This window comes from Bizionia myxarmorum (genome assembly GCF_008086205.1).
In the GTDB taxonomy this organism is placed as follows: domain Bacteria; phylum Bacteroidota; class Bacteroidia; order Flavobacteriales; family Flavobacteriaceae; genus Algorimicrobium; species Algorimicrobium myxarmorum.
The window spans coordinates 576,715-692,057 of sequence record NZ_VSKK01000001.1 but is presented as its reverse complement, the minus strand read 5'-3'; the positions used below and the strand labels follow the sequence as shown (position 1 = coordinate 692,057).

Sequence of the window (115,343 nt, the reverse complement as noted above, 5' to 3'; positions counted from 1 at the left end):
CAATGCCAGCTTTCTTCTGATTTCCTTTACTTAAATCGCGCAAATATTTTTTCTGATTTAATATTTCGCCATGGAAAAAATCTTCAAACTGCGCTATTAATTGATCCACTTCGGTTTTACTCTGACCGCGTAATTCGCCAATAAAATAGAAATATTCTTCAGCGGTTAAATAGCCTATTAAAAAACTTTCATCAATAAATGAAGATGTAAAGGGTTTCCAGTCTTCACTTTCATTTACTAAAACATTGTTATTATTTATGTAACCTGTTGTTGGTTCAATTAAATCCAGCAATAAACTAAAATAGGTTGTTTTTCCGGCGCCGTTGTTTCCAACTAAACCAAAACTTTGACCTTTAGGAATTTCTAATGATTCTATATGAAGAACCTGAACGCCGTTATATTTTTTTGAAAGATTAGAGGTAATTATCATGGATGATTTTTATTAAATGATTGATTATTTTTTTTCACTGTATGCAGCAATAGTTTTGTATTTACCTTTCTGGTAAACCTTTTCTATTTGACTTAAAAAGAAATTTTTGAAAACAATTCCAGCAACACCACTTAAAGCCAACACTATAATGCCGGTTTCAAAATTGACTAGTTTATAAGGAATATAAAACAACCCCATGGGCAGTATGAATTTAGGCAAACTTATCAGCAATTGTGTTGGGTTAAATCCTTGGGTATTACTAAATGCTTTGGCTTTGGTATTTAACTCAACAGGCATTCTATTCAAAGCACCGCCAAATAACGTAATAAAAGAGTTTAAACCAATATTAAATAAAGCGCCGGCGGCTATCATTCCGAAAATTTTCCAACCAAAATAGATATAAGGTGTACTTAAAACAAAAGAGATAGCAACGGCCGTTACCATTAAATACCATTTAGACTCCAAATATTTCCGGTATGGTATATTTTGACTCATCAACATTTTATAATACTCACTGTCCCAAGAAGGAACCAATTGACCAAAGGTCATTAAAAAACCACCTGTAATAAACATGGATGCAAAAGCTAGCAAAGCAGGCATATCTTTATAAGTATCTTGGGTGTAAAATAGTAAACCATAAAATAAAAACAAGAAAGACATCATCATGGTTTGCTTCGGTCTAGCATTTCGCCAAATTAATTTTATGTCGTTCTTTAAAAAGGGCGCAATACTTCCAAATCTATTAAACCACGATAAATCTGTTGCTTCCACCGCTTTAATTTTTTTAGAAACAGCATCATCTAAATAAAACCCATTTTTTACATACTTAAAGTTTAGGTTGTATAACAGAACTAATAAAACCAAGGGAATCACTACTAAATAAGGCTGGTTATAAAGTGCATTAAAAGCCAGTCCGATAGGCTCTAAAGCAGAATAAATATCAAAATATTTCAGACCAATTAAGGCTAATAATAAGGTTAAAGTAATATAAAATACGGTGTTACTTTTATTAACTAAAAAGTTGAAAAAATTGATACATAAAGTTATTAATACAATAGATAAGAACCAACCTAATACATTAACTGCTGGATACCCTTTGTACAGTAACACAACGCTGAAAGGCAAAAATAGAAATAGTGATAAGAAGTTGAAAAAAGAGATGGCCGTTTTCCCTAATAAATAATGAATAACGGTGTTTCTCTTAATAGGAATAACCATTAAAGGTTTCACATTCATAACAGGTAATTGCTGCATGAAATAACGAATGAGTATTTCAAATAAAAACCAATAAATTATAAAGTTATTGATGGTAACAATTGGATCTACATCGGGAATGGCCTTTTTAGCGATAAAAAATAAAAAGGCTCCCAAAAAAATAGCAATGCCTCCAAAATAAATAGCTCCTAAAATCAGGAATATTTTTATAACAAGTCCCTTTTGAAAATATGAAGCCCTTTTGAATTGTTTCCACTCGTGGCTTATAAATTGTTTAATCATTTTTCAGTGTTTGGTTGCGTATAGGTATCTTAAAAACATAAAATGTTACATATTATATTCTGGATACGTTTTTTGAAGGTGAAAATTAGCATTATTTGGCAAAACAACTGTCCTGATATACCTATAAATTATTATAAATATAAAAATGTTTGAATTCATTAGTATTTCAAAAGCAATGAAATATTTGTATATGTGATGAAATTCAGAGAAAATTTAACGCCTATAAATTTTTGAATAATTTTGATCAATTATATGTTTAAAAACAAAGGCTTCACTATTTTTGTAAAAAATCATTTATATGTCACACTTTCATACACTTTCTGTTAAAGAACTTCATAGAGAAACGGATAAATCGGTTACCATTAGCTTTAATGTTCCTGCCGACTTAAAATCTGTTTTTGCTTTTCAAGCTGGTCAGTATATAACTTTAAAAACAAACTTGAATGGTGAGGAAATTCGTCGAGATTATTCCTTGTGTTCATCTCCAAAAAGTGGTGAATTGAAAGTAGCCGTAAAAGAAGTATCCGATGGCACTTTTTCGGCTTATGCTAATAATGATTTAAAAGTTGGAGATCAGTTAGAAGTTGCGCCACCAAAAGGCCGCTTCGTTTTTGAGCCTAATGATAAGAAAACAAAAAACATAGCCTTATTTGCCGCAGGTAGCGGAATTACACCTGTTTTAAGTATTATAAAATGTGCTTTGGAAGAAGAAGTACACAGTAAAGTAATCTTGGTTTATGGTAATAAAACAACTCAAGACACCATGTTTTTAGATGAGTTGTTGAAATTACAAGGTGCTTATCAAGATCGTTTTACCATACAATTTGTTTTCAGCCAAGCGGATGAAACAGACGCTATTTTTGGTCGTATTGAAAAAAGTACCGTCAATTTCGTTATGAAAAATAAGCATAAAAATATTGAAGTAGATGCTTATTATTTATGCGGACCAGAAGCCATGATTCATATGGTGAAAGATGTTTTGGAAGAACATAATGCACCAAAAGATCGGGTTCATTTTGAACTATTTAAAGCGGCTAAAGCCGGTGAAGATAATACTACAGGCGTTATAGCGGACGGTAAAACTCAAATTACCATTGTTCTTGACGATGAAGAAACAACTTTTGAAATGGCTCAAAAGCAAACCGTTTTAGAAGCTGCTTTAGATGAAGATTTAGATGCGCCTTACTCTTGCCAAGGTGGAATTTGTAGTAGTTGTTTAGCACGTATTACCGAAGGTGAAGCAACCATGCGCCAGAATAATATACTAACGGATAGTGAAGTGGCTTCGGGACTAATTTTAACCTGTCAAGCACATCCAACAACGCCTACTTTGAAGGTGGATTATGATGATATTTAAAACGAGAGGTTAGAGACTAGAGGTTGGACCGCTTTGCTTTTAGATTTTAGACACAAGATTTAAGCGAGTGATTTTTTTGACACGAATTACACGGATTTTCACGAATTTGATTGTGTTATTATTGCACGGAGTTTCGCGGAGAATTTTTGCTAATATTAAAATCGGAACCCACGACTTAACCTTCCTAACGGCAGACAGGAATCAAACAACTTAACGTCTTTGCGTCTTTGCGAGAATAAAACAAATTTAGCTTAGAACAACTTTAATTTTTTCAACAACCGCCTCAACAGAAACACCTCCAGCCGCATGCTTATAATCGTCTGGATATTTATTACCATAAATAGACGTTGGAATTTTAGGATATTGTTTTCTATCAGCTACCAAAGCATAATCGTCTGGTTGATTAAAAGGCGCAAATCCAGCAAACGGATGCGTAACGCCCCAAATAGTCACCACTTTTACGCCAAGCATAGCTGCTAAATGCGCATTTCCAGAATCCATGGAAAGCATCACATCTAAATTTGAAATAACATCCAACTCTTCGCTAAACTGTAATTTTCCAGCCAAATTGATAATACCATCTGTTTCAGATTCAAAATCATTTAAAATAGCAATTTCATTTTCGCCACCACCAAATAATAAAACTTGATAGTTTTTAGAAAGTTCTTTAATTACTTGTGCCATGAGGTCTAATGGATACTTTTTGCCATCATGAGCTGCAAAAGGTGCAATTCCAATACGTTTCTTGTTTGAACCCCTAATTATCTCTAAAATTTCAGCATGTAAAGTTACTGGTTTTGGGAAACTAGGCTTGCTTAAATCTAATGGAAAACCGAGAGTTTCAAAAACATCAGCATAGCGTTGACTCGTTGTTTTTAGTTGCTCGAACTTCTTGCCTTTTACTAAATCCTTTTTAGACTTTCGACCTTTATCAATGCTGGCAATTTCTCGAGCATAAATTAAAAATTTTAAAATCTTCGTTCGCAAAACATTGTGCAAATCGGCAATAGCATCACAGTTTTCCCTTCTTAATTCTCGAGATAATTTGTACAAACCTAAAAGCCCTTTATGTTCGCCTTTTAAATCCGCATGAAAAACGGTTACGTTATTCAAATCCCGAAATAATGGTCGAAAAAAAGCCCGAGTTAAAACCGTTAGTTTTACATCGGGATATTGTTGTGTAAACGCGCGAAGCACAGGAACCGTCATAGCAACATCGCCCATTGCGGAGAGTCTAATAACGAGTATGTGCTTGGGTTTGGACATTTGTTACACTATTGACCTTTCGCCTGCGCTCAAGGTGACAATCAAAGCTTTGAATATTATTTAGAATGAAGTTTATTTTTGAGAACGCAATACGGGATTCAGCTCGTCATCATTGTACATTTTCATTTGCTTATACACTTTCATGTACTTATCGCCTTTTTCAATGTCCGCCAACAAGGTATCAATTGCCGTAGAAAGATCCACGCGCTGTTCTAATAATACATTCAATTTGGTTTGGCAAGCCGCTAAATGCGCATCTGTAGCATCCGTACGGGTTGCTTCCTCATTCATATGATACACTTTAAGCGCCAGAATAGACAATCTATCAATTCCCCAAGCAGGACTTTCCGTATTGATGGTTGCGTTGGCTTTTGGCTTTACATGATTGTATTTCTCAAGAAAATAGCTATCAATATATTCTACCATATCCGTTCTGTCTTGGTTAGAAGCATCAATTTGACGTTTCAATTTTAGCGCAGCAACTGGATCAATTTGTGGATCGCGAATAATATCTTCATAATGCCATTGCACCGTATCTATCCAGCTTTTTCTATATAACAAATGTTCTAATAAATGCGAATCTTTATTATAAGGATTGCTAAAAGACTGGTCTACAGTATTTTCAACGTGATACTTTTCTATAACGTCTTGAAATATTTTATTGGCTTTTTCTGAAAACATGATATCAAAATTTTGAAACACAAATATAAACCTATTTATTAACTTTACAGTTCAAAACAAAACCAAAACAGGATGCATATTCACAATATCTCGCTTCAAAATTCTATATTAAATTCCTTTATTTCTGAAATGCGGGACGTCCATATTCAAAAAGATCCGATGCGATTTAGACGAAATATTGAGCGTACTGGTGAAATTTTAGGCTATGAATTAAGCAAGTCTTTCAACTATAAACCTTTAGATATTCAAACACCTTTAGGCACAGCTTCAGAAAACGTAACGACTGATGATATTGTTCTATGTTCCATTTTACGCGCTGGTGTGCCACTTCATAATGGATTATTGAATTATTTTGATAAGGCCGAAAATGCCTTTATTTCTGCCTACAGACATCACAAAAATAAACCTGAAAGTTTTGAAATTATTGTGGAATATTTAGCTTGTCCAAGTCTAGAAGGTAAAACTCTTATTTTGGCAGATCCGATGTTGGCAACTGGTCAATCTATGGTGGCAACTTTTGAAGCTTTAAAACCCTTTGGAACGCCTAAAGCAGTGCATTTAGTTAGTGTTATTGGAGCGCAAGAAGGTTTAGATTATGTATCTAAACATTTTGATGCCGACACGCATTTATGGATTGCAACTGTAGATGAAAAGCTGACCGAGCAAGGCTATATTATGCCGGGTTTAGGGGATGCTGGCGATTTAGCTTTTGGCGAAAAATTACAAAACTAAATTTACAAAAGGCGCTAAAATTAAAATCCAGATTAAGATTTCTCGGAACCATCTTTCTGAAACTAATTCAATATAATTAGTGACAATTAATGCCAATGGTGCGATTAGAAATATAAATTCGGCACCTGTTTTTTCTGGTGCTATAATGATAATAATGACGGCTATAATTGCCGAAAACAAGATTAAAACATAGGATGGTCTGTAGCTTTTAGACTTATTTTTTAAATTCTGTAGATAATAAAATAGCGACCAAATAAAATACGAAAAGAAAATAGTGGCGGCAATAATTATTTGCCGAATGTTGAGCGGTGTAAAATCGAAACTTTGACTAATATCGAATCTTTCTAGATAATCTGAAATATCCATTTTCATTATAATTAAAACAGAAACAGAAATCATAGATACTAAAGCCACGCCAAGAATGGGGATAATCCAATCTTTTACATCATTAATAGCAAATAATAAAAGTGCTGCAAAAAGCACGATGAAAAATAAGGCACTCCAAAAATAAAGTAGGGTGGCTAGACTAATCCAAATGGTAGCGTCTAGTATTTTTTTCTTCTGATCTTTTTGGGAACGCAGACTAACCAAGCGTCTTAAAGCTAATAAAATGAATAAATTGGCAATGACTAGTTTCGTGTTCAAGAAAGTTTGAAACATTAAAATCATGAATAAGCCATAAAACAGTAGGTTATAGCTGTTTTTTTTAGTCAATTTATTCTTGATAGTGAAGAAATCAAAAATAAAAATGGATAGCACACAAACGCCAAATAAAGCCAACTGTTTTAGAACGTAAACAAAGCTTATTTCAGGGTTTACCTGCCATTTAGCAAACATAAATCCCACAAATAGCACCATTGTAATTATTACAAAATGAATAGGTGATGCTCTTCTAAAAAACTTTGAAATCATAGAGTTTAAACTAAATCGCGACTGTTGGATTTATAGATTATGGTAAATTACTAACATTCTCCTCAAATTATTCACGTTTAAATTGAAAAAGATGTAATTTTGTAGCATTGGATAATTAATAAAAAAATTTCGTGCTCTTAATTTGAGCCTTAAAAAATTTACTATCATGACTGATTTCTTTGCCGCAATTGAGGATTTATTTGTAAATGTTTTATTTGCACCCTTTGATGCTTTAAGAGCTTTAGAGCTTGAAAGCTGGGTAGCAGCAAATGCCGTTAATTGGTTGTTATTGCTAGTTGGTTTTGTTGCATTTGTATACTGGATGTTACAACTTAAAAAATTCAACGATAACAATGAAGAAGATAAAAGTATCTCTTCGCATAGTTATTTATAAATCGAAACCAATATCTTTTCTATAATACATCTTATCAAAATGTAGCTTGTCTATATTTTGATAAGATTTTTTTAGTGCCTCATCGTAGGTACTTCCATAGCTTGTTATAGCCATTACGCGGCCACCAGAAGTAATCACTTTATCATCTTTTATGATAGAACCCGCGTGAAAAGCTAAAACATTTTCCAGCTTATTTAAACCTGTAATTTCTTTCCCCTTTTCATAGGCTTCTGGATAACCACCAGACACCAACATAATGGTTGTAGCTGCTCTTTCATCTATCTCAATCGTTATCGTATCCAGAGTTTGATTGGCAATGGCTTGAAAAATTTCTACTAAATCATTTTTTAAGCGGGGAAGCACCACTTCTGTTTCAGGATCGCCCATTCTAACGTTGTATTCAATAACTTTAGGTTCGTCACCTACTTTTATTAAACCAATAAAAACGAATCCTTTATAAGGTAATTTATCTTTTTGAAGTCCGTTAATAGTTGGTTTTACAACTTGCTCTTCAATTTTATTTAAAAATTCAGGGGTTGCAAAAGGAACCGGCGAAACCGCGCCCATGCCACCTGTATTTAATCCTGTATCACCTTCACCAATACGCTTGTAATCTTTAGCGGTTGGCAAAATTTTATAATTTTTCCCATCAGTTAAAACAAAACAACTTAATTCTATACCATCTAGAAACTCTTCAATTACCACTTTGGTGCTAGCTTCACCAAATTTAGCATCTACTAGCATGCTTTTCAGTTCGGCTTTCGCTTCTGCCAAATCATTTAAAATTAAAACACCTTTACCAGCTGCTAAACCATCCGCTTTTAAAACATAGGGAGGATTCAAAGTTTCTAAAAATGCATATCCTGCTTCAACCGTTTCTGCACTGAAACTTTCATAAGCGGCCGTTGGAATATTATGACGAATCATAAATTCCTTTGCAAACTCCTTACTACCTTCTAATTCTGCTGCTGCTTTTTCTGGACCGATAACAGAAATATGCTTTAAAGCCTCATCATTTAAAAAGAAATCATGAATACCTTGAACTAGCGGATCTTCAGGACCAACAACTACCATGTCAATTTTCTTATCTAAAACCAGCGTTTTTATAGCTTCAAAATCGGTAACGCTAATTGCCACATTTTCAGCAATAGCATCCGTTCCCGAGTTTCCTGGTGCTACAAAAAGTGACCTACACAAAGGACTTTGTTTCAATTTCCAAGCAAAAGTATGTTCTCTTCCGCCAGACCCTAATATTAAAATATTCATGTTGTTGTTGTTTGCTGCAAAAATAATTGCTTTTAAGCTTAAAAAACAATTATTTTACAAAAACATCTAAAGCCAACTTCTTTTGAATTTATTTGATCTTTCACTACAATTTAATGGGTTCCCGATAAAAAAAGCCGAACAGGTTTTAAAAGGTATTCACGAATTGTCTGAAATTGAATTTGATAATTTTATTCATCAGAAAAAAAAAGACATTGTAGCCTATCATTTTAAAAACAACCCGTTTTATAAAGATTTTGTAAAAAATGCAGACATAACGGATTGGAATTCAATTCCAGTTATGACTAAATATGATTTACAAAAGCCTTTGGAAGAGCGACTTTCTGATGGTTTTAGTCTTAAAAATGTTTATATAAATAAAACATCTGGTTCCTCTGGACATCCATTTACGTTTGCAAAAGATTACGACTGTCACGCATTAACTTGGGCTGTAATTAAAAATCGATTTGGTTGGTATGGCTTGGATTTTAATAGTTCCAAACAAGCCCGATTTTATGGCATTCCTTTGGATAAAAAGGGTTATTATAAAGAGCGCTTTAAAGATTTTTTAAGTAGTAGGTATCGGTTTTCTGTTTTTGATTTAAGTGATAATGCTTTTAAAAGCGCGATTAAAAAATTCGAAACCACCAAATTTGACTATTTAAATGGTTACACCAGTTCTTTGGTGCAATTAGCGAAGTTTTTGAAAAGCCAAGGTCTTGTCTTGAAGCAGATTTGTCCCAGTTTAAAAGCCTGCGTGGTGACGTCAGAAATGCTTTTTGAGGATGATAAAATACTTATGGAAGCGCAATTTAGTATTCCTGTTATTAATGAATATGGGGCTTCTGAACTCGATTTAATAGCTTTTCAGAATCCTGAAAATGAATGGCAAATTAATAGCGAAACATTATATGTTGAAATTTTAGATGCTGAAAATCGCGTATTACCTTTTGGAGAAGAAGGTCGCATAGTAATCACGTCACTTTTTAACAAAGCGCATCCCTTTATTCGTTATGATATTGGTGATATTGGTATAATTTCAGAAAGTAGCACGCTTAAAAAACCCATTTTAAAAAAATTAATTGGTAGAACTAATGATATAGCTATTTTACCTAGCGGAAAAAAAGCAGCTGGATTAACGTTTTATTACATTACAAAAAGTATTATTGAAGACACGAGTTTGGTTAAAGAGTTTATAATTGAACAACTAAAACCGGATACTTTTAAAGTTATTTATGCTAGTTCTGAACTCTTATCCAAAGCGAAAACAGAAGAAGTAACTCAAGCCATGACGCGCTATTTAGAACCTAATTTAACCATAGTATTTGAGCGACAAGATGTTTTAACACGTTCAAAAAGTGGTAAATTGAAGCAATTTTCTTCATATATAAAACCTAATCAATGATTTTAGAAAAATACCGCATAGTGCAAAACAACAGCTGTTTATCTTGAAAGAAATTCTCATTATAACAAGTTATTTCCCACCTGAAACTGGCGCCGCTTCCAATCGGATTTTTCATTTGGCTACAGGTTTAGAAAAACAGCATTTTAAGGTTTCTGTAATTACACCTTTACCTAATTACCCTAAAGGTGAAATTTTTAAGGCCTATCGTGGGAAATTCAAACAAACAACAACAGAAAACACTATAACTATTCATCGTTTATGGCTATTTGCGAGTAATTCTAAAAACAAAGTTCTACGATTAATCGCTATGATTTCTTATAGTTTGAGTCTGATTTGGTTTTTTATGTGGCATAAAATTCCGAATACTGTTATTGTACAATCACCACCCTTATTGGTAGCTTTTACTTGCATGTTATTTTTAAAACGTAAAACGAGGAAGTTGATTTTAAATGTTAGTGATTTATGGCCTATTGCCGGATTGGAATTGGGAGCATTTAAAATGAATTTCACTTATAAACTTCTAGAAAAAATAGAATATTTCAATTATAAAAAAGCAGATTTAATTTTGGGTCAGAGTAACGAAATATTAACCCATATTAAAACATTATTTCCTGAAAAAGATTTATTTCTATATAGAAACTACCCAGATTTCGAGAAGCCAGAAATCACAACAAAATCATTGAACTCTAAAAAGATAACAGTTGTTTATGCGGGATTACTAGGCATGGCGCAGGGGATTTTCAAACTGTGCAAATCTTTGGATTACGCTAAAATAGATTTTCATATTTATGGGGCTGGTGCGGAACAACAAAATATAATAGATTTTATTTCTGAAAATCCGTTGTTACCTATAACCTACCATGGCGAAGTATCTCGAGAAGAATTGCATCTAGCTCTAATTAACTACGATTTAACCATTATCCCGCTCTTAAACAGGATTTATGGCTCTGTGCCTTCAAAAATATTTGAATACGCTAAATTAGGGCTTCCAGTGCTTTATTTCGGTGGTGGTGAAGGTGAAACTTTAATAGAAAAACACCATTTGGGTTGGTTGGCAGATGCTGGCAATTATAAACATTTAAATAGTGTGCTACAATCTATTGATAAACAGGAGCTAGGTTTAGAGAAACGTGCAGAAATTCAACAGATTGCAAAAGCGCATTTCGATTTTAACACACAACTATTAGCTCTAAAAGAAAAACTTTAATAGGCTTTGTCTTCGCCTTTAACGGCATTTATGAATGTTTTGATAACAACCTTCATGTCCAGAAGTAGGGACCAGTTTTCAATATAGAAAATATCAAATTTCACACGACCAATAATATCTTTATCTGATTCTACCTCACCACGAAAACCACTAATCTGTGCTAAACCTGTGATTCCTGGCTTTACAAAATGACGTACCATAAATTTATCAATACGTTTAGCGTACATGTTGGTGTGACTTACCATATGCGGTCTTGGCCCTACAACAGACATGTCACCGAAAAGCACATTAAAAAACTGCGGTAATTCATCAATACTCGTTTTACGAATAAATCGGCCAGTTCTAGTAATTCGTTGGTCGCCACGAGTTACTTGATACAAATGCGCATCTTTATTAGGCATCATGGATCGGAATTTATAGCAATCAAACTCTTTATAGTTAAAACCATTTCTAGATTGTTTAAAGAAAACAGGTCCTTTCGATTCCATTTTAATCAAAATAGCAATAATTGGTGTTAACCATGATAAAACGAAAATGATAACGAAAGATGAGAATATAATATCAAAAAGTCGTTTTATAAATTGATTTGCAGAATCTTCGAGTGGAATATTTCTTAAGGATAAAATAGGAATATAGTCATAATACTCATACTTCAATTTCTTGGAATAGATGTCTTTATTATCTGGTAAAAATTTAAGAATGATTAAATTATTATCAGCAAAATCAATAACTCTATTCATTTGTGCATTCGAAAGTTCGGATATAGAACAATAAACTTCATCAATCGCTTCACTTTTTAAAAAGTGAAAACAAGATTCCAAATCAAAAGCTTCCGTGTTTTTTAAGCTAAACGTTTTTTGATGCTTATACCCATATTCTGGATTGGAATTAAAGAATTTCTCTAACGCTATTGTTTGCTTATTTCGACCTATAATGGCTGTAGTTCTATAGTTTCCACCAAAAGATGATCGGTATTTTTGAAGTAAATAATAAAAGGCGAATTTAAAAACAGCTATAAGCAAAAATGAATAGGCAACATACTTAAGTATATTGCTAGGCTTCATATTAAGCTCATGATAAAAGCCTGAAAATGCTAAAACAAACAGCGCAAAAAACACCATCTGTCTGAAAATTAATGTGAGAATAGTTATTTCACGCGTATAGCGATAAACCTCATAAAATTTAGAATTTACGGATATAAAAACCCATCCTAAGGTGATTATAAATGAAAACACCACGGGATCTACAAACGTAAAAAAGTAAAAAACTGCCAACCCATTTATGATGCCTAAATCAACTAAATAAGAAATAGGCCTAATATAAATAGAGTATCTACCGTGTTTTATTTGGCTCATTAATTTTTAATATGCTTTGAAAAATCTTTATGCTCGCTTTTGGTTAATTCCTCTGCAGACAATTGTTTAAAATAACTAAAGGTTTTTTCCATGCCTTCAGCCCGATCTACTTTTGGTGTCCAGTTTAATAACTTTTTAGCTAAAGTAATATCCGGTTGTCTTTGCAACGGATCATCAGTTGGAAGTTCTTTATATATTATTTTCTGATTGGTTCCTGTTAGTTTTATTATTTCTTCAGCAAAATCCTTGATCGTGATTTCGTGAGGATTTCCAATATTTACCGGGTAGGAATAATCACTGAAAAGCAAATTATAAATACCTTCTACTTGATCATCTACGTAACAAAAAGAGCGTGTTTGCGCTCCATTTCCAAAAACAGTCAAATCTTCACCGCGTAAAGCTTGACCCATAAAAGCTGGAATAACACGACCGTCATTTAGTCGCATTCGTGGTCCGTAGGTATTAAATATACGCACGATTCTAGTTTCTAAACCATGAAATCTGTGATAAGCCATAGTTATTGATTCTTGAAAGCGCTTGGCTTCATCATAAACGCCGCGTGGTCCAATGGTATTTACATTTCCATAATAATCTTCAGTTTGTGGGTGTACTAGCGGATCACCATAAACTTCTGAAGTGGAGGCAATAAGTATTCTAGCGTTTTTAGCTTTTGCTAAACCTAATAAATTATGAGTTCCTAAAGAACCTACTTTTAAGGTTTGAATCGGTATTTTTAAATAATCTATTGGGCTTGCTGGTGATGCGAAATGAAGGATATAATCCAATTCACCTTCAATTTTGATAAACTCGGTAACATCATGTTCTATAAACATGAAATTAGGGTGATTTAATAAATGTTTGATATTTTTTGAATCGCCAGTAATGTAGTTGTCCATGCCAATTACAAAAAAGCCTTCTTTTATAAAACGATCACTTAAATGCGATCCTAAAAAGCCTGCAGCTCCTGTTATTAATACTTTTTTCATTCTCCTAATGTCTTTCTTCCTATTGAGCTGTAATAAAAACCTTCGCTTTTTATGTCTTGAACATCATATAAATTTCTACCGTCAAAAATAACCGGCGCATTCATCTGTGCTTTCAATTTATTAAAATCTGGTGTCCTAAAGATACTCCATTCTGTACAAATTATCAAAGCATCGGCGTTTTCTATGGCCTCATACATATCATTTGCAAAATTAATTTGCTCACCAAATTTCCGTTTTACATTTTCCATAGCTTCTGGATCAAAAGCGGTAATGGAAACGCCTTGTTTTAGAAGGTCTTCAATAATATATAACGCAGGTGCCTCACGAATGTCATCAGTTTCAGGTTTAAAAGCTAAACCCCAAATTGCTATTTTTTTATCTTTTAAATCACCTTTGAAGAATGCATCAATACGCGGTAAAAGAACGCGTTTTTGACGGTCGTTAACTTTTATAACGGCGTTTAAAATATCAAAATCATAATTATTATCTTTTCCTGATTTATGCAAAGCTTTCACATCTTTAGGAAAACAAGAACCACCATAACCGATACCTGGAAATAAAAAGCGCTTTCCAATACGGGAGTCTGTTCCCATACCAATACGCACTTTATCAACATCTGCGCCTACTTTTTCACAAAAGTTAGCAATTTCATTCATGAAAGTAATTTTCGTAGCCAAAAAAGCATTGGCCGCGTATTTGGTAAGTTCTGCAGATTTCTCATCCATAATGATTATTGGATTTCCTGAACGTACAAAGGGTTTATAAAGCTTCTGCATCAAATGGGTAGCTTTATCGGAACTAGAACCAATGACAATGCGTTCTGGTTTTAGGAAATCTTCTACAGCGAAACCTTCTCGTAAAAATTCTGGATTAGAAACCACATCAAATTCTACTGTTGTTTCTTTGGCAATGGTTTGAGCAACGCGATCAGCTGTTCCTACTGGAACGGTACTTTTATCAACTATTACTTTATAACTTTTTAAGAGTTTTCCAATATTTTTGGCGGCTCCAAGAACATACGATAAATCGGCAGAACCATCTTCATCCTCTGGTGTTGGTAGAGCAAGGAAAATAATTTCGCCATGCTCTAAGCCTTCTTCTAAAGAGGTTGAAAATTTTAAACGATCAGCTTTTATATTTCTTTCAAACAGTGTGTCCAGTAGCGGCTCATAAATGGGAACAATACCATCCTGCATTTTTTTAACTTTATCTTCATCAATGTCTATGCATAAAACATTGTTACCCGTTTCCGCTAAGCATGTGCCAGTTACTAAACCTACGTAGCCTGTTCCTATTACTGATATGTTCATGTTTTATTATTTAATAGTGACAAAAATAGGGAAGTAGGATGAAAAAAAACGCGTTTAATAAACTAAAATGCAGGATGTTTGCTGTCTTTGCTCTTATGAAGTGCCAATAGTATTAAAAACAATAGAATTGCAGACAACGGAATGTAGAAAAGATTACCACTTAATACAGAAAGAACCAGCGTGGTTATAAAAAATGCTTTTGAAATAGCGTTATTAACCAAATGCGTGTATAACCAATACAGAAATACGGAAAATGCTATAAAACCTATGATTCCAAAAAATAATATAATATCGAAAATTTGCAATTCCAATCTGACTTTTTCCAATTCTATGGCACCAATTAGATAGTTGTAATTACTTGGTGTTATTTGATTGTAAAGCTCCATAGTATTATCCGTTCTATAAGAAAAAATAGCTGCGATTAAACCATCAGATTCAATGACTTCTCTAAATAAAGGCATCATAAATATCCCTATCAGTACACCAATAAAAATGATAGATGCTATGATAAGTGATTTAATTTTAAAAGCTTTATTAAAATGAGAATCAAATAATGTTAAAAGACTTAAAAGTAAAAATTCAGCAAAAAACACACCTTTAATTCCAGACAAAACAGATATTATAAGTGTCACTAATATCATTTTTTTATCATTAAAAACCCAAAATAGAGTTGTTGCACTTAAGTATAAATAAGGTGTAAAACCTTGACTTAAAATAATTCCATTATAGCCGAATCGTTGAAATTCATAGGTTTGAAAAACGCGAACATCAAAGAATAAACCTATTAAAGCTAAAACTGAATTGATAAGAATAAAGCCTTTAAAACATTTATAAAGGATGGCTAAAAAATTCTGTTCATTATTAAACCAGGCATAGTATATTAATGGGAATACTAATAATGGAAAGATGTATCTGACATATTCATTGACATATAAATCAGAAAAATTATTTTTTAAAAGAAAAATTAGTGAAAGCACTAAAATAAAACCCAGTACTAACTTTAAATTTGAAAGCAAATATTTTAAATGTGAAAATATAAAAAGTAAAGAATAGCCGAGAAATATGGCTTTTAAAATTCTGTTGAGTTTTATTAAATCCATATGATAAAACATGCCTATTTTATCTACAAAGTCAAAACAAAGACTAAATAAAAGAAAGCCTAAAATTATAGCTTGGTAATTAGTAAAAAGAGCTTTTAATCGCGGCATTTCTAACATAGAATTATTTGAGTTTCTTTAAAATATAGGTTTCATAGGCTGAATTAATAATGTCCCAGTTGTAAAGTTGTTCAATTTTTTTTATGTTTTCACTTGCATAAATTTCCTTTTGATCAAACAAACTATCTGCATTCATAACGTTCAAAACGTCATTAGAATTATCAAAATAGTAGGCGTTTTCTCCTAATATACTTCTATTAAATATATTATTATTTGCTATAATAAGCGTGTTTGAAGCCATTGCTTCTAATAAAGACGGATTTGTACCACCAACGGAATGTCCATGAAAATAATACCTAGAATAAAACCTTAAATTATTGAGTTCTTCTTGATTATAATTGGCACCTACAAACTGAATTCTTTTATCAGCACTATATTTTTTTTGAAGCTTATTTCCAAAGTCATTTAAGGAGCCGAAAATAATTAAACTATGAGATGTGTCAGATTGGTGATATCCTTCCACAATGGTTGCTATATTGTTTTCTGGCTCTAGTCTTGCTATAATTACACAGTATTTATTTGTTTCAACATTGTATTTCGACAAAACTTCAGTGTCCGGGTTTGTAAAAACAGTTGCACCATAGGCAATAAACTCTGACGTTCTATTATACTTTTCCAAAATATAATCTTGAATCCCAATAGAGTCTGAAATCAGAAAATCGCTTGACTTAATAGCGAGCTTTTCTGCATATTTTAAAAATTTTCGAACTTTAGCAGAATATTTGGAACGCTTCCATTCCATACCATCCATATTTGTAATAATTACGGGCTTTTTAGGAAGTAACTGATGCCAAATAGAATTAGACGTATATCCTAATTGTAAAATAACATCAAAATTTCTTTTTCGTGCATCCAAAATACAGTTCAAATCATATATAAACTGTCCAGCCGTCCCTACTTTAGATTCTGGATCATGGCAATGAATTATATGTACGCCTTTAAAGTCTTTTTCTTGAAAAGGATGGTCATGGGAATTATAAACATAAACATCGTGATTTTTTTCTGCTAAATAAACTGAAAAATATTCTGCAAACTGCTCAAAACCACCATGATTATTGGGGATACCTCTAGTTCCTAATATGGCTATTTTCATTTACTTTATTTGTATTCATAAGTATTAAAATAACTGTGGCAAAAAAATAGACTCCGGTTACTCTACCAAAAATGGATTCCGACCACATGACTACAAACATAAATAATGAAAATTGAATTATTAATTTATCTCTTCGTTTTATTCCAATAACTAGGCTATAAACGGGAATTAAAATTAATAATAGTAAGCCTATGGCACCCGTTCGCCAAAATGTATCTACATATTGGTTATGTGGATTAAAGTTTTTGTGACCTAACATACCCAAGTTAACTAATCTGTTTTCTAGCGTTTTGTTGGTTTCTTTTGTAACGCCTTTTCCTATGATATAGTCAAATCCGTTCATGGTAGCTAATGCTTCTTGCCATAGCAATAAACGCAACGTTAATCCATTAATTCTTGAATCATCGGCATTCTCAATATGTTTATCATTTAAAATAGTGAAATCTTCTTTGTTTAGAATATCGCCAAACCTATTTTTTAGGGGAGAAAACAAAACTACAATTAGAGCTAAAGGAATAATTAAAAGTACTGTTTTTTTATTCTTTATCAAATTAAGGATCACTACGATTAAGGACAATAAAAATACCATTTTAGATCCGCTAAAAATTAGAAAGACAAACAATAAAAATTCTAAAAAATATTTGCTTTTACCTTTATAATTATAATCAATAAAACATATGGAAAAGAATAAGAGATAGGAAAAATATACGGGATGCAAGTACTTCGAAAAATAATCAAACGATATAAATTCGAAATTCTGATGTATATAAACATCGAAAAGCGACGTTAATAAAAAGCTAAATCCTAGTACAAAGGCCGAAACAGGAAATAGTGATAAATATTTTCTGTCCGCTATTGAAGGTATTACAATGGCCAAAACCAAGAATGGCAAAAAACGCTCTAGTGTTGATATTTCTTTAAAACCTTCTTCAGAAAAAATGTTATGTAAAATATAGAGGCTGAAAAAGCCTAAAATAATTAGATTGGTTTTTTCTGTTTTTATAGCTGTCCAAGATATTTTTTTTATGTGTAATGCAGCTATTAATATTAAAGCTCCATTATAAATAGGATCTGGTAAAAACATGGTTAAAATAAGTAAAGATATCGTTATGCTTGTAAGAGAAAAAGGCTGAATATCTATTGGTTTTATGCTCTTAATTACTAAAACAATTAAAATTAACAGCAATAATATTGGCAGTACTAATTGGTATATGCTTTCAAAATCTGAAGTATAAATATACGTTTTAGGTAATTCAAGAAAACTATGTTTTCCATTTGCGTTTATAGAATATTGACTTTCTCTATTTTGAAAACTTAAATTTCCCAGCACATTAATGTCCTGCAGATTTACAGCTTTTATTTCATCATCTGTTGTTATTGTAATATCATATAAATTAAGATTTTCTACCGGAAAATTAAAGTAAAGTCTTATTTGTCTTACTTTATTAGACGTGTCAAAAACCGCTTGATACGATGAATCTTTTTTTTTATGAAATAAATATGGTTTTTGAAAATCTATATTTGCGTCGCTACCTTTTGTAATATATACAAGCGGCATTAATTTTTTATCTAACTGATTATTGATTGTAATTTGGATAGAATTTATATTACTATTTAAAAAAGAATTATTTTTTTGAACGTAAATTCCAAGTATTATAGAAACTATAAAAGTTGTTATTACTAATAGCAATAATGGATGTCTTCTAGTTACCAAGTTTAAGTTACTGGTTTTTGTGATGAGAAATTATAATTTTTTTATAATCTTCAGCTATCGATTTCCAATTATATTTTGAAAGAATAGGACTATATATCTCTGCTAAATTAAAATTACTATTTAGCTGATTTTTTATTTTTAATTTTAATTCGTCCAAATTGTAGGGATCAAATACAAAAGCTTCAGGCAATTCAAAGTCTTTCATTGCCGTCTGATTAGAGCATAAAACTTTTTTTTGAAGCACCATTGCTTCCAAAGGCGGAATACCAAATCCTTCTGCAAAAGAGGGAAAAACGAAAAGATCACAATTTTTATAGTATTCAATTAAATCTATAGTAGCCACATTTTCTATACAGATTAAAGAGTCCTTAACTATTTCCTTATTCTCATTTATGTAAGATTCAAATTCAGGATACGCTATATCTCTTTTACCAATAAATACAAGTTTGAATCCTTCTTTATAAAGCTCTAGCTCCATAAAAGCCTTCAATAAAGCCCAATGATTTTTTCTAGGCTCTATTCTTGAAACATACATAATATATTTGGAAGGTGTTTCTACAAAACTTTCATTGTCAATATAAAAATCGTCATTAACCGCATTAGGAATTACATAAATATCCTTCTCACTTATATTATAAAATTTAGAAATTTTTTGTTTTGAAAATTCAGAAACCGTTAATAAGATATCTGCTTTTCTAGAGGAAAGTTTATGTAAGAGATGATTAACTACCCTCGTTTTCAAGGGGAAAAAGGACCTAAACTCTTCCTGTTCAAATAAAATATCATGAACAGTAACAATGTACTTACCTCTTATAATGGGGGGAACTGTATATTGAAAATGAGAATAATCAATATCATATTTTTTAATAATGGAAGGAAAATCAACTAATAGACGGTAAAATTTATTGCCTTTTTTTAAAGGAACAAATTGAAGGTTTTCAAAATCTCCAAATTCTTTTTTTAAATTGTCAGTATTTGTTGCAGCAATAAAAAAATTCCAGTCTTTACAAATTGGTATTAGCGCAAGATATAAACCTTTTAGATAACTTCTGGTTCCTTGATATTTATCATCAAAAACATGACCATCAACTAAAATATTCATAAGTTGAATTTATTAATTTTTAGCTGTTCCGCTACCAAATAGCTTGTTCTTTACTTTTACCGCAAAATCATAATTTTTAGCAGCTAATTTTTTTAATTCAGAAGAGTCTTCTCCGGGAAACCAATCCGTTGTTCTCGGTTTTTCCATATGTCTTTTGTGCAAAGCATATGCATAAGTGGCTACTGAAGTTCTAAAATTTCCTTCTGGAAAAGATGTCATATCATAGCCGTGAAGGGAGTAAGGGCCGCACTCCTGAATAATTAATCTATTAAAAGGTACTGCCAATTCGTCTTTTACTCCAGATCTTAAATCTTCTATTTTTAAATGTCCACCATATTCTTCTTTCCAATCGGTATTTAGATATAATAGAAGGTTCATTTGTCTGAACCAATTCTTATTTATAGGATGGTAGTTAAAATCCAAATGCATGTCCAGAAAACTATTTTTCTTTCCTTGATGCAATCCACCACCATGATTTTTGGGATCAACAAAAACTTCTTTTGCTGATATATAAGATAGAAATTTGTTGAAACGGTCTGATTTCAAATCATTGTATAATTCTTCAAAAAGAGGTCCTATTTCTTTATAATTAGATTTTTCGAACTTATTGTTGGCAAACATATAGTCCCTACTTTTTGTACTCAATTCTGGTATTTGATTGCGCATTTCTTGCAATTTACTCTCATCACAGAAATCATCAATAATTAAATATGAAAAAGGCTGATTCGCTAAATACTTTATTCGAAAATCTTCTATATTTTCTTCTAACTTGTCAAAATGTATCATAATTATTGTTTTTTCAAAACTACATAAAATATTAATGAAATAATAGATTATACAGTGGCATTTAATTACTTCAAAAACTATTTTTTAACAGAAACTTGTGTACTATATAACTGACTTAAGCCATAATAAATCAATATAATAGCAAAATAGTAAAAACCTTGTTTAGGAATATCTGTACCAATAAGATTAAGTATTAAACCAATTAGGAAAAATAAAGAAACTCTATTTCTGTTAGAATAAAATATCTCCACAAAAGATAAAGCAAATAATATAAACCCAAAAATACCTTTTTCGGCTAAAGACATGCCTATATAGGCATCCGTTACTCTATAATAATATATTTTGTCTGGTATTTCTTTATGTAAGTTTGTAATTCCTGCATAAATAACATTATCTGCATTAGGCGAAGATAATGCACCTATACCATTTCCTAATGGGTTTTCATAAAACTTGTTTAAGGAATAATCTATTAAAGCACCTCGTTGAGAAAACGCATTTTTATCTTGAAACGGATTAAAAGTACTTACAAATTTTTGAAGATTATCATTATTCATTACATAAACAACCCCGATAATTATGAAAACAAAAGATGAAAATCCTATTACTAAAACCCTTTTAGTAATTCTGATTTTTTTAGGTAAATAAACAGCTATTAGCAAAAAAACTAAAATAATTAAGGGGCCTCTTGAAAAGGTGGTAATAGCAACAGTTACAAGCAATGCCACATCCCAATAATTTTTAGTTTTATTAAAATAATACAATAAAAGTAAATACAAGCAGGCCAATTGCGCCATGATTCTAAAATCGAAAACAAAACCCGTGTTTCTTGGAATACTACGACCAACCCTTACTACAACATAGGAAGATTCTTTAAAAATAACACCGTTTGAGAACAAATAATGTATTTGATTATAAAAATATGGTGATAGATAAATAATTAAACACCCAACAAATGTGTATCTAAAAAACCTTAAAAGATATAAATAGTTAATTTTATTTTCGCCATTGGTTAATACAACCAACAAAAACAATAGTAAGGGAAGTGTTTCCTTTACAAATTCCGTTATGGCATACGAAATGTGCAATAAACCAAATAGCATCATAAATATTACGTAGAGAATGGTCCACTTCAATCCCTTTATTTTATTGATATTAATACTTTTTAAAGTACTAAAATTATAAACTAATATTATGAGTATAGGTATATAATTACATATCAGATTAAGGATATTAAAAGACATATTACTGTTAATAATAAAAGGCCCCATAATGAGTCTTGAAGACAGCATTAAAATCAATACCGTGGTGATATCTCTTTTTACAATTACTCTATAATATGAAATAGCTAAAACAGGTAAAATAAGGATAAAGGCATATTCGGACGCCTTGAATACTACTATGATTAGTACACAGATTATAAAAAGATAGTAATCAACTTTTAAATGCTTCAAAATATTTATGAAATTACTGTTAAAAATCCAACACTTAACGCTTTAATATTATCTTCATGCATACATCTTGGGTCTCCAAAAGCGTCAGACATAATACCTTCAAAGGAATTTTTTAATAACCAATTAGAAAACTCATTAACATTCATTCCTTCTTCGTTGGTATCTAATAATGTATTTAAAGACTTGTTCTTAAAATCTTTCCAAGATACTTCCTTGCACGTAAGCATTTTATTGAAAAACGCTGGAGCAAAAGTAAAGGCATTTTTTCCTTTTATTGCAGCTTCATAAGCTATAGTTCCTGAAACTGTGAAAACACCTTCAACATTATCCAGTAATTGATGTGAGTCTGCTTTATTATCAATTAAATAAATGTTACGCAATTTTTTTACCTTTTTATAAAATTTCAAGCTTCTATCACCAATTGCATTGGAATGTTCTTTCACTAATAATATATAGCCTTCAGGAAGGATGCGCCAGATGTTTGTAATGAGATCTAATTGATTTTCATAATACCTCCCAATAACATCTATAGAGGCTTCAGGTTGCTTATGCAATGTAAAAAGAAGCTTTTTCTTGTTTTGTGGTAGGTTCTGCACTAAAGTTTCAGAAATGAACCTTTTAAAAAGGAATCGATTATATATTTCGGAGGTGCGAATTCTAAACTGGGTTAATGGATTACTAAACAAGGTTGGATCATTAACATCTTGATTGGTTCTTAAAATAAAATTTTTAATTAAAATCAGATTGTGTTTAAGAGTGCCTTTTTTAGCAATTAATTTGTCGTTGATTGCTAGATATGATGGTTTTTCAAGTTTAATGTTAGAACTATTAGTTGCTATAACATTTAACACCTCTTTAATTTGAGACTGAAATTCATCTTGAAAAAAAGCAAACCTACCATTTGGAATTCTAACAGTATGCGGATTCAAATATTCACAGTTGAGTTCTCTAGCATTTTTAGTTAATCTATGAACCAATAGCTCATGAGCCCAAGTAACCTCGCCAAAAACAAACTGAATGGCATTTGTTTCTATAAAATGATAAACTAACTCTTGTAATTTTAACAAATAATCATAAGACCAATTTTTATTCTCTTCTCTTAAAACCCGATCGCCATATACTAATTCATTTATTTTTAAATCAATATTATCGGCTTTATTACTATATTCTAGAACTTCCTTTTTTCCAATATATAATAATTGGTTTTTAGGAAATATGGTTTTTAAAAATTCATACTGTTTTCTATTAGGTATAATCCAAAATGCTTTTACATCATCTGTCTTTAAGACCTTTGCAATTTCAACAAAAACATCTGTTTTGTAATAATTCGCAATAAAACATATGTTTTTCATATTTCTATTTTACTCTTCTTAATTCATGGGTACTATAAATACCCTTTTCTATTATGCTTTTATAAATAACACTAGCTGGTGCAATTGTAGTTTCGCTTACAACCGTAATTCCTTTGGTGAAAATACAATTTGAACCTATAAAAATGTCATTTTCGAATATAACTTTACCCGATAACATTTCTCTATTCACAGTAAAACCATGAGTCCAAATCTCACTCCCATTTCCGCCAAATACTACATTTTCTCCAATAATAATTTCGTCTACAACATCAAAATAATTACTTCTTAAAATAGAACTATTTCTATTAACATAAATATTTTGATTTTCAAAGTTAATGGCCTCATCAACTGTTCCTCTTACTGGAGCTCCAATAAAATTTCCACTACGGATTTCCGCATTATCCTTTAGGCTCAAAATATTTATGCTCTTAATTCTATTCATTTTAGAAATAGAAGCATTATTCTCTAAACTGAGTTTGTCAACTAAAATTTGATTTAAAAAACCAATTTTAGCACCTCTCATTTTCAGAGACGTGCAATTTATAATATTTAAAAATCCTATTTTAGATTCGTAATCAATATCATACTTTAATATAACGCGATATAAAAAAATGCGCACTTTATTAAAGGGGAAAATCGAAATTAAAAGGGATCCTAGAGACTTCATATACTAATTATTGTAAATAGTAATTTCTTTTCTTTAAAATTAATAAGCTACATAACAGTGATACTAAAACACTAATAGGCATAGCAATAACGGTCTTTTCAAGAAAACCGCCATCTATAATATTAAAAATTAAAATAAAGGACATTCCATTAATTATAGCTAAATATAATTTAAATTTGTTTTTGTTTTCTCGACCGTAATAAACTTCAAAAAACGCACTTATACACCATAAAAAAGTATAAGAAATAATGCAAAATATAACTAGAACAGTTCTGTTAATATCAAAATCACTTTTAACGTAAAAAACATATCCTAAAATAAGCGTTAATGCACCTAAAGTTGCCATTATTAAAATAATTAAATATTTAAATAGAATACCTTTTTGAATAGACAAAATATCTTTGGCAACATAAATTTCTTTTATTAAAAAAGCGAGTATGGAGGCATGAGTTAATTGTATTAGCATTGAACTTCTTTGAGTTAAGGACAGTAAAGTTCCTTCGTCCAATGACATAGAGTTTAAAGCGTTCAATTTTCCATAATTTGCAATATACATCATAATAAACACCTGTATTATAGATGGCCACGAAAACAGTAAGGCATTCACAAAAATTCCTTTAATCTCGATATATTTAACGCCTTCAGAATCTCTAAAAAAGATATCTATAATACACTTAAAAAGATAAAATATAGCAAATAAAATCTGTCCTATAAATATCAGCCATAACGAAAATTCTAAGCCAGAAAAGAAATATGCAAAAATAAAAGACAAGGAAAGTACATTTGAAAAAAGCGTTATATACACTGCTTTTTCAGGTCTATTGGTAAGTCTATAATAAGAGGCAAAGAAAACGGTTGCTAACACAAAAAGCAGCCTAGAAACAATAAAAACAATTAAGGGTTGATACTCAAAACTATAATAATTTACAGCAATAAAGCCTAAACCTATAATACTAAGGAGTAAATAAAGTCTTTGAAAGGATTTTACAAAAGTCTTGAGAGTCTCATTATGATTTTTACTATTTCTATAAGCATAAAAGAAATATCCAGACAATCCTAAATCTATAAGAGGAATAATAACGGTAGTTATCGAATAAATATATTCAATGGAAACATATACCAATTGATCTTTAAAAAACTGGAAAACTAATAAAGGTAACAGGAAAATAATGGCTTTATCCAAATAACTTAAGGCCATAAACCTAAAGAGCGTTTTGTTATTCTTAAATAGCGTAATTAATTTTTCCAAAATTTTTATTAAATAAGCGCAATATCTTAAATGAATTATTTAAAATACGTTATTAATTCCAAATTACCTGTTTACTTGAGGGTGTTAATCTTTTCAATGTTTTTAGCAAAAACATTCACAATTAACCCATTTTATTATTTAGAATGCACCTAGATTCTATACTAAAATCGTTCTGATTATCACAAAAGCTTCTGCATATTGTTGGCCAATTGTAAGACCTCTTTGTTTTGCTAAAATAGTTAAAGCTTCAGGTGACCTTGGGTGTGGAAAAGTTCTTTTTTCAAAATCGTAACTTTCCATTCCTTTAATTTTAGTATTAATTTGATTTTCTGAAACACTTATAAACATATTTGGTATAAAATGCCTAGGGTCTGATGATGCTCTCCATTCGGTTCCTGAAGGCGTTTCAAAGGTTATAATAGTTGTCACTTTTTCATGAGACATTGGTCTTGTTGCGGTAATGACTGCTTCAAAAGTTCTTTGATGATCAATGTTTAGGTCACCTCCATGATGTGTGAAGATAATTTCTGGATCAAAACTATTTTTTTCCTCTTCTACAACTTTAACAATGTCTAATAAATCAACAGAATCAAATCTATTATCTGGAAAATCATATATTCCGACACTCTCATAACCAATTACTTTTCGAGCGCTTTCAATATTTTCCCTATGCTTTTTTAATTCATTAGTCCAAGATGCCGGATTTCTTTTATCTGATCTTGAAGTAATACCCTCTCCCAATATAACTGCTCTTACTATGCAGTTAGATTCATGGATTAGTTTATTAATTGTAGCTCCCAGCCCCAAAAGTTCATCATCAGGGTGTGCTACGATAACTAATATTCGCTTATTCTTAAAATCCATTATTCTTTATTAATCATTTCTATAGTTAAAGGAGTTCCTCGTAATAGTTGTTGGTTAAAGGTCTTACCTAAAATTTCATTATAATATTTTGGATGTAATCCATTTCCAGGGCGAATACTTTTAACATTCTCTGCTGTAATTATCGTATTCTCTTTTACATCTTCAGTAATAAATAGGGATCTTGCAAATTGTTTATTTTTCATTACCTTTTCAGATAGTTCATAAGTTACTTTACCCAATGCTTTTTCCATCATTCTAACGGTATCCACCATTTCTTTAAATTCAGCAGGCTCCATAGAAAATGCTGCATCAGGACCACCTAAAGAACGATCTAGTATGAAATGCTTTTCAATAACTTTAGCCCCTAAACTAACGGCTCCTAAAGGCACTATCGTACCCATAGTATGATCTGACAGCCCTACCAAACAATTAAATCTTTTTCTAATATCCGGAATAACCTTCAAGTTAACCTCTTCTAAAGGTGTAGGATAAGCTGATGTACATTTCAAAATAATCACATCTTCGTTTCCTACGTTTTTACATGTTTGGATAGCCAATTCAATATCTTGTTCTGTAGCAATACCGGTAGATATAATAATAGGCTTCCCTTTTTTTGCAGTGTATTCAATTAAAGGAATATCAGTTATTTCAAAAGAAGCTATTTTATAGGCTGGTACACCCAGTTCCTCTAAAAAATCAACAGCTTTTAAATCAAAAGGAGAGGAGAAAAAAACCATTCCTTTAGATTCGACATAGTTTTTAATCTCTTCGTGCCATTCCCAAGGCGTGTAAACTTGTTGGTATAATTCGAAAAGCGTTTTACCATCCCAAAGAGTACCTCCTTTAATAATAAAGGATTCGGCGCTACAGTCTATTGTAATACTATCTGGCTTACTTGTTTGTAATTTTACACAATCGGCACCTGCTTCATGCATAGCATCTATTGTTTTTAAAGCTAAATCTAATTTGCCGTTATGATTACAAGATAACTCTGCAATAATAAAAACTGGAGAGGTATTGCTAATTTCTCTATCTCCTATAAAAATATTCTTATTCATATCTAGTTCATTAAATCTTTATATACGGGTGGTAAAATTGATTTAAAGGGTTTTCCAGTAAAAAATTTCATGCCTCTTCTGCGAAGGAAATCTCGCAAATCTTCTCCTTCATTTGTTAATTCTCCAGTGATCGTCATATCGTTAAAATTGAACGTGCTTGTTTTACTTCTTAAAAGCAAGGTCGTACTCTCGTAATTGTATTCGAAATCAATTTCTTTAAAGGTTTTTAACTTTTCGTATTCATTAAGAGACTCTTTAATAATTTCATTTTTATCCATATTAGAAAGCGCCTTTGGATACATATTTTCTTTGAGTATTTTTACTGGCATTCCTGCACAAAGACTTCCAGATGGAAGGTTTTTATTAATAATAGAATTAGCTCCTATTACAATATCATCTCCAATCACAACTCCTGGCATGACCGTGCTTTTTGCCGGCAACCATACATTTGAGCCTATAATTACTTTACCAAATTGCGATGGATATCCTTCTAAAACCGGAGGAAATGATCCATGAGTCCAAACATCCACATATTCTCCAATACCCACACTATCTCCTATATTTATACTATAATTTGTATTTAATTTAACATAAGAACATATCATACACTTATCTCCGATAGTTATGTTAGAATCGTAATTCATTTTACCACCATGTCCGATAATTACATTAGAGTCGAAGTATAAATAATGACCAAATTTTGCACTTAAAACTGTAATATCATTATCATTTCCTATATAACTACAATCTCCTATTTCTATAGATTTTCCTATTAAAAATTTATTGTTCGATCCTATTGTAACATTATCTCCACAAACAAAATTTCTTGCTCTAATAACGTTATTACTACCAATAGAAAAATTTTCTCCAACTGAAAAATTCTCTCCAATAAAATAAGAGTTGTTTTCTAATTCAATTTTCTTAATCATTTAATTTAAGTTAATGATTGTTTTAAACACGCTTAATCTTAAAACAACCCATTATAATTACCAATTAATTCTCTTTTAAACTCTTTATATATGTAATAATTTTAATTCTGACCTCTCTTTACGCTACGATATAATCACAAGTCATCTTTGTAAATTTTTACAATGTACTTCTGTCCGTTTTTAATAAAAAAAGCGGGATAGCGCTCGTTGTCAACAATTCTTAATAGGTTGAATTGTTCATCAATCGATTTAGAAATATCTAAAGCACTGTTTTTGGGCCCTCTTTTAGCATAAAAAGTAGATTCACCTTCTTGTGGTTTTCCTGAAATTTTAGTTTTGTTTTTTATAAATTCTAAAATTAAATCAATCGTTTTTAATCCTTGCTGATGTTTTATTTCTTCCAACAATTCATGCCCGTCTAACTCTATATAATCTTGTAGATAAATTTCGCCAGCATCAACAGCTTCAACAGCTTCAAATAGAGTGATTGGTATTTTATTTTCACCTTCTAAAATTTGCCAAGTAAGCGGAGACCAACCTTTGCCTTTTGGCAAATTACTTTCATGTATAACTAAATTATGGGTGTTATAGTTTAAATCTTTGAAGATTTTTTCACAAGCTAAAAGAAATAAAAGGTCTCCTCTTTTTACATCTTTATGGTTGTGCAATAAAGTCGCTTTAATTCCAAATTCATTTTGAATTTTTAAAATTAATTGTTTTGAATACGGCAAAATCCATGAGTTGGGATTATCAACCAGTACTTGAATTTTCATTAATATAGTGTATTTATAATGTTTAAAAATCGTTGTTTTTGTTTCCCATCAAAAAGTTTTTTCTGATTTTTAAGCATTTGATTTTGTGTTGATATATCTGAATTAATCACCTCATTTATAATTCCTTCAAATTTTGAGATATTATATAAAGTATAATCTCCAGCTGGAAATATAACATTATTTTTTTTCAAACCTTTGTAAATCAACTCTTGATTATCAATAAAATAACCGCAAATAATAAGCATCTTAACTGAACACACCTCATAACTAATTGTGCTAGATGGTATTATTGCTAGTTGACATTTTTGCATAACTCCAATAACTTCTTCTTCCGACAAATTCCTATATATTTTAACATTTGAATTCCTTGTTTCAATTTCAAAAATATTCTGATGTTTATATGCTGCACCAATTAAAACATGGATTTTATGTATAGATTTTATGTTGATTAAAGCTTCAACCGCTTTACTAGTTAAATCATAAAAATCTACGCCTCCAAAACTTATAAATGCTTCTTTAATTTTTTTAGGTTGTTTGCTTTTTTTTGCAACTTCTATAAACTTTGGCCTCAACATGGCAAAGTGAGAACCCAAAGCAAATTTCGTGTATGGCTTTGCTTGAAAATGTTCACGTGTTACAACCAAAGAGTGATTAATAACTATATCTGCTGAATTTTCAATGGTTGTTAAATCATCAATATAAATAAGTTTGTAACCCAATTTCTTAATTTCTTTTTGATAGTTGGAATCAAAAGCATAACCATCAGCTATAATTAAGTTTGCAGAAGTATTATAGTTTTCCGCTAACCATTTGGGTTCATCGTTAATATATATACTTACTGGAACTAAATCTACTTTATATGTTTTTGGAATGATAATTAATTCAGAATCCGAACGCGTTACTAATCTACACTCATAATTTTCCTTTAACATTTCTATTAAAGCAAAAGTTCTGTATAGATGTCCCAAACCAATTTCTGAATTCCCGTCTGCTCTAAATAGGATTTTTTTCTCCTGCATCAGCCATCATTTTATATTTTAACTCTGCAATTTTCCAGTCTGTTTCTGTATCAATATCTTGGGCTTCCAGTTCATTAATTTCAATATAACCTGTGCAATCTGTCCATAATTTCCTTTGTAATACAATTTTCTCGGTTTTCAACCAATAAAATTGGCCCGCGTCATGGTAAGTTGGCTCTAAATCTTGAGATCTAGCGCCCATATATTCAGGTTGAATCATGCGTATGAAATCCTTTTCAAATGCTCTCATAGCTCTCTGCACAGGAAAACTATATTGAATTACAGGGAATACAGTGTCTAAAAGCTTACTTTTAATCAGTTCTAAACTTTTATTTAATTTTTGTACTGTTACAAAGGGAGCTGTTGGATAAATACAGCATACATAATCAAATAATTTATCATTATTTTTGTAAGTCTCAACAACTTCAATAATAACATCGACTGTTGATGCATAGTCATCTGCATTCTTCTCACTCCTTAAAAATGGAACTTTAGCACCGTATTTTATAGCTATCTCTGCTATTTCTTCATCGTCTGTAGACACCATAACCTCATCAAACAAATTACTGTTTAGGGCAGCTTCAATAGAATACGCAATAATGGGTTTTCCTAAAAAAGATTTAATATTCTTTCTTGGTATACGCTTACTTCCTCCTCTTGCTGGTATTATTGCTAAATTAGCCATTGATGAAAGATGTTACTTTTTCTATTACAAAATCTTGTTCTTCATCAGTTAAACTCGGGTACATAGGCAAACTTATGCATTTGGAATAATAATTTTCAGCACAGGTTAAATGAGCTGTATCATAACCAATTTCTTTGTAATACGGCATGGTGTGCACCGGAATATAATGTATTTGCGCAAAAATATTCTGCGTTCTCAAAAAGTCATATAAACCTTTTCTGTCTTCAACTTCAATAACAAATAAGTGATGCGCGTTAAGATTACCTTCAGGTAAACTTTGAAACTTTATTTTTCCAATAAAAGCTTTTTTATATTTCTTTGCTATCACATTTCTTCTAGCTACTCCTACTTTGTTTTTAGCTAATTGGGTAATACCTAATGCAGATTGAATATCCGTTAATCTATAATTATAACCCAGCTCTTGCATTTCGTAAAACCAGCCTCCATGATCTTCAGCCATATTTTCCTTGGTAATTCCATGGGTTCTTAATAAGGACAATTTCTTAAAAAGTTCTTCGGAATTAGTAGTAAGCATACCACCTTCTCCACATGCAATATGTTTTACAGGATGAAATGAAAATATACCAATATCGGCATACGCTCCGTTTCCACACATTTGTGTTTCACCTTTTGAATCTTTAAAATAACTTCCAGGCGCGTGACATGCATCTTCTATAATCCATAAATCATGTTCTTGAGCCAATGATTTGAAAGCTTCTAAATCAACAGGCAATCCTGCGAAATCTACAGGAATAATTCCTTTAAAAAATCCTTTAGGTTTACTTTCAATAAGTTTTTTAGTACTCTCCAGAGAAAGCAAATACGTATCTGGATCAATATCCGCAAACCACACTTCACCACCTGCATATCTGACGCAGTTTGCTGATGCCACAAAAGTAATTGGAGTAGTAATTACACGTTCTCCTTCTTTTAAGCCTAAAGCTAAAACAGCTAAATGTAAACCCGATGTTGCGTTATTAACAGCTACAGCATATTTGGCACCATTGTAAGCTGCAAACTTATCCTCAAACTCCTTAACTTTCGGTCCTTGGGTTAAGAAATCGGCCGTTAAAGTTTTAACAACGGCATCAATGTCATCTTGCTCGATATTTTGTCTTCCGTAAGGTATTGCGTTTCTCATGCCTTCTTAAAAGTTAGGATCAACATGTTCTTTTATAAGTTTACGTAGGCTATCAACCGTTTCCCATTCCTCATTTTCACCGGAGTTATAACTAAAACCATAAGGAGCTTTTTTGGCACTAAATGTATTTATAAACTCTTCCAAACTCCATTTATGTGTTGGAGGTAAAATGGTATAATATTTCCCAAGATCATAGGTATAGAAAGAATCTGAAGATGTAATCATTTCTTCATGCACTTTTTCGCCTGGTCTAATACCTACAGTTGGTTTTTCGCAATCTGGACCAATAGCATTTGCTACGTCCATAATTTTATAAGACGGAATTTTAGGCACAAACAATTCGCCTCCCCAAGCATGCTCTAAAGCGTGCATAACCATATCTACTCCACCTTGCAACGAAATATTAAAACGTGTCATATTTGGGTCGGTAATTGGTAAAATATTCTCCAACTTCTTTTTATTAATGAAGAAAGGAATAACAGAACCGTTGGAACCCATCACGTTTCCATAACGTACAACTGAAAAACGAATTGGATTTTCACCTTTTATATTATTGGCAGCTATAAACAATTTATCCGATGTTAATTTGGTTGCGCCATATAAATTAATTGGAGCGCAAGCTTTATCAGTTGAAAGTGCAACAACGCGTTCCACCTTGGTTTTTAAACAGGCGTCTACCACATTTTCAGCGCCACCAATGTTAGTTTTAATACACTCGTCTGGGTTATATTCTGCAATATGAACATGTTTCATAGCGGCAGCATGAATGACATAATCGACATCTTGGAATGCTCTTATTAAACGTTCTCTATCTCTAACATCTCCAATAAAATAACGAATTTGAGGATATTTTTCAACTGGATATTCTTGAGCCATTTGAAACTGTTTCTGTTCGTCTCTAGAATAAATAATTAATCTTCTAACTTCAGGATATTTGTTTAATATATGAGAAGTTAAAGCTTTTCCTAATGAACCTGTTCCTCCCGTAATTAATATAGATTTTCCTTTTAAATATAACATTTTAGCGTGTTGATTTTATATATGTGAATTTTTAAAAACAGAATAATAGTGGAACTATAAAAATTCTGCTTCAACTATTTTTAATTATATCTCCTGTTGCAAAGTAATAACACAACGATCATTCCCGATAATATAAGGGTCGTATTTTTCTCCACTTGCGTCTGTGAATTTTTTCAATTTAAATGTTGTTGAATCCTGAAGCATTTCAATTCCTTCATTAAAACTAAAATAATTATGGAGTTCTCTTCCTTTGATCTTGAAACTGGAGTTAAAATACTTGAAATCACATTCAGAAATAATAATGTTTCCTTGAGCTGAATTGCTGCCAAAATCTAATCTTATGTTGAATGGAAAATCAGATTCAGGCAACTTAAATTTAATTAATTGCATGTCATCACTTGGATATACTTTCGTTGTTATCATTTGATCAACAGAGAATTTTTCGTCATCATATTGCGTGTAGAATAAAGAGAAAATATCTTCATTTTTAACAATGGCTTCAAGCGTCAAAGAAAAATACTTTTCTGATTCCGCTACTTCTACTACATCTTCTTCAACTGTTTTTACAGGTTTTTTATCTGGTTTCTGATTGCATCCAAAACTAAAAAACAATAAACAGCATAAAAGCAAACTCATTTTTATTCTTATCATGACCTAATCATTTGAACTCTCCTTTGTTAATAACGTAAAAATATAATAAATAATACTAATCTTCAGTAAAAGCGAATAAATAACGCTGCTAAAACAGCGGCATTATATTCTGTGATACATATAAATTAAATTAAAAATTTAAGTGAGGTACTTTATTTGGTGATTTTTGGAATATGTGAGGTTTCTTAATAAATTATCACCTATTCAATTTAAACTATCATTCCCGCTGCTACGGTTTCATTGGTGGCATCATCAATTAAAATAATACTTCCTGTTGTACGATTATCTCTGTATGAGTCTACCATTAAAGGTTTTGTGGTACGAATTTTCACTTTTAAAATATCATTCATACACAAAGTGTCATCCTCCGATTTACGCTCCAAAGTATGAATATCTATTTTATAAATAACTTCTTGAATCATAGCTTTTTGCTCATTAGAAGTGTGTTTAATAGTATATTTTGCTCTTGGTTTCGCTGGCTTATTATGAAGCCAGCATAGCATAACCTCTATATCTTGAGAAGCTTCAGGTTTGTTATTAGAACGAACAATCATGTCCCCTCGACTGATATCAATATCATCTTCTAAAGTAATAGCAACGGACATAGGCGCGAAGGCTTCCTCCAATGCCCCTTCAAAAGTATCTATCGATTTAATTTTACTCAAAAAACCGGATGGCATTACTGTTATTTCATCGCCAGTTCTAAAAACACCGCTAGCAATTCGTCCTGCATAACCACGATAATCGCGATGCGTTTCACTTTGTGGCCTTAAAACTGTTTGCACTGGAAAACGTGCATCTACTTTATTAATATCACTACTTATATGCAACGTTTCTAAAGTGTGTAATAAAGGAGCGCCTTGATACCAAGTCATATTCTCTGATCTATTAACAACATTATCACCGAGTAATGCTGAAATAGGGATAAATCGGACATCTTTTATAAGCATTTTAGAACAAAAACTCTCAAATTGATTACTGATGGTATTGAAGACGTTTTCTGAAAAATCAACTAGATCCATCTTGTTGATGCAGACAATAACATGGGAAATTTGCAATAATGATGCAATAAAAGCGTGACGTTTGGTTTGTTCAATAACACCGTGTCTTGCATCAATTAAAATAATAGCAGCATTAGCGGTAGATGCACCTGTAACCATATTTCGGGTGTATTGAATATGGCCTGGAGTATCAGCAATTATAAATTTACGTTTAAGTGTGGTAAAATATCTGTAAGCAACATCAATGGTAATGCCTTGTTCTCGTTCATCGCGTAATCCATCTGTGAATAGAGCTAAATCTATCCCTTCAAATCCCTTTTTTTGACTGGTATTTTCAATAGATTTTAATTGATCTTCAAAAATAGACTTGGAATCGTATAACAAACGACCAATTAAGGTGCTCTTACCGTCATCAACACTGCCTGCCGTTGTGAAACGTAATAATTGATTGTTATCTATCATATTGTCATTAATTCGCTTTTTATTTTATAGTCGTCCTATTAAAAATAACCTTGTCGTTTTCTATCTTCCATAGCGGATTCTGAACGCTTATCATCACTTCTATTGCCGCGTTCTGTATTTCGCATTCCAGAAACTTCTGCTGTAATTTTCTCTAAAGTATCAGCTTCAGACTCCTCGCCACCAGTAATGGTGATGTCACCTAGAGTTCTAAACCGGATTTTTTTGGTTAGTACTTCTTCATGATCTTCTAAAACCAGAAATTCAGAAAAAGGAATCCAAGTTCCATCACGCTTCACCACTTGTCGCTCATGAGCAAAATACAAAGAAGGAATGGCGATATTTTCACGATTAATATAATTCCAAACATCCATTTCGGTCCAGTTACTTATTGGGAAAGCTCTAAAATGTTCACCCTGAAAATGTTTACCGTTAAAAATATTCCATAATTCAGCGCGTTGATTTTTAGGATCCCATTGTCCAAAATCATCTCTATGTGAAAAGAAACGCTCTTTAGCACGTGCTTTTTCTTCATCACGACGCCCCCCGCCAATGGCACAGTCTATTATATGGGTTTCAATAGCATCTAAAAGAGTTGTGGTTTGTAAAGCATTTCTGGTGGCATTTTTACCCCGTTCTTCTGCTACACGACCATTGTCTATAGATGCTTGTACAGATCCAACAAGAAGTTTTAAGCCTAAATCTTTTACTATATCATCTCGAAATTGAATGGTTTCTGGAAAATTGTGACCCGTATCTACATGCATTAAAGCAAAGGGAATTTTAGCAGGAAAAAACGCTTTTTTGGCTAAATGCGTTACTAAAATAGAATCTTTCCCACCCGAAAATAAGATAACGGGATTTTCAAATTGCGCCCAAACTTCGCGTAAAACAAATATGGCTTCGCTTTCTAACTCATCTAAATAATTTAAATAATATTTACTCATTATCGCCATGCAATTTTGGTCTGATATAATCTAAAATTCGCTCTACAGCTTGTTCTACAGATTCTGTTTCAGTAAAGATTTCAAGATCTGGATTTTCTGGTGCTTCATAAGGAGCTGAAATTCCTGTCATATTTTTTATTTCACCTGCTAAAGCTTTTTCATACAGGCCTTTTACGTCTCGTTTCACACATTCTTCTAGACTGGTATTGACGTAAATTTCAACAAAGTTAACATCTTTAACGATACTTCTAATATTCATGCGATCTTTTTTATAAGGCGAAACAAAGGCTGCTAATGTTACTAAACCAGCATCTAACATCAAGTTTGCTATTTCGCCAATTCTTCGAATATTTTCGGTGCGATGTTCTGGTGAAAATGTTAAATCTACATTAATACCGTTTCTAATATTATCACCATCTAAACTATATGTTTTTATGCCTTCTTGGAATAGCTTTAACTCTAATTTATTGGCAATAGTTGACTTTCCAGAACCAGAAAGACCTGTAAACCAAAGTAAAAGTGAATTATGCCCATTCAATTTCTGTCTATCATAAGCCGTTATTTGATACTCATGTGGAACTATGTTTTTTGACATAACTTATAGGTTTTTACGCGTTGGTAAACCAAAATTAACCCTGTACCAAACACGTTCATGAAAATAATATAAAATCATTTTAGTAAACACTTCAGCTAAACCAATCTGTAAAGCAGCCAATGGATTTCCAGAAATAATCCAAGCCAACGTCATAGTATCTAAAGTACCTATTAGTCGCCAGGTTATGGTTTTGGCTAAATGCCTCTTTTTACTTTCTAATGTAACACCTTCTTTGGTTAAGTTTATTTTATACCAAACACGTTCATGCAGATAATACAGGATTGATTTCGTACTCACTTCAGCAAGGCCTAATTTAAAACCTATAAATGGATTACCAGTGATAATCCATGACAAAATAATGGTGTCCATGGTTCCTATAAAACGCCACGTAATGGTTTTGGCAAGATGTCTTCTATAGGATTTGTCTTTCATTATACGCCAACTAAAAAGTGACTATTCAATAAATTTTCCTTATTATAAACAAGTGGCTTTTTGGTTTCTGTTGAAATAACTTCCAAACCGACTGCATTACAAATAGCGTGTCCTGCCGCTGTATCCCATTCCATTGTAGGCGCAAAACGCGGGTATACATCTGCTAAACCTTCTGCCAATAAACAAAATTTTAAAGAACTTCCTTTAGAAACAATTTCTACATCTTTTCCTTCCGATTTCAAACTTTCTATAAAATCTAATGTCTCCTTATTCATGTGGGAACGACTGCCAACCACTTGAATTACTTTCGATTTCTTCTTTTTAGGTTGAAGTTTTTCCGCTAACTTTAAAACCTGCTCAAAAGATGTGTCATGAGATTTCAAATCCGCTTTAAATGCTTTATTTGAATCTACTTCTGCATAATAAAGCGTTTTGGTTGCGGGCACATAAATAACGCCTAAAACCGGTTTTCCGTTTGTAACTAAAGCTATATTTACAGTAAATTCACCATTGCGCTTTACAAATTCCTTGGTTCCATCTACAGGATCTACAATCCAACAGGTATTCCAATTTTTTCTGATGCTATAATCTGTTTGTTTATTTTCTTCAGAAATTATAGAGATTTGCGTAGGAAGTAAATAGGAATTAATAATCGTATTTGCCTGCATATCCGCTTCTGTTAAAGGCGAATTATCATCTTTAGTTTCGACGTTGAAAGCGGTTTCATAAACTTGCATTATGGCTATTCCAGCTTTTAAAGATGATTCTATGGCAATTTGTAAATGCTTATTCATTATATTTTAATAAAGCTTTCCTTAAGCTATCTCTCCAATGCGGAATTTCTATTTGCAACGTGCTCTTGATTTTAGATTTATCAAGCACACTAAATTTTGGTCTTTTGGCAGGCGTTGGATATTCCGAAGTTTTAATAGGTAATAGTTCTATTTTAGATCCTATTTCTTCAAATATAGCTTTGGCAAAATCATACCAACTAGCCACGCCTTCATTACTATAATGGTAAATTCCGTACTGATTATTGTTTGTAGATATTAAGTTTATAATTACAGAAGCTAAATCTGTTGCATAGGTTGGTGTACCAATTTGATCAGATACCACACGTAATTGATCTCTTTCTTTAGATAATTTTATCATGGTTTTCATGAAATTATTACCGTGTTCAGAATATAACCAGGACGTTCTTAAAATAAAATATTCGTTAAGAACGTTTTGAATTTGAAGTTCCCCATTCAATTTAGTTTCACCATAAACACTTATAGGACTTGTAATATCATCCTCATTGTAAAGACTTGATTTTTCACCATTGAATATAAAATCAGTAGATATATGAATTAATGTGGCCTTATTTTCCTCACAGGCAACGGCTAAATTTTTAGCACCAATTACGTTTATTTGAGATGCTTTTTCAGGTTCTTTTTCAGCTTGATCAACTGCGGTGTAAGCTGCACAATTAATACAATAATCAACGTTGTTGTTTTTGAAAAATGCTTTAACGGCTGTTAAATCGGTAATATCTAATTCCTGATAATCAGTGTAGGTAATTTTCAAGTCAGTATTTAAACTTTCTAAATCTTTAATACAGTGTGCCAATTGTCCATTTCCTCCAGTAACTAATACATTAATCATAATTTTGCATGCTCTAATGTTGGTAAAATAACATCTTTTTCGGAAACTAAAAGTTCCCTTTCAGGTAATTGCCAATCAATATTCAAGGTCGGATCATTATAAATTATGCCGCCTTCAGATTCTTTATTATAATAATTATCGCATTTATAAGCAAAGGTTGCCGTTTCACTTAAAACCACAAAACCATGAGCAAATCCTTTTGGTACAAAAAACTGCCGTTTATTTTCGGAAGTTAATTCTACTGCTACATGTTGGCCAAAAGTTGGAGAATCCTTTCTAATATCCACCGCTATATCCAATACGCTACCCGTTATAACACGAACTAACTTGGATTGTGCGTGTTTACCTAATTGATAATGCAAACCTCTTAAAACGCCTTTGGTTGAGTAAGATTCATTGTCCTGAACAAAGTTAATGTTGGTGTCAGTTAATTTATTAAACTGATGTTGATTAAAGGATTCAAAAAAATAACCTCTTTTATCTCCAAAAACTTTAGGTTCAAATATAAAACAGTCCTTTAAGCTCGTTTCTATTACCGTCATTTACTTGTTATTTAATAAACCTAATAAGTTTTTACCATAACCACTTTTTAATAATGGATTAGCAAGCTCTACAAATGCTTTTTCTGATATATAACCCATTTCAAAAGCTGCTGCTTCAATAGATCCTATCTTTAAACCTTGCCGCTCCTCTAATACCTCCACAAATTGAGAGGCTTGCATAAGGGATTGAAAAGTGCCCGTGTCCAACCAAGCCGTACCCCGATCTAAAATACTAACACTTAATTTACCTTGACTTAAATACTCGCGGTTAACATCTGTAATTTCCAGTTCGCCTCTATGACTTGGTTTAATGTTTTTTGCGATATTAACTACTGAATTATCATAAAAGTAGATACCTGGAACTGCATAATTTGATTTTGGAACTTCCGGTTTCTCTTCAATAGAAATAGCATGTCCATCCGAATTAAATTCAACCACACCATAACGTTCTGGATCATGAACACGATAGGCATAAATAACACCTCCATCAGGATTATTGTTACTTTGAAGTAGTTTAGCCAATCCTGAACCGTAGAAAATATTATCTCCTAAAATTAAAGCTACCTTATCATTTCCAATAAATTCTTCTCCAATAATAAAAGCTTCTGCTAATCCATTTGGTGCTTCTTGAACCGCGTATTTAAACGTACAGCCATACTTTTCACCATCGCCTAATAAATCTTCAAAAAGTGGTAAATCTTTTGGCGTGGAGATAATTAAAATCTCTTTAATTCCAGCATACATTAATGTAGAAAGTGGATAATAAATCATAGGTTTATCGTAAATAGGCATTAATTGCTTACTTACTGATAAGGTTAATGGATGTAATCTAGTTCCGGATCCTCCGGCAAGTATAATTCCTTTCATTGCGATACTATTTTGCTGAATAATTAATTGTATTCTAGGAAACTAACAATTTAATTATATTCTTTTTCGTAGTAAGTTTGGTAAGCGCCAGTAGTTACATTTTTTAACCAATCTGAATTGCTCAAATACCAAGCAATTGTTTTTTCTAAACCTTGCTCAAAAGTTACTGATGGTTCCCAACCCAACTCGTTTTTTATTTTCGAAGCGTCTATGGCGTAACGCAAATCATGGCCAGGTCTATCTTTTACGTAGGTTATTAATCCTTTTGAAGTTCCCTTATCGAGACCTAAAGAACTATCCATTTGGTCGCAAAGTAGCGAAACCAAATCAATATTTTTCCATTCATTAAACCCACCAATATTATATGTTTCACTAATAATACCCCTATGAAAAACAGTATCTATTGCTGTTGCATGATCTATAACATAAAGCCAATCTCGCGTATAATTACCATCTCCATAAACAGGAAGTGACTTTTTATTTATAATATTATTTAAAAATAAAGGAATTAATTTTTCAGGAAATTGATTTGGCCCATAGTTATTAGAGCAATTTGAAATAACATAAGGCATGCCATAGGTTTCGCCATAAGCTCTTACAAAATGATCTGAACTTGCTTTAGAAGCTGAATAGGGCGAATTAGGATCGTATGATGTTGTTTCCGTAAACAAACCTGTTTCTCCTAATGTTCCATAAACCTCATCTGTACTTATGTGATAGAACAATTTATCATTGAAATTGTCTTTCCACGTACTTTTAAAAGCATTTAAAAGAATCATTGTACCTATAACGTTTGTTTTCACAAAAGCTAAAGGATCCTTTATAGATCTATCTACATGAGATTCCGCTGCTAAGTGAATAACGTATTCAAATTTATGTTCTTTAAAAAGTTGATTAATGAGCGTTTCATCCGTAATATCAGCTTTTAGAAACGTGTAATTGGGTTTAGATTCAATATCCGTTAAATTCTCTAAATTACCAGCATAGGTTAAACTGTCTAAATTAAAAATATGATACTCCGGATATTTGTTTACAAATAATCGTATAACATGAGATCCAATAAATCCTGCTCCTCCCGTTATTAATATCGTTTTTTTATGCTTCATAACTTTTAACGTACTTAACTATTTTTCTGGTTGCATAAATTAAACACAGTAGTATAAAAGCAAATATTGGGAACAAAATAGAATAGCGTTGTTGCCATTTAACGGTTTTCTTTCCTATTTTTTGGAAATTTGAAATAACATCAAAAAACACATCTTCATCTACTTTTTTCTCTTGTAGCTCTCTTAATTCATTTCTTAAAGTAATTTCCTTTTCTAATAAATCGTATTCTCGTGTGTTGGGTTTATCTTTACTTAAGGAAAAACCTTCACCTCCAAAACTAATCTCATTTGACTGTGAATTTGACTGTTTTTCCAGAACTTTAATATAAATTTTCTGTAAAGAATCTACTTGAGTTAGTTGTGAAACAATGTTATTTTTTTGAATTGTAAGCAAGGAATCTCGCTTTTGCATTCTTTTTAATGAATAGGAGTTCGTAAAGGAATTGGTAACGCCTTCCTCCAGTTTCGTGAAAATATCGTTTTTATAGGAATGTACCGTTATTTGGAATAAATCACCACTATAAATACTCCTGTTCTCAATGAATTTAGTGTAACTGATAGACTGAGTCATAGTACTATCCATAGTACTTAAAAAGGTGTTATACTGAACTATTTTTTCGTTCTCTGTTTCTGGTCCTGGTTCAATTTCAAAACCATTTATAGCTGCAGCTTCTTCTTCATTTATTGCGAATAAATCGGCAATTACGCCATAATTTCCATTATTCAGTAGTGCATTGTAATAACCAATATTAGTAACAAACTGAAATTTAGATTCAAAATAGGGTCTTATTAACATAGATGAGCTATAGACTGCTGGCCGAGTGCGCTCCCAGGCATAACCAATGACGGCTGCAACAACCATGACTACAATAATTATTTTAATGTTTACTATTAACGCTCTTAACGTATAAATAATAACCGAAAATATGGCTACAAAGATGGAAACTATAAAATTAATTAATCTGCTAAAGGCATTTCCAATTCCATTAAATAATTGACCTAAATCAACTTCTTCCGAGTTGTTTGGTGGATCAGATTTTGGAGGATATTCGTTCATATTTAATTACTGGTTATTAAAGATTTGTTGCAATATTTTTCGGGTTATTAAATAGGTTGGTTTAACACCAGATGTTCCTAATCCTCCTGAAGCAAGCGTTCCGCCTGTTTCTAAAGGATTATCACTAGCGTAATAGGCATAGCGTACTTTAACGTCTGGATTAATAGTTTTTCTTACTTTAGAAGCAGACTGAATGGCTTTTTGATAATGAGCGCCTTCCATTTCTAAACCTATAACATGCCAAGTAGAATTATAGAAAAACTTTAAAATGTCTTTATTTTGCAATGAAGTTCCTAAAACAGTTATCATAGAACCTTCAAAAACGGCTAATCCATCACCTTCAAAATCAGCTTTGGATAACTCATTTACAAATGGGTAATTATCTGCTGTGCCTTCAAAAATATGGGCAGATGGTATCATAATATCACCTTTTCCACCTTCTAAAATTCCGGCTTTACCCATTATAGAAACAGACGCGATGTTTAAATGAATACTTTTACTATCAATTAATGCTGGTTTTAGCAATTCGTCAATGGTTTCATAAGCTTGTTCGCCAAAGGCATAATCCATTACAAAAATAATAGGCATTTCAGATTTTTCATCTGTTGCATGAATATCTAAATCTGTTTTCGATAAGTCTAATTTTGCCGTATCAAAAATTTGAACATCTATATTGGTTCCCGATGCATCAGGAATATAAATCATCCCATTTTGCAATGCTTGATTGGTTACCTTATCTCGAAGCGTTTCATTTTCTTTTTTACTTAATTCTTCATAAACCTGAAATATGGTCTTTTTAGCCAGCATACTTTTTAAAGCCGTTGGTGTATAAAGCGTATTCATAACACTGTGCATATTGGCACTAATAATATGAATAGGTCTTTTTAAAAGATCATTTTTATAAAGGGTATTTTTAATGTTATCTGCCCAAATTTCACCGTGAATATGGTGACCAAGTCGCTCTCTTAAAACGGGACTAAAGGTAATAGTGCGTTTATTATTATTGATAACTTCTTCAATTGCTAATTTGCCTAACCAATATACAATATGTAATAAACGTTCAGGTTGTTCTGGAGTTTGAAATTGGCCATATACAAAACTCAACTCATCAAAGGTGCGACCAAGAATATTTGCCGTGTGCGTAATGGCTACTTCGCGTTCATTTTGAGTCAGCTTTTTATTGGCTAAAACGGCTTTTTCTAATTTGATCCAATCGCGAGTAGTACCGCCCGATTCATCAATTAAAACACGTTTACTAATTTTGTGAGATTCCACAAACATAAAGGTTAAATGCGTTAAAATATCATAGATTTCTGAACGTCCACGGGTAATTTCAATATTCATTTGTTCATCGTCAATACGATAACAATTTCTTCGTCTTTTTGGAGGAATGATAGGCTTAAAGTGTGAATTACTATAACCTTCATCACTTGTTAAATTAATAAACATGCATTCTTCTATACCTTGAGGTAAACGGTCTACAACATATAAAAGACCTTCTAGTTCTGCTTTTTCATCAACTATAGAACCGTAAATTTCAGGCCTTAAAAGCAACAAAGCCTCACGAAGCGTTTCACCTGAAACACCCATAGGCTTATAGAAACCACGATTAAATAGATGTCTCATGGTAATATACATTCTTTCAATCGCATTTGAGCTTTCTTGGGCTCTCGTTCTAGCATGATGCTTTTTCTTATTCATAGAAACTGTTTAATTTTCAAATATACTATTATTTAATCAAATTCAAATCGTAGATTTTATCTGCTATTTTACGATCATTGGATAAACGAGGTAATTTGTTCTGACCACCTAATTTTCCTATGGATTTCATATAATCTTGAAAGCCATTTTTAGCTACCATTGTTATTTTTAAAGGTTGTAAAACCTTCCCTTTTATGAGGTCGAAATAATAGCTATTTTGATTTTGTAAAGCTGCATCAATTTTCGCTGCTAATTGTGAAACATCTTCAATTTGATTTTCAAATTCTATAAACCACTCATGAAAAGGTAAACCCGATTCTGGATTTATTTGCGGTGCTACGGTAAATTCTGAAATTTGAAAATCCGTTTCTTTTATGGCTTCTTGTAAAGAGTGTTCCACTTCTTTTCCAATAACATGTTCACCAAAAGCGGAAATAAAATGTGTGATTCGTCCTGAAACTATAACACGGTATGGTTTAGTTGACGTAAACATAACGGTATCGCCTACATTGTAAGCCCAAAGTCCGGCATTTGTGGAAATAATCATCACGTAATTAACGCCAATTTCAACATCTTTTAAAGTTAAACGAATAGGATTTTCATTAAAAAACGTTTCTGCAACTACAAATTCATAAAAAATTCCTGAATTTAAAAGTAACAACATGCCTTTTTCACTTTGTTTATCTTGATAGGCGAAAAAACCTTCACTAGCTGGATATAATTCAATACTATCTACTTTCCGACCTATTAAAGTTTCAAATTTAGCGCGATAGGGTTCATAATTAACACCTCCAAAAATAAAGAGATTGAAGTTTTTAAAAACATCTCCTACGTTCTGTCCTGTTTTCTCTTGAATTCTCTCAAAATACATTTGCACCCAAGACGGAATCCCTGAAATAACTGTCATATTTTCAGGAAGCGTTTCTTCTACAATAGCCTCCACTTTGGTTTCCCAGTCATCTATACAATTTGTTTCCCAAGAAGGCATGCGGTTTTTCTGCAAATACTGTGGCACAAAATGCGCTACAATTCCTGATAAACGCCCTAATTGAATGCCATTTTGTTCCTCTAAAACAGGGCTTCCTTGTAAGAAAATCATTTTACCCGATACAAAATCTGCATTCCCAGTTTCATGAATATAAGTTAAAATAGCATTCCTTGCTGCTGCAATATGCGTTGGCATACTTTCTTTTGTTAAGGGAATGTATTTAGCCCCAGATGTGGTTCCCGATGTTTTGGCAAAATAAAGTGGTTTTCCTTTCCATAAAACATCAGATTCACCGGCAACCATGCGGTCTACGTAGGGTTTTAATTCTTCGTAATCACGAATTGGAACACGCTTTACAAAATCAGCGTGATTCTTAATACTCAAAAAATCATGATCGGTTCCAAATGCTGTGGACGCGGCATCACTAATAAGCTCTTCAAACACTTGTTTTTGAGTATCAATAGGATTATCAATCCACTTTTGCGCTTTCTTTACAATATACTTGGCAAATGGTTTCGCCAATAGGGCTTTTAGTGAAAACATTATTTAAAATCTATAAAATTAGTTGGATTAATTGGGTAACCATCACTCCACAGTTCAAAATGTAAGTGCGGTCCAGTCGTCATTAAGCCTGTATTTCCAGTGGTGGCAATAACTTCGCCAGCCGTAACAATATCGCCTTGGGTTTTTGTTAATAAAGCATTGTGCTTATAAACGGAAATTAGGCTCTGACTGTGTTCTAAAATAATAACGTAACCAGCTTCGGTAGTCCAGTCTGCAAAAATTACGGTACCATCTGCAGTTGCTTTTACGGGTGTATCTTTTTCAGCAACAATATCCACGGCAAAATGTTTTTCTTTCACATTATATTCTTGTGAGATTTCACCTGAAACTGGCGGAAATAATATAAAACTGGTATTGAGTTTTGCCGATTCAAACAAATTATATTTATCCTCTTTTTTAACGCGCTCTCGTAATATGGAATCTTCTTCAGAAGGCGATAAATCAAAAGTTTTGGCTTCCTGTCTGGTAGCTTCAATAATAGAATCTTTATTAAAATCTATTTTGCTTACTTCACCATATAGCACTTTTTTAATGGATGTAAAGTAGCGCTCGTTTATGGCTATTACTTGTTGTAAGGAATCTGTTTTATAGTTCAATTCTGTAGCACGTTTTTTAAGGGCAACAGATGAATAGCCCGGAATGTATTCCCGAAGCGATGTAAAGGCAATTAAAATAGTCGTGGCAACAACCAAAAATATGGTAGATAATGACAATAAAACAAACACATTAAGTCGCGTTAATTTTAAAGAAATACGCTCTTCAAAGGTATCCTCATTTAAAATAACCAAACGATACTTATTGAGCAGTTTCTTGGTGAACTTTCTGGGTTTCTTCTTTTTATTAGCCATATGTCTCACAAAATTAATTAAAATTACGGCAGTATCGTATTTAGTTCATGCTAAAGTTGGTGTTAAAACGTTTATATTAAACTTTAATTATTAACTTTGTGCTTTAAAATAAAGCTTTATGAGTTTATATATGTTACCATTGGCAATAGGACCATGGCAAATAGCACTAATTGTTATTATTGTGTTGTTATTATTTGGAGGTAAAAAAATCCCTGAATTAATGCGTGGTTTAGGTAGCGGAATTAAAGAATTTAAAGACGCTAGCAAAGAAGAAGAGATTGAAAAAAACGATAAAAAAGAATAATCTTTTTTAAGACATATAAAAAAACCCAACATAATCATGTTGGGTTTTTTTGTGTTTTATTTTAGTAATTTACTTAAATTCTATGGATTTGATTATAGCTTCTAATTCAAACATATAGTCGCGCTTGTCTACAGATGGTGCAAACGCAAAGCCTTCAACAACTAAAAGTCGACTATTGCTTACATCATCTATCACATAATTTACAAATGGTCCAGACATAAAAGCGTTTTTGACATCCCAAATTCCTCGTGTTTCAAATGCAAGCTTATCATCAATAGTTGTTTTTGCTAAAAATGGTGTGTACGCATCTTCTGTTACCATATAGGATCCATCTAACGGTCCAGGAATATGGGCTTTACCTATGGAATCGCGGACTTTAATTATTTGACTCACCAAACTATCATTGTCCTTAATACTTCCGTATGGCAATTCATATAATAAAATATTGGTGGTTCCAGTCGTTATATCTTTACGAATCCAGTAGAATTTTCCGTCTTCCGAAGCAATTCTATATGCCGATGGAAAAGTAATACTAACGCCTAATTTCTTTTTAATTGTATTATTGGTATGAGGCGCAATTTTAATACGACGCTGCTGTTCCTTTATTTCCTCGTTTTTTAAAGCCATTACTATTTGATCAGCATGCAACGTTAATTGTTGAGAAATTTCTTCTTCACTACCTCCTGAAACAACCACAACACGTTGCGGTCTAGCAAACACATTATTAGCGATTTTCACATTCGGCTTATCACTTTTTTCAATTTTTAAAACAATTCTGCTCTTCTGTGCAAAATCGGTAAAAACAAGTGGTGGAATTTGACTTAAAATAAATAGCGGTTCATCTTGTGGCAAGCCATGAACAGGTGCCGCTAAAATATTTCTGATAGTTTCACCAACACTACCTTCCCATAAATCATTATCGACAACTACCGATAAATTATTGATTTTTCCTGAAGATTCCGAAAGAATACGTTTATTAGAAGAATTGCCATCGTTACAAGCTGTAATTAGAAGTAAAGCCATGGCGGCAAGAAACATTTTTTGCATGATAGTGATATGTTTATAATGGTTAGCCTTTGAATAATTTTAAAGTCATTCCTGGTTTTAAGTTATCACCACTAATATCGTTCCAATCTCGAATATTTTGAACAGAAACTCCAGAAAACTTTTGTGAGATGCTCCAAAGCGAATCCCCATTCTGTACAACATAGGTGTTTGATGTAGGCGCTGAACTACTAGAACTGCTGACATTACTGGAATTACTGACTACTGGAGAACCAGCTCCAGGATTTCTTGGATAAATGGTTAAACGCTGCCCAACTTTTAAATTATTACTTCGTAAACCATTCCATTGTTTAATTTGACTAACGCGTACACTATACTTTCGGGCAATTAAACCCAAATAGTCGCCAGATTTAACGCGGTACTTGACTTTACTTTCACTATCAAAAAATTGAGGTAGGGGTTTCTCTCGCGTATCAAATTCCGCTTTTGCAGATTGATAGATAGTACTTTCATTAGTTACAAAAGTTCCTATAGCTGTTGTAGGTAGTCTTAAGGTGTAATTTTCATTTTCTACAAATGGAATAATATCTAATTTGTAAGCAGGGTTTAAAAACTGCAATTCTTCCATTTTTACGCCTGTAGCTTCTGAAATTTGATCCAAAGTTATCATTTGTTTCACGTGAATCGTGTCTGTTTGAAAATGATGAAATGCAGGTTTTTCAGCCACTAATCCATGTTCATTAGCATATTCAAAAATATACATGGTTGCTAAAAACGCGGGTAAATATCCAGCCGTTTCACGCGGTAAATTGTGACGAATATTCCAATAGTTTTCATAACCACCAGAACGTCTAATGGCTTTTAAAACATTTCCTGGACCTGAATTGTAGGCTGCCAAAGCTAAATCCCAGTCGCCAAATGTACCATATAATGCTGATAAATATTTAGCTGCTGCTTTGGTAGATTTTATAGGATCACTACGGTCATCTACATAACTACTAACGTTTAAGCCATATTCTTTACCTGTGGCGAACATAAACTGCCATAATCCGGTGGCACCAACACGAGATCGAGCTCTAGGTTTTAAAGCCGATTCTACAATAGCCAGATATTTCACTTCCAAAGGCACATCATGCGCATCCAATTCCTGTTCAAACATGGGAAAATAGAAATAACTTAAACCCATTAAGCGTTCAAAATACCCACGTCTATTCTTTAAAAAAGATTTTATAACGCTTTCTAAAGACGGATTATAGGCAATATTAAAAGGCGTTTTCGCATTTAAGCGTTCCAAACGGGCTTTTAGAGTATCTGTAGATAGCTCTGGAAAGTAAACTTCTTTATAATCTAAATCTGAAACAGCGTTATAAATGGTATCATAAAGTGAATTACTATACAATTCTTCGCGCCATTTCTCCGCTAATTCGGCTGTAAAATCTAAATCCTTAAGCGTTTTAGATTTTAAAGAATCTGTTTCTATTTTAATTTCTTTTTTATAAAACTGCTGACCATCAATAATGGTATCAACATCATATTCCTCTCCAGCCATTAATTGTTCTTCGGGGATATGCGTTTTAACAATTTTCTTCGGAATAGAATCTTGTGCATACGATATTCCGATAGCAAAAAATGCTAAAAAAACACTTCCACAAACTCTCTTTAATTGAAACATAGATTGATTACCGACTACTGGAATTACTCCATTTGTTTTTAAATTTGACACGTATTTAGGTTTTAAAATTTGGGGAATTATTTCTCTCTGCTACTCTAATATAGCGGCAATTCCTGGAAGTGTTTTACCCTCCAGACTTTCCAACATGGCGCCACCGCCTGTACTTACGTAACTAACTTGATCTTCCAGACCAAACTGTTTTACAGCGGCAACAGAATCTCCACCACCAACTAACGAAAAAGCACCAGCTTTTGTTGCCTCTGCTATAGATTTACCTAATGCTTTTGTGCCTTTTGCAAAATTTGACATTTCAAAAACGCCAAGTGGTCCATTCCATAAAATAGTTTTAGACTCCTGTATAACTTGATCAAAAATTTCTTCAGTTTCAGGGCCAATATCCAATCCCATCCAACCGTCCGGAATTTCATTAACGGCACAGATTTTAGTATTCGCATCATTACTAAAAGCATCTGCAATAACGGCATCCACCGGTAAATGTACTTGCACATTTTTCTGTTTTGCTTTTTCTAAAATGGATTTGGCAAGTTCTAATTTATCTTCTTCTACTAATGAATCGCCAATTTTTCCGCCCTGCGCTTTAATAAACGTGAAGGTCATTCCGCCACCAATAATTAAATGGTCAATTTTATCTAAAATATTATCGATGATGGTAATTTTACTCGACACTTTAGCGCCCCCGAGAATAGCACAAATAGGTTTTTCACCAGTATTCATTACTTTATCAATACTCTTAATTTCTTGAGCTAATAAATAACCAAAACACTTTTTATCTGGAAAAAATTTAGCAACTATAGTTGTGGATGCATGTGCGCGATGCGCTGTACCAAAAGCATCATTAACATAAATATCACCTAACTTGGAGAGTTTTTTAGCAAATGCCTCATCACCAGCAGTTTCTTCTTCGTGAAATCGTAAATTTTCAAGAAGCAAAATCTGCCCAGGCTCTAAATCATGAACTGCTTTTTCAGCTTTTTCACCAATACTAGCATTTACAAACTTGACTTCAACCCCTAAAATATCTTCTACTTTATCAACAATATGTTTTAATGAAAATTTAGATTCTTCACCTTTTGGTCGACCTAAATGAGACATTAAAACGCAGCTACCGCCATCCTCTAAAACCTTAATGATAGTAGGCTTTGCTGCCAAAATACGTGTGGTATCTCCCACTTTAAAATCTTCATCTAAAGGCACGTTGAAATCAACACGAATTAGCGCTTTTTTATCTTTAAAATTGAAATCGTCTAGTGTTTTCATAATGATAGGATACTGTATTTTTTATAAATTAAAACAAGATTACTATATATAGGTTCACAAATATAAATTTTTCAAGCAATAATGACTTACTATTTGGCCTTACTTTAATAGTTTTAACGTTATTCAAAACCAATTTTCTTTTGAAGTTGGCTTCTTAAAAAATGAAAAAAAATATGTAGGTTTGCCGTATGCTATTCAGTGATATTCTAGGTCAGGAACATATAAAAAATCATTTAACTCAAAGTGCCGATAACGGCCGTATTCCTCATGCCCAATTATTTGTTGGCCCGGAAGGTTCTGGCACATTACCAATGGCCATTGCCTATGCGCAATATCTACTTTGTAAAAATACCGATGGCGAAAACACGTCGGGAAATGAAGCTTGCAATATAAAATTCAAAAATTTTGGTCATCCAGATTTGCATTTTGCTTTTCCTGTTGCCGCAAATCAGAAAGTTTCCAAACATCCTGTTTCTAATCATTTTTTAGAAGAATGGCGCGAGCTCTTAACCCAGCAACCCTACGGCAATTTATTTGATTGGTATAAAAAACTAGGCGTTGAAAACAAACAGGGGCGTATTGGTGTAGATGAAGCACAAGAAATTGTGAAATCTTTAGCCTTAAAATCCTATGAAGGTGGTTATAAAGTCATGTTGATTTGGATGGCTGAAAAGATGAATTCAGAAGCCTCCAATAAATTATTAAAACTTATAGAAGAGCCACCTAATAAAACTATTTTTATTTTAGTTGCAGAAGCTGAAGACCAAATTATAGGAACCATAAGATCCCGTTGCCAGGTTTTACATTTCCCACCTTTAGCGGAAGATGTCATTACAACCGCTTTAATTAACACCTATCAAATCGAAGCTAGTGTGGCAGCTAAAATAGCACATCAAGCTCATGGTAATTACAATAAAGCATGTGATTTAGTTTATCACGACAGTGAAGATACCCAATTTGAAACCTGGTTTATTTTCTGGATTCGAAGCGCATTTAAAGCCAAAGGCAATAAAGCGGCTATTCATGATTTAATTTCTTGGAGTGAAGATATTGCCAAAACAGGCCGAGAAACGCAAAAGCAATTTTTACAATTTTGTTTAGACTTTTTTCGTCAAGCTATGCTTTTAAATTATGGAGCCGAAGATTTGGTTTTTTTAGATCCTAAAACAGAAGGCTTCAAATTAAAGAATTTCGCGCCATTTGTTCACGGTAATAATATCATTGAAATTTCCAATGAAATTCAAGACGCTATTTTTCATATTGAGCGAAACGGAAATGCCAAAATAATCCTGACAGATTTGTCAATAAAACTAACGCGTTTATTGCATAAAAAAGCCAGCTAAATTAATAACTGGCTTGTAATTTTTTTGAAGATAATTATATCTTATTCTGCTTTGTTATAGTCTGCATTTAAAGACTCCAAAATCTCTTTTGTTAGGTCTTTACTTTCTTCACCGTACATAACACTTCCAGCTTCATTACTACCAAGAATGTAGGTATAACCATTTTTCTTACCGTAAACCTTAACGTAATCACGTACTTTTTTAATTAAACTATCAATTGCCTCTTGACTTTCCTCTTGAATAGCACCTTCCTCCTGTTGAATGCGTTGCTGCAACATTTGTTGTTTCTGCCCCAAAGCTTGGTATTCTAACTGTGCTTTATCTTGAGCCATGCCTTGAGCTTTTAATTGGAACGCTTGGGCTTCTGCTTGAAAAGCTTGACCTATACTATCCGTTCTTTTTTGAAATGTTTCAATTTTACCTTTGAATTTGGCTTCAATATCCATTTTCTCTTGGTAATCACTAATTAAGTCCGTGTTATTTACAAAACCAATTTTCTGGCTTTCGGTATTGCATGATAGTAGGGTAAAAAATACTATCGATACTAAAATTATGTTTTTCATGATTGATTTTTTAATTTTTAAATCGGTGCAAATGTAATAAAGTAATTAGATTGTTTTTCAAAAAGAGCAGAAATTTAAATTATAGTCAGAATTTATGCTTTTTAAAATTTTGATAGAGAATATCGATAAAAATAGACCGATTTACAAGCTATTTTTAAATCGAAATTATGTTTTTAAAGGAAAAGATATCTGTAGAGCTGCAAAACGCGCTTATTTGGTCTTAAATAGCGTTTCGATCCTTTTTTATAACATAAATGAGCGAGGAATACTCACCAGAACGCTTCGCCGCTAAATTTGATTTGAATCCAGTCCAAAATGCTTTTAGATAATTCATATTTCCCGATTTGTATTTTTCGGAAAGTAAACTCACATAATACGCATCAAACTTCATGGGTTTTGTTTCAACAACTTTAAAACCATGTTTTGCTAATAATTGGGACATGCCATTTTGTGAGAAATGCCAAAGGTGTCGGGGCACATCATAAGCAGCCCAAAATGATTGGTAATATTCCGCATCATAACTTTTATGATTAGGAACCGCAATTACTAAAGTACCGGAATCTTTTAGTAATGTTTTATAAATAGCAAGTTGCTCATTAAAATCTGGAAGGTGTTCGAGCACATGCCAAAGTGAAATAACATTAAAACTTTTTGATTCAAATTTAGAAAGTTGAGACGTATCAAAAACAGCATTATCCGTTTTTGAATTGGCTATTTTCCTTGCATCTGGATTTGGTTCAATTCCTGAAACTTTCCAATTATCTTTTAAAGCGGTTTGCAGAAAATCTCCTGTTCCGCACCCAATATCTAATAACGTTTTATCTGAATTGGCAGAAGCATTTATCAATTTCAATTTACTTTTTAATGCAATTGAACGAACCAAATGATAGGCCTTTTCAAATAAATTTCGGCGTGTGTCAGTATGCGAAATATAATCTTCACTTTTATAATAAGCTGGTAAATTTTCCAAACTTGGTTGCGGCTTGGTTTCTAAAATTTCAAATTCGGAATGCTTTTCTAACTGAAATTTTTCTTTCGAAACCGAATAGTCTGTAACCTGAAAATTAGATTTTTTGTTATGCACTTTCACCCTTTTAAAAACTTATCTGACAATAAAAATTTACTACACTAAACACGCAATATTCATTGATAAATAGCCTTAAATAAAACATTATAATAATAACGTTCCACGTGGAACATTAAAATTTAACGTCCTAAATAAACTAGTAATACAGAAACATCACTTGGTGAAACACCACTAATTCGAGACGCTTGAGAAATAGTAACGGGCTGAATCTGGTTTAGTTTTTGACGCGCTTCCGTACTCATGGATTGCATTTTGGAATAGTCGAAATTCTTGGGTATTTTAATATTCTCTAGCCTAGTTAACTTATCTGCGTTATTTTTTTCCTTATTGATATAACCGGAATATTTCACCTGTATTTCAGCCTGCTCAATCTCCTCTCTATCCAAATTATGTTCAGCAATATAAGCATCCACACTTTCAACTTTTCGCATATCATGAATAGTAATATTTGGTCTTGAAAAGATTTTAAACATTTTATCAGATTGTGTCATTGCAGCCGAATCATTCAATTCTAAAATAGGATTTATCTCTTCAGGCTTGACACTCGTTTCTTTGAAAAACTCTACAAAAGCTTCTGCTTTTTCATGTTTTTCTTCCATACGTTTTAAACGCTTTTCGGAGGCCAAACCAACATCAAAAGATCTCGGCGTTAAACGAATATCGGCGTTATCTTGTCTTAATAAAGTTCTATACTCTGCTCGCGACGTAAACATTCTGTAAGGTTCTTCTGTACCTTTAGTAATTAAATCGTCTACCAAAACACCAATATAAGCTTCGCTTCTAGATAGAATAAATGCTTCACGTTCCTGCACTTTTAAACTCGCATTCATACCAGCCATTAAACCTTGAGAAGCAGCTTCTTCATATCCAGTTGTTCCATTAATTTGACCTGCAAAATATAAACCTTCCACTAACTTCGTTTCTAAACTATGCTGTAATTGTGTTGGTGGAAAATAATCATACTCTATAGCATATCCAGGTCTGAAAAATTTCACATTTTCAAAACCTACAACAGAACGTAATGCTTTAAATTGAACATCTTCTGGTAATGATGTTGAAAAACCATTCACATAGTATTCAACCGTGTTCCAACCTTCTGGTTCCACAAATAATTGATGCCTATCCTTATCTGCAAAACGATTAATTTTATCTTCAATAGACGGACAATAACGTGGTCCTAAACTTTGAATTCGACCATTAAACATGGGCGATCTATCAAAACCTTCTCGCAACAAATCATGAACTTCATTACTTGTATAGGTTAAATGACAAGATCGTTGTTTCGTTAAAGGCTTCGTTGCATCTAAATAGGAGAATTTCTCTGGAACTTCATCGCCAGGTTGTTCAACCATTTTAGAGAAATCCAAAGACCTGCCATCGACTCGCGGTGGCGTACCCGTTTTCATTCTACCCGACTCAAAACCTAACTGAACTAACTGTTCCGTAATTCCGGTGGCAGCACGTTCGCCAGCTCTACCTCCACCAAAATTTTTATCACCAATATGAATTAATCCGTTTAAAAAAGTACCATTCGTTAGCACAACAGATTTTCCTTTTATTTCTATCCCCAAAGAGGTTTTAACCCCTACTATTTTATGATTTTCTACCAATAATCCAGAAACCATTTCTTGGTAAAAATCTAGGTTCTTGGTTCCTTCTAACATATTCCGCCAGTCTTCAGCAAAACGCATGCGATCACTTTGAACCCGTGGACTCCACATGGCAGGGCCTTTAGACTTGTTAAGCATCTTAAACTGAATAGCCGAAGTATCACTCACAATTCCACTATAACCACCAAGCGCATCAATTTCACGCACAATTTGCCCCTTCGCAATGCCGCCCATAGCCGGATTACAAGACATTTGCGCAATATTTTGCAAATTCATGGTAATAAGAAGCGTTTTACTTCCCATATTGGCTGCAGCAGCAGCGGCCTCACTCCCAGCGTGACCTGCTCCAACTACAATAACATCGTAAACTTCGTTAAACATGCTTACTAAATTTGATTATTTTATTTTGTTCCACGTGGAACAATGAGATTAACTTGAACTTCATTTCAAGAATATAGAATGCTGAAATAAAAAGCGTGCAAATATACGATATATTATTAGATATCTTTTAGCAGAACTAAATAGTGATTCTCTAGCATGCGCATGGCGCCTTCTTCCAACTCCGATTTATCTGTGTAACCACAATAATGCAAAACCCCATGAACCATGACGCGATGTAACTCTTCACTTAAATCTGTATTAAAATCTTGAGCATTATCAGCGACACGTTCGGTTGAAATGTAAATATCACCTTGTATTACTTTTCCTACTGTGTAGTCGAAACTAATGACATCAGTTAAAGTATCATGATCTAAAAATTCAACATTCAAAGAATGCAGATAATTATCATCACAAAATATATAGTTGATTTCACCCAACTCACATCCTTCAGATTCAATAACTTCTTGTATCCATTTTCCCAGGACAACTTCATTATCAATCTCAAAATCGTTTTCGTAATTAAAACTAATCATTGGCTTTCTTGAAATATGCTTGTACTTTCTTTTTATAAACTGGCTGTAAAGGTAAACTTTGACGATTTAAAATCTCCGTTGTATTGAAATATTCTTTAGCCGTCGGTATTTGATTGTTGGTATTATTCTGAAATTCGGTTTTATTCGTCTCCGCTTTACGCTTGGTATCCTCACCTTGTTGCAAAGTAGCATTCTCCAATTTCATGAGTTGATGCTGTAAATTCATCATTTTTTGAAGCGTTTGATTGGTAAAACCTTTATTTAATAAATCCATTTCAACATCCTCCATTTGTTTCAAAATAGCATTTCCAACACCTCTTTTCCCTTCTTTTGCTAATTTATCTTCCAACGCTTGACGTATTTGTTGCTGCTGCTGATATATTTTAAACAATTCGCCTTTACTGATTTCGCTGCCTTCACCTTCACCCATCTGACTCCCTCCACTATTACCATTTTGGCCGTCTTTACCCGACTTTCCTTCCTTGCCACTTTTGCCCTCTTCACCAGGCTTTTCGCCTTTTTCCTTTCCTTTTTCGCCCATTTCACCTTTTTCACCTTCATCTTTAGGTTGGCCCTGATCACTTTTCTTCATACCGTCCTTCATTTGCTTATTCAGCTCTTCTTGGCTCATAATAATATCAGGTAAACCTTGCTGTGGTTTTCCACCACTACCAGAACCAGACGCTTGCATTTGCATTTGATTTTGCATCTGATTCATAATATCACTTAAAAAATCGGCTAAATTATTGGCCGCCGTAATGGTGTATTGTTGTCGAGCAATACCTTCATATAATTGATTTTCCGAAAATTGATCCAAGGATTTATCGATATTAAAAAACACTTCTGAAATCTCCTTATTCACCGTTTCGGACAGTTTAGGCTGACGCAAAGACAATGCAAACAAACTATCGTCAATATGCGAGAAATGCTCTTTTAAATCGTTTTGTTTGCGTAAATACGTTGCATATTTATTATGGTTTATTTCTATAGTTTTAAAACGATCCATTAAATTTTCCTGATCAAATGAAAATAACAATAAATTATCCAAAATTTGACGCAGCATTTTCAAGTCTTCTTCCATTTGTTCTCCACCGCCAGCTTGCATAGCGATTTTCATTTTCTCGCCCATTTGTTTCATTTTTTGGGCGGCCTGTTTCTGTTTTTTCTGCGCTTTTTCTTGATTTTTCTTCGCATCATCCTCTTGATTCTGCTCCTCATTTTCTTCCTTCTCACCTAGCTCATCAGAAGCTTCCTGCTGATCCTTTTCAATGGCTTGCTCCTGCTTTTCATCTTGAGGTACATCCATAGGTTGTTTCAATTCCTTATTGTCTTTTTGCAACTCGTCCAAGGCTTCTTTAAAATCTTCAAACTTCTCATTTAACGTATCTTGAGATTCCTTATCATTATTCTCCGGTTTTTCATCAGATAGTTTCTCTTGTTCTTCTGCTAATTTTTCTAAATCTTGCTGCAGTTTTTCTAATTTTTTAGCCACATAATAGCGCTTGGTTAATTCCAATAATTGTTCCAAACTCCGTTTCTGATTTTTATTTTGTTTAGATAATTCCTCTAATTTTTCGGTTAAATCTTCTTTGTTAATTTTCTCTTGGAGTTTTTCAAGCTCATCCAAAAGTTTTTCATCCTTTTTAAGTTGCTCTTCATTATCTTTTAAACGTTCCTTTATATCTTCTTTAAATGCATCTTCTTCCTTGTTTTCCTTTTGAAATTCGTTTAAATTTTCTTCCAATTTCTTGTTGAAATTTTTCATCATTTCCTCCTGCTGCTTTTGACGCTTTAGGAAATTTTCAAACTTCTTCTTATCATTAAAATTCAATTCAGATTTCTCTTTCTGCGTTTTAGAGAATTCTTCCAACTCTTTTTCACGTTCATCCATTTTTTCCAAAGACTTATTTAAATCTTTTATGGTTTCATTTTGCTGCCGCAGTTGCTTATCCTCGGTTTCGTCCTTCGTTAATTTTCGGAAGGAATAAATTTTACTTTTGGTACTTTTAAAGTTATTAATAGCGTCATTATCAAATACTTGAAAATACAAATCATAGCTAACACCTTCGGTTAACTCTAAATTATTAGGGAAAGCCGTGATAAATTCACCCACATTTCCATTGGAAATTGGAATTGGCTCTGTTTTAATCTGTTTGTCGTCTGCTGACGGATAATAAACCAAATGCACTTTGCGCAAACCATAATCATCGGTGGCTTGCCCATAGAAATACATATCTTGTTGATTAATACTATCAATTTCCATTTTAATATGTAATTCCGGGTAATCATCTTTAATAACATCTATAGAAAATGCCAAACGCTCATAATCTTTTAAGGATGTATTACTAGTAGAAATGGTATAATCAAATTTATTGTAAACCGTTTTTGTTAAGTTGAAATCACCTTGCTTTTCACCTGAAAATTGCATCGTATCATTCGCAAACAATTTTACATTTTCCGTAGATTTTGTCTTTAATTTCCAAGACACTTTAGTTCCCTGTGGAACAACCGCGTTTCCAGTTCCTGTTAAAATTTCATCTGCTTTCTTGATATAATCCGGATAGTCCAGAACCATTTCGAAACCTAATATGGATGGCACTTCAGCAACTTTTAAGATATACGGTTTGGAGTTAACCGAATTGGCCGACAATCTAAACTCCACATCACTTTTAAGCCTACTAAACACGAATTCAAAGTCGCCAGCAGATTTCTGTTGTAAAAAATACGTTTCGTCATTATAGGTAATTTTAGCATTCTCTGGAATAACGTCACCAACCGTTTTAACTTGTAAAATAAAGTCTTTATTTTCAGTAGCTGTCAGATCATTATTAACCACAAAAAACTGAAAAGGTGCCGGCGGTTCATAAGCTGTATTGTGATTTACAACCCGATTATAGCTATCACTAAACCAACTCATTTTTCCAGATAAAACGGATAATAATATAATGACAATGGGAATAGCCGCATATTTAACATAGCGTAAATTCTGTTTGAAATTAATGGCTAGTTTGAATGGAACTGGTTGTAATTCCACAGATTTTTGATTAATGCTTGCCAATAAAAGTTCAGACTCCACACCATGCTGTTTTAATTGTAAAACATTCAGCAATTTATCATTGACTTCCGGGAAATGTGTACCAATTATTTTAGACGCTTGGATATAATCAATTCCTTTTTTTAACTTGAATAAATGCGCTAAAGGAATAGCGATAAATTTTATAAAAAAGGCGACCTCTACGCCTATAAAAATCCAAAATAATACTGTTCTAGAAGTTATGTCCAACCAAAAAACATATTCTACAAAAAGTGTTAATAGAAAATATAGAAAGCCAATAGCAAAAAATAGTATGCTGCCTTTTATAAGTTCGTTTGTGTAATAACGCCTTACAAAAGCTTCTAATTTCTGTAAAATAGTATCAAATTGCGTCACGTATTTTCAGTGTTTTCTGTTCAACTTACTAAACTACAATTTTTTTTGTTCGGTAATTATCTATATCTGATAACATTGTGTTAATTTAGAAGGACAAAAAGACGTTATTATGAAAGATTTAAAATATCTAGTAGCTTTTACTATTCCGTTAACCACAATCATCAGCTTATATTTTCAGGGCTATTGGAGTTATTTTACACCCTTTTATGCGTTTATATTATTACCTATTTTAGAACTACTTTTACCAATAGACACAGCTAACTATTCCGAAGAGAGCGTCAAAGAAAAAAATTTAAATGGTCTTTTTGACTGGATGCTGTATTTGAATTTACCCATTGTTTATGGTATACTACTTGCTTCACTGATTCTTATTTCAAAAAACACACTCGAAACCTATGAATTTATAGGAATTATATTGGGTGTAGGAATGGTTTTAGGCAGTAATGGTATTAATGTTGCACATGAATTAGGCCACAGACAAACCACCAACGAACGTTTTATTGGGAAAGCCTTACTTCTACCTTCCTTATATATGCATTTTTATATAGAGCATAATTTCGGTCACCATTTGCATGCAGCCACTAAAGAAGATCCGGCAACTGCTAGATACAATCAAAGTGTTTATGGTTTTTGGTTTACCTCAACAACCCGACAATATATAGGCGCTTGGAAGATTCAGAAAAACTTATTATCGCGAAATAATCAATCGTTTTTAAGTGCCTATAATGATATGTTTTGGTATGTCATTCTCCAACTTGGCTACCTACTAACCGTGTTTTTGTTATTTGGATCAGTTGGACTATTATTCGTTCTAGGCTCTGCCATAGTAGGATTTTTACTTTTAGAAACCGTTAATTACATTGAGCATTATGGGTTGTTAAGAGGCAAAACAGATTCTAGACGTTATGAACGTGTGAAGGAAAATCATTCTTGGAATTCCAATCATGTGGTTGGACGAATGGTTTTATATGAACTGACGAGACATAGCGATCATCATTTTAAATCGAATAAAAAATATCAGATATTAGAGTATCATGAAGTAAGTCCGCAAATGCCATTTGGCTATCCAACATCCATGGTCTTGGCCTTAATTCCGCCTTTGTGGTTTAAAATCATGAATAAACGTGTTCCCCAAGAGATGATTGTGATGAATTGAATTATCTATTCTCGATACTAATTTTACGATTTTTCAATCATAAAATTCACTGGAATTGACGCACTTCATCAAAATATAAAACGGATTTCAGCTAATATTCCAAAACCTAACGGTCGTAAACTGCGCTTTATGCCATTTTCTTTGTTGTTTGTGAATTGCTATTCTATCTTTGTGCTTTCAAAACATAAAATATGTCTAAACCAGTACGCGTCCGCTTTGCACCAAGTCCAACCGGACCTTTACATATAGGCGGTGTCCGCACGGCCCTTTTCAACTATTTATTTGCTAAAAAACACAACGGAACATTTATTCTACGGATTGAAGATACCGATCAAAATCGTTTTGTGGAAGGCGCTGAAAATTATATTGAAGAATCTTTAAAATGGTGCGGTATTATTGTTGACGAAGGTGTAAATACCAACGAAAAATTTGGACCATACAGACAAAGCGAGCGTAAAGAAATTTACAAGCAATACGCTGAGCAATTAATTGCTTCAGGCAATGCTTATTACGCTTTTGACACGGCTGATGCTTTAGATGCACACAGAAAAGATCACGAAACAGAAGGGAAAACCTTTATTTACAATTGGCATAATCGTAAAAAAGGGCGTTTAGTAAATTCTTTGGTGCTTACCGAAGTCGAAACTCAAGCGAAATTAGATGCGGGCCACGATTATGTGATTCGTTTTTTATCACCTCAAGATGAAACCTTGCATTTAACGGATATTATTCGTGGTGAAATGACTATTGAAACTAATATTCTAGATGATAAAGTGTTGTTTAAAAGTGATGGTTTACCCACTTATCATTTAGCGAATATTGTGGACGACCATTTAATGGAAATAACCCACGTAATTCGTGGCGAAGAGTGGTTACCATCTTTAGCATTACATTACCAACTATATGATGCTTTTGGTTGGGACAAACCTGAATTTGCACATTTACCATTGATTTTAAAACCTACAGGAAAAGGAAAATTAAGCAAACGTGATGGCGATAAACTCGGTTTTCCCGTATTTCCATTAGCGTATAAAGATGACAAAACGGGTGAAATGTCTCGTGGATATCGTGAGGATGGTTATTTTCCAGAAACCGTTATAAACTTCTTGGCTTTTTTAGGATGGAATCCAGGAACCGAACAAGAAATATTTAGCATGGATGAGCTTATTGCTGCTTTTGATTTAGACCGTGTGAATAAATCTGGTGCGCGTTTTGATCCTGATAAAACAAAATGGTTTAACCATCATTATATGCAAGAGCAATACAATGATGATTTAGCGAAAAGCTTTAAAGATATGCAACCAGAATTAGCAGATATTGATGTTAATTATGTGGAATTAGTGGTTGCACTCATAAAAGAGCGTGCTAATTTTGTGAGTGATTTTTGGGAATTAAGTCACTTTTTCTTCCAAACTCCAACGGATTTAGATGAAAAAGCGGTTAAAAAAGCTTGGAAAGAGGATTCTCCAGAAATTATGACCAAAGTAATGACTGTTCTTGAATCTGTTGAAGATTTTACAGTGGAAAACATCCAAACAGAATTAAAAGGCTGGATTACTAAAAACGAAATTGGCTTTGGAAAAGTCATGATGCCCTTGCGTTTAGCTTTAGTTGGCGCTTTACAAGGACCAGAAGTTTTTGATATTATGTATTTAATAGGAAAAGATGAAACCAAACGCCGCATTGAGAATTTGGTGAATACGTTGGGCTCAAAATAATTATCATGATTACCAAACAAGTGGAATGTGTTATAAAATTCAATATATTTCAATTAAATAAGTTTAACCTATAGTTATCATTATGAGAAAAAAGGAATTCCTAATAGTGTTTTCGGTTTTAATAGTGTCATGCTTTACTATACAAAGTCAAAACTCTAATTTTGAATTTCAAAATGAAGAAAAAATAGAAAGTTTTTTAGTCGAAAATCAATTGGAATTCAATCGTGAAGATTTAGTTATATTTAAAAACTTTGAAGCTTTTCTTAAATTTAACAATGATGGTTATCTAATTGGACCGGTTGTCCACGTTTTCGATAAAGATGGCTTGTATTTAGAGTACATTAAGATATCGGATATAATTGATAAACTTTCTAACTTTAAAAAAATAAGAAACAAACCCAAAAAAGACGCTATCCATATTGATAGTTGGTTTAATGACCTTGTTAATTATAAAACTTTACAACCTTTACAAAAAACAGAAAACAATGACTATTATTTTGTTTTAAGTTGGGCTAAATTCTTTAACAAATCTAAAAATATGGATGCACTTTTCAAATGGTATAAGGTTTTACAGCGTCAAAAAATAAAAGGCGAAAATATTCAAATTGTTTTATTGAATATGGATTTTCAAGATTATTGGGAATTATCACCTGAAAAGAAAGAAGATTTACTTAAACAGGCCAATAAATGAAATATTTAATAGTAGTTCTTATGTTATGTTTGAGTTTACCGCTATTCTCGCAAAATTATGTGCCAAAACAAACCGAAAATATTAAAATAACATATCTGCCTTTAAACGAATTGCAAGACCAAATAAATAGCTCTAAAAGTGCTACAAAAATTATTTATTTTTACAGTAACACCTGTTCTGCCACCTTGGAGTTTAACCCAATTATAAATGATCTTTATTTAAAAAATAAGGACAAATTTGAGTTGTTTGTTATTTCAAGAGAATCTAAAAGAAATCAAGAAGCATTAAATAATTATTTGTTTTACGAAGGCTTATATTTTCCTGTATATTTAACGAATAAAAAATCATTTTCTAGTATTATAAAAACCCTCTGTTCAGATTGCAATGAAGATGTTATGGGTGATTCTAGCTTTTATATTTTGGATTCTGACAATACGTTACTAGCTCAAAGTCATTATGATTTAACAGCAGACCAAAAGAAAAATTTGATAAGTAAATATCTAGATTAACTGTTTTTTTAAAACGAAATCATTGCTGTAAACGCCAACATAGATTGATTTCCTTTAAATTTTCCTGGGTTTCCAGTTTGGTCTAAATCGGGATCATTTAACTTATTAAAGGTGTTTAAAAAGCCATAAATATATTGAGCTTTTAAACGAAAGTGACTAAATCCAGCCGATAAACCAATCGCGCCATCCACGTTAAATTGGCTGATTTCACGGATATCTTTCGCTTGTAAATTGGTGTAATTCGCAATAAAATAATTTTCTTGATTTTTATCATCTAGTTCCAATTGGCCATTGTATTGAAGCATGGGTCCCACATCAATAGTTAAAAAGCTTTCAATTAACTTCACATGCATTAATAAGGCTATTTGAGCCGTCAATATTTTAAAGTCAACGAATTCTTCATTAGAAAGCAATACAGGCTTTGCAGCAATCCCTAAATGATTTTCAGCTAACTGAATAGTATAGCTCATGTTGTACCACTTGTTCGGCAAATCGACAGTTGCAGAAGCGCCAAGCATCCAGCCATTATCTTTTTTAGTGGTGAAATTATCGGTTACAATATCATACTGTGTTAAACCACCATAAATACCAATGCCATTTACAATTTTATAGTTTTTTGGCTGGCCAAAACCCATTGTAATTAAACTGATACAAATAGCTGCAAATAGAATTCCTGATTTTGAGTTTAACATGATGAGCTAGGGATTTATAACAAAACTAGGGAAAAAAATATTAAATTTTTAATTTTCTTCATGTAGAATTCAAGCGTGTAGATTTCTTTGAAAATCACCTTATTCCATTAAAATATAGCGTAATTTAGAAGTCCATTTTTAATTTAAAAAACAAGCTATGATATTTTTTATTCCATTAATTTTAATTGGACTTTTCATTCTGTTTTCCTCATTTTTTGTGGTAAAACAGCAAACAGCCGCCATTATTGAGCGCTTTGGAAAGTTTCACAGTATTCGCCAATCAGGTTTACACATGAAAATTCCAATTGTTGACCGTGTTGCAGGACGTTTAAGTTTAAAGATTCAGCAATTAGATGTTATTATAGAAACCAAAACGCTGGATGATGTATTTGTAAAACTTAAAGTTTCTGTGCAATACAAAGTAGTTACAGAAAAAGTTTACGATGCTTTTTACAAGTTGGATTACCCGCATGAGCAAATTACAAGTTATGTATTTGATGTGGTTCGTGCTGAAGTTCCAAAAATGAAATTAGATGATGTTTTTGTGAAAAAAGATGATATTGCATTGGCTGTAAAAGCAGAATTAAATGATGCTATGATGGATTATGGTTTTGATATTATTAGAACGTTAGTTACCGATATTGATCCAGATCCTCAAGTAAAAATAGCCATGAACCGTATTAATGCTGCAGATAGAGAAAAAACTGCCGCACAATATGAAGGTGATGCACAACGTATTTTAATTGTTGAAAAAGCAAAAGCTGAGGCCGAAAGTAAACGTTTACAAGGTCAAGGTATCGCGGATCAGCGTCGTGAAATTGCACGTGGATTAGAAGAGTCTGTTGAAGTATTAAATCGTGTGGGTATTAACTCTCAAGAAGCTTCTGCATTAATTGTTGTAACGCAGCATTATGATACACTTCAATCTTTAGGTGAAGCCACAAATAGTAACTTAATTTTACTGCCAAATGCACCACAAGCTGGAAGTAATATGCTAAATGATATGGTAGCAAGTTTTGCTGCTAGTAATCAGATTGGTGAAGCCATGAAGAATAACAAAAAGACTAAAGAATAAGGTCTTCAAAACACGAATTACCTTTTTTAAGAGGAACATGTAAGTAGAAAAACTTTAAACGGTTTACTACTGATGTTCCTCTTTATATTTTGTGATAATTGCAATCAAACTTTCTAAATAATCTTCCAGTTCTTTCGTGCTTATTTCAGGGTTTTTTTCACTAGGAATGGTACTAGGAATCTCATCTAAATGTTCATAAACTTCCGGATAATTGGTTTCAATATTTCTAGTTACTGTTGAAATTTCAGTTAGGAGTTCTTTTACCGTTTTCATATTATTTATATTTAAGTTCATAAAAGGTATCAAAAAACACATGCATAAAAAAAGAAAATGTGTTAGCTATTTGTTAATTCATTTTGAAAGGATGCCGCTCTTCCCAGTCCTTGGCGGGATTCATGAGTTTAAATATATATTTTAGCAGCGTATTCATAAACCAATTGGTATGCTTTAAATACATCAGCATTTTTTGAGGTTTTGCACCCACGGAACTTTTTATTTCCATAGCTGTTCGGGCATAAACAATGGCTTTAAACTGATTTTTAATGCCAAATTCTGCCATGTCATAAAGCATATTTAGATACAGCTGATGTTTGAATTGGTAATTAGAATCATAGCCTAGAAAGTAGGTTTCCAAATAGTTGTTATTTATCAAAAGTGTGTAAAATCCTACTAACTCCTCTTTTAAATAATAGCCAAATACTTTAAAGTTGTCTCCTAATTCTTTTTTGAAAGTGAAAAAGTGATTTTCGGGCAATATAAAAGAGTTAATTTTAGCGTTGTTAGAAACGTTTTTATACAATTTATATAATATTTCAGATTGCTTTAAAATAGCAGCTTCATCTAATTCTATGGTGGAAATATCCTGGGCTTTCTTTCGGGCTGATTTATAACGATCCCGATATTTTTTATGCAGAGCGGCCAAATAATTGTCAAAAGTTGACCAATTTTCTGGAATGTTCATAATCATATTAGGTTGAACAGCTAACTGATGAAAACCTAATGTATTCAGTGCATTGTGGTTGGTGTGAATCGCATCTGTTAGAAAATAATCCTTCAATAAAACCGCACGAATCTTCTTGTTGTAAACGGTTTTAATCTCTTTTTCTAATACTGTAACAGCATCCAATAAAGCGTTAGTAAATTCGGAATCTGACACTACATTTTGATTGTAATATATACCATGCTGACCCGTATGCGTTATATTTCCAACTACTAGAATATTACCTTTTAAAACCCTAGAAATCTGATTTTTAAAACGTTCTTTATAGCAAGAATCATCTGCATTTCTGAACATATCATTCAAATATAATTTTACACGCTGAATTATGGAAACACCTATTAATTCTTGGTTTCTATAAAACGCTAAATAATATATAGTAATGTTGTCTGGTGCTGCTGCTTCTAAAGCTTTTAAATAAGCAGATTGCAAAAAAATGTCATGATAAACCAAAGCATCCCAAGCTGATGGTAAGGTATGCGCAGATGTAAATAGTTTTGTTTTTACCAAAGTTTTATGAAAAAAGACGGATTGTGTACATCAGTCTTTCGTATTATATATTCATTACAAATTAATTCCAACCGCAAACAATTCCGCCCATAATTGTAGTACATACTATCCAATATCCGCTATTTATAAAAACATATTTCCAGCTTCTTCGTTCAAACAACGCATTAATTGCTAACACTGGAAAAATGAATATAGCTCCCGCCATAAAACCATGCAAAGCGCCATGTTTGAAAGTTCTGAATGCGGTACCATAATCGGCCATAAAAGCAGTGTAAGAAGGTAAAGCGTCTGTTGAATTTCCGCCTATCATTCCTAAAGCACCAGTTTGATGAATGGTGTAAAATTGTAATACAAAAGCGATTATAAATGAAAATACTACGGTTAAAATAACTATTTTAACGAGGTTACCTTTCTTTAAAATTTCCGAAGTTAAACCTGCTTCACATATCCAAATAGCACCAAAGGTTCTTGGATTATACCAAATATAACCCATAATTACGGGTACAAAAGCAGCCACTAAAATGGCTATAAAATTAATATCCATGGTTCACTTTTTGAAAAATTAGTGATTTAAAGATATATTAAAATTCTGGTTTATCGATTTCCAACGACTGCAAATCACAGAAACATCTTAATCTAGAATTGATGAGCGAAAATTCAAATTTAAGAAGACATTTTTACCATCTCCCACTGGAACCGCCACCGCCAGATCTGCCGCCACCACCAGAAAAACTGCTGGATGATCGGCTTGATGGACTTCTAGAGGAATGGCTACTGCCGCTACTAGATCCTGACGACGAAAAATTCTTGGTCATATAGCGCTTGTCCGATTTTAAAAATGAAAACTTAATAGGGTCATACAGGCTATTCTTTCTACCTAAAAAGGCCAAAATAACAGGAAGCAAAATGATTATAATACCCACAAAACTCACTCCTATTGGAATAGTTAATAAACCTGTGCTGTAAAATGCATCATATATTTCATCTGGATTTTTATTAAAGAAAAGCATGCCTGAAAACATAATAGCAAAAATTAAAGGCACGATAATAAAAGGCAGTGAAAAAAGTATAGTAAAAAGTAGACCAATTAATACAAATGGAAAGGATAGCACGCTTACTTTTCCCGTAATTAATCCCTTGTAAAGATTTATTAATTTTCTAAAAGAAGACATAAATAAGGCACCACCCACAAAAATAAATACACCCAGAAATGCGAAAACCACGCAAGCTATTAAAATTGTAAATACAAAAGGCATATTCTTAAGTTCATTCACCTCATTAACATTGGCAAACTCATCAACATTTGTCAACTCTTCAGCATATTTAGGATTGCTAATAAAATTAATTATTTCATCTGTAGCTAAATCGACTCCCTTGTAAAAATCGCCATTTTTAAACTCAGGCGTCATTATATTTCTGGTGATTCTAGAGGCGAGCGCATCCGTAATGATCGGTTCTAAACCATAACCCACTTCAATTCTAAATTCCCTATCGTCTTTAGCTATCAGAATTAATAGTCCATTGTCCTCCCCTTTTTGACCAATTTTATTGATTTCATAAACACGAAGCGCAAACTCTTCAATAGAATTATTTTCTAAACTATTTACAGTAACCACCACAATTTGATGCGTGGTTTCAATTTCAAAATTTTTAAGTTTAGTATTTAAAGCTAGCACTTCATCTGCAGTAAATAATTGGGCATTATCTGTGCAAAATTCCGTTAAAACAGGATAGTCCGTTTGTGCTGTCATAAACTGAACGAAGCATAAAAGGAGGCCTAAAAAGAGAATTTTAATCTTCAAAATAATAGCATTATATATAAAAAATCCACAAGTTTAAAAGCTTGTGGATTTTAGGTTTTGATTATAAAGCTTTAGCTTCTTCTACTAATAATTTATTTTTATCTTCTAAAGCTGTCGTTATAAAATCGTTTATAGCATCGTTCTTTTCCAATCCTTTTTTAAGCAATACGCCTAAACTAATCATGGTTATAATACGCGTTCCTGATTTTTTAACGGATGTATTAAACAAAGGTTCTAAATCATCGTAATTAACATGCTTTGCTAATTCTTGAATAGCTTCTTTGGCTTCTTCACGCTTATCGTCTGGTAATTTATCATACTTTTTACCGTATTGTTTTATAAGCTCGATTGCTGGACGCTTTTGTTCAGTTTTAGGCTGGTTTGCAGTTGTTTTAGGCTTTTGTTTAGCCCAAGAATCTTTTAAACCGACGGTTTTATTGAAAATTAATTTTTCTGAAGAACTATCATCATCCACATTAAAATAGCCCAAACGTTGAAACTGAAACTGCTCCCCTATTTTCGCATCTGCTAAACTTGGTTCTATGAATGCTTCAACAATTTTTAAAGAATTGTCATTAATAAATTCCATAAAATCCATTTCCACATGACTGTCTGGTGCTTCATCATTAAACAGACGATCGTATTCGCGCACTTCAGCTTTTATAGCATGTTTTATAGAAACCCAATGTAAGGTTCCTTTTACTTTTTTCTCTGTATCTTCTGTATACGTACAATGCACTTCAGTTATTTCACCTTTATCATTTTTCACAACAGAATTTGCCGTGATGATGTAGGCATTTTTAAGTCGCACGTTACCACCTAATTTTAACCTAAAGAAATTATCAGAAGCTTCTTCTTTAAAATCATCTTTTTCAATATATAATTCACGAGAAAATGGCACTTTTCTAAAACCAGCGCTCTCATCTTCCTGATTATTTTCAGCTTCTAGCCACTCTTCTTTATCTTCTGGATAATTAGTAATTACCAATTTAATGGGATCTAAAACAGCCATAACACGTGGTGCCGATTTGTTTAAATCTTCACGGATACAGAATTCTAAAAGCGAAACATCAATTACGTTATCTCTTTTGGCGACACCTACTTTATCAATAAATTGTTTAATAGATTCTGGCGTATATCCACGACGACGCAAGCCTGAAATAGTTGGCATTCTTGGATCATCCCATCCTGTAACGATGCCTTCTTCTACTAATTTGAGCAACTTACGTTTGCTCATAATAGTATAACTTAAGTTTAAACGTGCAAATTCACGCTGTTTTGGAAGCATTGGTAGCGCTTCTGGTTGATATTTATATACTTGGTCCTTAAACCAATCATAAAGCTCTCTGTGCGGCTTAAATTCAAGCGAACATAAAGAGTGGGATATTTGTTCAATATAATCGCTTTCACCATGTGTCCAGTCGTACATAGGATAAATACACCAATCGTTTCCAGTTCTGTGATGGGATTTCTTTAATATACGATACATTAACGGATCACGCATAAGCATATTGGGATGTTGCATATCTATTTTAGCACGCAAAACATGAGAACCTTCTGGAAATTCGCCCGCTTTCATGCGTTCAAATAAATCAAGATTCTGCTCAATACTTCTGTTTCGATACGGACCGTCAACACCTGGTTGCGTTGGTGTTCCTTTTTGTTCCGCCATAGCCGCACTTGTTTGCGAATCTATATACGCTTTACCTTCTTTAATTAAAGCAACTGCCCAATCATATAACTGCTGAAAATAATCTGATGAATACACTTCTTCAGCCCATTTATAGCCCAACCAAGCAATATCACGCTTAATAGCATCCACGTACTCCTGCTCTTCTTTGGCTGGATTGGTATCATCAAAACGCAAGTTTACAGGCGCATTATATTTTTCGCCCAAACCAAAGCTAATGCCAATGGCTTTAGTGTGTCCAATATGCAAATAGCCATTAGGTTCTGGTGGAAAACGAAAACGCAAGGCTTCCTTTTTTAAACCATTACTTAAATCTTCTTCTATAATGTGTTCAATAAAATTGAGTGACTTTGTTTCTTCAGACATATTCAATACGTGTTTTTAAAAACTGCTGCAAATTACGGAAATATACGTTTGTTGTATTAACATTTCGCGCATTATTGTTTAATTTTATCCAAAATAACAGACCATGAAACAACTTAATTATTCCTGTCCTAAATGCGACCATAAAAACTATCAAGTAAGTGAAATGCGCGCAACAGGTGGTACTTTCTCTAAAATTTTTGATATTCAAAATAAAAAATTTACCTCTGTAACGTGCGCACGCTGCACGTATACGGAGTTTTACAAAACTAAAACCAGTGGATTAAGTAATGTTTTTGATTTCTTTACAAGCTAATGGGAACTATCAAAGTTGAAAATATTCGGGTATTTGCCAATCATGGTTGCTTAAAAGAAGAAACTAAAATTGGTAGTGATTATCGTGTGGATTTAGAGATCAAAGCTAATTTACAAGCATCAGCAAAATCTGATTCACTAAATGATACTGTGGATTATGTGTTTTTAAATAGAATAGTGCGCGAAGAAATGGCGAAACCTTCTTATTTATTAGAAACGGTTGCCAAACGTATTTTGAATCGTATTTTTAATGAAGATACAATGGTTACAAAAGCAACTGTTTGGGTGAGTAAAATGAATCCTCCAATTGGCGGTGATGTGGAAATGGTGACGATAAAAATGCAGGAAAAGCGAAAAAAGCAAAAGTAGTAGCGAAGTAGTTATATTTTTTTTACATTTGTGCTCTCTTAAAAAAGAGACTCCTTTTATTTAAAGGAATTGGGTGTCGTGGCCGAGTGGCTAGGCTCAGCTCTGCAAAAGCTGCTACAGCGGTTCGAATCCGCTCGACACCTCCAAGAACCTTCAACGTACGTTGGAGGTTTTTTTTTGTTCTAGATACAAGTTCGCGATACAAAATGGCTGAAATACGCCCTTTCACTCCTGCCTAACGGCAGGCAGGCCAACTGACATTGAAAACATGTAAATGCATTTAGTAATTACGTTGGTGTTTCACTTTTCCAATTTGCACCAAAATAGAGATTATTACGTGTTATTATAGAAATTTTATAGGTAAGAAACTTCTATTTAGTTTATTTTTAAATTTAAATTTCTAGGTATTACCAACTTCAATAATTTGCAAACGATTGGTTTTAAAATTAACTGAACTGCATTTTTTGAATCGACTAGCTTACGTTGTACAAACTTGCATGATTAGTATAAAAAACTTTCAAAAAATTCCATTTTTGAATAAATTGTTATATTTCTTAAATTAAAACTTTTTAAGATCTAAATTTGTTAACCTTACAACGTACTGTACATTAACCTTTACACTATAATTTAGTATAAATCTCTAAAAAAATACATGTATGAAAATCCTTAAATTCGTTTTAATTTGTTTTTTAATCGGGACAAATGTCTCCTGTTCTTCTGACGATGATAGTGATAATCCGCCAATCAATATAACTGGTTCATGGACCTTAAAAGAAGGTTATATTCCAGCAGGTTCTACTAATGTTAATTTAGGAGGCATGTCTGTACCAATACAATATTCGGGAAGTTTTGTAGAAATAGATGAAAATAATAGACTAAATTTTCAACAGGACAATACCTTTACCTCTGTTACTGGTAACATTTCTTTAGAGATGGACTTAACTGTAATGGGTACACCGCAAACCCAAAGTTTTGAAGGCAGTGATATGTTTGGACAAGGTACTTGGGAACTGAACGGAAGTGAATTACTAATACACAATGAAAATGGCACTACTATTAAATATTATATTGATAAACTAGAAGGAAATGTGCTCTATTTAAGTGCTAATGTTAAAGATATGAATACAGGTACTCCAAACCCTATGCTAGAAAGTATGAATATTATAATTAAAATGACACTTGAAAGGATTTAAATTGGTCTAAATACACATTTAAAAAGTCTTCTATTTTAAAATTAGAAAAGCCATTAGGTATTTAAGCACCGCCTTTTTATAATTGCAATTATAATTTTTTTGAATTAATCAGACCTCATAATTCTAATAGAGATATTGGACTTTGAGGTCTTTTAGTATGCGAAGAAATCCATTTCTTAAGAATTGTTAGTTGGACTATTATAAGTAGGCCACTAAAAATTATTCAGATTTAAACAGTTCAATATTTTGAAGTTTCTCTTTTAAAATTTCCTTTTCTCTAGGGAAAAAGGCTTGTAAAAGTAGTAAAATACCAAATCCCATAATTACCAAAGAGACAATTTTTTTAGTTTTAAAAATAAGCCTTGGTGTAAGTTTGTTTTTAAGTGTTTTAGCAGCCAAAATTTTAAGAAGATCTACTAGAAAATATACGGCTAAAATGGTTCCTAAAAATATAAAAAGCCCTTGATTATTTTCAGTTAATGAGTTGCCAATAACTATGAAACCCAACCAACCCAGCAAAACGCCAATATTAATAAAATTAAGTAAAAAGCCTTTAATAAAGAGTTTTCCGAAGTTCTTTTTAATTTCCACGGTGTGAAATTCCCGAACAATAACCCGAAATGATTTGGAGGTTTTTATAAAAGATATAAATCCATAAACCGCCAAAAGGACGCCACCAAAAACCAAGAAATTAGGATCATCTTTAATTTTATCCAATAATTTCGTGGTACTATAATAGGCAACCACTATAAATAACATATCGGCTACAATAACGCCAAAGTCGAAAATTAACGCGCTCTTAAATCCTTTAGTGGCGCTGGTTTCTAGAAGAACGAAAAACACAGGTCCAATGGTAAAGGATAATATTATTCCGAAGGGAATGGCCGTTAAAATATCGTCAATCATAAATTATTTAAAAGCTATTTCTACAAATTTATGAAAATCCTATGTATTAATCCTTACGAATTATCTTTCCACCAAAAACGGTGTCTTCTTTAACAGATTTCGGATTTCCATATATGTAAACAGTTCCGCCAGCACGTACTTTTGCATCCACTTCTTCTGAAGCTTTTATATCTGCTTCACCAGCTGCTCGAATAGTAACTTTAGCGGTTTCACTTTCTAATTCTTTACCCAAAAATGATCCACCCGTATTTAAATCAATTTTTTGATTTTTGGTGGCTCCCGATACACGCACAACACCACCAGTTGCGGCTTTAACTTCTAAAAAAGTCATGTTGTCTACTAGTACCTTAATACTACCGCCTTCTTGGGCATCCAGTTTTAATTCAAACTGATTAAAAATCTCGTTGGAACCAACAAAGGAACCTTCGTTGACATCAATTTTATCAATTTGTTTGTAGTAAATTTCAACCGTAGTTAAAGCGCCATCAAAAGATTTTTTAAGCGACATTTTAATTTTTAGTTTTCCGTTTTTGTTATCAATAATAACATCTTCCGAATTCCGACCTTGGATAATTACTTTAGTTTCATCCGATTTTATTAAGGCTACTTCTATCCTATCGTAAACTTTTATTTCATTAAAATCGCCAAGCGATCTTTCTGTTTGCGCTTGACTTACAGATATACATGCACATAAAATGAGTGCAAAAAGAAACTTTCTCATGTCATTTAAAATTGTGAAATTATTTACTAGATTAAATAAAAAACTAGGCCTCATTTTTTCCTACTAAATAGAAATCAAGGTGTTTTTTAACTAAATCCGTGTTTTTTACTTTAACAATAACCTCATCACCCAATTGGTACATAATTTTATTCTTATTCCCAATTAAAGCATAATGATCTTGATCAAATTGATAATGGTCGTCTTTCATATCGCGAACACTTACCATACCTTCACATTTATTTTCAATGATTTCTATATAAAGTCCCCAATCTGTAACGCCAGAAATAACACCTACAAAATCTTCATTTTTATGATCTTCCATAAAACGAATTTGCATGTATTTAATAGAATCACGTTCCGCTTTCGTTGCTAGATTTTCCATATTACTGGAATGGTTACACTTTTCTTCGTAGATATCGGCATTAGCAGATTTTTCACCATCCAAATACATTTGTAATAAACGATGCGCCATAATATCTGGATAACGACGAATTGGTGATGTAAAGTGGCTGTAATAGTCAAAAGCTAGTCCGTAATGACCAATATTATGTGTGGTATATTCGGCTTTACTCATAGTTCGTATGGTTAAAGTATCTACCAAATTTTGTTCTTTTTTACCGACTACTTCACTTAATAAATTATTTAATGAAGACGAAACAGATTTTTTATCTTTCAAATTTAATTTATAACCAAAGCGGCTAACGACATTTTGAAGTGCCTCTAATTTACTATCATCTGGTTCATCATGAACCCGATAAATAAAGGTTTTTTTCTGCTTTCCAACAAATTCTGAAACTTTTCGGTTGGCTAATAACATGAATTCTTCAATCATTTTATTAGCGTCCTTGGACGATTTAAAGAAAACGCCAATTGGATTTGCATCTTTATCTAAATCAAATTTCACTTCTACTTTATCAAAGGAAATAGCGCCTGAACTCATTCGTTTAGAACGCATTTTTTTTGCAAAAGCATCCATCTTTAAAGTGGCAAAAGCAATTTCTGGAGTGGTATTATATTGTTTTCCCGAAATAGCGACTTCAGCAGGAATGGTTGTATCAATTTTAGACATATCAACGGTGTTAGATGACATGTTTAAATCTGCATTTTCTTCAATAATAGCTTGCGCTTCTTCATAAGCAAAACGCGCATCACTATACGTAACCGTTCTACCAAACCATTCATCTACGACTTCCGCTTTCTCGTTCATTTTAAAAACGGCCGAAAAGGTGTATTTTTCTTCATTTGGACGTAATGAACAGGCATTATTTGATAAAACTTCAGGTAGCATAGGCACCACACGATCTACTAAATAAACCGAAGTGGCCCGTTCGTAAGCTTCTTCATCTAAAATAGTTCCAGGTTGCAGGTAATGCGAAACATCGGCAATGTGAATTCCTATTTCGTATAAACCGTTATCTAAAACTTCAAAAGATAAAGCATCATCAAAATCCTTGGCATCTTTTGGATCAATAGTAAAGGTTAAATCCTTACGCATATCCCGACGTTTAGCAATTTCTTCTTGGGTAATAGCGGTATCAATTTTATTAGCAAAATCTTCTACTTCCTTCGGAAATTCTAATGGCAAACCATATTCGGCTAAAATAGCATGAATTTCGGTATTGTGTTCTCCAGGTCTTCCAAGAACTTCAATAATTTTTCCGTTTGGCGAATCCGCCTTTTCTGGCCATTCCTCTAATGAAACCAATACTTTATCGCCATCTTTGGCATTCATGGTTTTATTAATAGGCACAAAAATATCGGTGTACATTTTATTACTATCTGCCACTACAAAAGCATAATTATTATGCAATTGAATAACGCCAACATAGTCAGATTTAGCGCGTTTGATAATTTGAGTAATTTCGCCTTCACGTTTTCCCTGTTTAAGGCGTTTATAGGCATAAAACTCTACCTCATCCCCGTGAAGCGCTTTATTCATATTATTGGAGGCAATGTATATATCGTCTTCAAAATCATCGCTAATAATATAGCCTGATCCTCTAGAAGCCATATCTACGCGACCCGTATGATATTCTGTAGAAACAAGGGCTTTAAATTTGCCACGTTCTACTTCTTCTACTTCTTGTTTAACTTTAAGTTCTTGAAGTTTTTTAATAATTTGATTGCGACTGCTGGCATCATTTACGCCTAATTTTGACGCTATTTGTTTGTAATTAAATGCTTGGTTGCGGTCTTTTTTTAAAATACTTAAAATAGTATCTGTAAGGTTGGAAATCTTGTTATGTGATGGTTTCCGTGTTTTCTTTCTTGTCATGTATTACTTGTAATCATTTCATTCCTTTGAAATAAGGAATTTTATAGTTTTATAAATTTAATACTTTTAGAGAAGAGTTTAACAGAATCACAGCAATTAATAGTAGTGATCAGGTTATTAGAAGTATTAAATTTCATACAAAGCTACGTTTTTAATATTAAATGCGTGTTTCTTTAATATTACGTTAACGTAAAAAGACTCACATATTCATGTGAGCCTTTTTATAATATGTAATTTTTATTATTTTATTTCACTATAAATTTCTTAACACTTTTCCCTAAAGTTGTTTCTATTTGAGCAAAATACATACCTTTAGAATAATTAGAAACATCAATTTTAGTGGTATCTTCTTCTGAAACTATTTGTCCTAAATGATTATAAATTAGCACTTTTTTAAGTGCTGATATCTGGTTTAATTCAATTCTTAAAATGTCGGATGTTGGATTTGGATATAAACTAATGCTTTCCGCTAATTCGAAATCCGAAATACTTAACTCGTTAAACGATTCAAAATCTTGCCAAACAGGCGCCGCTTGATAATCTGGAATGGTTCCTGCTGGCACCGTTAACGGAATAGTATTTATGGGAACATTATCAAATACATCAGCGTCAATTGCGAGTGGATTATTCCAGTTTACCGAAACATTTGTAAGATTATCGCAAGATTTAAATGCTTCAGATTTTATAGTTGTAACACTACTAGGAATACTAATGGAATTGAGATTAGTGTTAAAAAAAGATTGGACACCAATACTAGTAAGCGTCTCTGGAAAATTAATAGAACTTAAACTCGTGCATCCAAAGAATGCAACATCTGCTATAATATCAAGATTTGGAGGCAAAATAATATCAGTTAAGTTTATACAACCATAAAATCCGTAAGTTCCTATTGTCGTAATATTATCAGGAATTGTTACATTTATTAAACTAGTACAACCATAAAATACACTTCCATTTATAGATGATAAACCATTAGATAAATTTACAGTAGTTAAGTCTGTACATCCCATAAAAACCTGTAGGCCCAAATAAGTAATACTGTCCGGTAACATAATTTGAGTCAAACTAGTACAATCTTTAAAAGCTTTTGATTGTAAATTAGTTAAGCCTGATGGAAACGTTAAATTTGTCAAACTACTACAACCAGAAAATGCTTCGGCATCAATATACGTAAGCGAGCTAGGAAAATTAATAGTTATAAGAGCTGTAGAATTCCTAAAGGCCGCACTTCCAATTCTATTAATTCCGTTAGGTAGTAATACATTAGTTAAACTTGAACAATTACTAAAACCAAAATCAGCAATACTTGTAATAGTATACGTTATGCTATTGTCCGTGACATTTTCTGGAATTACGAGATTACTTGTTGGACAGTTATTGTTATATTTTTTTACTGAAACAAAATTATTAGTAGCATCTGTTACGGTATACTCCAAAATACCGTCATTAAACGTTTGGCTTTGGCTTATAATAATACTAAATAAACTTAAAAATAAAAATAGTGTTAATTTCATAATATAGATGTTTTAAATTAATCTTTCATTGTTTATTATTAATGAATCATATATTGGAAGGTTAACATTTAAAAATTAAATAGTTTATTTTTTGAAAATTGAATCCAGAAGTAGTTATCCACATATATATATATAATCATCTTTTTCTTTTAAAATTTAAAAAAATAATGATGGTTATTATAGGGTGTTAATAGAGCCTATAACTTTATCAATTTTAATTTTGATTACACGTAGTTTACAATTTATTGATACGTAGTTAACATGTTATATGTTCTTAATGAGTTCATTTTTAGGTGAATTTTGAAAGCTATTAACAACTGTTAACAACTGATATTAATAGTTAATAGCTGACAAGTATTTTCAATTTCTATGTTTATAAAGCTTTAAAATTGGTCTTACAACTTGTCCAAAAAAAAGGGCTAACTTTTTAGGTTTATTGCTTTGAGTTTTCGCTTGAAAAAATTAATTGACTTTAAAAAATTTACCTGTTAGAATTTGATAAACACTTATGAACAAGTTATGAGGTGTAAAATGGGTACTTATTAAGAGTCTTAAATATTTATTAAAAATAATTTTAAAACACTTGCAATCAATTAGTTATATTTTTATAGATTTATAGCATTGGAATCCTCTTTTCCACTAATTTCTTTTTCAAGTTAAAATAGCATAATACTTTTTACGAATCTATTAAACTATTTTACAATGAAGAAAAGTCAAACTTTAATTTCAACAGTCCTTATTTTTTTAGTTATTCAACTTGCCATATCGCAGTATACTACGATACCAGATGTTGCATTTGAGCAATTGTTAATAACTCAATCTATTGATAGCGAAGGTACGCTAGATGGTAAAGTTTTAATAAGCGATTTAACTTTAATAGTTAGTGTAAATATTTCTAGCCACATTTTTTACAAAGCACAATTTTAATGGGACTTAATAATTGTTTGATTTCTTAAGATTAGCAAACTTGGATAATATGGTTTTAATATTTTGTGTAGGTTTATTAAGCAAAACCTTGGTGGATTTACTAATTTGAAACCTTAAAAATTAACCATTTTATGGTACTTATCTAAACCTATAGATATCCTTTTATTTTTTTACCTTTAACGAGATACAAAAAGCTATAAAAAATGAAAATATCTATAGGAAACGATCACGCCGGAACCGATTATAAATTTGCTATTATTAAACATTTGGAAGGCAAAGGTCACCAAGTTACTAACTACGGAACCGATTCCAACGACAGTGTAGATTATCCAGATTTTGTACATCCTGTTGCTAAAGATGTAGAAAGTAAAAAAGCGGATTTCGGAATTATTATTTGCGGATCTGGAAATGGTGCCAACATGACGGCCAATAAACATCAAGCTGTGCGTTCCGCATTATGTTGGACCACCGAAATTACCGCTTTGGCTAGGCAACATAATAATGCCAATATATTGAGTATTCCTGCACGATATACATCGGTTCAGCAAGCCATAGCAATGGTTGATACGTTTTTAGAAACTGCTTTTGAAGGTGGCAGACATCAAAATAGAGTTGAAAAAATTTCGACATCTTGTTAAATGGGGCACCAGCAAGCACATAACCACGCCCATCCAGATTTGAGAGGTCGCAAACTTCTCATTTCTATTTTTCTGAATATTCTAATTACCATTGCGCAAGTTATAGGTGGTTTAATATCAGGAAGTTTGGCCTTGTTAAGTGATGCTTTGCATAATTTTAGTGATGTTATTACCTTAATAATAAGTTATGTTGCTTCCAAATTAACCAAGCAAAAAGCCTCGGTAAGTAGAACGTTTGGTTTTAAACGCGCCGAAATTCTAGCGGCGTTTATAAACGCGTCCACGCTTGTTATTGTTGCGGTAATTCTAATTATTGAAGCCTTTAAACGCTTTTTAAATCCGCAAGTAATTGATTCTACGCTGGTAATTTGGTTAGCTTTTATTGCTATTTTAGGAAACGGTTTAAGTGTTTTATTACTTAAAAAGGACGCAAAATCGAATTTAAATATGCAATCAGCTTATTTGCATCTTCTAACGGATATGCTGGCTAGCGTTGCGGTTTTAATAGGTGGTTTACTTATGAAATACTACCAATTATTTTGGGTAGATAGTTTACTAACTTTTTTAATTGCCGTGTATTTAATTTGGGTTGGCTGGGATTTACTAAAAACATCCACCAAAATGATTATGCTTTTTACACCAGATCATATCAATATCGAAACAGTTGTTAAAACAGTAAATCAGATTCCGAAAGTAAAAAAAATGCATCATGTTCATATCTGGAATTTAAGTGATGATGAGTTGCATTTAGAGGCACATTTAGATTTATTTGAAGACATATCCGTAAGCGAATTTGATAGCTTATTAACAACGATAGAACAGGTGTTGCATGACGAATTTAATATCAACCACGTCACCATTCAACCAGAATACGAAAAAGCAGATCCTAAAGAAGTTATTGTCCAGGATTAAAAACCAAACTCTGATGAGAAATTCGCTTTTATTATTTATGCTCTTGAGCATTTTATCCTGTTCACGGGCTACAGATGCGCTTATTAATGAAGCATTTCCGCCACCTCAAAATTTAGAAATAGCCATTAAGAACAATACCAATACCAAACTTTTACGAACTGAAATTATAACGGCCAACGGAAGTTTAGTATTTCAACAAATAGAACCAGAAAGTTATTCAGGTTTTTATGAAGTAAGCGCTGTTTATTCCGAGGTGGAAATAACGGTCCAAACTGCGAATGGTTTTTATGCCTATTCACCGGTTAGATATGACGAAAATACCCTAGTAACTAAAGGCCGTTATTATTTTGAGGTATCCCTAGAAATTCCAGGAAATAATTTAGTTGTAACCCGAAAGTCCTTTTAAATATGTTAGAAATTATAACCAAAACCTTTCAAGAATTAACAACCGTAGAGCTTTACCAGGTATTACAATTACGAAGCGAAGTTTTTGTAGTAGAACAAAATTGCGTTTACCAAGATGTGGATGGAAAAGATGAGAGAGCCTTGCATGTGTTAGGTTTTAAAAATAACAAGCTTGTAGCTTACACACGTATTTTTAAACCGGGTTTTTATTTTGATGAAGCGAGCATTGGCCGTGTGGTTGTTCAAGAAAACGAGCGAAAACATCAATATGGTTATGATATTATGAAGGCTTCTATTGAGGCAATAAAAACTACTTATAACGAAACCACTATAAAGATTTCGGCGCAAACCTATTTAAAAAAATTCTATAATAATTTAGGCTTTCAGGAAGTTGGTGAAGGTTATTTAGAAGATGGTATTCCACATATTGGAATGCTTAAAAACTAATCGGCGGCACCAACATAAGTAACCAAAATTTCCACACGTCTATCATATTTGGGTTCGCCACCTAATGGAAATTTACGGCGCATGCCTACATATTTCATTCGGCGCTTATCTACACCTTTTTTCTCTAAATAATCATAGATATATTTAGCTCTGGCAGCCGATAAATTTTGCTTGTTAGTGCGTCTGTCAACAGCATCGCGGCCATTTTGGGTACAGCAAACATGTCCTTGAATAGTGAAGTAAATATCTTCACGTTCAATTAGTGTTTCAGCTATTTTTTGAAGTGTTTTTTTAGATTCAGGCAGCAGCGTACTGTATCCGGTATTAAACAACATGTTTTCTAGTAAAAACTTATCGCCAGCTTTGACATCCCCTTTTATAGCTTCTGAAAATTCTTTGGGTTTCGGTTTTACTAAATCGGCTTCAGTTCGTGGCGGAGAATAGGGTTGCACGCGGATTTCTACCTTGCGGTTTAAACCACGAATTTTTGCCACATCTTCTTCATCAACCACTTTTAATAATACTTCACCTTTACCATCCACATTGGTGATTCTAGTTTCATCAAATTCATTATTAGAAAAAATGGTTTTAATAGAATTGGCGCGGTATTGTGAAAGTCTTAAATTATAATTTTTAGATCCGGTATCATCGCAAAACCCGTAAATGGATATTTTTTCAATGTCTAAAGATTCAATTTCGGAAAGGAATAAAAGCAAGCGACTTTCTTCTGTTGGTAAAACAATATATTGATCTGTTTCAAAAAAGACAATATGCCTGCGCTCTTCTTGAGAAAAAAGCCAGTTAAAACCAATAAGAAAAAGGAGTAATAATCGCGTTTTCATGAATTATTAGGGCAAACAAAGCTCAATATATTCAAATTATCTTAAATATCCATTATAAGTGCTTGAATTAGACAATATTGTAGCTGCTTTTTTAATCTCTAAATTATGAACTTTATAGTAATCATACAAACCTTCACGGTACACATATCGCTTTACAATTTCATCGGTTAGTATAGTTAATAAGTCTTCTTTATTCTCATCAATGGCTAATGCTTTTGAATTGTTTAAATTATCAACCAAAGCTTTATAGTCTTTTTGAATATTATCATCCAATTTCTCCTTCTCAGCGCTTTTAAGGACCTCTGTCAAAGCTTTTTCAGTCTCGGTTATGAAGTTGAAGTTATTAGCTTTCAAATAGCTTTTAAAGGCGTCAAAATCGCCAGTTGTTAGTTCAAAATCCGTCACATTTAAATCGGGATGCTTGTAATAATATTCAGTAGCATAATCAAAAATCAAGAAATCGTTTGTAATGGCATTAGTAATGGATGAATTTTCAGTAACATTCAAGCGTTCATCTGGCAATACGCCGCCACCATCAAAAACCTTGCGGCCATTTTTAGTTTTAAATTCATTGTATTTATCTTTTTCAATACGTACCGCATTGCCATCTTTATCTCGATGCACATAATCTAATGCTTGAATACAACGGCCTGAAGGCGTATAATAACGCGAAATAGTAATTTTAAGCTGCGTACCATAGGATAATGGTTTTGGGCGCTGTACTAAACCTTTTCCAAAACTTCTTGATCCAACAATTACCGCACGATCTAAATCTTGTAAAGAACCTGAAACAATTTCGCTGGCCGATGCGCTGCTGCCATTAATTAAAACAACTAATGGAATAGCTGTATCTATCGGATCTTTTTGTGTGTAATATTCGCGGTTGTATTTTTTAACTTTGGATTTGGTAGTCACGACCAATTGCCCTTTTGGAATAAATAAATTTACCACGTTTACAGCTTCTAATAACAAGCCACCTGGATTACCCCGTAAATCTAAAATAATGCGTTGCGCACCTTGGGCTTTTAAATCGCGCAGCGCATAACCTGTTTGTTGTGATGCTTTATTATTGAATTTATCCAGAACAATATAACCTGTTTTATCATCCACCATAGAGAAATGAGGCACGGCATCTATTTCAATTTCTGATCGGATAATTTTAGTCGTAAACTCTTTGCCTTGACGTAAATAAGTGACGTTTACTTGGGTGCCGTTTGTTCCTTTTAATAAATCGCCAGCATCATCTTTATAATTGGCAATAACGGTGTTTTCAATTTTTATTATTTCATCACCAGCTTTAAGTCCGGCTTTGTCTGCAGGATAATTTTTATAAGGCTCAATAATAACAAGCTTATCTTTCATGGTGCGCACGTTAGCACCAATGCCTGTATAATCGCCTGTTCTTCTAATTTTTTCAGCTTCAACATCTTGTTCGTTGTAAAACTGTGTGTAAGGATCCAAATCTTTTAGCATGCTTTTAATGGCGGTATCCATCAATTCAGCAGGGTTGGTTTCATCCACATAATTCATATTAATTTCTTTATATAAAGTGGTGAAGATTTCAATTTGCTTCGCGATTTCAAAAAAGTCATTTTGAAAAGCGGAACCCGTTATAAAAACAGTAAGCGCAAAAAAGGGGATAAGAATGCGCTTTTTAAGTAGTTTTTTCATCAATAGTTTGTTTAGGCGTGACGTTTGTAAACTTTTTAAACAGCTTGTTCATAGACTGTTCAACATGGTTGTAGGTTGGTTTTGTGTTACCAATGTACAAAATCATAAACGCATAAGGTGTTGTAATGTTGTTAAAATAGGTGGTTTTGTTTAAGCGATATGCTTCACGCATGAGGCGTTTTATCCGATTTCTATCTACTGCTTTTTTGAAATATTTTTTGGAAACAGAAACACCGGTTTTAAAGGGAACATGATCTTCAAAGATCGTTTCCAAATAAACCATACGAAACGGATACACAGACACCGATTTGCCTTCTGTAAAGAGTTGGTCAATCAGTTTTTTGCTTTTTAATTTTTCGTGTTTATTATACGTTTTATCCATGCGTTTTCAAAGGTACAAATTAAGCATAAAAAAAGCTGCTTTTATAACGAAAGCAGCTTTTTGAAATGGTATAAAAAATTTTATTTTTCCATTGTGTTATTATCTCTATCAATATCGGCCATTCCTTTTGCTGGATCAATTTCAACAGATTTCACCGTTTTAGAAACTTCAAATGTATAAGTTGGGAAAGCCCAAGCCCAATCTGCAATAATGGTAGCCGTTGTGGGTTTAGATCCACGCATCATACGCAACGGAATGTAGAAATTTTCTGATGTACCATCTGTATAAGTTACGGTAATGTCTATAGGCATTGGCATTAAACCAATACGCGCTAACGAAACAGTTTTACCGGCAATATCAGTTACAGCATAATCAATCGTGTTCGTTGTTTGTGCAAAATCCATTAAATACCAATCTAATTCAAAATCGGTCACCTTTTCAGCCGTGCGGATGAAATCCATAGGTGTTGGATGTTTGAAAGCAAAATCAGTATAGAATTTTTTAATGGTTGTTTTTAAATTTTCTTCACCAATAACATAGCCTAATTGCTCTAAAAACACAGAACCTTTGCTGTAAGCTTGAATTCCATAAACTTGGTTATAGACATAACGGTCCGCATGTGTTGTTAAAGGTTGCTCTTTATCAGATTTAGCTAAATAAATATAGCTTCTGTACGCACTTTCTGTTGGATTTGCTTTGTTTTGGTTCATGACTTCATTCATAGCATAATCACTAATATAACTGGTGAAACCTTCATCCATCCATTCGTGTTTCAACTCATTAAAAGCTAGTAAAAACTGAAACCATGTATGTGCTAATTCGTGTGCTGTAACGCCCACTAAACTACCTAAAGAACGTTTTCCTGTAATTAAAGTTCCCATAGCATATTCCATTCCGCCATCGCCACCTTGAATTACTGAATATTGCTTATAAGGATACTCGCCAATTTGCTCACTGAAATACTGCATTAAGGCTACCGTTTTTGGCTGTAGCTTTTTCCAATCTGCTTTTTGATCATCAGATAGGGTATTTTTATAGTAAAAATTTAAAATAGGGCCATCTGGAACTTGCATGGTATCATGAATATAATCAGGATCTGCTGCCCACATAAAATCGTGAACTCTTGGTGCTATAAAATGTATTGTTTTTTTATTCCCGTTTGTTTTAACAGGTTCTTGCTGATAACCTGTTCCAGCTACAACATAATCTTTATCAATAGTTAATTTTACATCAAAATCTCCCCAAACGCCATGAAATTCACGACCAATATAAGGATCTGCATGCCAACCTTCAAAATCATATTCAGCTAATTTTGGATACCATTGTGTCATAGATAATGCCACATCTTCTGAACTATTACGCCCAGAACGACGAATTTGAACTGGTACTTGTCCGTCAAAATCCATATCAAAAGTTACGGATTCTCCTGGCTGAATAGCTTTGGCTAATTGCACTTCTAAAACAGTTCCTACCGTTTTATGATTTAAAGTCGTTCCGTTTTGTTTTAAAGAATTCACTTTTACATAGCCAATTTCATTCGGTTTAAGTTTACTAATTCTATCACCTACACGACCATCTGGATCGGAAATAGTTCTAGAACGTACATCCATTTCACTACCTGGCTGAAAAGCGTTGAAGTATAAATGATAATAAACGCGTTTTAAAACATCTGGTGAATTATTCGTGTAAACTAATTTCTGTTTTCCTTGATATTGATAGGATTCCACATCCATATCAACTTCCATTTTGTAATCTACATGTTGTTGCCAATAGTACGAATTGTCTGATTTAGTTACAGATTTCTGCGTGTCCATTTGGCTCGCCGTACCGCAAGCGAGTAAAAGGCTTAAACAGCAAATAGAGAATAGGAGTTTTTTCATAATAAGTAAAATTTAAGTAAAAAAAATCCCATCATTTAAGTGATGAGATTTTTTTCGATTTATAAGAAATTATTTCATTTGGCTCGCCATAATTAGGGCGTTGTAAGCATTTACCATTTTAGCTGATTTTGTTAATTCACTAAAAGGTCTAACATCCGTCGCATCACCACCAACAACTACTTTAGTCATAACAGGAATACCTGAATCTAAAATAACTTGTTTAACCTGCGCCGCAGTTAATTTTGGATAGTATGAGCGAACTAAAGCAACAACTCCAGCAACAGCAGGAGCAGCCATAGACGTTCCACCTTTAGTATCATATTCGTTTTCTGGAGTTGTAGAATATATTTTAGCGCCTGGGGCAAAAACATCTACATTAATTTTTCCGTAGTTAGAAAATCCAGCAATCATACTTGGACCATATTTAGGCTCTAAAGCACCTACTGTAATAAAGGTTTTAGAAACTTCAGTACCAGTTCCAATGGCATCATTTGGATAAACATCTTTCGTATCAATATCAATACCTTCGTTTCCGGCAGCATTGACAAAAATCACATCATTATCACTTGCATACGCAATAGCATCACGTACCCAATCACTGTGTGGCGAGTAGTATTTACCGAAACTTCCGTTGATAACTTTAGCACCATTATCTACTGCATAACGAATAGCTAATGCAATATCCTTATCGTACTCATCACCATTTGGTACAGCACGTAAGCTCATAATTTGAACATTATTAGCAACACCATTTGCACCTTTACCGTTATTACGCTCTGCAGCAATGATACCAGCAACATGCGTTCCGTGACTTTCATCTTTTTGAGATGGCATAACGTTTCCGTTTCCGTAACCTACATCGGTTAAATCATCGGGATTATCACCGGTAGTTCTACCTTTTAAGTCTTTATTTAAATTAACATTTACTTGATCTGAAAAGTAGGTAACACCTTCTTTTATAGCAGATAAAGCAGCTGTAGACGAATCTAAACCGTTAGCATACATGTTTTGTAACATGGCAGCTGCTTGTTTAACGTCTGCTTTGTCTGTATCAATAGCAGCAACTTCTTCTTTAGTATATTCTTTTTTACCTAAATGTTTAGAGATGGTTTCATCAGCACTTTGAACCATTTCGTAAATTTGGTCATAACGTTGCTTGTTTGCTAAAGCTTCTTGATATTTTTCATCATATTCCGCTACAGCAGCTGCGTATTGTGGATTAGACTCATCACCTTTAGCAATGATTCTTACAAATTCCAATTGCTCATCATAAGCATCTCCTAAAAAGTTCCAGCCGTGAATATCATCAATATAACCGTTGTTATCATCATCAATGCCGTTTCCAGGAATTTCCTTTTTGTTTGTCCAAAGCACACCGTTTAAATCTTCGTGCTCAATATCAATACCCGAATCGATAACCGCAACAATTACGATTTCGCCTTTTTTGTTTTTTATAATTTCAGCATACGCTTTGTCAACACTCATACCAGGAATAGTGTCCTTCACTAGGTCTAAGTGACCCCAATTGTGTTTTTCAGCTTCTGTAAGTTCGCTGATTTTTAAAGGAACCATGTCAATATTTTCTATAGGTGTCGATAAAATTTCGGCACCACTACCACAGCTGGTCATTACTGCAGCAATTCCCGCTGTAAATACAAAGGATTTAATTAATTTCATTTTAAAATATAAGTTTAGTTAAAAATTTCTTTACAGCTATAAACGTCTTGTAATCGCACGCCTTTTACTGTGTTTTTTACTGTAATTATTTCATTATGTGCGTCGTGTTCCAAAAATAGGTAATAATTATTATCTGCTGCCATTTTCAGAAATTTTTCTTTTTCGTCCAATGTGAGCAAAGGCCTTGTATCATAGCCCATTACAAAAGGTAATGGTAAGTGTCCAACGGTTGGCAATAAATCGGCCATAAAACAAATAGTTTTTCCTTTGTAATTAATCATGGGAATCATTTGTTTATCTGTGTGGCCATTGGCGTAAAAAATATCAAAACCCAGTTCGGATTTATGTTGCATGTCGGCATTTGGAACATCGGTAAACTTGAGTTGTCCGCTTTTTTTAATAGGCAAAATGTTTTCTTCTAAAAATGAAGCTTTCTCACGGTTATTGGGTTGTGTTGCCCATTGCCAATGGTCTTTATTACTCCAATAATGTGCATTTTTAAAAGCGGGCTCGTAATCCGTTCGGTCTTTATTCCATTGAATGCTGCCACCACAATGATCAAAATGTAAATGTGTCATAAAAACATCTGTAATATCATCCCGATGAAAACCGTGTTGTTTTAGCGATTTATCAATAGAATCATCACCCCATAAATAGTAATATCCAAAAAATTTATCGTTTTGCTTATCGCCCATGCCTGTATCAATTAACGTTAATTTATCGCCATCTTCAATAAGCATGCAACGGGCTGCAATATCAATCATATTGTTAGCATCTGCTGGATTAGTACGTTGCCAAAGTGATTTAGGAACCACGCCAAACATAGCACCACCATCCAATTTAAAATTTCCAGAATTTATAGGATATAATTTCATATCTGTGCAAATTACGAATTCATGCCATATTTCTGAAAAATTTAGTGGGATATTAGATGTTTTTTAACATTTTGAAAACTGAAGAAGGTAGCCAAATTATTTGCTGCTGTGGAAATTTAAATTAAATTTATAAAAAGCTTACTATGAAAACTCCGGATGCACTGAAAATTAGAAAAATGGATTTACTTCGTTTTGGACGTGATTTTAAACCCGATGATGAGGTCATTTTAAGAGATTATTTAGCCATTGAACGCACCCGATTGGCAAACGAACGTACCTTATTATCCTATATTCGATCTTCGCTTTATTTACTTTTAGGAGGCATTGCTTTCTTACAATTGGAAGGGTTTCCAAACTTTAAATATTTATCGTTATTATCATTAGTATTTAGTGCGCTCTTCTTTGTAATCGGTGTCTATCGCTTTGTTTTATTGAAAAGAAGCTTAAAGCATTTATTTTATAATTCCGAAAACAAAAATAATTCTTAATTTATTAATTAGAAATAACTAATACGCTTCCCTATGAGTTTAAGTCTCATGATTACGTTTGCTATTATTTTAATTGGGGTCTTTCTATTTGTAAAAGATTATTTCTCTATTGATACCACGTCCATATTAATTATGGCACTCTTTATTGTGTCGGGCGTACTTAATCCTGAAGAAGGTTTTTCAGGTTTTAACCATCCGGCTACAATTACATTAGGTTGTATTTTTGTGGTGAGTGGCGGCGTTTTTCATTCGGGAATTCTAGACGGATTGAGTTATAAGATTATAAAACTCGCCAAAATCCATTATATCGTGGCCTTGGTGGTTTTCTGTGTCATTACTGCCTTATTTTCTGCTTTTATTAATGATACAGCTGTTGTAGCACTTATGTTACCTATAGCTTTAACGGTGTGTAGGGAAACAGGAATTAGTCCTGCAAAATTACTGATGCCGATTTCATTTGCTGCGCTTTTTGGTGGTACGTGTACGCTTATAGGAACTTCTACAAATATTCTAGTTAGCAGTTATGCCAAACAATATGGCTTGGAACCTTTTGGAATGTTCGAGTTTAGCCAAGCCGCACTATGCTTATTAGTTATTGGTTTTCTGTACATGTTTTTTATTGCGCCTTTTTTACTTCCTAAAAATAAAAAACCCAATGCATTAACTCATGCCGCCAAGCAATACATTACTGAACTTTTGGTGGCTGAAGACTGCAGTGATATTGGTAAATTTATTAAAGATGCTAAACTAACTAATGACTATAAAATTTCGGTTTTATCAATTTTAAGAGGCTCTCAATTAATGCATGAATTAAAACCAGAGACAACTATTAGAGAAGGTGATATTTTAAAAGTCATGATGCCCCCACAAACCATTAACCGTTTATTAGATATAAAAGGTTATCATGTAGAAGGGAGTAAGCGCATTAAAACAGCGGAAGACAGCGCTGACGCTTACCATATTTATGAAGTTATTATTCCTTTTGGCTCCCGTTTAGCTGGAGGATCTTTAAAATCCATGCGTTTTACACGTACTTATAACATGTCAGTTTTAGCCATTCGTCAACGTGGGGATGTTTTATTAGATAAATTAACATCTGTAAAATTGCTAGAAGGCGATATGCTACTCGTTTTAGGTAATAAAACGGATTTAGAAAATTTGGAAAATCAGAAGTTGGTAGTTAAACTTTCAGACTATGAAAAGAAACAAACCAATTATAAAAAAGCTATTCCGGCCGTTTTAATTGGAGTAGGCGTTATATTGGCGGCGTCCTTAAACCTAACAACCATTCTAATAAGTGCTATGATTGGTGCTTTATTGATGGTATTAACAGGGATTTTAAAACCTAAAGAAGCGTATCAAGCTGTAGAATGGAAGGTGATTTTTATGATGGCGGGTGTACTTTCAATGGGAACAGCCCTAGAAAAAACGGGTGGTGCCACATTAATTGCAGATGTTATTCAAAAAGGCTTCGGACAATATGATGCGCATATTACTTTAAGTTTATTGTATTTGGTAACCTTTATTTCCACCAACTTAATTTCTAGTAAAGCCACTGCTGCGTTAATGACGCCTGTTGTAATTAGTTTAGCGGCTATTATGGAAGTTAGTGAAAGACCGTTTTTGGTGGCCATTATGTTTGCCTGTTCCTTAACGTTTATGACACCTATGAGCTACCCAACGAATACTATGGTTTATGCACCAGGAAATTATAAGTTCACCGATTTTTTAAAAGTTGGTACCCCCTTAAATATTATTATTTGGGCGGCAGCATCCTTTATAATTCCCTATTTTTTCCCATTTTAAAGCGTTTTATTTGAATTTAGCGCGTCCAATCTTTAAAAATTACTTTATCGTAAAATAAAAAACCTTATTTTACCAAAAAATTTGAAATACAAAAGCCGTATTTAGAAAATTACCGATTAAAAAGAAGTCGCATTTCATAGATTTTACTGTGAGCTAGCATTATTTTTTTGTTAGGTTTTGGGTTTAAACCGACCATCTTTATACGAAAAAACCAATCCTTATATGTTAGAACTCGGTGGTATTATTATTTTAGGAATTTTAGCCCAGTGGGTAGCGTGGAAATTAAAAATTCCAGCTATTTTACCTTTAATCCTAATAGGTTTATTGGTAGGTCCAATTGCTCAAGAATTTTTAAGTGCCGATGGTACTAAATGGATTGAACCGCGATGGAATGGAGAAGAAGGTTTATTTCCCGGCGAAAGTTTATTTTACTTCGTATCCTTGGCTATTAGTATTATTCTTTTTGAGGGTGGATTAACCTTACGCATGGGTGAAATTAAAAATGTGGGTCCTGCTATTACTAAATTAATTACTATTGGTTCTATAGTCACGTTTTTCGGTGCCTCTGTTGCCGCACACTATATCTTTTATTTAAGTTGGGAAATTTCGTTTTTATTTTCGGCCTTAATTATTGTTACTGGACCAACGGTTATCACGCCAATTTTGAGAAATATTCCTTTAAAAAAGGATGTTTCGGCTGTTTTAAAGTGGGAAGGAATTCTAATTGATCCTATTGGTGCATTAGTAGCCGTTTTGGTTTTTGAATTTATCAGTGTAGATGCCGGTGGCGAATACACCAAAACTGCTTTTATAGAGTTTGGTAAAATTGTTCTGTTTGGCTTTACCTTCGGATTTACCTTTGCACATGCTCTTAATTTTATTATGAATAGAAAATGGATACCTCATTATTTAATGAATGTATTCGCTTTAGCGGCCGTTTTAGGGGTTTTTATCCTTTCTGATATATTTGCTCATGAATCAGGACTTCTAGCCGTAGTGGTTATGGGTATGGTTTTAGGTAACTCCAATTCACCCTATTTAAAAGAGCTTTTATACTTTAAAGAATCATTGAGTATTTTGTTAATATCTATTCTCTTTATTCTATTGGCAGCCAATATTAATTATCAAGAACTGTTATTAATTTTTAATTGGAATACGGTGCTTCTTTTTACAATTGTGGTATTTGTGTTGAGGCCAATTGGCGTATTTTTAAGTACACATGGTTCAAATTTAGAACTCAACGAAAAACTCTTCATTAGTTGGGTTGGACCTCGTGGGATTGTGGCCGCGGGTATTGCGTCCTTATTTGGCTTAAAATTAGCTAGTGATGGTGTTGAAGGAGCCGAATATATTACACCTTTAGTATTTATGATTGTTTTAGGAACCGTCTTATTAAACGCTACTACGGCCAGATGGATTGCTAAATTGGTGGGTGTATTTTTAACCAAATCTGAAGGAGTTTTAATAGTTGGAGCGTCTAAAGTTTCTAGACTACTCGGACATTATTTAGAAACACATGGAAGACATGTGGTGCTCATTGATAGTAACCAAAATAACGTTGCAAAAGCTAAAGAATTAGGCCTTGAAGCTATTAACACCAACATATACTCCGATAAACTCATGGATAATATTGAATTGAGTGATATGGGTTATGTAATGGCTTTAACGGGAAGTTCTGATATTAATAAATACGCCATTAGTAAATTTGGTAAGCAATATGGTGAAAATGGTACGTTTAGACTCTTAACGGCTACAGAAGCACTAGAATCCGATATTACTCCTGGTGAAGGTTTGTTTTCACATACTACGGATTATAGTACTTTGGTTATGGTAACCAATAAATATCCATCTATTCAGGAGGTTAAATTGGAAAGTAGAGCACATTACGAAGAATTAATTGAAATAGCCAAAAATGATGGCGAAATCATTCCGCTATTTATTAAAGATACCAATGAGGAGTTGTACATTATTGGATCTGAAAAATTAGATTTAGATGAGATTCGAGTCGATTGGGAATTGGTCTATTTAGGCAAACCTATGGATATAGAAAAGCTTAAAAACAATGTGAAAGAACAGTTAACTCAATAGAAGAAATTTGATATTAAAGTATTTTTAACCGGAAGAATTTTAATAAGAAAAGCACGCTATTCAGTGTGCTTTTTTGTGCTGTTCAATATGGATTTTATTTAGAACCGCATATTACTTTGTCACGCCATATTTATAAAATAAGCTTAAAAGCATAAAGCACGTTGATGGCGTGCTTTATAATAGAATAGCTTGATTTGTTGTAATTGAATAAGACTCGTTGATTGAGCTATGAGACCCCTACCTGCGCAGGAGTTTAGTCATTTAACTTTAAAACCGCCATAAATGCTTGCTGTGGTATTTCTACATTACCAACTTGACGCATTTTCTTCTTACCTTTTTTCTGTTTTTCTAAAAGCTTACGCTTTCTAGAAATATCACCACCATAACATTTGGCGGTTACATCTTTTCGAAGTGCTTTAATAGTTTCCCGCGCAATAATTTTGGCGCCAATAGCAGCTTGAATTGGAATGTCAAACTGTTGTCTTGGTATTAATTCGCGTAATTTCTCTGTTATTTTTTTACCGATACTATAGGCATTATCAGCATGAATTAAAGCGGATAGTGCATCCACTAATTGCGCATTCAATAAAATATCTACACGTACCAATTTAGAAGCGCGCATGCCTGTTGGTGAATAATCAAAAGAAGCATAGCCTTTAGAAACCGTTTTTAAACGATCGTAAAAATCGAAAACAATTTCAGCCAAAGGCATATCAAACGTCAACTCCACACGTTCGGTAGTTAAGTAGGTTTGATTGGTTATAATACCACGCTTATCAATACATAAAGACATGACGTTACCAACAAATTCGGCTTTTGTAATAATGGTTGCCTTAATAAATGGTTCTTCCACACGGTTTAAATAGGAAGGATCAGGCAAATCACTTGGGTTATTTACAATAATAACTTGATCTGGATGCTTATTAGAAAACGCATGGTAAGACACGTTAGGAACCGTTGTAATAACCGTCATATCAAACTCGCGTTCTAGACGTTCTTGGATAATTTCCAAGTGTAGCATGCCTAAAAACCCGCATCGGAAACCGAAACCTAAAGCAGCTGAACTTTCTGGTAAAAACACTAATGAGGCATCATTAAGTTGCAGTTTTTCCATGGAAGCGCGTAGGTCTTCATAATCTTCAGTATCTACAGGATAAATTCCTGCAAAAACCATAGGCTTAACATCTTCGAATCCACTAACTGCGTTTGTAGTTGGATTTTTAGCATCAGTAATGGTATCCCCAACTTTCACTTCCTTGGCTTCTTTAATACCTGTAATAAGGTATCCAACATCACCAGCTTTTATTTCTTTTCTAGGAAATTGCTTGAGGCGTAAAGTGCCTACTTCATCCGCATAATAGGTATTTCCTGTAGCAATAAATTTTATATGCTGTCCTTTTTTAATAGAGCCATTAATAACTCTAAAGTAGGTTTCAACACCACGAAAGGGGTTGTAAACCGAATCGAAAATTAAAGCTTGAAGCGGTTCATCAACATTACCTTTTGGTGGTGGAACGCGTTCAATAATAGCTGTTAAAATTTCTTCAATACCAATACCCGTTTTTGCACTTGCAGGAATAATATCAGATCTATCACAACCTAATAAATCCACTATATCATCCATCACTTCTTCCGGATTGGCGCTTGGTAAATCAATTTTATTAAGAACAGGAATAATCTCTAAATCGTTTTCTAAAGCTAAATATAAGTTAGAAATAGTTTGGGCTTGAATACTTTGAGCCGCATCTACAATCAGCAAGGCACCTTCACAAGCGGCAATAGATCGTGAAACTTCATAAGAAAAATCTACGTGGCCTGGTGTGTCAATTAAGTTTAAAACATATTCTTCACCTTTATAGGTGTAATCCATTTGAATGGCGTGCGATTTGATTGTAATCCCACGTTCGCGCTCCAAATCCATGCTGTCCAATAGCTGATTTTGTTTTTCACGTTCTGTTACTGTTCCCGTAAAATCCAATAATCTATCAGCCAAAGTACTTTTACCATGATCAATATGTGCAATAATGCAAAAATTTCTAATGTGCTTCATAACCTGTTGTCTAGCATTATAACTAATTAGCAAATATAATTGTTTTATTACGCTTTAATTATTTCTAACTAACAATCTTAATTTATTTTATTTACGGGGAAACCGTAATTTTTAGAAGAAAACTATTTTTATATTGCACTTCCAAATTTTTCATGAATGAAAACCAAGCATTTACAAGCCTTTCTATTTTTTACTTTGTTCTTTTCTTTTTCTGCAATGGCACAAAATTTTGAAGTTTCTGGAAAAATAATCGACCAACAAAATCAACCGGTTGCTTATGCCAACATCGTTTTGCTTTCAGTTTCAGATTCAACAGCTGTAAGAGGAACAACGTCTTTAGATTCAGGATTTTTTAAAATCACCAATGTTTCTAACGAAAAATACATTGTTCAAATCAGTTTTGTAGGTTTTAAAGATGTGTTATTGCCTATTCATGTTGAGAATTCAGATTTAGTACTTGAAACAATTACCATAGAAGAATCTGCGGAAGCGCTTAACGAAATATCCCTAATTGCTAAAAAACCCACACTTAAAAAGGAAGTAGATCGTCTTGTTTTTAATGTGGCGAATACAGCTTTAAGTGCTGGAAATATGAAGGATGTTTTAAGAAGCACGCCCAGCGTTTTAATTCTTGGTAATAGTTTAACGGTTAGAAATGCGGCGCCTACCGTTTATATTAACGACCGAAAAATACATCTTTCTGATTCTGAATTACTTCAATTATTAGAAGGTACGCCTGCCAATTCCATCAAATCTATTGAAGTTATTACGAATCCGTCGGCAAAATATGATGCAGAATCTGGCGTCGTTTTAAATATTGTAATGAGTAAAAATTTGGCAACCGGTTACAACGGATCTGTTTTTGCCAATTTCACACAAGGAACTTACGCACGTTATAATGCGGGTTTTTCTAATTTTTATAAAACCGAAAAAATAAACGTTTTTGCCAGCTATAGTTATAACGATGCTAAAATAGCGCGAGCAAGTAATGAGCTTGTTAATTACCGAGATATTTCTGGAATAACGGAACGTTGGGTTTCAGATATTGATAGAACAACCTGGTCTAAAACCCATACTTTAAATACCAATTTCGATTATTTTATTAATGATAAAAACACCTTGAGTTTTTCAGCGAACTTGCTGTACCTTCCAGACTATAAATATATCACCAAAGGACATACGGATGTTTTTGATCCTGCTTATAATCGACTATATAATTTCACCACTAAAAACAAATCGGATGACGATAAATATAACTTCGGCTTTGATTTAGATTACAGTCTTAATTTTGAAAATGGTAGCAGTTTATCCTTAAACACCCATTTAACAACCTATGACTATTATCGCGATCAAAGTGTAAGAAGTCAGTATTTTGATGTAAATAATAGCTTTGATTTTCTGAATTTATTCAACACCCAATCAGACCAAAACACCTTGATTAATACGGTTCAAGCAGATTATAGTTTACCACTTTCCGATTCGTCTTCATTTACCACAGGTGCAAAAGCATCTTTTGTAAATACGGATAGCGCCTTGAATCAGTATAATTTAAATTCGGGGATTTCAATATTTGATGCCGCCAATTCCAATGCTTTTGAATATTATGAAAGTGTATTTGCAGCTTATGCCAGTTATGAAAATGATTGGGATAAATGGAGTTTAAGTTTCGGTTTACGTTTAGAGCAAACGGATACGGAGGGGAAATCCGTCGTGACTAACAGTATTATAAAGCAAGATTATTTTGATTGGTTTCCTACGGCTAATATTAGCTTTCAAGCTTCAGAAAAGATTAGCGTTTATTCCAACTACAAACGCAGCATAGAACGTCCAGATTTTCAATCTTTAAATCCGTTTAAATTTTATTTGAATGATAATACGATTGTAACAGGAAATCCCAATTTGCAACCCGCTATATCGGATCACTACGTTATAGGTATTTCATTAAATGATAGTTTCTTTGTTGAAGCTTATTATAAGGATACGCAATCTAGTTTTATGGAATTGCCGCTTCAGGATAATGCTAATAGTTTATTGGTTTATACGCCCACAAACTTGACAAAGACTGTTGAATATGGTTTCGATTTTGTAGCTATTTTTGATATAACATCGCGTTGGAACGTTTATGCTGTGACATCCTTTTTTAATTGGTCAGATAAAGCCACTATTAATAATTCTATTTTGGAAATGGACACCTGGTCCAACTATTCTGTATTAAGTAATTCCTTCACATTTTTGAAAGATAATAGTTTAACCGCCAATTTTTCAATGGTTTACATGAGCGACTACCAACAAGGTTTTCAAACAGTAGGTTCGCGATTAATTAGTGATTTAGCCATTAAAAAAACCATTTTAAATAAGAAAGGTTCGCTAACATTAGCGTTCGCCAATTTATTCAACACCCAGAACTACACCGTAAAATCACGTTATTTATATCAGGATAATGCCCGTTATTTAAATCAAGATGATCGGTACGTGAAATTAGGCTTTAGCTACAACTTTGGTAACACTGGATTAGAAACTAACCAACGTAACAAAGAACTTGAAGAGCGCGCCCGTTTGGAGAAGGGTGAGTAATTTCATATTAAATAACTAGGTGTTTAAAGCAGCTTATTGAAATTGAAAAAACCAGCAGAAAACGATGTTTACTTGTCCTTTGCTGGTTTTTTTAATAAGTAATTTTAGTTCACAATTTTTATAACATTCTGAATATTACTTCTGAAATTTTACTAACGTAAAATAGCAATCCTGTTAGTCTTGCCATTCCGCAATAAACAAATTCGTATCTCTTCCACCACCATTATTTCTATTTGAAGAAAAAATTAGTTTTTTACCATCGTTTGAAAAAACCGGAAATGCATCAAAAGTGGTACTGTGCGTAACGCGTTCTAAATTCTTACCATCTATATCAATTAAATACAGATTAAATGGGAAACCACGTTCAGATTCAAAATTAGAAGAGAATAAAACCTTTTTCCCATTAGGATGAAAAAACGGACTCCAATTGGCATTTCCTAAATTGGTTAATTGGCGTAAATCGCTACCATCTGCATTACAGATATATAATTCCATTTCAGTTGGTTGTACCAAACCTTCCGCTAATAAATCTTTGTATTCTTTAATTTCTTCTTCTGTTTTTGGTCGTGATGAACGGAAAATCAATTTGGTACCATCTGGTGAAAAGAAAGCGCCGCCGTCATAACCCAATTCAAAAGTAATTTGCTTTACATCAGTCCCATCAATATTCATGGTGTATAATTCTAAATCACCACTTCTATCAGACGTAAACACAATTTTATCACCTTTAGGCGAAACTGTTGGCTCGGCATCATAACCTTTTTCGTTGGTTAATTGCGCCGTGATATTACCTTCTAAATCGGCCACAAAAATGTCGTAAGTATCATAAATCGGCCAAATGTATTTGCCGTTTTTACGCAAAGGCGTTTCCGGGCAATCGTTATCCGCCAAATGTGTGGATGCGTAAATAATATGTTTATTATCTGGTAAAAAGTAGGCGCAGGTAGTCCTGCCTTTTCCGGTACTAACCATTGGTGGTATGTTGTCTTTAAAAATTTCGTCCGCGTTCATTAAAAACATCTGATCGCAGTTAACATCCCATGCTGCGTTATTGGATTGAAATACCAGTTGTTTATCGTCAAAACTCCAATATGCTTCGGCATTATCACCACCAAACGTTATTTGTTTTAATGATTTAAAATGGACTTCTTCAGGATAAATTAAGGTATCAACCCATTTGGTTGCTCCAGATTCAGCATCTGGGTATGCAGTTTTATCATTTTTGCAAGAAACAGTTAAAAGAAGTAGAATAAAGAGGCTATAAAAAAGTGGTTTCATATTACGGTTGTAATAAATAATTGGCAATTATTGTTTAATTTCGTCAAAAATAACACTATTAATATGAAGAAAATAGCGCTACTCGCACTTTTTATATCGCTGTTAGGTTGTAAAAAGGATTACAAACACGAAAATAAAATGAAAGAAGACGTGGCTTTTCTAGCTGATGATAAGTTAGAAGGTCGCGAAACGGGTTCCAAAGGTGAAAAAGAAGCGGCTGCTTATATTGTAAAACGGTTTGAAGAAATTGGATTACAAGGTAAAGGCACCAACAACTTCTACCAAGCCTTTACGTTTAAACCTAAAACAGAGCCGCATGGTGATGTAGATTTTACTAAAAATAGTCAGGATAGCACCATTACAGGAACAAACGTTTTGGGATATATTGATAATAAAGCTGAAAACACTATCATTATTGGCGCGCATTATGATCATTTGGGTTATGGAGGCGAAGGTTCACTTTATAAAGGTGAAAAAGCTATTCATAACGGTGCCGATGATAACGCGAGTGGCGTGGCTGTAATGCTAGATTTAGCAGGAAAATTACAGAAAACAAATACGGCAAATAATTATTTGTTTATGGCTTTTTCTGGAGAAGAAATGGGTTTATTAGGTTCTAATTATTTCGCCAAAAACCCGACCGTTGATAGTAAAGCGGTTAGCTACATGATTAATATGGATATGGTAGGCCGTTTAAAACAAGACAGCACTTTAGCAGTTTATGGTACGGGAACATCACCTATTTTTAAACAAGTTTTAAGTTCTCATAATGATAAATTTAAATTAATTGAAAATGAATCTGGTGTAGGTCCAAGTGATCATACCTCATTTTATTTAATTGATATTCCTGTTTTACACTTTTTCACAGGTCAGCATGAAGATTATCACAAACCAGGTGATGATTCTGATAAGTTGAATTACGCTGGAATGGAAACGATTTCCGATTATATTTTTGATTTAATTACAGATTTAAACGACAACGGCAAATTAGCCTTCAGAAAAACCAAGAACGAAAGTGAAGAAACACCGCGTTTTAAAGTCGGATTAGGGGTTGTTCCCGATTATTTATATGATGGCGCAGGCATGAGAATTGATGGCGTTAGTGAAGATAAACCAGCCCAAAAAGCAGGTTTACTAAAAGGTGATGTGGTTATTAAATTAGGTGATAGCACCGTTACAAATATGATGAGTTATATGCGTGCTTTATCTGCTTTTGATACGGGCGATAGTACCAAAGTAACCGTAAAAAGAGATGGGAAACCACTGGAAGTTAATTTAAAATTTTAAAGATCATTTTTACCTGCATATTTAATGGTCGGTTATCATTGGGAATGTCAGGTAGAGCGCAGTCGAAAACTAATTTATAAGACGATTGGTTCGCGACTGCACTTGAACTGACAAAAAAATAAACTTTTAATTAACTCGATGCGATTCAACAAACAGGAATTTATAGCAAAAATTCATCTCATTATTTCAGTGTCCATTGTGGTTCCTGTTTCATTTTATTATGGTTTTCAATTTGGAACCATTGCCGAATTATTCATAGGATTTTATGGTTTTTGGATTTTAAACAGCCATAATTGTAAAAATTATATTGATAACTATAAAAAGTCGTAATTTTGCACAAATTAATAGTCTCTTGGTAAAAATAGGTAACATAGAACTTCCAAACTTTCCACTGCTTTTAGCACCTATGGAAGACGTAAGCGATCCACCATTTCGGGCATTGTGTAAGGAACAAGGCGCAGATGTGGTTTACACGGAATTCATTTCTAGTGAAGGCTTAATTCGTGACGCGGCAAAAAGCATCATGAAGCTTGATATTTATGAAAAGGAACGTCCTGTTGGTATTCAAATTTTTGGCGCCAATTTGGAAAGCATGTTGCAAACCATTGATATTGTAGAAAAATCCAATCCTGATATCATTGATATTAATTTTGGTTGTCCTGTTAAAAAAGTAGTGAGTAAAGGAGCTGGCGCTGGTATTTTAAAAGATGTCTGCCTCATGGAAAAACTCACCGCTGAAATGGTAAAACGCACCAATTTACCCGTAACTGTAAAAACCCGTTTGGGTTGGGATCATGATTCTATCCGGATTTTAGAAGTTGCTGAACGATTACAAGACGTAGGTTGCCAAGCTATTTCCATTCACGGCCGTACACGTGCACAAATGTATAAAGGTCAAGCCGACTGGGCACCAATTGCTGCCGTAAAAAACAATCCACGCATGCATATTCCTGTTTTTGGAAATGGCGATGTGGATACGCCTGAACGTGCCATGGAAATGCGTGATATTTATGGTTTAGATGGCTGTATGATTGGTCGCGCAAGCATTGGAAATCCCTGGTTTTTTAAGCAAGTGAAACACTTTTTTAATACAGGTGAACATTTAGCGCCAGTTTCTTTAGAAGAACGGGTGGATGCCGCCAAACGTCATTTACAAATGGCTATTGATTGGAAAGGTGAAAAGTTAGGTGTTTTTGAAACCAGAAGACATTATACCAACTATTTTAAAGGGATTCCAAACTTTAAAGAATACCGCATGAAAATGGTAACGAGTGATGAATCTGAAGATGTTTTTGCTACTTTTGATGCTGTTTTAGAATCATTTTCAGGCTACGAATTTGCTCAATAACAAACCCTATATTATATTTATTTGTGGTTCAAAACTCGAAAGCAAATTGCTTATCGTTTACATACCTATATATTGAGTCTGTTTTGCTCCAGTCTATTTTCTGGATTCTATAAGCACAGCGGTCTTAAGTCTTTTTAAAAATCAATAACTCACTAAGTTTTTCGTAATGCGAACGGAAGCAACTTTAGATGCTAAAATTCCTAAAACTGAAATGGTAATAAATACAATCAGAAAATTCTCCAAATTAATAGCCATTGGGTAGGGTAGTGAAGGTGTAATTTTTACCAATCCAAAACTTATTTGAACTTGCACGATTAGATAACCAACAAGCAGCCCAATCAATCCACCAAAAACGGTCATTAACGAGCCTTGCAGAAAGAAAATTCGTCTAATATCTTGAATCGTTGCGCCCATATGATATAACGTATGAAGCGTTTTCTTTTTATCTAGAATCATCATAATAATAGTTCCAACCACGTTAAATAAAGCAATAATTAGTATTAGCGTGAAAATGAGATATACCGCTAAATATTCGGTATTTAGCATTTTATACAGCGCATCATTTAACTGCTCGCTATTTTTTAATATAACCTTATCGCCTAAAATAGTTGTAATCGCTTCTCGGGTATCAGATTCTTTGCTGCCTTCACGGGTTTTAAATTCTAAAGCTGTGATTTGATTGCCTTCAAAATTTAAAAGAAAACGCGCCATTTCTATAGGTGCATAAATATATTTATTGTTAGCTGCTTCGTTAATATCAAAAATGCCAACATTTATTACTTTGGTGCTGGTAAATGCTTGTTTAACATCGGTTACCTGACCTTTTCCTGGTTTTGGGATATATAATTCAAGGGTTTTTCCGTAGTCCATTACTCCAATATTCAATCGGTTTGCAATGCCCCAACCCGTTACAATTTGGTTGCTGTTTTCAGAAAACCAACTACCAAGCGGCACTACAGAATCGATAGCTGTAACCGATTCAAAATTTTCATCCACACCTTTTATATAGGCATTTGGATAATTCTTGTCTTCAAAAGTGATGAAAACGCGTTCTTCAACAATTTGAGAAAAAAAAACAATATCAGGATGGTTTTGGAGTGCTTGAAGTTCTTCTGAAGAAACTTTAAACGATTTCCCAACGGCAGCTTCCGCTTTTAAATCGGGATCCACTAAAGAGGTGAATTGTAAGGTGAAATCTTTTAAACCTGCAAATCCAGACAAAACAATAAATAGCGATAATGCACCTAAAACCACACTAATGGCGGCAATGAGTGTAATAAAGTTAATAGCATTGTTGCTGCTTTTAGAAAGCAAATACCGTTTCGCTATATAGAGTGAAAAATTCATAAATTACACAAGCTATAAACAGATTGAAACTTGAAAAGCCTATCGTTTTGAAGATTTTTTAAACCGATTAAGATTTTCTACGCTTATCTAAAAGATCTGGATCATTAATTGGATTTTCGGTTCTTTTCAATGATTTTTCAATTCCATCAATATATTCTAATGAGTCGTCCACAAAAAATTCTAATTGTGGCATACGGCGAAGTTGATGTCTGGTGCGTTGTGCTAATTCGTGCTTAATAAGTGGCGCATTGGAGCGGATACCAACAAGTAATTCTTTAGCTCTATCGTTAGGGAAAATACTTAAATATACTTTAGCAACCGATAAATCGACGGTAACTTTCACTTTTGAAACGGAAATTAAAACACCTTGCATACCGCCATCAATAGCAGCCTTTTGAAGTATTTCTACCAGATCACGTTGTAAAACGGATCCTATCTTTTTTTGTCTTTGACTTTCTTCCATGGCACAAAAATACGCATATTTAAAGATTATTGTATTTTTGAAGATACTAAAATAGTTTTAATTAAAAAGAACTCTCCCGATACCTATCGGGATTGCCGGAAAATAGCCATGAATAAAATTGAACATATAGGTATTGCCGTAAAAAATTTAGAAGCCTCAAATGACTTATTTGCTAAGCTTTTTAATGCATCGCATTATAAGATTGAAGAAGTGGCAAGTGAAGGAGTTAATACATCGTTTTTCCAAGTTGGTTCTAATAAAATTGAATTGCTAGAAGCTACAAATCCGGATAGCCCGATAGCGAAATTTATAGAAAAACGAGGTGAAGGTATTCACCATATTGCTTTTGATGTGGATGATATTGAAGCCGAAATAGCACGACTTGAAAAAGAAGGATTTACAGTTTTAAATAAAACACCAAAAAAGGGAGCCGATAACAAATTAGTGGCTTTTATACATCCAAAATCCACAAATGGCGTATTGATTGAGTTATGCCAAGATATAAAGGAATAAAAATACTTTGAGACTAATAAAATATGTAGTAATATTGCACTCTATTTGAAAAAAGAGAAACCAGAAGTTAGCCTTGCGCTAATGGGTCCTATAACTCAGCTGGTTAGAGTATCTGACTCATAATCAGAAAGTCCCTGGTTCGAGCCCAGGTGGGACCACTTATTTTACTTATCTAGCCCCGTAATCAATGCGATTACGGGGCTTTTTATTTTATAGGGGAAGAATGAGGGGACGAATTATTTTAAATAAATCTCATCTCGTATATATTCTTTGTTAAACCAAAAAGAATGCTTGGTGTACTCTAATGCATTTAGCTTTTTCTCTTTTACAGGCAATGGAAATGTGTCAAGTGAATTTTTTTCATGTGGACTAATGTGAAAGTTTAATGTTTTTATCGATGGAAAATAAGTATGTCTTTTACTAGTTCCGCTTTTTGAAATTGATATTCTTTGGGAGATGTCAGAACTGCCATTTTCGGCCCCCGATAGTTATCGGGGTCAGGTGAGGCAAAAAACAAAATTTCGCTTTTTGGCAGAAGCCAAAATGAAACTGGTAAAATACCTCGATGGCTCCGCCTCGAGGATAGTCTATTTCAAGAAATTTTTTATTTCTGAACTTCTAATCCAAAAATATAACTGTTATTAAATGGATAATTGGCAATGCTAAACGCATTCAAATCTATTTCGTAAACGCTTGTATTGTATGGTGAATAGCTACTCATAAAAGTAAAATAATAGGTGTTATCGCAAGAGTCATAAGTGGTCGATCGCCTTTCTTGTGCATTAATTATAGAAGATAATTGCGGACTGTTTGCTGGAAAACTTGATGCCTCCAAATTAAATAATGAGGTAGACGTATAATCTCCAGCGGAGATTGATGGCAGCTCTAAAATTTCAATTTTATAATTTGGTAAAACGGTTTGCTTCATCATTAATAAGGTGTTGGATTGGCTTATTTCCAGACCTTGCATAAATTTTCTGTCGTTGGCACCAGCGTACGAAGCAATGGTTTCTACATTGAAATTAGAGGTCAGCAAGTCGTAAACTAAAAGCTGACAATTTGCTAGAAAGTAGACTTTATTATCTAAAAAGACACCTTCAATATTAGAATCTCTAAATCCGTTTTCTACAGTGTCTGGAAGATTAATTATTTGAGGTGCTCCCGAAAAAGATGTTCCAGATTCGTCAACTAATTCAGCCTTAAAATTAATTACATCATTATAAGGGGCGCTTATTTGATTTACCTTATCTGTTATTTTTAAAAACCTTAAATCATTATTCACATAAACTACAGCGCTTAAATCGGAGCTTATGGTACTATTTTGAGTTACGGTAGCGCTAGGAAAATCAGCTTTTAAAAGCCTTTTTCCTCCCGTTTTAGCTGCTAAACTAACCAATTGTGAATTGTCGTTTTTTAACGCGCTAGTTGGATAAAATAGGGTGCCCTCATCATTAAAGCTGCTATTGGGAATGGAATTATTAAATACGGGAGCTGTATTTGGGTTAAACTTGGTAAGATAACCAACATTTAACATATCGCCAATAACGGTGGCTTCATTGCTGGCTTGAAAAGCATAAAATTTTGCGTTGCAAACAGTTGTTGGGTCGTTGTCGAAATCTGTATCGCAACTCATTAAAGTGGTCAAAGCTAGTGTAAATACTATTACTATATTTTTCATAATAAGACGTTGTTTGTTAATATATCAATCATTAGCCGTAATTGTTACCCATTATTTCTAAAGTTTTGAAAAATTTAATCTGTAAAAACGCTTTGCTGTTCAAATTTTGAGTCTTTTAAACTCCAATAAAATTCTGCAAATTTCACTACGCTAAAGTCGCCATTTTAAGTCCGTTCTGAGTCCGAGCTAACTCCGACCTAACTCTGAGGGTAATTTGAGTGAGATTTCAAATTAGTACGTAAAATTTGCTTTACATTTTTATATCAAAATAAAGAGTATGTTTCTTCATAATATTTCACAGAATTTTAAAGTTTTTCAACATCAAAATTACAAATGTTGATAACAATGTGGAAAACCCAAAAGAGATATCATGTAAACTTAAGAATAAAAGGAGACCTTTATGGTCGCGAAATTTCTGAACCCTCAAACCATACAGCAACATGAAAATTATTTCTGTTTTAAAAAGAGACTTCCTAACGGAACCCTTTGATTTAAACAAGATTACAAACGCTATTTTAAAAGCAATGACTGCCGTTCAACACGGCCAATTGGAAGATGCTGAACGCATTTCAAACAAGGTTTTTACATCGCTGTTACATAGAAAACAACTAGACACGGATTATTTACCGACTGTGGAAGAAGTGCAAGATTTTGTAGAGACTAAACTTATGGAAAGTGGGTTTTTTGATGTTGCTAAAGCCTATATTTTATACCGAAATGAGCAGTCTAAAAAGCGTAAAAGCAATATTTTTGAAAAACGTATTAATTTAAAGCCATATGAATATCCAGAATTATACGAATATGTTCCTGCTATCAGACATTCATACTGGATTCATACCGAATTTAATTTCACAAGTGATGTTCAGGATTTTAAAACCCTATTATCAGGTCCAGAACAAACGGCTATAAAAAATACCATGTTGGCTATTTCTCAAATTGAAGTGGCTGTAAAGAATTTCTGGGGTGAATTATATCACAGAATGCCGAAACCAGAAATAGGTTCAGTCGGGGCAACTTTTGCGGAAAGTGAAGTACGTCATCACGATGCGTATTCGCATTTATTAGAGGTTTTAGGTTTAAATGAAGAATTTAAAAACCTGAAAAAGAAACCTGTTATTATGAAGCGTGTGCAGTATTTAGAAACTGCTTTAAAGAACGCTAAAAGTGACGATAATAAAGAGTATTCAGAATCAGTATTGTTGTTCTCTCTTTTTATTGAACACGTGTCCTTATTCTCGCAGTTTTTAATAATTATGGCTTTTAACAAACATAAAAATATGCTGAAAGGGATATCTAATGTGGTTGAAGCAACGTCTAAAGAAGAACAAATTCACGGTGATTTTGGTATTGATCTTATTAAAATTATAAAAGCGGAAAATCCAGATTGGTTTGATGAAGAATATGAAATAAGAATTCAAGACATGTGTCGCGAAGCTTTTGAATCAGAAAGTAAAATTATAGACTGGATTTTTGAAGACGGTGAATTGGATTTCTTACCAAAAAACCTAATCAATGAGTTTATTAAACACCGTTTTAACAATTCACTAGAAAGTATAGGAATTGGTAAAATATTTGAGATAGATAAAAACCTTCTAGCAGGAACCGAATGGTTTGATGATGAAATTATTGGCACCAAACACGGTGATTTCTTCGTGAAACGCTCAATCAACTACAGTAAAAGAACGCAAAGTATAACCAGTGATGACCTTTTTTAATATGAACAACGAAAAACTTACGCTAAACACAGAAAACACAGAAGTTAAAACCTCAAACGACAACGACCTACTTGTAAAATCTAGAAAAGAAGCTTTAAAAAATAATCAACAAGAGTCAAGTAAGGGTTTTGAATGGTTAACAGATCACAGCCGAAACTTTTTATCTCTTGGTTACATTTCTAACGGAATGACCGCTGAACAACGAATTCGCGAAATTGCAGATCGTGCAGAAGAAATTCTTCAAATACCCGGCTATTCAGACAAGTTTTATGGTTATATGTCTGAAGGCTTTTATTCATTAGCATCACCAGTTTGGTCAAACTTTGGGCAAAAAAGAGGGTTGCCAATTAGTTGTTTTGGATCGCATGTATCGGATGACATGGGTAATATTTTATATACGCAGTCAGAAGTAGGGATGATGTCTAAACTAGGTGGTGGAACATCTGGATATTTTGGAAAAATTCGTCCGCGTGGTGCAGAAGTAAAAAATAACGGTCAAGCTTCAGGAGCAGTTCATATTATGCAACTTTTTGAATCTATGGTGGATGTGGTTAGTCAAGGTTCGGTAAGACGTGGTCGTTTTTCACCGTATTTACCTGTTGAGCACGCTGATATTATGGAGTTCTTGGAAATTGGTACAGAAGGAAACCCCATTCAGGAGTTAACGCATGGTGTTACTGTTACCAATGAGTGGATGGAAAGTATGGTTGCCGGCGATGAGCAAAAGCGTACTGTTTGGGCTAAAGTATTACAAAGAAGAGGTGAAATGGGTTATCCATATATCTTCTTTAAAGACAATGCCAACAATGCCGCTGCTGATGTGTACAAAAATGAAAAACACACTATTTATGCTAGTAATTTGTGTACGGAAATTATGTTGCCGTCTAATGATGATTGGTCTTTTGTTTGCGTTTTATCATCAGTAAACGTATTGCATTATGACAAATGGAAAGATACCGATGCAGTTGAAACCATGGTCTATTTCTTGGATGCGGTTATTACTGAATTTATTGAAAAATTAGAAGCTTATAGAGATTCTGAAAATAGAGAAGACCGTCAAACCTTCCTATTTATGGAACGCGCTTATAATTTCGCCAAAGAAAATAGAGCTTTAGGTTTAGGCGTTTTAGGATGGCATTCTTTGCTTCAATCTAAAATGTTGCCATTTAACAGTCAAGAGGCCTATAGTTTAAATAGTGATATTTTTAAACTTATTAAGGAGAAATCATATGCGGCTTCAGCTGAATTAGCGCAAATATTTGGCGAACCAAAAGTGTTGAAAGGCTACGGCAGACGTAATGCCACCTTAAATGCCATTGCGCCAACAACGTCGTCCGCTTTTATTTTAGGTCAAGTATCTCAAGGAATTGAGCCAATTTGGTCCAATATTTATGTGAAAGATATTGCCAAAATTAAAACGACCATTAAAAATGCCTATTTAGAAGATTTATTAGAAGAAAAAGGTCAAAATACACAAGATGTATGGCATAGTATTCGTGATTTTGATGGGTCTGTACAACATCTTGATTTCTTAACAGATTTAGAGAAAGACGTCTTTAAAACCTATTCTGAAATTGACCAGATGGATATTATTTATCAAGCAGCAAATCGCCAGAATCATATAGATCAAGGTCAATCTGTAAATATTATTGTACATCCAGATATGCCCGTTAAAGAGATTAATAAAATTCATGTTACCGCATGGAAATTAGGTTTAAAATCGCTTTACTATCAGCATAGTATGAATGCTGCGCAGAAATTTAAGCAGAAAAAAGATTGTACAAGTTGTGAAGCATAATTGCTAACAAGCAACTTTTAATTGGATTCTAAAAACCTGTCTTTCGAGATGGGTTTTTTGTTTAATATGCGATTGTTTATAATTTGTAAGCTATTTACTAATTGATGACTAATTACAGAATAGTTATACATATTTTAAAATACGTTAATTCAGAAAATTTATAGATTATGGAAAATAAGATGAAAATAGAAATTTGGAGCGATGTTATGTGTCCATTTTGCTACATCGGAAAGCGGAATTTTGAATCAGCATTGAAACAATTTACAGACAAAAATCATGTTGAAGTAGAATGGAAAAGTTTCCAACTAGACCCTTCCATTCCTGAAGTAGCAAACGAAAGCTATCAAGATTATCTTATCAAACACAAGGGTATGAGTGCGGAGCAAGTTGCCGGAATGTTGGATAACGTTACCCAATCTGCCAAAAAAGTGGGTTTGGAATATAATTTAGATAAAGCCATCATGGTGAATTCCCTGCATGCGCACAAACTTATTCAGTTTGCTAAATCAAAAGATTTAGGAGATGCCGCTGAAGAACGCTTATTTCTAGCCTTTTTTACAGAAGGAAAAAACATAGCCGATTTGGAAACATTAACGCAATTGGGTAAAGAAATTGGTTTAGAGGAATCTGAAATACAAACCGCTTTTATAGACGACCAATATGCTTATTTTGTGAAACAAGATATTCAGGAAGCCCAACAAGTTGGTGTTGGCGGTGTGCCATTTTTTGTTTTGGATAGAAAATTTGCCGTTTCGGGAGCGCAACCGGCCGAAGCTTTTTTAGAAACTTTAAATAAAGCATTTTCAGAATGGCGAAAACTTAATCCAGTTACAAAATTGGAAGTTACCCAAGGACAAAGCTGCGACACAGACGGCGTTTGTAAATAATAATAGCGGAACAATCTTTGATGTTTTTTTTGTATTTTAATCCATCGTTATGAATCTAACTTTATGAAATCTCTACTACTTACATTTGCTGTTGTATGTTTCGGATTTACCTGCTCGGCACAAAAGATATTTTCTGTTGAATATGCAAATCAAGCCGATGTTAAGGTGTTTGTAGTAGACTATGAAAACCAAGCAGATTTAAAGGTTTATAAAGTAAAATATAGCAACCAAGCTGGAAAAAATGACGGGAAATGGTTTTTTACAGACTATGCTAATCAAGCTAAAAAGAAAATCTATTATGTGGATTACGCCAATCAGGCCGATTTAAAAATTTTCTTCGTAGACTATGAAAATCAAGCTGGGTGGGGCTCAAAAGCCAAACAGCATTTACTGTATTAATTTGTCACTTTAAATAGTCTTCTAAAATTTCTCTATTCATATTATAGTTTAGATTTAGATATAACAGTTTTAGACCTCATTACAATTGAGTATCTTCGCATTCCATCATTAATTTAAAACACGAAACTATGACGTATTTTAGACGCAGCATGTCTATATTGCTGTTCGCTTTTTCTTTTTCACTCGTTGCCCAAGAAGCAAATTATGGCAATCAGCAATTATTTAATGAATTTACCTACCGTGAGGGCAACGTTTACCGCTCGGCCTCTGGAAAACCGGGTCCTGAATATTGGCAAAATTCTGCCGACTATAATTTGGAAGTTTCTTTAGACGATAAAAACCATATGGTTTCCGGGAAGGTTACAATCCAGTACACAAATAACAGTCCAGAAACTTTAGATTTTATCTGGCTTTATTTAGAGCAAAACCGTTTTACCGAAAACTCGCGTGGTACATTAACCACATCCGTTTTAGGAAGTCGTTATAGTGGTGATGTCGAAGGTGGTTTAGAATTAACTAACATTTCGGCAAAAACAAAAACGGGAACATCTTCCAAACATTTAATCTCGGATACGAGAATGCAACTTTTTCTAGATAAACCATTAGCTGCTAAAGGTGGTGAAGTTACTATTAGCATGAATTTTAAATTCAAAGTACCTGTTGAAGGAATGGATCGTATGGGAAGGTTAGACACTAAAATGGGAACTATTTACGCTATGGCACAATGGTATCCTCGCGTAGCTGTTTTTGATGATGTTGTAGGTTGGAATACGGAGCCTTATTTAGGTGCTGGTGAATTCTATTGTGAATATGGCGATTTTGATGTGAAAATCACCGCTGCGTCTGATCAAACGGTTGTGTGTTCCGGTATTTTGCAAAACCCAACAGAGGTTCTTACTAAAACCCAATTAGAACGTTTTTCACAAGCTGAAAAAAGTGATAAAACGGTATATATTATCAAACCAGATGAGGTTGGAAAGCCTATTTCAAACTTAAAAAATAAAGGTACCTTAACTTGGCATTTCAAAATGGAAAACACGCGTGATGTGGCTTGGGCTTCTTCAAAAGCATTTATTTGGGATGCAGCTCGTATGGATCTTGGTGATGGCAAAACAGGATTGGCGCAATCCGTATATCCTATTGAAAGTGATGGCTCCAAAGCTTGGTCACGATCAACGGAATATACCAAAGGTTCCATAGAATATTACTCTAAAACATACTTTCCTTACCCATATCATAATGCTATAAATGTGGCTGCAAATGTGGGCGGTATGGAATATCCAGGCGTTAGTTTTTGTAGTTATAAAAGTAAGGAAGCTGGTTTATGGGGCGTAACAGATCATGAATTCGGTCACAACTGGTTTCCAATGATTGTTGGCTCTAATGAACGTCGCTATCCTTGGATGGACGAAGGCTTTAATACTTTTATAAACCATTACAGTACGGCCGCTTTTAATAAAGGTGAATATCCTACAGACACAGATAAACCTCGTGGAATAGTGAAATATCTTACGTTTGAAAACCGTGAAGGTATTGATACATCTCCAGAAGTAGCGCACGCTAGAAATTTAGCGTATACGGCATATTATAAGCCTGCAGCTGGACTTTTTATGCTACGTGAGTATATATTGGGTACCGAACGTTTTGATAATGCATTCAATAGTTATATCCGTAATTGGGCATATAAACATCCACAGCCAAATGACTTTTTTAATCATATGGAAAATGTGGCGGGAGAAAATTTATCTTATTTCTGGAAAGGTTGGTTTTATGGAAATGGCAACATAGATATGAGCGTTTCTGATGTGAAACCTCATGAAGGTAATTATCTTATAACAGTTGAAAATAACGGACAAATTCCAATGCCTGTTGAACTTCAAGTAACCTATTCAGATAATTCTACTGAAAACGTATCACTTCCAGTGGAAATTTGGCAGCGTGGAAATAGCTGGACGCACCTTTTAAAGACGAAGAAAAGCGTGAAGCGTGTGGTTTTAGATCCAAATAAGATGTTGGCAGATATTAATACCTTGAATGATACTTGGGATAAAAAGTAAGTGTTATTTTAAGTAAAGTTCATATTAAAAGAAATGCCTCTGAAAACATACGTTTTTAGAGGCATTTTATATTAGAAATAAGTTGTGAGTTTTTTAAAATGAAGTTATTAAAGTAAGCTTGGAGAGAATATTTATTTCAACTTGAACTTGAACTTGAACTTCAATTTCGAATTCATTCTTCACCTTTAGATTTTTTAATAATAGCCTTTAATCGCTCCTTCCGCTGGGCTTCATCTGCTTTTTTCTTATTTGTTTTTCTGTTTAGAAGCTTGGTATGTTCCGCTTTATTTTTAGTATTTTTTTGACCCTTGGGTTTTGGCATAATGTTTTAGTTTAATATCTGGTGAATTTATGCTACAAACATAGGAATTCAAATCTAGACTTTATAATATAGTCATTATCGCAGAACTTTCGTTAAATTTATTATAACATTTCAGTTTTGAAGCTATTAATAATCGTTTTAAAGTACATTCCCATAAATTAATATAATAAATTTGTAACTCAAAAATTTTGCTTGGAAACATCCGAAAACAAAGACATACAGCAACCTACTAAAAAGAAAAAGAAACGGTTTAGATTTTTAAGAATAGTTGGTAGGATTATTCTTGGCATTCTCTTGTTTTTATTTTTGCTGATTCTTTTTATTCGCAGTCCTTGGGGTCAAGATATTATTGTAACCAAAGCTGTTAGCTTCCTGTCTGAGAAAACGAAGACGAAAGTAGCCGTTGAAAAACTCTTTATAACCTTTAATGGCAATATTCAATTAAACGGATTATATCTAGAAGATAAAAAAGGCGATACGCTTATTTATTCCAAAAAATTAGAGGCTAACGTTCCTATTTTGGCTCTGATTCGTGGAAATGGCTTGGGTGTAGACGGTTTATATTGGGAAGGTGTTCGCGCAAATGTGACCAGAAAAGATAGTATTGAAGGTTTCAATTTTCAATTTATTATTGATGCATTTGCCTCAAAAGATGCAATACAAGTGGAAAAAGATTCCACAGCCGCCCCTTTTAAATTAATTTTAGGAAGTCTTAAATTTAAAGATTTTGATGTCGTTTATAACGATGCGGTTACTGGAATAAATAGTCGTTATAAAATTGGTAAACTCCGTGCAGACATGGATGAAACCGATTTAGAAACCTTAACTTTTAAAGCGGATTATTTAGAATTAGCAAACAGCCGAGTTACATTCTTACAAATACCCGTTCCTGAAACACCAGATTCCGAAAATAATACATTACCACATTTAACGGTAGATGAGTTTAAACTTACCAACGTTTTTGCCGATTATAAAAGTGAACCTAATAGAATTTCCGCCGTACTGGATATCCAGGAATTATACGCTGAAATACCCAATCTGGATATAGCAAATGAATTGTTTGAAGTGGATGAGTTTAGCCTAAAAAATTCCACAATTACACTTAAAACCGAAACGGAAAATAATGCCGTTGTTGAGAAAGTTAAGGAAGTTTCCGAAGATATTGAACAAGATATAAAAGCTTTTGAATGGCCAAGTTTGCAACTGGTTATTGGTGAAATTGATTTGGAAAATAACAATTTCAGCTATTCGGTGAATAATGAAAAAGGTAAAAAGGGCGTCTTTAATTCGAATGCTATTGTATTAACGAATATCAATTTGAAAGCAGAAGCTATTGTATTGAAGGATAAAATAGCCGAGCTACAATTGGATGAAGCTTCTTTTCATGAAATTTCAGGGGTTAATTTAAAAAATCTTAATTTCAATCTCAACGCATCGGATAAACAACTAAAACTTTCCAACTTAAAAACGGCTTTAAATAATAATGCATTAGAAGGGAATTTTCAATTGGATTATCCCTCATTAGCGAAATTAATGCAAGAGCCAGACCAAACCAAAGTGGCTTTAAATATGCCAACGTTTAAGGTGTCACTTAAAGATTTATTTTTAATTCAACCCGATTTAAAAAAGAATGAATATTTAAAGGCGTTAAGTAAAAAGCTTATAACTGGAAATTTAAAAGCAAACGGTTATTTGTCTGATATTAATCTATCAAAAATGCGTATTAATTGGAATAATACCAAAATTTCTGCAAATGGTAGAATTCAAAATGTGACCAATCCAGATAATTTAGCCTTTAATATTCCCGCATTTGCAGCTATAACCAAACGAGGTGATATTATTCAGTTTGTAGATGAAGAAGAATTAGGCGTGAGCTTACCAGAAGACGTAAAATTAGTGGGGAAAGCCAAAGGAAATCTTAACGATATTATAGCCAATGCTACCTTAACAACGTCTCAAGGTTTGGCTACCGTAAAAGGAAATTTTAAAAACGGCAAAACATTAGAGTTTAATGCGGACTTGGCTATTGAAGATTATAAGCTAAATGAACTTTTAAATAATGAGCAATTAGGAGCTTTAAATTTCAAATTAACGGCACAAGGTAAAGGTGATAACCTCAATAATTTAGATGCGACTTTAGAAGCAACCGTTACAAGTATGCAATACAATAACTACGCTATAAAAGACCTAAAATTACTTGGTAATATAAAAAATGGTACCGGCGCTTTAACCTCTAATTATAAAGATAGAAATCTAAATGCCAATTTGTACGCCACCGTAGTTTTAGATTCTATAGCTCCAGAAGCCACAGCCGAAATTAATATAATAGGCGCGGATTTGCAAGCCTTGGGCATTATGGATCGGAATGTAAAAACCGCCATGAATATCTATACGGATTTTAAAGGTAATGGTTCAGATTTTGACGTTGCAGCTATAGTGGAAGATGGGGTTTTTGTTTACGACAATAAAAGCTATTTACTAGGAAAATTGAATGCTTTAGCGCACGTTCGGACGGATACGACATCTGTTTCTATTAAAAATAAAATGTTGGATTTGCAATTACAATCTAA

At 33.1% G+C, this 115,343-nt stretch carries 104 protein-coding genes and 2 tRNA genes (2 of these 106 only partly in view); 36 read left to right on the top strand and 70 right to left on the bottom strand.

The annotated features are described in order from the left end of the window. On the bottom strand, positions 1 to 430 hold the 5' portion of the coding sequence (locus ES674_RS03110; RefSeq protein ID WP_148402519.1) for an ABC transporter ATP-binding protein. 278 nt of this gene lie to the left of the window's left edge; 430 of the gene's 708 nt are visible here — the first part of the coding sequence; the start codon lies at positions 428 to 430; its stop codon lies beyond the left edge, outside the window. Positions 431 to 454: 24 nt separating this feature from the next. Continuing rightward, complete coding sequence (locus tag ES674_RS03105) at positions 455 to 1,927, bottom strand: DUF5687 family protein (RefSeq protein WP_148402518.1); 1,473 nt, start codon at positions 1,925 to 1,927, stop codon at positions 455 to 457. A gap of 298 nt (positions 1,928 to 2,225) precedes the next feature. Between ES674_RS03105 and ES674_RS03100 the strand changes: the two genes are divergently transcribed. Beyond that, positions 2,226 to 3,284, top strand: a complete 1,059-nt coding sequence (locus tag ES674_RS03100; protein WP_148402517.1) for a ferredoxin--NADP reductase — start codon at positions 2,226 to 2,228, stop codon at positions 3,282 to 3,284. A 246-nt stretch (positions 3,285 to 3,530) separates the two neighbouring features. Here the strand turns inward: ES674_RS03100 and ES674_RS03095 are convergent, their stop codons facing one another. After that, positions 3,531 to 4,550 (bottom strand): glycosyltransferase family 9 protein, encoded by a 1,020-nt coding sequence (locus ES674_RS03095; protein WP_246125961.1) that lies wholly within the window; start codon positions 4,548 to 4,550, stop codon positions 3,531 to 3,533. A 72-nt stretch (positions 4,551 to 4,622) separates the two neighbouring features. Then, positions 4,623 to 5,231 carry a DUF4254 domain-containing protein gene (locus ES674_RS03090; protein WP_148402516.1) on the bottom strand — a complete coding sequence of 203 codons (609 nt, stop codon included), beginning with the start codon at positions 5,229 to 5,231 and terminating at the stop codon, positions 4,623 to 4,625. A 72-nt stretch (positions 5,232 to 5,303) separates the two neighbouring features. Here ES674_RS03090 and upp point away from each other — a divergent pair, with 72 nt between their 5' ends. Then, positions 5,304 to 5,963, top strand: a complete 660-nt coding sequence (gene upp / locus ES674_RS03085) for a uracil phosphoribosyltransferase (protein ID WP_148402515.1) — start codon at positions 5,304 to 5,306, stop codon at positions 5,961 to 5,963. On the opposite strand, the gene ES674_RS03080 is transcribed toward upp, so the two are convergent. Further along, the gene (locus ES674_RS03080; protein ID WP_148402514.1) at positions 5,952 to 6,875 is read right to left on the bottom strand and encodes a DUF6427 family protein; all 924 of its coding nucleotides are present in this window, start codon (positions 6,873 to 6,875) and stop codon (positions 5,952 to 5,954) included. The two genes, upp and ES674_RS03080, sit on opposite strands and share 12 nt — an antisense overlap. A 166-nt stretch (positions 6,876 to 7,041) precedes the next feature. Between ES674_RS03080 and ES674_RS03075 the strand changes: the two genes are divergently transcribed. After that, positions 7,042 to 7,269 carry a DUF6341 family protein gene (locus tag ES674_RS03075; protein WP_148402513.1) on the top strand — a complete coding sequence of 76 codons (228 nt, stop codon included), beginning with the start codon at positions 7,042 to 7,044 and terminating at the stop codon, positions 7,267 to 7,269. Here the strand turns inward: ES674_RS03075 and purD are convergent. Next, on the bottom strand, positions 7,264 to 8,535 hold the full coding sequence (gene purD, locus ES674_RS03070) for a phosphoribosylamine--glycine ligase (RefSeq protein ID WP_148402512.1): 1,272 nt from the start codon (positions 8,533 to 8,535) through the stop codon (positions 7,264 to 7,266). The two genes, ES674_RS03075 and purD, sit on opposite strands and share 6 nt — an antisense overlap. 82 nt (positions 8,536 to 8,617) lie before the next feature. On the opposite strand from purD, the gene ES674_RS03065 reads away from it, so the two are divergent. After that, positions 8,618 to 9,937, top strand: coding sequence for a phenylacetate--CoA ligase family protein (locus tag ES674_RS03065; protein ID WP_148402511.1), 1,320 nt, complete (start codon positions 8,618 to 8,620; stop codon positions 9,935 to 9,937). A gap of 43 nt (positions 9,938 to 9,980) precedes the next feature. Beyond that, positions 9,981 to 11,144, top strand: coding sequence for a glycosyltransferase family 4 protein (locus ES674_RS03060; protein ID WP_148402510.1), 1,164 nt, complete (start codon positions 9,981 to 9,983; stop codon positions 11,142 to 11,144). Here the strand turns inward: ES674_RS03060 and ES674_RS03055 are convergent. The 34 genes from ES674_RS03055 to ES674_RS02890 form a co-directional block, all read right to left on the bottom strand. Then, entirely contained in the window at positions 11,141 to 12,499 is a 1,359-nt protein-coding gene (locus tag ES674_RS03055) for an undecaprenyl-phosphate glucose phosphotransferase (protein ID WP_148402509.1), read from the bottom strand. The two genes, ES674_RS03060 and ES674_RS03055, sit on opposite strands and share 4 nt — an antisense overlap. Further along, complete coding sequence (locus ES674_RS03050) at positions 12,499 to 13,485, bottom strand: UDP-glucuronic acid decarboxylase family protein (RefSeq protein ID WP_148402508.1); 987 nt, start codon at positions 13,483 to 13,485, stop codon at positions 12,499 to 12,501. Before ES674_RS03050 ends, ES674_RS03055 begins: the two co-directional genes overlap by 1 nt. Beyond that, positions 13,482 to 14,795 (bottom strand): UDP-glucose dehydrogenase family protein, encoded by a 1,314-nt coding sequence (locus tag ES674_RS03045; RefSeq protein ID WP_148402507.1) that lies wholly within the window; start codon positions 14,793 to 14,795, stop codon positions 13,482 to 13,484. The genes ES674_RS03050 and ES674_RS03045 overlap by 4 nt, the downstream gene beginning before the upstream one ends. Positions 14,796 to 14,857: 62 nt before the next feature. Then, positions 14,858 to 16,012: a hypothetical protein gene (locus ES674_RS03040; RefSeq protein ID WP_148402506.1), complete on the bottom strand. Its 1,155-nt coding sequence runs from the start codon at positions 16,010 to 16,012 to the stop codon at positions 14,858 to 14,860. Positions 16,013 to 16,016: 4 nt separating this feature from the next. Then, the gene (locus ES674_RS03035) at positions 16,017 to 17,105 is read right to left on the bottom strand and encodes a DUF1972 domain-containing protein (RefSeq protein ID WP_148402505.1); all 1,089 of its coding nucleotides are present in this window, start codon (positions 17,103 to 17,105) and stop codon (positions 16,017 to 16,019) included. Then, positions 17,080 to 18,663, bottom strand: a complete 1,584-nt coding sequence (locus ES674_RS03030; protein WP_148402504.1) for an O-antigen ligase family protein — start codon at positions 18,661 to 18,663, stop codon at positions 17,080 to 17,082. Before ES674_RS03030 ends, ES674_RS03035 begins: the two co-directional genes overlap by 26 nt. Positions 18,664 to 18,826: 163 nt before the next feature. After that, positions 18,827 to 19,921 (bottom strand): glycosyltransferase family 4 protein, encoded by a 1,095-nt coding sequence (locus ES674_RS03025; RefSeq protein WP_148402503.1) that lies wholly within the window; start codon positions 19,919 to 19,921, stop codon positions 18,827 to 18,829. A 12-nt stretch (positions 19,922 to 19,933) separates the two neighbouring features. Then, on the bottom strand, positions 19,934 to 20,707 hold the full coding sequence (locus ES674_RS03020) for a 2OG-Fe(II) oxygenase (RefSeq protein ID WP_148402502.1): 774 nt from the start codon (positions 20,705 to 20,707) through the stop codon (positions 19,934 to 19,936). A 77-nt stretch (positions 20,708 to 20,784) separates the two neighbouring features. Continuing rightward, positions 20,785 to 21,840 carry an O-antigen ligase family protein gene (locus ES674_RS03015; protein ID WP_170233953.1) on the bottom strand — a complete coding sequence of 352 codons (1,056 nt, stop codon included), beginning with the start codon at positions 21,838 to 21,840 and terminating at the stop codon, positions 20,785 to 20,787. A 323-nt stretch (positions 21,841 to 22,163) separates the two neighbouring features. After that, positions 22,164 to 23,510, bottom strand: coding sequence for a hypothetical protein (locus ES674_RS03010; RefSeq protein ID WP_148402500.1), 1,347 nt, complete (start codon positions 23,508 to 23,510; stop codon positions 22,164 to 22,166). Positions 23,511 to 23,514: 4 nt separating this feature from the next. Continuing rightward, on the bottom strand, positions 23,515 to 24,033 hold the full coding sequence (locus tag ES674_RS03005; protein WP_148402499.1) for an acyltransferase: 519 nt from the start codon (positions 24,031 to 24,033) through the stop codon (positions 23,515 to 23,517). 151 nt (positions 24,034 to 24,184) lie between these two features. Further along, a complete protein-coding gene (locus ES674_RS03000; RefSeq protein WP_148402498.1) occupies positions 24,185 to 25,426 on the bottom strand; it encodes a hypothetical protein in 1,242 nt (413 codons plus the stop codon). A gap of 156 nt (positions 25,427 to 25,582) precedes the next feature. Further along, positions 25,583 to 26,290 carry a PIG-L deacetylase family protein gene (locus ES674_RS02995; protein WP_148402497.1) on the bottom strand — a complete coding sequence of 236 codons (708 nt, stop codon included), beginning with the start codon at positions 26,288 to 26,290 and terminating at the stop codon, positions 25,583 to 25,585. Continuing rightward, positions 26,290 to 27,348, bottom strand: coding sequence for a pseudaminic acid synthase (gene pseI / locus ES674_RS02990; RefSeq protein ID WP_148402496.1), 1,059 nt, complete (start codon positions 27,346 to 27,348; stop codon positions 26,290 to 26,292). Before pseI ends, ES674_RS02995 begins: the two co-directional genes overlap by 1 nt. Before the next feature lie 2 nt (positions 27,349 to 27,350). After that, positions 27,351 to 28,277, bottom strand: a complete 927-nt coding sequence (locus tag ES674_RS02985) for a DapH/DapD/GlmU-related protein (RefSeq protein WP_148402495.1) — start codon at positions 28,275 to 28,277, stop codon at positions 27,351 to 27,353. Between the two features lie 134 nt (positions 28,278 to 28,411). Continuing rightward, positions 28,412 to 29,050 (bottom strand): formyltransferase family protein, encoded by a 639-nt coding sequence (locus tag ES674_RS02980; RefSeq protein ID WP_148402494.1) that lies wholly within the window; start codon positions 29,048 to 29,050, stop codon positions 28,412 to 28,414. Then, entirely contained in the window at positions 29,050 to 30,069 is a 1,020-nt protein-coding gene (gene pseG / locus ES674_RS02975) for a UDP-2,4-diacetamido-2,4,6-trideoxy-beta-L-altropyranose hydrolase (protein ID WP_148402493.1), read from the bottom strand. The genes ES674_RS02980 and pseG overlap by 1 nt, the downstream gene beginning before the upstream one ends. Next, complete coding sequence (gene pseF / locus ES674_RS02970; RefSeq protein ID WP_148402492.1) at positions 30,044 to 30,754, bottom strand: pseudaminic acid cytidylyltransferase; 711 nt, start codon at positions 30,752 to 30,754, stop codon at positions 30,044 to 30,046. Before pseF ends, pseG begins: the two co-directional genes overlap by 26 nt. Then, positions 30,747 to 31,895 carry a UDP-4-amino-4,6-dideoxy-N-acetyl-beta-L-altrosamine transaminase gene (gene pseC, locus ES674_RS02965; RefSeq protein WP_148402491.1) on the bottom strand — a complete coding sequence of 383 codons (1,149 nt, stop codon included), beginning with the start codon at positions 31,893 to 31,895 and terminating at the stop codon, positions 30,747 to 30,749. Before pseC ends, pseF begins: the two co-directional genes overlap by 8 nt. Before the next feature lie 6 nt (positions 31,896 to 31,901). Next, positions 31,902 to 32,915: a UDP-N-acetylglucosamine 4,6-dehydratase (inverting) gene (gene pseB, locus ES674_RS02960; RefSeq protein WP_148402490.1), complete on the bottom strand. Its 1,014-nt coding sequence runs from the start codon at positions 32,913 to 32,915 to the stop codon at positions 31,902 to 31,904. Between the two features lie 84 nt (positions 32,916 to 32,999). Beyond that, positions 33,000 to 33,566: a hypothetical protein gene (locus tag ES674_RS02955; protein WP_148402489.1), complete on the bottom strand. Its 567-nt coding sequence runs from the start codon at positions 33,564 to 33,566 to the stop codon at positions 33,000 to 33,002. Between the two features lie 209 nt (positions 33,567 to 33,775). Continuing rightward, positions 33,776 to 35,029, bottom strand: a complete 1,254-nt coding sequence (cysN, locus tag ES674_RS02950) for a sulfate adenylyltransferase subunit CysN (protein WP_148402488.1) — start codon at positions 35,027 to 35,029, stop codon at positions 33,776 to 33,778. A gap of 38 nt (positions 35,030 to 35,067) precedes the next feature. Then, positions 35,068 to 35,973: a sulfate adenylyltransferase subunit CysD gene (gene cysD / locus ES674_RS02945; RefSeq protein ID WP_148402487.1), complete on the bottom strand. Its 906-nt coding sequence runs from the start codon at positions 35,971 to 35,973 to the stop codon at positions 35,068 to 35,070. Beyond that, on the bottom strand, positions 35,966 to 36,568 hold the full coding sequence (cysC, locus tag ES674_RS02940; RefSeq protein WP_148402486.1) for an adenylyl-sulfate kinase: 603 nt from the start codon (positions 36,566 to 36,568) through the stop codon (positions 35,966 to 35,968). Before cysC ends, cysD begins: the two co-directional genes overlap by 8 nt. A gap of 3 nt (positions 36,569 to 36,571) precedes the next feature. Continuing rightward, positions 36,572 to 37,000, bottom strand: coding sequence for a DUF2061 domain-containing protein (locus tag ES674_RS02935; protein ID WP_148402485.1), 429 nt, complete (start codon positions 36,998 to 37,000; stop codon positions 36,572 to 36,574). Further along, positions 37,000 to 37,794: a 3'(2'),5'-bisphosphate nucleotidase CysQ gene (gene cysQ / locus ES674_RS02930; RefSeq protein WP_148402484.1), complete on the bottom strand. Its 795-nt coding sequence runs from the start codon at positions 37,792 to 37,794 to the stop codon at positions 37,000 to 37,002. Before cysQ ends, ES674_RS02935 begins: the two co-directional genes overlap by 1 nt. Then, positions 37,787 to 38,644 (bottom strand): dTDP-4-dehydrorhamnose reductase, encoded by an 858-nt coding sequence (rfbD, locus tag ES674_RS02925; RefSeq protein WP_148402483.1) that lies wholly within the window; start codon positions 38,642 to 38,644, stop codon positions 37,787 to 37,789. The genes cysQ and rfbD overlap by 8 nt, the downstream gene beginning before the upstream one ends. Then, the gene (gene rfbC / locus ES674_RS02920) at positions 38,641 to 39,186 is read right to left on the bottom strand and encodes a dTDP-4-dehydrorhamnose 3,5-epimerase (RefSeq protein ID WP_148402482.1); all 546 of its coding nucleotides are present in this window, start codon (positions 39,184 to 39,186) and stop codon (positions 38,641 to 38,643) included. The genes rfbD and rfbC overlap by 4 nt, the downstream gene beginning before the upstream one ends. Beyond that, positions 39,187 to 40,053, bottom strand: coding sequence for a glucose-1-phosphate thymidylyltransferase RfbA (gene rfbA / locus ES674_RS02915; protein ID WP_148402481.1), 867 nt, complete (start codon positions 40,051 to 40,053; stop codon positions 39,187 to 39,189). Between the two features lie 50 nt (positions 40,054 to 40,103). Then, positions 40,104 to 41,159, bottom strand: coding sequence for a dTDP-glucose 4,6-dehydratase (gene rfbB, locus ES674_RS02910; RefSeq protein WP_148402480.1), 1,056 nt, complete (start codon positions 41,157 to 41,159; stop codon positions 40,104 to 40,106). Beyond that, positions 41,149 to 42,216: a hypothetical protein gene (locus ES674_RS02905; protein WP_148402479.1), complete on the bottom strand. Its 1,068-nt coding sequence runs from the start codon at positions 42,214 to 42,216 to the stop codon at positions 41,149 to 41,151. Before ES674_RS02905 ends, rfbB begins: the two co-directional genes overlap by 11 nt. A 6-nt stretch (positions 42,217 to 42,222) precedes the next feature. Then, positions 42,223 to 43,917, bottom strand: coding sequence for a DUF6909 family protein (locus ES674_RS02900; protein ID WP_148402478.1), 1,695 nt, complete (start codon positions 43,915 to 43,917; stop codon positions 42,223 to 42,225). 28 nt (positions 43,918 to 43,945) lie between these two features. Further along, positions 43,946 to 45,448 carry a GH3 family domain-containing protein gene (locus tag ES674_RS02895; RefSeq protein WP_148402477.1) on the bottom strand — a complete coding sequence of 501 codons (1,503 nt, stop codon included), beginning with the start codon at positions 45,446 to 45,448 and terminating at the stop codon, positions 43,946 to 43,948. After that, entirely contained in the window at positions 45,448 to 46,317 is an 870-nt protein-coding gene (locus ES674_RS02890; protein ID WP_148402476.1) for a M23 family metallopeptidase, read from the bottom strand. Before ES674_RS02890 ends, ES674_RS02895 begins: the two co-directional genes overlap by 1 nt. 118 nt (positions 46,318 to 46,435) lie before the next feature. Between ES674_RS02890 and ES674_RS02885 the strand changes: the two genes are divergently transcribed. Further along, positions 46,436 to 46,621 carry a Sec-independent protein translocase subunit TatA/TatB gene (locus tag ES674_RS02885; RefSeq protein ID WP_148402475.1) on the top strand — a complete coding sequence of 62 codons (186 nt, stop codon included), beginning with the start codon at positions 46,436 to 46,438 and terminating at the stop codon, positions 46,619 to 46,621. A 69-nt stretch (positions 46,622 to 46,690) separates the two neighbouring features. Here the strand turns inward: ES674_RS02885 and ES674_RS02880 are convergent, their stop codons facing one another. The 3 genes from ES674_RS02880 to ES674_RS02870 all read right to left on the bottom strand — a co-directional run bounded on the left by ES674_RS02880 (position 46,691) and on the right by ES674_RS02870 (position 50,576). Next, a complete protein-coding gene (locus tag ES674_RS02880) occupies positions 46,691 to 47,668 on the bottom strand; it encodes a DUF4837 family protein (protein WP_148402474.1) in 978 nt (325 codons plus the stop codon). Positions 47,669 to 47,690: 22 nt separating this feature from the next. After that, the gene (locus tag ES674_RS02875) at positions 47,691 to 49,298 is read right to left on the bottom strand and encodes a lytic transglycosylase domain-containing protein (RefSeq protein ID WP_148403621.1); all 1,608 of its coding nucleotides are present in this window, start codon (positions 49,296 to 49,298) and stop codon (positions 47,691 to 47,693) included. 90 nt (positions 49,299 to 49,388) lie between these two features. Then, on the bottom strand, positions 49,389 to 50,576 hold the full coding sequence (locus ES674_RS02870; RefSeq protein ID WP_148402473.1) for a phosphoglycerate kinase: 1,188 nt from the start codon (positions 50,574 to 50,576) through the stop codon (positions 49,389 to 49,391). 188 nt (positions 50,577 to 50,764) lie between these two features. On the opposite strand from ES674_RS02870, the gene ES674_RS02865 reads away from it, so the two are divergent. Beyond that, complete coding sequence (locus ES674_RS02865) at positions 50,765 to 51,919, top strand: DNA polymerase III subunit (RefSeq protein WP_148402472.1); 1,155 nt, start codon at positions 50,765 to 50,767, stop codon at positions 51,917 to 51,919. Between the two features lie 41 nt (positions 51,920 to 51,960). On the opposite strand, the gene ES674_RS02860 is transcribed toward ES674_RS02865, so the two are convergent. The 5 genes from ES674_RS02860 to ES674_RS02840 form a co-directional block, all read right to left on the bottom strand. Then, the gene (locus ES674_RS02860; RefSeq protein WP_148402471.1) at positions 51,961 to 52,482 is read right to left on the bottom strand and encodes an OmpH family outer membrane protein; all 522 of its coding nucleotides are present in this window, start codon (positions 52,480 to 52,482) and stop codon (positions 51,961 to 51,963) included. 220 nt (positions 52,483 to 52,702) lie between these two features. Continuing rightward, complete coding sequence (locus ES674_RS02855) at positions 52,703 to 53,572, bottom strand: class I SAM-dependent methyltransferase (protein WP_148402470.1); 870 nt, start codon at positions 53,570 to 53,572, stop codon at positions 52,703 to 52,705. Positions 53,573 to 53,688: 116 nt separating this feature from the next. Further along, positions 53,689 to 55,560, bottom strand: a complete 1,872-nt coding sequence (gene mnmG, locus ES674_RS02850) for a tRNA uridine-5-carboxymethylaminomethyl(34) synthesis enzyme MnmG (protein WP_148402469.1) — start codon at positions 55,558 to 55,560, stop codon at positions 53,689 to 53,691. A 116-nt stretch (positions 55,561 to 55,676) separates the two neighbouring features. Next, the gene (gene ybeY, locus ES674_RS02845) at positions 55,677 to 56,093 is read right to left on the bottom strand and encodes an rRNA maturation RNase YbeY (protein ID WP_148402468.1); all 417 of its coding nucleotides are present in this window, start codon (positions 56,091 to 56,093) and stop codon (positions 55,677 to 55,679) included. Then, entirely contained in the window at positions 56,086 to 59,523 is a 3,438-nt protein-coding gene (locus ES674_RS02840) for a DUF4175 family protein (RefSeq protein WP_148402467.1), read from the bottom strand. The genes ybeY and ES674_RS02840 overlap by 8 nt, the downstream gene beginning before the upstream one ends. Positions 59,524 to 59,632: 109 nt before the next feature. Here ES674_RS02840 and ES674_RS02835 point away from each other — a divergent pair, with 109 nt between their 5' ends. From ES674_RS02835 to ES674_RS02820, 4 genes are all read left to right on the top strand, one after another. After that, positions 59,633 to 60,679: an alkane 1-monooxygenase gene (locus ES674_RS02835; RefSeq protein ID WP_148402466.1), complete on the top strand. Its 1,047-nt coding sequence runs from the start codon at positions 59,633 to 59,635 to the stop codon at positions 60,677 to 60,679. Between the two features lie 191 nt (positions 60,680 to 60,870). Beyond that, positions 60,871 to 62,397 carry a glutamate--tRNA ligase gene (gene gltX / locus ES674_RS02830; RefSeq protein WP_148402465.1) on the top strand — a complete coding sequence of 509 codons (1,527 nt, stop codon included), beginning with the start codon at positions 60,871 to 60,873 and terminating at the stop codon, positions 62,395 to 62,397. 82 nt (positions 62,398 to 62,479) lie between these two features. After that, positions 62,480 to 63,088, top strand: a complete 609-nt coding sequence (locus tag ES674_RS02825) for a hypothetical protein (RefSeq protein ID WP_148402464.1) — start codon at positions 62,480 to 62,482, stop codon at positions 63,086 to 63,088. After that, a complete protein-coding gene (locus ES674_RS02820; protein WP_148402463.1) occupies positions 63,085 to 63,597 on the top strand; it encodes a thioredoxin domain-containing protein in 513 nt (170 codons plus the stop codon). The genes ES674_RS02825 and ES674_RS02820 overlap by 4 nt, the downstream gene beginning before the upstream one ends. An 8-nt stretch (positions 63,598 to 63,605) precedes the next feature. Here the strand turns inward: ES674_RS02820 and ES674_RS02815 are convergent, their stop codons facing one another. Beyond that, positions 63,606 to 64,289 (bottom strand): hypothetical protein, encoded by a 684-nt coding sequence (locus tag ES674_RS02815; RefSeq protein ID WP_246125959.1) that lies wholly within the window; start codon positions 64,287 to 64,289, stop codon positions 63,606 to 63,608. Positions 64,290 to 64,446: 157 nt separating this feature from the next. On the opposite strand from ES674_RS02815, the gene ES674_RS02810 reads away from it, so the two are divergent. Beyond that, positions 64,447 to 65,364 (top strand): SPFH domain-containing protein, encoded by a 918-nt coding sequence (locus ES674_RS02810; protein WP_211359264.1) that lies wholly within the window; start codon positions 64,447 to 64,449, stop codon positions 65,362 to 65,364. A gap of 66 nt (positions 65,365 to 65,430) precedes the next feature. Here ES674_RS02810 and ES674_RS02805 read toward each other — a convergent pair whose 3' ends face one another. The 5 genes from ES674_RS02805 to ES674_RS02785 form a co-directional block, all read right to left on the bottom strand. Then, positions 65,431 to 65,637: a hypothetical protein gene (locus ES674_RS02805; protein WP_148402462.1), complete on the bottom strand. Its 207-nt coding sequence runs from the start codon at positions 65,635 to 65,637 to the stop codon at positions 65,431 to 65,433. 73 nt (positions 65,638 to 65,710) lie between these two features. Further along, entirely contained in the window at positions 65,711 to 66,871 is a 1,161-nt protein-coding gene (locus ES674_RS02800) for a GNAT family N-acetyltransferase (protein WP_148402461.1), read from the bottom strand. A 61-nt stretch (positions 66,872 to 66,932) separates the two neighbouring features. Continuing rightward, a complete protein-coding gene (locus tag ES674_RS02795) occupies positions 66,933 to 67,415 on the bottom strand; it encodes a DUF1761 domain-containing protein (protein WP_148402460.1) in 483 nt (160 codons plus the stop codon). Between the two features lie 133 nt (positions 67,416 to 67,548). Further along, positions 67,549 to 68,622, bottom strand: coding sequence for a TPM domain-containing protein (locus tag ES674_RS02790; RefSeq protein WP_148402459.1), 1,074 nt, complete (start codon positions 68,620 to 68,622; stop codon positions 67,549 to 67,551). 112 nt (positions 68,623 to 68,734) lie between these two features. Continuing rightward, complete coding sequence (locus ES674_RS02785) at positions 68,735 to 70,729, bottom strand: glutamine--tRNA ligase/YqeY domain fusion protein (protein WP_148402458.1); 1,995 nt, start codon at positions 70,727 to 70,729, stop codon at positions 68,735 to 68,737. A 103-nt stretch (positions 70,730 to 70,832) separates the two neighbouring features. On the opposite strand from ES674_RS02785, the gene ES674_RS02780 reads away from it, so the two are divergent. The 4 genes from ES674_RS02780 to ES674_RS02765 all read left to right on the top strand — a co-directional run bounded on the left by ES674_RS02780 (position 70,833) and on the right by ES674_RS02765 (position 72,603). After that, positions 70,833 to 71,042 carry a zinc ribbon domain-containing protein gene (locus tag ES674_RS02780; protein ID WP_148402457.1) on the top strand — a complete coding sequence of 70 codons (210 nt, stop codon included), beginning with the start codon at positions 70,833 to 70,835 and terminating at the stop codon, positions 71,040 to 71,042. Continuing rightward, positions 71,042 to 71,410: a dihydroneopterin aldolase gene (gene folB, locus ES674_RS02775; RefSeq protein WP_148402456.1), complete on the top strand. Its 369-nt coding sequence runs from the start codon at positions 71,042 to 71,044 to the stop codon at positions 71,408 to 71,410. The genes ES674_RS02780 and folB overlap by 1 nt, the downstream gene beginning before the upstream one ends. A gap of 72 nt (positions 71,411 to 71,482) precedes the next feature. After that, positions 71,483 to 71,556 (top strand) — tRNA-Cys (locus tag ES674_RS02770). A 510-nt stretch (positions 71,557 to 72,066) separates the two neighbouring features. Further along, positions 72,067 to 72,603 carry a lipocalin family protein gene (locus tag ES674_RS02765; RefSeq protein WP_148402455.1) on the top strand — a complete coding sequence of 179 codons (537 nt, stop codon included), beginning with the start codon at positions 72,067 to 72,069 and terminating at the stop codon, positions 72,601 to 72,603. A 219-nt stretch (positions 72,604 to 72,822) separates the two neighbouring features. Here the strand turns inward: ES674_RS02765 and ES674_RS02760 are convergent, their stop codons facing one another. From ES674_RS02760 to ES674_RS02745, 4 genes are all read right to left on the bottom strand, one after another. Continuing rightward, entirely contained in the window at positions 72,823 to 73,509 is a 687-nt protein-coding gene (locus tag ES674_RS02760; protein WP_148402454.1) for a LysE family translocator, read from the bottom strand. 46 nt (positions 73,510 to 73,555) lie between these two features. After that, positions 73,556 to 74,230 carry a head GIN domain-containing protein gene (locus tag ES674_RS02755; protein WP_148402453.1) on the bottom strand — a complete coding sequence of 225 codons (675 nt, stop codon included), beginning with the start codon at positions 74,228 to 74,230 and terminating at the stop codon, positions 73,556 to 73,558. A gap of 43 nt (positions 74,231 to 74,273) precedes the next feature. After that, complete coding sequence (locus tag ES674_RS02750) at positions 74,274 to 76,505, bottom strand: ribonuclease R family protein (RefSeq protein ID WP_148402452.1); 2,232 nt, start codon at positions 76,503 to 76,505, stop codon at positions 74,274 to 74,276. Positions 76,506 to 76,750: 245 nt separating this feature from the next. Next, entirely contained in the window at positions 76,751 to 78,019 is a 1,269-nt protein-coding gene (locus ES674_RS02745) for a leucine-rich repeat domain-containing protein (protein ID WP_148402451.1), read from the bottom strand. Positions 78,020 to 78,721: 702 nt separating this feature from the next. Here ES674_RS02745 and ES674_RS02740 point away from each other — a divergent pair. The 5 genes from ES674_RS02740 to ES674_RS02720 all read left to right on the top strand — a co-directional run bounded on the left by ES674_RS02740 (position 78,722) and on the right by ES674_RS02720 (position 81,348). After that, positions 78,722 to 78,946 carry a hypothetical protein gene (locus ES674_RS02740; protein WP_148402450.1) on the top strand — a complete coding sequence of 75 codons (225 nt, stop codon included), beginning with the start codon at positions 78,722 to 78,724 and terminating at the stop codon, positions 78,944 to 78,946. 203 nt (positions 78,947 to 79,149) lie between these two features. Next, complete coding sequence (rpiB, locus tag ES674_RS02735) at positions 79,150 to 79,584, top strand: ribose 5-phosphate isomerase B (protein WP_148402449.1); 435 nt, start codon at positions 79,150 to 79,152, stop codon at positions 79,582 to 79,584. Next, positions 79,585 to 80,496: a cation diffusion facilitator family transporter gene (locus ES674_RS02730; protein WP_148402448.1), complete on the top strand. Its 912-nt coding sequence runs from the start codon at positions 79,585 to 79,587 to the stop codon at positions 80,494 to 80,496. A gap of 13 nt (positions 80,497 to 80,509) precedes the next feature. Further along, entirely contained in the window at positions 80,510 to 80,902 is a 393-nt protein-coding gene (locus ES674_RS02725) for a hypothetical protein (protein ID WP_148402447.1), read from the top strand. A 2-nt stretch (positions 80,903 to 80,904) separates the two neighbouring features. Further along, positions 80,905 to 81,348, top strand: a complete 444-nt coding sequence (locus ES674_RS02720) for a GNAT family N-acetyltransferase (protein WP_148402446.1) — start codon at positions 80,905 to 80,907, stop codon at positions 81,346 to 81,348. Here ES674_RS02720 and ES674_RS02715 read toward each other — a convergent pair. From ES674_RS02715 to ES674_RS02690, 6 genes are all read right to left on the bottom strand, one after another. After that, positions 81,345 to 82,190, bottom strand: a complete 846-nt coding sequence (locus tag ES674_RS02715; RefSeq protein WP_148402445.1) for an OmpA family protein — start codon at positions 82,188 to 82,190, stop codon at positions 81,345 to 81,347. The two genes, ES674_RS02720 and ES674_RS02715, sit on opposite strands and share 4 nt — an antisense overlap. A gap of 36 nt (positions 82,191 to 82,226) precedes the next feature. Next, positions 82,227 to 83,861, bottom strand: coding sequence for a S41 family peptidase (locus tag ES674_RS02710; protein WP_148402444.1), 1,635 nt, complete (start codon positions 83,859 to 83,861; stop codon positions 82,227 to 82,229). Then, positions 83,845 to 84,243, bottom strand: a complete 399-nt coding sequence (gene rnpA, locus ES674_RS02705; protein ID WP_148402443.1) for a ribonuclease P protein component — start codon at positions 84,241 to 84,243, stop codon at positions 83,845 to 83,847. The genes ES674_RS02710 and rnpA overlap by 17 nt, the downstream gene beginning before the upstream one ends. An 80-nt stretch (positions 84,244 to 84,323) precedes the next feature. Beyond that, the gene (locus ES674_RS02700) at positions 84,324 to 86,123 is read right to left on the bottom strand and encodes a M1 family metallopeptidase (protein ID WP_148402442.1); all 1,800 of its coding nucleotides are present in this window, start codon (positions 86,121 to 86,123) and stop codon (positions 84,324 to 84,326) included. A gap of 69 nt (positions 86,124 to 86,192) precedes the next feature. Continuing rightward, on the bottom strand, positions 86,193 to 87,800 hold the full coding sequence (locus ES674_RS02695; protein ID WP_148402441.1) for a S8 family peptidase: 1,608 nt from the start codon (positions 87,798 to 87,800) through the stop codon (positions 86,193 to 86,195). A gap of 14 nt (positions 87,801 to 87,814) precedes the next feature. Continuing rightward, positions 87,815 to 88,675, bottom strand: coding sequence for an MBL fold metallo-hydrolase (locus ES674_RS02690; RefSeq protein WP_148402440.1), 861 nt, complete (start codon positions 88,673 to 88,675; stop codon positions 87,815 to 87,817). 176 nt (positions 88,676 to 88,851) lie between these two features. On the opposite strand from ES674_RS02690, the gene ES674_RS02685 reads away from it, so the two are divergent. The 3 genes from ES674_RS02685 (at position 88,852) to ES674_RS02675 (ending at position 93,057) form a co-directional block, all read left to right on the top strand. After that, a complete protein-coding gene (locus ES674_RS02685; protein WP_148403618.1) occupies positions 88,852 to 89,163 on the top strand; it encodes a DUF202 domain-containing protein in 312 nt (103 codons plus the stop codon). A 33-nt stretch (positions 89,164 to 89,196) separates the two neighbouring features. Beyond that, entirely contained in the window at positions 89,197 to 90,969 is a 1,773-nt protein-coding gene (locus tag ES674_RS02680; protein WP_148402439.1) for an SLC13 family permease, read from the top strand. A 222-nt stretch (positions 90,970 to 91,191) separates the two neighbouring features. Further along, positions 91,192 to 93,057: a cation:proton antiporter gene (locus ES674_RS02675; RefSeq protein ID WP_148402438.1), complete on the top strand. Its 1,866-nt coding sequence runs from the start codon at positions 91,192 to 91,194 to the stop codon at positions 93,055 to 93,057. A gap of 253 nt (positions 93,058 to 93,310) precedes the next feature. Here the strand turns inward: ES674_RS02675 and lepA are convergent, their stop codons facing one another. Continuing rightward, entirely contained in the window at positions 93,311 to 95,107 is a 1,797-nt protein-coding gene (lepA, locus tag ES674_RS02670; RefSeq protein ID WP_148402437.1) for a translation elongation factor 4, read from the bottom strand. Between the two features lie 156 nt (positions 95,108 to 95,263). On the opposite strand from lepA, the gene ES674_RS02665 reads away from it, so the two are divergent. Then, positions 95,264 to 97,681 (top strand): outer membrane beta-barrel family protein, encoded by a 2,418-nt coding sequence (locus ES674_RS02665; RefSeq protein ID WP_246125958.1) that lies wholly within the window; start codon positions 95,264 to 95,266, stop codon positions 97,679 to 97,681. 174 nt (positions 97,682 to 97,855) lie between these two features. Here the strand turns inward: ES674_RS02665 and ES674_RS02660 are convergent, their stop codons facing one another. Then, a complete protein-coding gene (locus ES674_RS02660) occupies positions 97,856 to 98,959 on the bottom strand; it encodes a TolB-like translocation protein (RefSeq protein WP_148402436.1) in 1,104 nt (367 codons plus the stop codon). A 63-nt stretch (positions 98,960 to 99,022) separates the two neighbouring features. Here ES674_RS02660 and ES674_RS02655 point away from each other — a divergent pair, with 63 nt between their 5' ends. The 3 genes from ES674_RS02655 to dusB all read left to right on the top strand — a co-directional run bounded on the left by ES674_RS02655 (position 99,023) and on the right by dusB (position 101,594). Further along, complete coding sequence (locus tag ES674_RS02655) at positions 99,023 to 100,246, top strand: M28 family peptidase (RefSeq protein ID WP_148402435.1); 1,224 nt, start codon at positions 99,023 to 99,025, stop codon at positions 100,244 to 100,246. A 143-nt stretch (positions 100,247 to 100,389) separates the two neighbouring features. Next, a complete protein-coding gene (locus ES674_RS02650) occupies positions 100,390 to 100,539 on the top strand; it encodes a DUF5348 domain-containing protein (RefSeq protein WP_394348497.1) in 150 nt (49 codons plus the stop codon). Positions 100,540 to 100,598: 59 nt separating this feature from the next. Then, positions 100,599 to 101,594: a tRNA dihydrouridine synthase DusB gene (gene dusB, locus ES674_RS02645; RefSeq protein WP_148402433.1), complete on the top strand. Its 996-nt coding sequence runs from the start codon at positions 100,599 to 100,601 to the stop codon at positions 101,592 to 101,594. A 141-nt stretch (positions 101,595 to 101,735) separates the two neighbouring features. On the opposite strand, the gene ES674_RS02640 is transcribed toward dusB, so the two are convergent. Both ES674_RS02640 and rbfA read right to left on the bottom strand, forming a co-directional pair. Then, entirely contained in the window at positions 101,736 to 102,941 is a 1,206-nt protein-coding gene (locus tag ES674_RS02640; protein WP_170233952.1) for an ABC transporter permease, read from the bottom strand. 67 nt (positions 102,942 to 103,008) lie between these two features. After that, positions 103,009 to 103,404 (bottom strand): 30S ribosome-binding factor RbfA, encoded by a 396-nt coding sequence (gene rbfA, locus ES674_RS02635; protein ID WP_148402432.1) that lies wholly within the window; start codon positions 103,402 to 103,404, stop codon positions 103,009 to 103,011. Between the two features lie 108 nt (positions 103,405 to 103,512). On the opposite strand from rbfA, the gene mce reads away from it, so the two are divergent. After that, complete coding sequence (mce, locus tag ES674_RS02630; protein WP_148402431.1) at positions 103,513 to 103,917, top strand: methylmalonyl-CoA epimerase; 405 nt, start codon at positions 103,513 to 103,515, stop codon at positions 103,915 to 103,917. An 84-nt stretch (positions 103,918 to 104,001) separates the two neighbouring features. After that, positions 104,002 to 104,075 (top strand) — tRNA-Ile (locus tag ES674_RS02625). A gap of 446 nt (positions 104,076 to 104,521) precedes the next feature. Here ES674_RS02625 and ES674_RS02620 read toward each other — a convergent pair. After that, positions 104,522 to 105,595 (bottom strand): hypothetical protein, encoded by a 1,074-nt coding sequence (locus tag ES674_RS02620; RefSeq protein WP_148402430.1) that lies wholly within the window; start codon positions 105,593 to 105,595, stop codon positions 104,522 to 104,524. Between the two features lie 440 nt (positions 105,596 to 106,035). Here ES674_RS02620 and ES674_RS02615 point away from each other — a divergent pair, with 440 nt between their 5' ends. The 5 genes from ES674_RS02615 to ES674_RS02595 all read left to right on the top strand — a co-directional run bounded on the left by ES674_RS02615 (position 106,036) and on the right by ES674_RS02595 (position 112,451). Continuing rightward, positions 106,036 to 107,310, top strand: coding sequence for a ribonucleotide-diphosphate reductase subunit beta (locus ES674_RS02615; RefSeq protein WP_148402429.1), 1,275 nt, complete (start codon positions 106,036 to 106,038; stop codon positions 107,308 to 107,310). 1 nt (position 107,311) lies between these two features. Continuing rightward, positions 107,312 to 109,108, top strand: a complete 1,797-nt coding sequence (locus ES674_RS02610) for a ribonucleoside-diphosphate reductase subunit alpha (protein ID WP_148402428.1) — start codon at positions 107,312 to 107,314, stop codon at positions 109,106 to 109,108. Between the two features lie 167 nt (positions 109,109 to 109,275). Next, positions 109,276 to 109,995: a DsbA family oxidoreductase gene (locus ES674_RS02605; protein WP_148402427.1), complete on the top strand. Its 720-nt coding sequence runs from the start codon at positions 109,276 to 109,278 to the stop codon at positions 109,993 to 109,995. A 63-nt stretch (positions 109,996 to 110,058) separates the two neighbouring features. After that, a complete protein-coding gene (locus ES674_RS02600) occupies positions 110,059 to 110,394 on the top strand; it encodes a DUF6150 family protein (protein ID WP_148402426.1) in 336 nt (111 codons plus the stop codon). A gap of 128 nt (positions 110,395 to 110,522) precedes the next feature. Further along, complete coding sequence (locus ES674_RS02595; RefSeq protein WP_148402425.1) at positions 110,523 to 112,451, top strand: M1 family metallopeptidase; 1,929 nt, start codon at positions 110,523 to 110,525, stop codon at positions 112,449 to 112,451. A gap of 172 nt (positions 112,452 to 112,623) precedes the next feature. On the opposite strand, the gene ES674_RS15370 is transcribed toward ES674_RS02595, so the two are convergent. Continuing rightward, positions 112,624 to 112,773 carry a hypothetical protein gene (locus ES674_RS15370; protein WP_170233951.1) on the bottom strand — a complete coding sequence of 50 codons (150 nt, stop codon included), beginning with the start codon at positions 112,771 to 112,773 and terminating at the stop codon, positions 112,624 to 112,626. 192 nt (positions 112,774 to 112,965) lie between these two features. Between ES674_RS15370 and ES674_RS02590 the strand changes: the two genes are divergently transcribed. After that, positions 112,966 to 115,343: the 5' portion of a translocation/assembly module TamB domain-containing protein gene (locus ES674_RS02590; protein WP_246125957.1), read on the top strand. The gene runs 2,746 nt beyond the window's last position; only the first 2,378 of its 5,124 coding nucleotides appear in the window; the start codon lies at positions 112,966 to 112,968; the stop codon falls past the right edge of the window.

Coding starts and splice junctions, on each gene's coding strand:
- ES674_RS03105 (WP_148402518.1), bottom strand. CDS start 1,927: ATGATTAAACAATTTATAAGCCACGAGTGGAAACAATTCAAAAGGGCT.
- ES674_RS03100 (WP_148402517.1), top strand. CDS start 2,226: ATGTCACACTTTCATACACTTTCTGTTAAAGAACTTCATAGAGAAACG.
- ES674_RS03095 (WP_246125961.1), bottom strand. CDS start 4,550: ATGTCCAAACCCAAGCACATACTCGTTATTAGACTCTCCGCAATGGGC.
- ES674_RS03090 (WP_148402516.1), bottom strand. CDS start 5,231: ATGTTTTCAGAAAAAGCCAATAAAATATTTCAAGACGTTATAGAAAAG.
- upp (WP_148402515.1), top strand. CDS start 5,304: ATGCATATTCACAATATCTCGCTTCAAAATTCTATATTAAATTCCTTT.
- ES674_RS03080 (WP_148402514.1), bottom strand. CDS start 6,875: ATGATTTCAAAGTTTTTTAGAAGAGCATCACCTATTCATTTTGTAATA.
- ES674_RS03075 (WP_148402513.1), top strand. CDS start 7,042: ATGACTGATTTCTTTGCCGCAATTGAGGATTTATTTGTAAATGTTTTA.
- purD (WP_148402512.1), bottom strand. CDS start 8,535: ATGAATATTTTAATATTAGGGTCTGGCGGAAGAGAACATACTTTTGCT.
- ES674_RS03055 (WP_148402509.1), bottom strand. CDS start 12,499: ATGAGCCAAATAAAACACGGTAGATACTCTATTTATATTAGGCCTATT.
- ES674_RS03050 (WP_148402508.1), bottom strand. CDS start 13,485: ATGAAAAAAGTATTAATAACAGGAGCTGCAGGCTTTTTAGGATCGCAT.
- ES674_RS03045 (WP_148402507.1), bottom strand. CDS start 14,795: ATGAACATATCAGTAATAGGAACAGGCTACGTAGGTTTAGTAACTGGC.
- ES674_RS03040 (WP_148402506.1), bottom strand. CDS start 16,012: ATGTTAGAAATGCCGCGATTAAAAGCTCTTTTTACTAATTACCAAGCT.
- ES674_RS03035 (WP_148402505.1), bottom strand. CDS start 17,105: ATGAAAATAGCCATATTAGGAACTAGAGGTATCCCCAATAATCATGGT.
- ES674_RS03030 (WP_148402504.1), bottom strand. CDS start 18,663: ATGCCGCTTGTATATATTACAAAAGGTAGCGACGCAAATATAGATTTT.
- ES674_RS03025 (WP_148402503.1), bottom strand. CDS start 19,921: ATGAATATTTTAGTTGATGGTCATGTTTTTGATGATAAATATCAAGGA.
- ES674_RS03020 (WP_148402502.1), bottom strand. CDS start 20,707: ATGATACATTTTGACAAGTTAGAAGAAAATATAGAAGATTTTCGAATA.
- ES674_RS03010 (WP_148402500.1), bottom strand. CDS start 23,510: ATGAAAAACATATGTTTTATTGCGAATTATTACAAAACAGATGTTTTT.
- ES674_RS03005 (WP_148402499.1), bottom strand. CDS start 24,033: ATGAGAGGTGCTAAAATTGGTTTTTTAAATCAAATTTTAGTTGACAAA.
- ES674_RS02995 (WP_148402497.1), bottom strand. CDS start 26,290: ATGGATTTTAAGAATAAGCGAATATTAGTTATCGTAGCACACCCTGAT.
- pseI (WP_148402496.1), bottom strand. CDS start 27,348: ATGAATAAGAATATTTTTATAGGAGATAGAGAAATTAGCAATACCTCT.
- ES674_RS02985 (WP_148402495.1), bottom strand. CDS start 28,277: ATGATTAAGAAAATTGAATTAGAAAACAACTCTTATTTTATTGGAGAG.
- ES674_RS02980 (WP_148402494.1), bottom strand. CDS start 29,050: ATGAAAATTCAAGTACTGGTTGATAATCCCAACTCATGGATTTTGCCG.
- pseG (WP_148402493.1), bottom strand. CDS start 30,069: ATGCAGGAGAAAAAAATCCTATTTAGAGCAGACGGGAATTCAGAAATT.
- pseF (WP_148402492.1), bottom strand. CDS start 30,754: ATGGCTAATTTAGCAATAATACCAGCAAGAGGAGGAAGTAAGCGTATA.
- pseC (WP_148402491.1), bottom strand. CDS start 31,895: ATGAGAAACGCAATACCTTACGGAAGACAAAATATCGAGCAAGATGAC.
- pseB (WP_148402490.1), bottom strand. CDS start 32,915: ATGTTATATTTAAAAGGAAAATCTATATTAATTACGGGAGGAACAGGT.
- ES674_RS02955 (WP_148402489.1), bottom strand. CDS start 33,566: ATGATAAGAATAAAAATGAGTTTGCTTTTATGCTGTTTATTGTTTTTT.
- cysN (WP_148402488.1), bottom strand. CDS start 35,029: ATGATAGATAACAATCAATTATTACGTTTCACAACGGCAGGCAGTGTT.
- cysD (WP_148402487.1), bottom strand. CDS start 35,973: ATGAGTAAATATTATTTAAATTATTTAGATGAGTTAGAAAGCGAAGCC.
- cysC (WP_148402486.1), bottom strand. CDS start 36,568: ATGTCAAAAAACATAGTTCCACATGAGTATCAAATAACGGCTTATGAT.
- ES674_RS02935 (WP_148402485.1), bottom strand. CDS start 37,000: ATGAAAGACAAATCCTATAGAAGACATCTTGCCAAAACCATTACGTGG.
- cysQ (WP_148402484.1), bottom strand. CDS start 37,794: ATGAATAAGCATTTACAAATTGCCATAGAATCATCTTTAAAAGCTGGA.
- rfbD (WP_148402483.1), bottom strand. CDS start 38,644: ATGATTAATGTATTAGTTACTGGAGGAAATGGACAATTGGCACACTGT.
- rfbC (WP_148402482.1), bottom strand. CDS start 39,186: ATGACGGTAATAGAAACGAGCTTAAAGGACTGTTTTATATTTGAACCT.
- rfbA (WP_148402481.1), bottom strand. CDS start 40,053: ATGAAAGGAATTATACTTGCCGGAGGATCCGGAACTAGATTACATCCA.
- rfbB (WP_148402480.1), bottom strand. CDS start 41,159: ATGAAGCATAAAAAAACGATATTAATAACGGGAGGAGCAGGATTTATT.
- ES674_RS02905 (WP_148402479.1), bottom strand. CDS start 42,216: ATGAACGAATATCCTCCAAAATCTGATCCACCAAACAACTCGGAAGAA.
- ES674_RS02900 (WP_148402478.1), bottom strand. CDS start 43,917: ATGAATAAGAAAAAGCATCATGCTAGAACGAGAGCCCAAGAAAGCTCA.
- ES674_RS02895 (WP_148402477.1), bottom strand. CDS start 45,448: ATGTTTTCACTAAAAGCCCTATTGGCGAAACCATTTGCCAAGTATATT.
- ES674_RS02890 (WP_148402476.1), bottom strand. CDS start 46,317: ATGGCTAATAAAAAGAAGAAACCCAGAAAGTTCACCAAGAAACTGCTC.
- ES674_RS02885 (WP_148402475.1), top strand. CDS start 46,436: ATGAGTTTATATATGTTACCATTGGCAATAGGACCATGGCAAATAGCA.
- ES674_RS02880 (WP_148402474.1), bottom strand. CDS start 47,668: ATGCAAAAAATGTTTCTTGCCGCCATGGCTTTACTTCTAATTACAGCT.
- ES674_RS02875 (WP_148403621.1), bottom strand. CDS start 49,298: ATGTTTCAATTAAAGAGAGTTTGTGGAAGTGTTTTTTTAGCATTTTTT.
- ES674_RS02870 (WP_148402473.1), bottom strand. CDS start 50,576: ATGAAAACACTAGACGATTTCAATTTTAAAGATAAAAAAGCGCTAATT.
- ES674_RS02865 (WP_148402472.1), top strand. CDS start 50,765: ATGCTATTCAGTGATATTCTAGGTCAGGAACATATAAAAAATCATTTA.
- ES674_RS02860 (WP_148402471.1), bottom strand. CDS start 52,482: ATGAAAAACATAATTTTAGTATCGATAGTATTTTTTACCCTACTATCA.
- mnmG (WP_148402469.1), bottom strand. CDS start 55,560: ATGTTTAACGAAGTTTACGATGTTATTGTAGTTGGAGCAGGTCACGCT.
- ybeY (WP_148402468.1), bottom strand. CDS start 56,093: ATGATTAGTTTTAATTACGAAAACGATTTTGAGATTGATAATGAAGTT.
- ES674_RS02835 (WP_148402466.1), top strand. CDS start 59,633: ATGAAAGATTTAAAATATCTAGTAGCTTTTACTATTCCGTTAACCACA.
- gltX (WP_148402465.1), top strand. CDS start 60,871: ATGTCTAAACCAGTACGCGTCCGCTTTGCACCAAGTCCAACCGGACCT.
- ES674_RS02825 (WP_148402464.1), top strand. CDS start 62,480: ATGAGAAAAAAGGAATTCCTAATAGTGTTTTCGGTTTTAATAGTGTCA.
- ES674_RS02820 (WP_148402463.1), top strand. CDS start 63,085: ATGAAATATTTAATAGTAGTTCTTATGTTATGTTTGAGTTTACCGCTA.
- ES674_RS02815 (WP_246125959.1), bottom strand. CDS start 64,289: ATGTTAAACTCAAAATCAGGAATTCTATTTGCAGCTATTTGTATCAGT.
- ES674_RS02810 (WP_211359264.1), top strand. CDS start 64,447: ATGATATTTTTTATTCCATTAATTTTAATTGGACTTTTCATTCTGTTT.
- ES674_RS02805 (WP_148402462.1), bottom strand. CDS start 65,637: ATGAAAACGGTAAAAGAACTCCTAACTGAAATTTCAACAGTAACTAGA.
- ES674_RS02795 (WP_148402460.1), bottom strand. CDS start 67,415: ATGGATATTAATTTTATAGCCATTTTAGTGGCTGCTTTTGTACCCGTA.
- ES674_RS02790 (WP_148402459.1), bottom strand. CDS start 68,622: ATGACAGCACAAACGGACTATCCTGTTTTAACGGAATTTTGCACAGAT.
- ES674_RS02785 (WP_148402458.1), bottom strand. CDS start 70,729: ATGTCTGAAGAAACAAAGTCACTCAATTTTATTGAACACATTATAGAA.
- ES674_RS02780 (WP_148402457.1), top strand. CDS start 70,833: ATGAAACAACTTAATTATTCCTGTCCTAAATGCGACCATAAAAACTAT.
- folB (WP_148402456.1), top strand. CDS start 71,042: ATGGGAACTATCAAAGTTGAAAATATTCGGGTATTTGCCAATCATGGT.
- ES674_RS02765 (WP_148402455.1), top strand. CDS start 72,067: ATGAAAATCCTTAAATTCGTTTTAATTTGTTTTTTAATCGGGACAAAT.
- ES674_RS02760 (WP_148402454.1), bottom strand. CDS start 73,509: ATGATTGACGATATTTTAACGGCCATTCCCTTCGGAATAATATTATCC.
- ES674_RS02755 (WP_148402453.1), bottom strand. CDS start 74,230: ATGAGAAAGTTTCTTTTTGCACTCATTTTATGTGCATGTATATCTGTA.
- ES674_RS02750 (WP_148402452.1), bottom strand. CDS start 76,505: ATGACAAGAAAGAAAACACGGAAACCATCACATAACAAGATTTCCAAC.
- ES674_RS02745 (WP_148402451.1), bottom strand. CDS start 78,019: ATGAAATTAACACTATTTTTATTTTTAAGTTTATTTAGTATTATTATA.
- ES674_RS02740 (WP_148402450.1), top strand. CDS start 78,722: ATGAAGAAAAGTCAAACTTTAATTTCAACAGTCCTTATTTTTTTAGTT.
- rpiB (WP_148402449.1), top strand. CDS start 79,150: ATGAAAATATCTATAGGAAACGATCACGCCGGAACCGATTATAAATTT.
- ES674_RS02730 (WP_148402448.1), top strand. CDS start 79,585: ATGGGGCACCAGCAAGCACATAACCACGCCCATCCAGATTTGAGAGGT.
- ES674_RS02725 (WP_148402447.1), top strand. CDS start 80,510: ATGAGAAATTCGCTTTTATTATTTATGCTCTTGAGCATTTTATCCTGT.
- ES674_RS02720 (WP_148402446.1), top strand. CDS start 80,905: ATGTTAGAAATTATAACCAAAACCTTTCAAGAATTAACAACCGTAGAG.
- ES674_RS02715 (WP_148402445.1), bottom strand. CDS start 82,190: ATGAAAACGCGATTATTACTCCTTTTTCTTATTGGTTTTAACTGGCTT.
- ES674_RS02710 (WP_148402444.1), bottom strand. CDS start 83,861: ATGAAAAAACTACTTAAAAAGCGCATTCTTATCCCCTTTTTTGCGCTT.
- rnpA (WP_148402443.1), bottom strand. CDS start 84,243: ATGGATAAAACGTATAATAAACACGAAAAATTAAAAAGCAAAAAACTG.
- ES674_RS02700 (WP_148402442.1), bottom strand. CDS start 86,123: ATGAAAAAACTCCTATTCTCTATTTGCTGTTTAAGCCTTTTACTCGCT.
- ES674_RS02695 (WP_148402441.1), bottom strand. CDS start 87,800: ATGAAATTAATTAAATCCTTTGTATTTACAGCGGGAATTGCTGCAGTA.
- ES674_RS02690 (WP_148402440.1), bottom strand. CDS start 88,675: ATGAAATTATATCCTATAAATTCTGGAAATTTTAAATTGGATGGTGGT.
- ES674_RS02685 (WP_148403618.1), top strand. CDS start 88,852: ATGGATTTACTTCGTTTTGGACGTGATTTTAAACCCGATGATGAGGTC.
- ES674_RS02680 (WP_148402439.1), top strand. CDS start 89,197: ATGAGTTTAAGTCTCATGATTACGTTTGCTATTATTTTAATTGGGGTC.
- ES674_RS02675 (WP_148402438.1), top strand. CDS start 91,192: ATGTTAGAACTCGGTGGTATTATTATTTTAGGAATTTTAGCCCAGTGG.
- lepA (WP_148402437.1), bottom strand. CDS start 95,107: ATGAAGCACATTAGAAATTTTTGCATTATTGCACATATTGATCATGGT.
- ES674_RS02665 (WP_246125958.1), top strand. CDS start 95,264: ATGAAAACCAAGCATTTACAAGCCTTTCTATTTTTTACTTTGTTCTTT.
- ES674_RS02660 (WP_148402436.1), bottom strand. CDS start 98,959: ATGAAACCACTTTTTTATAGCCTCTTTATTCTACTTCTTTTAACTGTT.
- ES674_RS02655 (WP_148402435.1), top strand. CDS start 99,023: ATGAAGAAAATAGCGCTACTCGCACTTTTTATATCGCTGTTAGGTTGT.
- ES674_RS02640 (WP_170233952.1), bottom strand. CDS start 102,941: ATGAATTTTTCACTCTATATAGCGAAACGGTATTTGCTTTCTAAAAGC.
- rbfA (WP_148402432.1), bottom strand. CDS start 103,404: ATGGAAGAAAGTCAAAGACAAAAAAAGATAGGATCCGTTTTACAACGT.
- mce (WP_148402431.1), top strand. CDS start 103,513: ATGAATAAAATTGAACATATAGGTATTGCCGTAAAAAATTTAGAAGCC.
- ES674_RS02620 (WP_148402430.1), bottom strand. CDS start 105,595: ATGAAAAATATAGTAATAGTATTTACACTAGCTTTGACCACTTTAATG.
- ES674_RS02615 (WP_148402429.1), top strand. CDS start 106,036: ATGAAAATTATTTCTGTTTTAAAAAGAGACTTCCTAACGGAACCCTTT.
- ES674_RS02610 (WP_148402428.1), top strand. CDS start 107,312: ATGAACAACGAAAAACTTACGCTAAACACAGAAAACACAGAAGTTAAA.
- ES674_RS02605 (WP_148402427.1), top strand. CDS start 109,276: ATGGAAAATAAGATGAAAATAGAAATTTGGAGCGATGTTATGTGTCCA.
- ES674_RS02600 (WP_148402426.1), top strand. CDS start 110,059: ATGAAATCTCTACTACTTACATTTGCTGTTGTATGTTTCGGATTTACC.
- ES674_RS02595 (WP_148402425.1), top strand. CDS start 110,523: ATGACGTATTTTAGACGCAGCATGTCTATATTGCTGTTCGCTTTTTCT.
- ES674_RS15370 (WP_170233951.1), bottom strand. CDS start 112,773: ATGCCAAAACCCAAGGGTCAAAAAAATACTAAAAATAAAGCGGAACAT.